Source organism: Bacteroides sp. 519 (assembly GCF_010500955.1).
Taxonomy (GTDB): domain Bacteria; phylum Bacteroidota; class Bacteroidia; order Bacteroidales; family Bacteroidaceae; genus Bacteroides.
Genome location: NZ_QVMJ01000001.1, coordinates 115,343 through 230,685 on the forward strand (window position 1 = coordinate 115,343; position 115,343 = coordinate 230,685).

The 115,343-nt window shown below is 40.0% G+C and carries 97 protein-coding genes, 1 tRNA gene and 2 pseudogenes (2 of these 100 running past the window's edge); 41 read left to right on the forward strand and 59 right to left on the reverse strand.

What is annotated here, in order from left to right; translation table 11 throughout:
• From nfo to D0T85_RS00480, 5 genes are all read right to left on the reverse strand, one after another.
• A protein-coding gene (gene nfo, locus D0T85_RS00460) for a deoxyribonuclease IV (RefSeq protein ID WP_163209133.1) crosses the window boundary here: on the reverse strand, positions 1–615 show its 5' portion. Its footprint begins 222 nt before the window's first position; 615 of the gene's 837 nt are visible here — the first part of the coding sequence; its start codon is at positions 613–615; its stop codon lies beyond the left edge, outside the window.
• Between the two features lie 196 nt (positions 616–811).
• Positions 812–2,224 carry a sulfatase gene (locus tag D0T85_RS00465; RefSeq protein WP_163209135.1) on the reverse strand — a complete coding sequence of 471 codons (1,413 nt, stop codon included), beginning with the start codon at positions 2,222–2,224 and terminating at the stop codon, positions 812–814.
• 21 nt (positions 2,225–2,245) lie between these two features.
• On the reverse strand, positions 2,246–2,881 hold the full coding sequence (locus D0T85_RS00470; RefSeq protein WP_163209137.1) for an HNH endonuclease: 636 nt from the start codon (positions 2,879–2,881) through the stop codon (positions 2,246–2,248).
• Positions 2,882–2,889: 8 nt separating this feature from the next.
• Entirely contained in the window at positions 2,890–4,032 is a 1,143-nt protein-coding gene (locus tag D0T85_RS00475; RefSeq protein ID WP_163209139.1) for an AAA family ATPase, read from the reverse strand.
• Positions 4,033–4,205: 173 nt separating this feature from the next.
• Positions 4,206–5,573, reverse strand: a complete 1,368-nt coding sequence (locus D0T85_RS00480; protein WP_163209141.1) for a TrpB-like pyridoxal phosphate-dependent enzyme — start codon at positions 5,571–5,573, stop codon at positions 4,206–4,208.
• A gap of 282 nt (positions 5,574–5,855) precedes the next feature.
• Here D0T85_RS00480 and D0T85_RS00485 point away from each other — a divergent pair, with 282 nt between their 5' ends.
• Genes D0T85_RS00485 through D0T85_RS00495 form a run of 3 tightly spaced genes read left to right on the forward strand, consistent with a single transcriptional unit; the run spans position 5,856 to position 11,381 of the window.
• Complete coding sequence (locus D0T85_RS00485) at positions 5,856–8,783, forward strand: VIT domain-containing protein (protein WP_163209143.1); 2,928 nt, start codon at positions 5,856–5,858, stop codon at positions 8,781–8,783.
• A gap of 57 nt (positions 8,784–8,840) precedes the next feature.
• Positions 8,841–10,670, forward strand: a complete 1,830-nt coding sequence (locus D0T85_RS00490; protein ID WP_163209145.1) for a TrkH family potassium uptake protein — start codon at positions 8,841–8,843, stop codon at positions 10,668–10,670.
• 9 nt (positions 10,671–10,679) lie between these two features.
• Positions 10,680–11,381, forward strand: coding sequence for a TrkA family potassium uptake protein (locus D0T85_RS00495; protein ID WP_163209147.1), 702 nt, complete (start codon positions 10,680–10,682; stop codon positions 11,379–11,381).
• A 103-nt stretch (positions 11,382–11,484) separates the two neighbouring features.
• Here D0T85_RS00495 and D0T85_RS00500 read toward each other — a convergent pair whose 3' ends face one another.
• From D0T85_RS00500 to D0T85_RS00520, 5 genes are all read right to left on the reverse strand, one after another.
• A complete protein-coding gene (locus D0T85_RS00500) occupies positions 11,485–11,943 on the reverse strand; it encodes a MaoC family dehydratase (protein ID WP_163209149.1) in 459 nt (152 codons plus the stop codon).
• 161 nt (positions 11,944–12,104) lie between these two features.
• A complete protein-coding gene (locus D0T85_RS00505) occupies positions 12,105–13,439 on the reverse strand; it encodes an NADP-specific glutamate dehydrogenase (RefSeq protein WP_163209151.1) in 1,335 nt (444 codons plus the stop codon).
• A 622-nt stretch (positions 13,440–14,061) separates the two neighbouring features.
• The gene (locus tag D0T85_RS00510; protein WP_163209153.1) at positions 14,062–14,739 is read right to left on the reverse strand and encodes an ABC transporter ATP-binding protein; all 678 of its coding nucleotides are present in this window, start codon (positions 14,737–14,739) and stop codon (positions 14,062–14,064) included.
• An 11-nt stretch (positions 14,740–14,750) separates the two neighbouring features.
• On the reverse strand, positions 14,751–17,132 hold the full coding sequence (locus D0T85_RS00515; protein ID WP_163209155.1) for an ABC transporter permease: 2,382 nt from the start codon (positions 17,130–17,132) through the stop codon (positions 14,751–14,753).
• A 15-nt stretch (positions 17,133–17,147) separates the two neighbouring features.
• Positions 17,148–18,383, reverse strand: coding sequence for a DUF4933 domain-containing protein (locus tag D0T85_RS00520; protein WP_163209157.1), 1,236 nt, complete (start codon positions 18,381–18,383; stop codon positions 17,148–17,150).
• Positions 18,384–18,653: 270 nt separating this feature from the next.
• Here D0T85_RS00520 and D0T85_RS00525 point away from each other — a divergent pair, with 270 nt between their 5' ends.
• Entirely contained in the window at positions 18,654–20,015 is a 1,362-nt protein-coding gene (locus tag D0T85_RS00525) for a sigma-54-dependent transcriptional regulator (RefSeq protein WP_370459913.1), read from the forward strand.
• The gene (locus D0T85_RS00530; protein ID WP_163209161.1) at positions 20,012–21,331 is read left to right on the forward strand and encodes a PAS domain-containing sensor histidine kinase; all 1,320 of its coding nucleotides are present in this window, start codon (positions 20,012–20,014) and stop codon (positions 21,329–21,331) included. Before D0T85_RS00525 ends, D0T85_RS00530 begins: the two co-directional genes overlap by 4 nt.
• 65 nt (positions 21,332–21,396) lie before the next feature.
• On the opposite strand, the gene D0T85_RS00535 is transcribed toward D0T85_RS00530, so the two are convergent.
• Positions 21,397–21,471 (reverse strand) — tRNA-Pro (locus tag D0T85_RS00535).
• A 318-nt stretch (positions 21,472–21,789) separates the two neighbouring features.
• On the opposite strand from D0T85_RS00535, the gene proS reads away from it, so the two are divergent.
• Entirely contained in the window at positions 21,790–23,271 is a 1,482-nt protein-coding gene (proS, locus tag D0T85_RS00540; RefSeq protein WP_163209163.1) for a proline--tRNA ligase, read from the forward strand.
• Positions 23,272–23,369: 98 nt separating this feature from the next.
• On the opposite strand, the gene D0T85_RS00545 is transcribed toward proS, so the two are convergent.
• From D0T85_RS00545 to D0T85_RS00590, 10 genes are all read right to left on the reverse strand, one after another.
• A complete protein-coding gene (locus D0T85_RS00545) occupies positions 23,370–23,552 on the reverse strand; it encodes a hypothetical protein (RefSeq protein WP_163209165.1) in 183 nt (60 codons plus the stop codon).
• Positions 23,553–25,838, reverse strand: coding sequence for an NADP-dependent malic enzyme (locus D0T85_RS00550; RefSeq protein WP_163209167.1), 2,286 nt, complete (start codon positions 25,836–25,838; stop codon positions 23,553–23,555).
• Between the two features lie 118 nt (positions 25,839–25,956).
• The gene (locus D0T85_RS00555) at positions 25,957–26,580 is read right to left on the reverse strand and encodes an HAD family phosphatase (protein WP_163209169.1); all 624 of its coding nucleotides are present in this window, start codon (positions 26,578–26,580) and stop codon (positions 25,957–25,959) included.
• 147 nt (positions 26,581–26,727) lie between these two features.
• Positions 26,728–27,048: an MGMT family protein gene (locus D0T85_RS00560; protein WP_163209171.1), complete on the reverse strand. Its 321-nt coding sequence runs from the start codon at positions 27,046–27,048 to the stop codon at positions 26,728–26,730.
• Between the two features lies 1 nt (position 27,049).
• Positions 27,050–29,764 (reverse strand): substrate-binding domain-containing protein, encoded by a 2,715-nt coding sequence (locus D0T85_RS00565; protein WP_163209173.1) that lies wholly within the window; start codon positions 29,762–29,764, stop codon positions 27,050–27,052.
• 294 nt (positions 29,765–30,058) lie between these two features.
• Entirely contained in the window at positions 30,059–32,500 is a 2,442-nt protein-coding gene (locus D0T85_RS00570) for a glycoside hydrolase domain-containing protein (RefSeq protein ID WP_163209175.1), read from the reverse strand.
• 135 nt (positions 32,501–32,635) lie between these two features.
• The gene (locus tag D0T85_RS00575) at positions 32,636–34,150 is read right to left on the reverse strand and encodes a glycoside hydrolase family 32 protein (protein WP_163209177.1); all 1,515 of its coding nucleotides are present in this window, start codon (positions 34,148–34,150) and stop codon (positions 32,636–32,638) included.
• 2 nt (positions 34,151–34,152) lie between these two features.
• The gene (locus tag D0T85_RS00580) at positions 34,153–35,565 is read right to left on the reverse strand and encodes a DUF4960 domain-containing protein (protein ID WP_163209179.1); all 1,413 of its coding nucleotides are present in this window, start codon (positions 35,563–35,565) and stop codon (positions 34,153–34,155) included.
• A gap of 115 nt (positions 35,566–35,680) precedes the next feature.
• Positions 35,681–37,366 (reverse strand): RagB/SusD family nutrient uptake outer membrane protein, encoded by a 1,686-nt coding sequence (locus D0T85_RS00585; RefSeq protein WP_163209181.1) that lies wholly within the window; start codon positions 37,364–37,366, stop codon positions 35,681–35,683.
• Between the two features lie 123 nt (positions 37,367–37,489).
• Complete coding sequence (locus D0T85_RS00590; RefSeq protein ID WP_163209183.1) at positions 37,490–40,585, reverse strand: TonB-dependent receptor; 3,096 nt, start codon at positions 40,583–40,585, stop codon at positions 37,490–37,492.
• A gap of 383 nt (positions 40,586–40,968) precedes the next feature.
• Between D0T85_RS00590 and D0T85_RS00595 the strand changes: the two genes are divergently transcribed.
• The 3 genes from D0T85_RS00595 to D0T85_RS00605 all read left to right on the forward strand — a co-directional run bounded on the left by D0T85_RS00595 (position 40,969) and on the right by D0T85_RS00605 (position 45,030).
• Positions 40,969–42,789: a GH32 C-terminal domain-containing protein gene (locus D0T85_RS00595; protein ID WP_163209185.1), complete on the forward strand. Its 1,821-nt coding sequence runs from the start codon at positions 40,969–40,971 to the stop codon at positions 42,787–42,789.
• 105 nt (positions 42,790–42,894) lie between these two features.
• A complete protein-coding gene (locus D0T85_RS00600) occupies positions 42,895–44,046 on the forward strand; it encodes an MFS transporter (protein ID WP_163209869.1) in 1,152 nt (383 codons plus the stop codon).
• A gap of 105 nt (positions 44,047–44,151) precedes the next feature.
• Positions 44,152–45,030, forward strand: coding sequence for a carbohydrate kinase (locus D0T85_RS00605; RefSeq protein WP_163209187.1), 879 nt, complete (start codon positions 44,152–44,154; stop codon positions 45,028–45,030).
• 82 nt (positions 45,031–45,112) lie between these two features.
• Here the strand turns inward: D0T85_RS00605 and D0T85_RS00610 are convergent, their stop codons facing one another.
• On the reverse strand, positions 45,113–46,234 hold the full coding sequence (locus tag D0T85_RS00610) for a VWA domain-containing protein (RefSeq protein WP_163209189.1): 1,122 nt from the start codon (positions 46,232–46,234) through the stop codon (positions 45,113–45,115).
• 227 nt (positions 46,235–46,461) lie between these two features.
• On the opposite strand from D0T85_RS00610, the gene D0T85_RS00615 reads away from it, so the two are divergent.
• From D0T85_RS00615 to ltrA, 6 genes are all read left to right on the forward strand, one after another.
• Complete coding sequence (locus tag D0T85_RS00615; RefSeq protein ID WP_163209191.1) at positions 46,462–48,306, forward strand: histidine kinase; 1,845 nt, start codon at positions 46,462–46,464, stop codon at positions 48,304–48,306.
• Positions 48,269–49,027 (forward strand): LytTR family DNA-binding domain-containing protein, encoded by a 759-nt coding sequence (locus tag D0T85_RS00620; protein WP_163209194.1) that lies wholly within the window; start codon positions 48,269–48,271, stop codon positions 49,025–49,027. The genes D0T85_RS00615 and D0T85_RS00620 overlap by 38 nt, the downstream gene beginning before the upstream one ends.
• Before the next feature lie 115 nt (positions 49,028–49,142).
• Positions 49,143–49,673: a DUF4943 family protein gene (locus D0T85_RS00625; RefSeq protein WP_163209196.1), complete on the forward strand. Its 531-nt coding sequence runs from the start codon at positions 49,143–49,145 to the stop codon at positions 49,671–49,673.
• Positions 49,674–49,833: 160 nt separating this feature from the next.
• A complete protein-coding gene (locus D0T85_RS00630) occupies positions 49,834–50,772 on the forward strand; it encodes a YafY family protein (protein ID WP_163209198.1) in 939 nt (312 codons plus the stop codon).
• 47 nt (positions 50,773–50,819) lie between these two features.
• Positions 50,820–51,284: an HU family DNA-binding protein gene (locus tag D0T85_RS00635; protein WP_163209200.1), complete on the forward strand. Its 465-nt coding sequence runs from the start codon at positions 50,820–50,822 to the stop codon at positions 51,282–51,284.
• A gap of 576 nt (positions 51,285–51,860) precedes the next feature.
• Positions 51,861–53,138, forward strand: a complete 1,278-nt coding sequence (gene ltrA / locus D0T85_RS00640; RefSeq protein WP_163209202.1) for a group II intron reverse transcriptase/maturase — start codon at positions 51,861–51,863, stop codon at positions 53,136–53,138.
• 345 nt (positions 53,139–53,483) lie between these two features.
• On the opposite strand, the pseudogene D0T85_RS00645 reads toward ltrA, so the two are convergent.
• A pseudogene (locus tag D0T85_RS00645) lies at positions 53,484–53,828 on the reverse strand (hypothetical protein); the annotation flags it as partial.
• 344 nt (positions 53,829–54,172) lie between these two features.
• Between D0T85_RS00645 and D0T85_RS00650 the strand changes: the two are divergent.
• The 3 genes from D0T85_RS00650 to D0T85_RS00660 are packed head-to-tail and all read left to right on the forward strand — an operon-like array spanning position 54,173 to position 60,098.
• Positions 54,173–57,142: a type I restriction endonuclease subunit R gene (locus D0T85_RS00650; protein WP_163209204.1), complete on the forward strand. Its 2,970-nt coding sequence runs from the start codon at positions 54,173–54,175 to the stop codon at positions 57,140–57,142.
• Positions 57,143–57,190: 48 nt separating this feature from the next.
• Complete coding sequence (locus D0T85_RS00655; RefSeq protein ID WP_163209206.1) at positions 57,191–58,819, forward strand: type I restriction-modification system subunit M; 1,629 nt, start codon at positions 57,191–57,193, stop codon at positions 58,817–58,819.
• Positions 58,820–58,877: 58 nt separating this feature from the next.
• Positions 58,878–60,098, forward strand: a complete 1,221-nt coding sequence (locus D0T85_RS00660) for a restriction endonuclease subunit S (protein WP_163209208.1) — start codon at positions 58,878–58,880, stop codon at positions 60,096–60,098.
• Here the strand turns inward: D0T85_RS00660 and D0T85_RS22660 are convergent.
• Positions 60,091–61,233, reverse strand: coding sequence for a restriction endonuclease subunit S (locus tag D0T85_RS22660; RefSeq protein ID WP_370459899.1), 1,143 nt, complete (start codon positions 61,231–61,233; stop codon positions 60,091–60,093). The genes D0T85_RS00660 and D0T85_RS22660 overlap by 8 nt on opposite strands.
• Before the next feature lie 55 nt (positions 61,234–61,288).
• Between D0T85_RS22660 and D0T85_RS00670 the strand changes: the two genes are divergently transcribed.
• The gene (locus D0T85_RS00670; RefSeq protein WP_163209210.1) at positions 61,289–62,212 is read left to right on the forward strand and encodes a site-specific integrase; all 924 of its coding nucleotides are present in this window, start codon (positions 61,289–61,291) and stop codon (positions 62,210–62,212) included.
• Between the two features lie 53 nt (positions 62,213–62,265).
• Here the strand turns inward: D0T85_RS00670 and D0T85_RS00675 are convergent, their stop codons facing one another.
• The 3 genes from D0T85_RS00675 to D0T85_RS00685 all read right to left on the reverse strand — a co-directional run bounded on the left by D0T85_RS00675 (position 62,266) and on the right by D0T85_RS00685 (position 64,931).
• Positions 62,266–63,573 (reverse strand): ATP-binding protein, encoded by a 1,308-nt coding sequence (locus D0T85_RS00675; protein WP_163209212.1) that lies wholly within the window; start codon positions 63,571–63,573, stop codon positions 62,266–62,268.
• Positions 63,574–63,705: 132 nt separating this feature from the next.
• A complete protein-coding gene (locus D0T85_RS00680) occupies positions 63,706–64,557 on the reverse strand; it encodes a neutral zinc metallopeptidase (RefSeq protein ID WP_163209214.1) in 852 nt (283 codons plus the stop codon).
• A 170-nt stretch (positions 64,558–64,727) separates the two neighbouring features.
• On the reverse strand, positions 64,728–64,931 hold the full coding sequence (locus D0T85_RS00685; RefSeq protein WP_163209216.1) for a winged helix-turn-helix domain-containing protein: 204 nt from the start codon (positions 64,929–64,931) through the stop codon (positions 64,728–64,730).
• Positions 64,932–65,161: 230 nt separating this feature from the next.
• On the opposite strand from D0T85_RS00685, the gene D0T85_RS00690 reads away from it, so the two are divergent.
• The 3 genes from D0T85_RS00690 (at position 65,162) to D0T85_RS00700 (ending at position 69,160) form a co-directional block, all read left to right on the forward strand.
• Entirely contained in the window at positions 65,162–65,665 is a 504-nt protein-coding gene (locus D0T85_RS00690; protein WP_203558400.1) for an RNA polymerase sigma factor, read from the forward strand.
• On the forward strand, positions 65,662–66,552 hold the full coding sequence (locus D0T85_RS00695) for a carboxypeptidase-like regulatory domain-containing protein (RefSeq protein ID WP_163209218.1): 891 nt from the start codon (positions 65,662–65,664) through the stop codon (positions 66,550–66,552). The genes D0T85_RS00690 and D0T85_RS00695 overlap by 4 nt, the downstream gene beginning before the upstream one ends.
• Before the next feature lie 499 nt (positions 66,553–67,051).
• Positions 67,052–69,160, forward strand: coding sequence for a M3 family metallopeptidase (locus D0T85_RS00700; RefSeq protein ID WP_163209220.1), 2,109 nt, complete (start codon positions 67,052–67,054; stop codon positions 69,158–69,160).
• A gap of 62 nt (positions 69,161–69,222) precedes the next feature.
• Here D0T85_RS00700 and D0T85_RS00705 read toward each other — a convergent pair whose 3' ends face one another.
• Both D0T85_RS00705 and D0T85_RS00710 read right to left on the reverse strand, forming a co-directional pair.
• Positions 69,223–70,179: a fimbrillin family protein gene (locus D0T85_RS00705; RefSeq protein WP_163209222.1), complete on the reverse strand. Its 957-nt coding sequence runs from the start codon at positions 70,177–70,179 to the stop codon at positions 69,223–69,225.
• Between the two features lie 315 nt (positions 70,180–70,494).
• On the reverse strand, positions 70,495–71,340 hold the full coding sequence (locus D0T85_RS00710; RefSeq protein ID WP_163209224.1) for a patatin family protein: 846 nt from the start codon (positions 71,338–71,340) through the stop codon (positions 70,495–70,497).
• A gap of 249 nt (positions 71,341–71,589) precedes the next feature.
• Between D0T85_RS00710 and D0T85_RS00715 the strand changes: the two genes are divergently transcribed.
• The 4 genes from D0T85_RS00715 to D0T85_RS00730 all read left to right on the forward strand — a co-directional run bounded on the left by D0T85_RS00715 (position 71,590) and on the right by D0T85_RS00730 (position 77,199).
• Positions 71,590–72,753 (forward strand): aminopeptidase C, encoded by a 1,164-nt coding sequence (locus tag D0T85_RS00715; RefSeq protein ID WP_163209226.1) that lies wholly within the window; start codon positions 71,590–71,592, stop codon positions 72,751–72,753.
• Positions 72,754–72,893: 140 nt separating this feature from the next.
• Positions 72,894–73,784 (forward strand): radical SAM protein, encoded by an 891-nt coding sequence (locus tag D0T85_RS00720; RefSeq protein ID WP_203558386.1) that lies wholly within the window; start codon positions 72,894–72,896, stop codon positions 73,782–73,784.
• Positions 73,785–74,471: 687 nt separating this feature from the next.
• Positions 74,472–75,680, forward strand: a complete 1,209-nt coding sequence (locus D0T85_RS00725; RefSeq protein ID WP_163209230.1) for an acyloxyacyl hydrolase — start codon at positions 74,472–74,474, stop codon at positions 75,678–75,680.
• 241 nt (positions 75,681–75,921) lie between these two features.
• A complete protein-coding gene (locus tag D0T85_RS00730; protein ID WP_163209875.1) occupies positions 75,922–77,199 on the forward strand; it encodes an O-acetylhomoserine aminocarboxypropyltransferase/cysteine synthase family protein in 1,278 nt (425 codons plus the stop codon).
• Between the two features lie 76 nt (positions 77,200–77,275).
• On the opposite strand, the gene D0T85_RS00735 is transcribed toward D0T85_RS00730, so the two are convergent.
• The 4 genes from D0T85_RS00735 to D0T85_RS00750 all read right to left on the reverse strand — a co-directional run bounded on the left by D0T85_RS00735 (position 77,276) and on the right by D0T85_RS00750 (position 81,739).
• Entirely contained in the window at positions 77,276–78,868 is a 1,593-nt protein-coding gene (locus tag D0T85_RS00735; RefSeq protein ID WP_163209232.1) for a DUF3352 domain-containing protein, read from the reverse strand.
• A gap of 65 nt (positions 78,869–78,933) precedes the next feature.
• Positions 78,934–79,695, reverse strand: a complete 762-nt coding sequence (locus tag D0T85_RS00740; RefSeq protein WP_163209234.1) for an MBL fold metallo-hydrolase — start codon at positions 79,693–79,695, stop codon at positions 78,934–78,936.
• Between the two features lie 122 nt (positions 79,696–79,817).
• A complete protein-coding gene (gene murB / locus D0T85_RS00745) occupies positions 79,818–80,840 on the reverse strand; it encodes a UDP-N-acetylmuramate dehydrogenase (protein WP_163209236.1) in 1,023 nt (340 codons plus the stop codon).
• Positions 80,841–80,857: 17 nt separating this feature from the next.
• Positions 80,858–81,739, reverse strand: a complete 882-nt coding sequence (locus tag D0T85_RS00750; RefSeq protein ID WP_163209238.1) for a DUF4348 domain-containing protein — start codon at positions 81,737–81,739, stop codon at positions 80,858–80,860.
• A gap of 144 nt (positions 81,740–81,883) precedes the next feature.
• Here D0T85_RS00750 and kbl point away from each other — a divergent pair, with 144 nt between their 5' ends.
• Genes kbl through D0T85_RS00765 form a run of 3 tightly spaced genes read left to right on the forward strand, consistent with a single transcriptional unit; the run spans position 81,884 to position 83,991 of the window.
• Positions 81,884–83,071, forward strand: a complete 1,188-nt coding sequence (gene kbl, locus D0T85_RS00755; RefSeq protein WP_163209240.1) for a glycine C-acetyltransferase — start codon at positions 81,884–81,886, stop codon at positions 83,069–83,071.
• Between the two features lie 21 nt (positions 83,072–83,092).
• Complete coding sequence (locus D0T85_RS00760; RefSeq protein WP_163209242.1) at positions 83,093–83,503, forward strand: DUF2721 domain-containing protein; 411 nt, start codon at positions 83,093–83,095, stop codon at positions 83,501–83,503.
• 2 nt (positions 83,504–83,505) lie between these two features.
• The gene (locus tag D0T85_RS00765; RefSeq protein ID WP_163209244.1) at positions 83,506–83,991 is read left to right on the forward strand and encodes a YkgJ family cysteine cluster protein; all 486 of its coding nucleotides are present in this window, start codon (positions 83,506–83,508) and stop codon (positions 83,989–83,991) included.
• Positions 83,992–84,486: 495 nt separating this feature from the next.
• Here the strand turns inward: D0T85_RS00765 and D0T85_RS00770 are convergent, their stop codons facing one another.
• Positions 84,487–84,663 carry a histone H1 gene (locus D0T85_RS00770; protein WP_163209246.1) on the reverse strand — a complete coding sequence of 59 codons (177 nt, stop codon included), beginning with the start codon at positions 84,661–84,663 and terminating at the stop codon, positions 84,487–84,489.
• Between the two features lie 146 nt (positions 84,664–84,809).
• Between D0T85_RS00770 and D0T85_RS00775 the strand changes: the two genes are divergently transcribed.
• The 3 genes from D0T85_RS00775 to D0T85_RS00785 all read left to right on the forward strand — a co-directional run bounded on the left by D0T85_RS00775 (position 84,810) and on the right by D0T85_RS00785 (position 87,792).
• On the forward strand, positions 84,810–85,451 hold the full coding sequence (locus D0T85_RS00775) for a helix-turn-helix domain-containing protein (RefSeq protein WP_239060607.1): 642 nt from the start codon (positions 84,810–84,812) through the stop codon (positions 85,449–85,451).
• Between the two features lie 73 nt (positions 85,452–85,524).
• On the forward strand, positions 85,525–86,145 hold the full coding sequence (locus D0T85_RS00780; protein ID WP_163209250.1) for a hypothetical protein: 621 nt from the start codon (positions 85,525–85,527) through the stop codon (positions 86,143–86,145).
• Positions 86,146–86,664: 519 nt separating this feature from the next.
• Positions 86,665–87,792, forward strand: coding sequence for a hypothetical protein (locus D0T85_RS00785; RefSeq protein ID WP_163209252.1), 1,128 nt, complete (start codon positions 86,665–86,667; stop codon positions 87,790–87,792).
• A 542-nt stretch (positions 87,793–88,334) separates the two neighbouring features.
• On the opposite strand, the gene D0T85_RS00790 is transcribed toward D0T85_RS00785, so the two are convergent.
• Together D0T85_RS00790 and D0T85_RS00795 are read right to left on the reverse strand one after the other, a co-directional pair.
• Entirely contained in the window at positions 88,335–89,645 is a 1,311-nt protein-coding gene (locus D0T85_RS00790) for an ATP-binding protein (protein WP_163209254.1), read from the reverse strand.
• A 204-nt stretch (positions 89,646–89,849) separates the two neighbouring features.
• Positions 89,850–90,041, reverse strand: a complete 192-nt coding sequence (locus D0T85_RS00795) for a tyrosine-type recombinase/integrase (RefSeq protein ID WP_370459914.1) — start codon at positions 90,039–90,041, stop codon at positions 89,850–89,852.
• A 283-nt stretch (positions 90,042–90,324) separates the two neighbouring features.
• On the opposite strand from D0T85_RS00795, the pseudogene D0T85_RS00800 reads away from it, so the two are divergent.
• Positions 90,325–91,553 (forward strand): annotated as a pseudogene (locus D0T85_RS00800) (tyrosine-type recombinase/integrase).
• A 27-nt stretch (positions 91,554–91,580) separates the two neighbouring features.
• The gene (locus tag D0T85_RS00805; protein WP_163209258.1) at positions 91,581–92,795 is read left to right on the forward strand and encodes a site-specific integrase; all 1,215 of its coding nucleotides are present in this window, start codon (positions 91,581–91,583) and stop codon (positions 92,793–92,795) included.
• Between the two features lie 80 nt (positions 92,796–92,875).
• On the opposite strand, the gene D0T85_RS00810 is transcribed toward D0T85_RS00805, so the two are convergent.
• Both D0T85_RS00810 and D0T85_RS00815 read right to left on the reverse strand, forming a co-directional pair.
• Positions 92,876–93,184, reverse strand: coding sequence for a helix-turn-helix domain-containing protein (locus D0T85_RS00810; protein ID WP_370459901.1), 309 nt, complete (start codon positions 93,182–93,184; stop codon positions 92,876–92,878).
• Positions 93,171–93,446: a helix-turn-helix domain-containing protein gene (locus D0T85_RS00815; RefSeq protein ID WP_163209260.1), complete on the reverse strand. Its 276-nt coding sequence runs from the start codon at positions 93,444–93,446 to the stop codon at positions 93,171–93,173. The genes D0T85_RS00810 and D0T85_RS00815 overlap by 14 nt, the downstream gene beginning before the upstream one ends.
• A gap of 500 nt (positions 93,447–93,946) precedes the next feature.
• On the opposite strand from D0T85_RS00815, the gene D0T85_RS00820 reads away from it, so the two are divergent.
• From D0T85_RS00820 to D0T85_RS00850, 7 genes are read left to right on the forward strand one after another with little or no spacing between them, the layout of a single operon-like run.
• On the forward strand, positions 93,947–94,183 hold the full coding sequence (locus D0T85_RS00820; RefSeq protein ID WP_203558388.1) for a hypothetical protein: 237 nt from the start codon (positions 93,947–93,949) through the stop codon (positions 94,181–94,183).
• A gap of 11 nt (positions 94,184–94,194) precedes the next feature.
• Complete coding sequence (locus tag D0T85_RS00825; RefSeq protein ID WP_163209262.1) at positions 94,195–94,407, forward strand: hypothetical protein; 213 nt, start codon at positions 94,195–94,197, stop codon at positions 94,405–94,407.
• 1 nt (position 94,408) lies between these two features.
• Positions 94,409–94,627, forward strand: coding sequence for a DUF3873 family protein (locus D0T85_RS00830; RefSeq protein WP_163209264.1), 219 nt, complete (start codon positions 94,409–94,411; stop codon positions 94,625–94,627).
• Between the two features lie 4 nt (positions 94,628–94,631).
• Positions 94,632–95,111 (forward strand): hypothetical protein, encoded by a 480-nt coding sequence (locus D0T85_RS00835; RefSeq protein ID WP_163209266.1) that lies wholly within the window; start codon positions 94,632–94,634, stop codon positions 95,109–95,111.
• Between the two features lie 41 nt (positions 95,112–95,152).
• The gene (locus D0T85_RS00840) at positions 95,153–97,144 is read left to right on the forward strand and encodes a ParB/RepB/Spo0J family partition protein (protein ID WP_163209268.1); all 1,992 of its coding nucleotides are present in this window, start codon (positions 95,153–95,155) and stop codon (positions 97,142–97,144) included.
• A gap of 53 nt (positions 97,145–97,197) precedes the next feature.
• On the forward strand, positions 97,198–97,380 hold the full coding sequence (locus D0T85_RS00845) for a hypothetical protein (RefSeq protein WP_163209270.1): 183 nt from the start codon (positions 97,198–97,200) through the stop codon (positions 97,378–97,380).
• Complete coding sequence (locus D0T85_RS00850; RefSeq protein WP_163209272.1) at positions 97,377–97,604, forward strand: hypothetical protein; 228 nt, start codon at positions 97,377–97,379, stop codon at positions 97,602–97,604. Before D0T85_RS00845 ends, D0T85_RS00850 begins: the two co-directional genes overlap by 4 nt.
• A 151-nt stretch (positions 97,605–97,755) precedes the next feature.
• Here D0T85_RS00850 and D0T85_RS00855 read toward each other — a convergent pair whose 3' ends face one another.
• The 21 genes from D0T85_RS00855 to D0T85_RS00960 form a co-directional block, all read right to left on the reverse strand.
• Complete coding sequence (locus tag D0T85_RS00855) at positions 97,756–98,703, reverse strand: hypothetical protein (protein WP_163209274.1); 948 nt, start codon at positions 98,701–98,703, stop codon at positions 97,756–97,758.
• A gap of 51 nt (positions 98,704–98,754) precedes the next feature.
• Positions 98,755–101,310 (reverse strand): S1 RNA-binding domain-containing protein, encoded by a 2,556-nt coding sequence (locus tag D0T85_RS00860; protein ID WP_163209277.1) that lies wholly within the window; start codon positions 101,308–101,310, stop codon positions 98,755–98,757.
• 4 nt (positions 101,311–101,314) lie between these two features.
• Entirely contained in the window at positions 101,315–101,539 is a 225-nt protein-coding gene (locus D0T85_RS00865; RefSeq protein ID WP_163209279.1) for a hypothetical protein, read from the reverse strand.
• Between the two features lie 126 nt (positions 101,540–101,665).
• A complete protein-coding gene (locus D0T85_RS00870; protein WP_163209281.1) occupies positions 101,666–102,118 on the reverse strand; it encodes a PH domain-containing protein in 453 nt (150 codons plus the stop codon).
• 31 nt (positions 102,119–102,149) lie between these two features.
• Positions 102,150–102,749: a M23 family metallopeptidase gene (locus tag D0T85_RS00875; RefSeq protein ID WP_163209283.1), complete on the reverse strand. Its 600-nt coding sequence runs from the start codon at positions 102,747–102,749 to the stop codon at positions 102,150–102,152.
• Positions 102,750–102,805: 56 nt separating this feature from the next.
• Positions 102,806–103,255 (reverse strand): DUF3872 domain-containing protein, encoded by a 450-nt coding sequence (locus tag D0T85_RS00880; protein WP_163209285.1) that lies wholly within the window; start codon positions 103,253–103,255, stop codon positions 102,806–102,808.
• Between the two features lie 7 nt (positions 103,256–103,262).
• Positions 103,263–103,850, reverse strand: coding sequence for a conjugal transfer protein TraO (locus tag D0T85_RS00885; protein ID WP_163209287.1), 588 nt, complete (start codon positions 103,848–103,850; stop codon positions 103,263–103,265).
• A gap of 2 nt (positions 103,851–103,852) precedes the next feature.
• On the reverse strand, positions 103,853–104,812 hold the full coding sequence (gene traN / locus D0T85_RS00890) for a conjugative transposon protein TraN (RefSeq protein ID WP_163209289.1): 960 nt from the start codon (positions 104,810–104,812) through the stop codon (positions 103,853–103,855).
• Positions 104,813–104,893: 81 nt separating this feature from the next.
• Complete coding sequence (gene traM / locus D0T85_RS00895) at positions 104,894–106,294, reverse strand: conjugative transposon protein TraM (protein ID WP_163209291.1); 1,401 nt, start codon at positions 106,292–106,294, stop codon at positions 104,894–104,896.
• Positions 106,272–106,574, reverse strand: a complete 303-nt coding sequence (locus D0T85_RS00900; protein ID WP_163209293.1) for a TraL conjugative transposon family protein — start codon at positions 106,572–106,574, stop codon at positions 106,272–106,274. Before D0T85_RS00900 ends, traM begins: the two co-directional genes overlap by 23 nt.
• A gap of 7 nt (positions 106,575–106,581) precedes the next feature.
• Positions 106,582–107,205, reverse strand: a complete 624-nt coding sequence (gene traK / locus D0T85_RS00905; RefSeq protein ID WP_163209295.1) for a conjugative transposon protein TraK — start codon at positions 107,203–107,205, stop codon at positions 106,582–106,584.
• Between the two features lie 15 nt (positions 107,206–107,220).
• Entirely contained in the window at positions 107,221–108,264 is a 1,044-nt protein-coding gene (gene traJ, locus D0T85_RS00910) for a conjugative transposon protein TraJ (protein WP_163209297.1), read from the reverse strand.
• A 3-nt stretch (positions 108,265–108,267) separates the two neighbouring features.
• Entirely contained in the window at positions 108,268–108,888 is a 621-nt protein-coding gene (locus D0T85_RS00915; protein ID WP_163209299.1) for a DUF4141 domain-containing protein, read from the reverse strand.
• A gap of 393 nt (positions 108,889–109,281) precedes the next feature.
• Positions 109,282–109,770 carry a DUF3876 domain-containing protein gene (locus D0T85_RS00925; RefSeq protein WP_163209303.1) on the reverse strand — a complete coding sequence of 163 codons (489 nt, stop codon included), beginning with the start codon at positions 109,768–109,770 and terminating at the stop codon, positions 109,282–109,284.
• A 48-nt stretch (positions 109,771–109,818) separates the two neighbouring features.
• Positions 109,819–112,320, reverse strand: a complete 2,502-nt coding sequence (locus D0T85_RS00930) for a TraG family conjugative transposon ATPase (protein WP_163209306.1) — start codon at positions 112,318–112,320, stop codon at positions 109,819–109,821.
• On the reverse strand, positions 112,313–112,642 hold the full coding sequence (locus D0T85_RS00935; protein WP_163209308.1) for a DUF4133 domain-containing protein: 330 nt from the start codon (positions 112,640–112,642) through the stop codon (positions 112,313–112,315). The genes D0T85_RS00930 and D0T85_RS00935 overlap by 8 nt, the downstream gene beginning before the upstream one ends.
• 24 nt (positions 112,643–112,666) lie before the next feature.
• A complete protein-coding gene (locus tag D0T85_RS00940) occupies positions 112,667–112,966 on the reverse strand; it encodes a DUF4134 domain-containing protein (RefSeq protein WP_163209310.1) in 300 nt (99 codons plus the stop codon).
• A gap of 156 nt (positions 112,967–113,122) precedes the next feature.
• Positions 113,123–113,857 (reverse strand): hypothetical protein, encoded by a 735-nt coding sequence (locus D0T85_RS00945; protein WP_163209312.1) that lies wholly within the window; start codon positions 113,855–113,857, stop codon positions 113,123–113,125.
• Positions 113,858–113,860: 3 nt separating this feature from the next.
• Entirely contained in the window at positions 113,861–114,124 is a 264-nt protein-coding gene (locus D0T85_RS00950; RefSeq protein WP_163209314.1) for a DUF3408 domain-containing protein, read from the reverse strand.
• A 19-nt stretch (positions 114,125–114,143) separates the two neighbouring features.
• Entirely contained in the window at positions 114,144–114,584 is a 441-nt protein-coding gene (locus tag D0T85_RS00955; RefSeq protein WP_163209316.1) for a DUF3408 domain-containing protein, read from the reverse strand.
• Between the two features lie 7 nt (positions 114,585–114,591).
• Positions 114,592–115,343, reverse strand: the 3' portion of a protein-coding gene (locus D0T85_RS00960) for a ParA family protein (RefSeq protein ID WP_163209318.1). The gene runs 19 nt beyond the window's last position; only the last 752 of its 771 coding nucleotides appear in the window; its start codon lies off the right edge, out of view — the gene reads right to left on this strand; it ends in the stop codon at positions 114,592–114,594.

The following is a 115,343-nucleotide window of genomic DNA, read 5'->3' on the forward strand; positions in this document are numbered from 1 at the left end:
TACTTCCTCTTCGAACTTATTAAAAACCTCTTCGTAGTTGTTTACCATATCGTATCCGGCAACATAGGTATGGCAGGTGTCCAAGCATACACCTACACGGCTTTTATCGTGTACATGATCAATAATGTATTTCAGATGCCAGAACTCATTGCCCACATTGCTTCCTTGTCCGGCGGTATTTTCAATAACCGCGGTTACTCCCTGAGTTTTGTCTAGTGTAATATTGATGCTTTCGGCAACTCTCATTAAACAGTCTTCAATACTTATTCCGTTCAGGTGACTGCCTGGGTGAAAGTTTAATAATTTTAGTCCCAATTGCTCGCATCGTTGCATTTCGTCCAGAAAGGCTGCACGGCTTTTTTCAATAGCATCTGCTTCAGGATGTCCCAGATTAATAAGGTAACTATCGTGCGGAAGAATATATTCGGGCTTAAAATTATACTTCAAACAATTCTCCTTAAATAGTTTGATGTTTGAATCGGTTAATGGCTTGCCAACCCATTGCCGTTGGTTTTTGGTAAATAAAGCAAAAGCATTTGCTTCTATATTATGCGCATTAATAGGGCAGTTCTCAACTCCGCCGGCGGCGCTAACATGTGCTCCGATGTATTTCATATTGATAATTTTTAATGTATAAGATGGAGTTAAATATAATGAGTATTTCATCAGAAATAGGATGAATGTTGATTAATAAACAATATTTAACTGATGGGGTCTTTAGAACACAGAGACACAAAGACACAGAGTTTTCTATTTAACTCTGTGTCTCTGTGTCTCTGTGTTCTAAATCTAAATCATTTTTAACTATATTCTATTTCTTTGTCTTCCCAGCTTCCCGTCTTTCAGTACCTTTCTTTCTGGTAAGATTATCCCCCAGTGTTTCCCGGTACCCATCTGCAATCTTCATTAATTTAATTGCTACTTCCGGATATTGCGCAAATACATCATAGCGTTCGCCCGGATCACGACGTAGATCATACAATTCAGCTTTTTGCAAATCAATATTAGTCAGTTTGCCTGGTTGACCATCATTGCCTGGTGCATAAGCCCCGTAAGTAGTATATACGTGTGGGAAAACCAGTTTGAACATACCATCGGTAACAGCTTCCAGATCATTTCTTTTGAAATAATATACAAATGCTTCACGCGGATTAGCATCCTTCTCATTCTTTATTAATGGCAACATGCTGATACCATCAATCTTTCTGGTTGGCAGAGGGGCTTTTGTAATTTCGGCAAATGTTGGAAACAAGTCGATATTAGATGCCAGTTTATTGCAGGTACTGCCCGGCTCTACCTTTCCTTTCCAATACATGATACATGGAATGCGGTTTCCACCATCAAAAGTAGTAGCTTTGGCCTCACGTAATCCTCCGGCTGATCCGGCGTGATTACCGTAATTGGCCCACGGACCGTTATCAGAAGTCAAAATAACTAATGTGTTATCTTCCAGTCCTAGTTCGCGCAACGTTTTCAGAATTTCGCCCACGCTCCAGTCAATCTCCATCATAACATCTCCAAACAAGCCCTGTTCACTTTTACCTTTGAATTTATCGGATACAGCCAACGGAACGTGCGGCATAGAATGTGCCAGATACACAAAGAACGGCTGTTTACGATTCTTCTTGATAAAGTTTATTGTACGGTTGGTATAATCTGTTGTAAATTTGGTCTGGTCTGTATTGTATCCTACAATCTTGTTTCCTTCGTACGTTGGTAAATCGGGAAAGTTGAAAACTTCTCCCTGTTGTGGATGGAAAGGCCACATATCGTTGGAGTAGGGGAGGCCATAATATTCGTCGAACCCATTTTGAAGAGGCATAAACTCCGGTGCATCCCCCAGATGCCATTTACCATAAATAGCAGTGTTGTATCCTTTTTGTTTTAAAAGCTCGCCCATAGTCATCTCATCCGGATGAATACCATAATCAGAGCCCGGACCTGGTGCGCCGGCAAATCCTATTCGGTTGGGATAACATCCGGTTAGTAATCCAGCACGCGATGCCCCACTAATAGGTTGACAAGCCAGAAAATGGGTAAATCGTATACCCTCGGCAGCCATCCGGTCAATGTTAGGAGTTTTGTATCCATAAGCGCCATTGAAAGAGAAATCGCCATATCCAACATCATCAAGGTTAATGAGGACAATGTTTGTGTAATCTGTGGCAAAGCCGGATATGGCCAGAGAACTAAGTACTGGGAGTAATAATTTTCTTTTTTGCATAGTATTTAGTTTTAGTTAGAATTATTTTTTATTCCAGATAATATAGGAGCTGAATTCATTAACTAATCGTTCATGACCAATAATTATGGAATATTTAAATCCTAGATATTCACTTTTTATATCTAGTTCTGTGATAATAAGATCCCGATGCTTTTCTACTTCTATGCCTGTAAGAAACTTATCAATGTAAGATTGGAAGATATTCATTTTTCTACGATATTCATCATAAAATTTGGTTTCTCTTAAATTTCGGAGATTTCCTTTTCCATTAAATAGTCTTTGCAGCAAAGAAATAGTATGTTTAATACTTTCATCTTGATTAGTTGTTGTAAAATGGACTCTATTGCTTATTGGTTCATCTATGTGTACAATAATATTTTCCAGGTTATTTTCCACCGGATTAATAATGTTGTCATATATGTTGGTTTTTCTTCCATTGCAATAGCTACAACTAAGAAATAAATTGCTCCATTCTCTAACTAAATCGGAGAAATTTTTCTGAGATTTTAAATGTTCTATTTCGTAATCAGTACCTAACTTTCGTTCGCACAAATAACATTTTTCGTCTTGATCAATATGTATTAAATTACATATTTCATCTGTATTGTAATTCGCTTTTATATGAGGAACGCTTTCGCTTTTTCGGATTCTTATCATAGTTTCCTCTATTTAAGCAATTCTCTTTTAAGTTGAAAATAAGCACTTTTTATATTGGGAGCCACTGCCTCTGGTATTTTTTCGAAATCACTCAGCAGCAAGTTCATCTCTTCATCTTCTGTGGTATTACGTTCTTTGTGTACCAACTCTTTTAAACGCTCTATCCTGTTTTCCAAATCTCCCGATATGGTTTCTACTCCAAAATATCCTTCGGCTAAAGATTCGTATGAATAATCTGTCAAGTCATCACTAATTATCTGTTTACGTTCCAAATCAAATGCAATAGCATTGGATAAAGACCCTAACACAAAAGGAGAATGTGTGGTTACAATAAATTGTATATTAGGAAATATCCGGGTTAGTAATGGTAGGATAAGTCGTTGTAATTCAAGGTGCAAATGAGTTTCTATTTCATCAATAAGTACAATCCCTTCCTTATCGAATACCCTGTTGTATCTGTTCTCTTCCTGCATTTTCAAAATTAAATCTGCAGCTATGTCTATAATAGCATAATAACCATCAGAGAAGTGATTAAAACCGAAAATTTTACCTTGCGAGGCAATCTTGAAAGAATAATCTTTGTAATTGAATTGTAGTTTTAAATTTCTATCTTCAAAAATATCCTTTAGAATTTCTTCAAAGTTAACAAACCATTGTTGGATGTTATTTACATCTTCTGTTTGATTTGCTACTTGTGCCAGGGCTTCTTGTATTTTTAAATCAGCTAGGAATTTAAGAAATTCATTTGTTTTTTTTGCTTTTATATATTGAACAGGTTGCAGATTGGGCTTATCTGGAGATTCTGGCTCTACCATGGACTTGCTTGTTCCACGTTCAGCTTCGTAAAAGGCAAGGATGAACTGGCTTTTATCAATAGATTTGGCTAAATTATTAGGATTATTGAAAGTTAGTTCAACTCCACCAGTAAGATGTGACCAATTTATATTATCTAATTGAGGTAAAAGACTTTCTGCTTCATGTTTTATAAAAACATTCAAATATTCGCCAATAGCGTTTAACAGTAATGTTTTTCCTGTTCCATTTTTTCCTGTGATGATCAGATGTTTTTTCTCTTCATTATCAATATGAATATTGAAATCTTGAAGATGCAAAAGTTTAACAACTTTAATATCTGTAAGGAAGGTGCCCATGTTATTACGTTTATTTAGTTGTCACAAAATTACTATTTATTTTGAAGATTGATATAAAAAACTTCTCATAATGCAAAAATGTGACTGTTTCAAAAACACAAATTGCGCGGATTTAAAACCCAGATAAATTAAATCCGTGTTTTTAATCCGCGCAATCCGTGTCTAAAAATAAATTACACCAAATCCCCTATCTTATCCAAATTACCCTGAACATCCTCATCCGTCAAAGAATAATTCACAAGGTCACCAGCCAGATACTTATCATACGATGTCATGTCAAGCAATCCATGGCCCGAAAGATTGAATAAGATAACCTTTTCCTCGCCTGTTTCTTTGCATTTATTGGCCTCATTTATAGCAGCCGCAATAGCATGAGTCGATTCAGGAGCCGGGATAATACCTTCGGCACGGGCAAACAACATACCAGCATCAAACGATTCAAGTTGTTTAATATCAACGGCTTCCATATAACCATCTTTCAGTAACTGCGATACAATTACACCTGCACCATGGTAACGTAAACCACCAGCATGAATATTTGCCGGAGCAAAATTGTGTCCTAGAGTGTACATGGGTAAAAGTGGAGTATAACCGGCCTCATCGCCAAAGTCGTATTGGAATTTACCACGCGTTAGCTTAGGACACGATGCAGGTTCGGCGGCTATATAGCGGGTTTTCTTTCCTTCCAGAATGGTATGGCGCATAAATGGAAATGTAATACCGGCAAAGTTAGAGCCACCACCAAAACAGGCTACTACAATATCGGGATATTCACCGGCCATTTCCATCTGCTTTTCGGCTTCCAAACCAATAATTGTTTGGTGTAAGGCTACATGGCTAAGCACAGACCCCAATGTGTATTTACAGTTAGGTGTGGTTTGAGCCAGTTCAATAGCTTCCGAAATGGCGGTACCCAACGAACCCTGATACAGGGGATTTGCAGTAAGTATATCCTTACCTGCGCGGGTCGACATAGATGGCGAAGGAGTAACCTGTGCACCAAATGTTTGCATAATGCTTCGGCGGTATGGTTTCTGCTCATAGCTTATTTTTACCTGATACACAGCAGCTTCAAGTCCAAATATTTTAGCTGCATACGATAAAGCCGCTCCCCATTGTCCTGCACCGGTTTCGGTAGTGATGTTGGTAATCCCTTCCTGCTTGCAATAATAAGCTTGTGCCAAGGCAGAGTTAAGTTTGTGCGAACCTATCGGACTAACACTTTCATTCTTAAAATAAATATGTGCAGGAGTACCAAGTGCTTTTTCAAGTCCGTAAGCACGAACAAGCGGAGTACTACGATAGTATTTGTACATTTCGCGAACTTCTTCAGGAATCTCAATCCAGGCATTTTCCTGGTCCAGTTCCTGGCGGCTTAGCTCTTCAGCGAAAATAGGAAATAAATCTTCTGCTTTTAATGGCTGTTTGGTTCCCGGATGCAACGGAGGCATCGGTTTGTTTTTCATTTCAGCCTGTATATTGTACCAGTAACGTGGAATTTCATCTTCGGGAAGAATGAAACGTTTTGTCTTATTACTCATAATGTTCGTATTTTATGTAAATTGATGCCAAAGTTAATTATAAATCTTCATATTGAAATTAAAATGAAGATGTTTTTACTTAGATTATAACTATCTTCCGCCAAATAGAGGGTGCCTGTCTATAGTAAAATCTATTATCTTTGATAGAATAAAAAGGAAGATAAACTTTATAGGGCTAAGCATTAAATAAGCCATTAATACAAATTAACAATTAAATAACATCCACTTTTATGGAATTCACAAAAAAACGAATCTATACAGTAAATAATAAAAGCAATGACTATGAAACCTTATTTGGTAAAATTGATTATCTGTATGGCAATTATAGCCAACAGTACGTATGCGCAAATACCTGTGCTTAACGTTAATAATAAAAATAGTGCGGAAGTGTATTTGCAATCGCTTGATATTCAGGTGGAAGTAACAGGGAATGTGGCGTTGACCAAATTCACCATGACATTTAAAAACCGTACAAGTAAAGTTCTTGAAGGAGAATTGTTGTTTCCGTTGCCCAATGGTGTTACCGCCAGCCATTATGCATTAGATATTAATGGTAAAATGCGCGAAGCAGTGCCTGTAGAGAAAGCCAAGGCAACTCAGGTATTCGAAGAAATAGTACACCGCAGGGTAGACCCCGGATTGCTGGAACGTGTAGAAGGAAATAATTTCCGTACACGTATCTATCCTATCCCCGCTCATGGTACACGAACCATTTCTATTGGCTACGAAGAAGAACTCCCTATCGAAGGTAATTCATTGTGCTACAATTTGCCGATGGACTACAAAGAAGCTATCGAAAACTTCTCGTTAAAAGCCACTGTTTTGCAAGGATCGGTAAAACCACAAACAGATAAGGCAAACGAATTGGTTTTTGATAAAGCAGGAACTAACTATACAGCAGCTTTCTCACGTAAAAACTATAAGCCCGAACGGTCGGTTACTTTTTCTTTACCTATACAAAAGGAGATTCCTATGGTTTCAATGCAATCGGCGTCGGGTAGTTATTATTTTGTAGCCAGTTGTTTCCCCGAAAAAAAAGTACGTACCAAACAGTGGAGCAACCATATTGGAATTATCTGGGATGCATCATTAAGTGGTTTAAAACGCGATACAAAAAAGGACCTGGAAGTTATACAGCAAATTGTAACCGAAACAAAAGATCTTACAGTTTCTCTTTACCTCCTGAATAACAAATTTACAAAATCCGGAACATATAAAATAACAAATGGTAACTGGGATGATTTGAAGAAAGCACTGGAATCTGTAATATACGATGGTGGAACAAATTATAGTGCAGTAAGAACAGCAACACTTCCGGATAAAGAATTCCTGCTATTCTCGGATGGCCTTTCTACGTTGAGTAATGCAGATTTCTTTCCGAAAGATCAAAAAGTTATGTGGCCTCGAGTACGCCAAAATGATTCAAATAAATCTATTCACTGCATAGTATCGGCCGCAGTGGCCGATTATAGTGCATTGAAACTGATAGCTGCTCAAACCAATGGTAAATTTATAAATCTCAATTCGTTGTCGGCAACCCAACTTAAAGAAGAACTGACTACCGAAACGTTACACTTTTTGGGAGTAGAAAAAACAGATAATATAAAAGAGGTATACCCTTCTGTTGCTACTCCTGTCCGGAATAACTTTTCGATTGCAGGTATAACAGATGTTCCACAAACTCAACTGGTTTTACTGTTTGGATACGGTAATAAAGTAGAAAAACGTGTTCTTGTTTCGTTGAATGCCAACCAGGCCAATCGCGAAGGAAACATTCATCGTATCTGGGCACAAAAGAAAATCAATGAGCTTGATATGGCTTATGAGCAAAATAAGGAGGAGTTAACAGAGTTGGGTAAACAATTTGGTATTGTTACACGTAACACTTCGCTAATAGTGTTAGAAACAATAGAAGATTACATACAATATGATATAGTACCTCCTTTTGAATTACAAGATGAGTATTACCGTAGAATGAAAGAACGGTCGGCACAACAGGTACAAACACGAACTAGTTTGTTAAACAATGCTATTGCAGAAGCAAATGTATTGCAGGAATGGTGGAATAGAGACATTAAAAAGCAAAAGTCGAAATATCCTGTACCCGATAGCGAAAACGAACATAGGCAGCAAGAGGTACCGGAAATATTAGACGTTGTGGAATATCAAGAAGAGATGAGAGAAATCTCGTCGGATGAGCTAGCTGATATGGCATTTGCTGATGTAGCATTTGAAGAGGAAATAATACCAATGGCTATGACTAAGATGGTAAGTGAACCATCTCAACCCCAAATACGCATAACTCCCCTTAAACAGGATAGTGAATACATGAAATCATTAAAAGGTAAAGCCGATGAAGATTATGCTGTTTATTTGCGTCTTCGTGAGGAATACATCAATACCCCAACTTTTTATTTTGATATGGCCGATTGGTTTTATAAATTAAATGACAAAGAAAAAGCACTCCGTATTCTTACCTCCATTGCCGAGTTAGAGGTAGAGAATGCTTCCTTATTCCGTTTGTTAGGCTATAGATTAAAAGAGTATAACGAATATGAGTTGGAAATTTATATTTGTAATAAAGTAATTCAGTGGCGCCCCATGGAACCGCAAAGCTATCGCGATTATGCCCTTGCACTTTACGATAGTGGACGACAACAAGAAGCACTTGATACACTATATAGTGTATTAACACAATCGTATGCAACTAATATTGAGTCGAAAAGCTGTGGAATTGAAGAAGTTGTTGTTACGGAATTGAACCGGATATTAAATAAAAACACCAAATTAAAATCGTCAGGGATAGAAAAGCAACTCATAGCTCCCATGCCGGTAGATATAAGAGTTGTAATTAACTGGAACATGGATAATACGGATATCGATTTGCACGTAACCGATCCGAATAATGAAACCTGTTTCTATGGATATCGTGAAACCAAGATTGGCGGACGCATAAGCAGAGACATAACAAGAGGTTATGGCCCGGAACAGTTTATGCTGAAAAAAGCAATAAAAGGTAAATATGAAGTTTTTGTTAACTACTTTGGCGATTCGCAGGTAAAAGCCAGTGGCCCATCGACCATAATGCTGGAGATTTTTACCAAGTACTCGGATAAGGAAGAGAAACGTGAAGTAGTTTGTGTACAATTATCAAAAGAACAGAAAGCTACACAAAATGGATTATTGAAAGTTGCGGAATTTGAATTTTAGTGAACTGATTTTACTTTCTTTTGTTTCATTATTATATTCTTTAGAACACAGTTGGTAATGAAACACTTTCGCAGATATCAAATAGACCGTAATAAAAAACTAGAGCCTTTTATACGAAGAATACTCGACATAACGTCGACTGTAATTAATCTGGCATCACTGCTTTTTATTATAGTTGTTATATACGAATATGGTTTTCGTACAACCGAAACACAAAATCAGGCTATTCAGACCTTCTATTATGTGGTCTGGATAGTCTTTTTTATAGATATAACCTTTCATGTTTTTCTGCAATATGCCCGTTTCCCCAACCAGAATTACCGTAAACTGGCATGGGTGTTGAGCGTATTGGTTTATCTGGCATCGCTGCCTGCTATTTTTCCCGAAGTAGGCAATAACGAGTATTATGCACCGATATGGAAAATACTTTCCAGCAATATATATAACCATACGGTATTATTAATATTCTCTTTCCTGAATCTTTCGCATGCAGTTATTAAATTGCTGGGTAAAAAAACAAACCCTTCATTGATACTTGCCGGCAGTTTTCTCATATTTATTATTATTGGAGCAGGATTGTTAATGATGCCACGATGTACCATAAATGGCATAGCCTGGGTCGATTCATTGTTTGTAGCCACAAGTGCAGTTTGTATAACAGGCTTGTCGTCGGTTGATTTTGTGTCAACCTTCACCCCACAGGGGATGTTCATTGTAATTATACTTGTGCAAATTGGTGGGTTGGGAGTAATGACCCTAACAAGTTTTTTTGCCCTGTTTTTTATGGGTAATACGTCATTGTATAATCAGTTGGTGGTGCGCGATATGGTGAACTCAAATAGCATAGATTCGCTATTCTCAACTTTACTCTATATATTGGCCTTTACATTAGCCATAGAGATAGGAGGCATGCTGATAATCTGGGCAACCATACATGGCACTATGGATATGTCTTTGAAAGGAGAATTGCTTTTTTCGGCTTTTCATGCTATATCAGGATTCTGCAATGCCGGATTTACAACACTTCCCGGCAATTTAGGCGATCCTTTAGTTGTGCAAAACAATTCATTGTTGATAACTATGGCATTCCTGGTTATTTTGGGTGGCGTGGGTTTTCCTATTTTGGTAAATCTAAAGAATGTAATTGTATATTATGCCAAACGTTTTTGGAGTTTGTTTGTTTCAAGAGAGGAAGACCCCGTTCTTTTACTACATCCTTATAACCTGAATACCCGGATAGCCCTAACCACCACCACAATATTATTTGTAGCAACTACCATCTTCTTTGTTGTTTTTGAATGGAACAATGCTTTTGCCGGCTTATCGGTTGGCGATAAATGGACACAAGCTTTCTTCAATGCTGTTTGTCCGCGTTCAGGTGGATTTACTACTGTAAATCTTTCAACCTTTGGAGTGCAAACCATCCTTCTTTATATATTGATGATGTGGATTGGAGGAAGCTCGCAATCAACAGCAGGAGGTATTAAAGTGAATGCTTTTGCAGTAATAACCCTTAATCTATTTGCAATTCTCCGCAATTCGGATAGAGTTGAGGCTTTTGGGCGCGAGATACCCATAAACTCAGTGCGACGTGCAAATGCTACTATGGTTATGTCGTTGGGTATTATATTTATATCTGTTCTTTTATTAAGTATCATGGAACCCGAGTTATCCTTGCTGTCGCTCACCTTTGAGTGTATATCGGCACTGAGCACTACTGGAGCCAGTTTAAACACCAGTCCGTTATTAAGTGATTATAGTAAGATTCTCATAACAATATTAATGTTTATTGGCCGTATTGGTATTATAACTTTAATATTAGGACTTATAAAACAGAAACCGGATATTAAATACAGGTATCCGCAGGAACAAATAATTATTAATTAAAAATTGAAAATGAAGTATATTGTAATAGGACTCGGAAACTACGGGCATGTATTGGCTGAAGAACTGGCCAATCTGGGACACGAAGTAATTGGTGCAGATATCAATACCGAAAGAGTGGAAGCAATAAAAGATAAAATAGCAACGGCATTTACCATGGATGCCAGAGACGAGTCGGCATTATCTGTTCTACCCCTAAAAACAGTAGATGTAGTAATGGTTACCGTTGGCGATGATCTGGGAGCATCGATACGTGTAATAGCTTTGCTTAAGCAAATGAAAGTAGAGCATATTTATGCACGTGCCATCGACGATGTTCACAAAGCGATACTAGAGGTTTTTAATATAGATAAAATTCTAACTCCAGAGGAAGACGCCGCCCGCGGATTGGTACAGTTAATGAACTACGGAACAGAAATAGAGTCATTTCCCATTGACCGTGAATATTATGTAATGAAATTTGTTGCACCTGCTACAATGGTAAACAAATATATAAATGATCTTCGTTTAGAGGATGCCTACAACCTGAAATTAATAGCCTTAACCCGAAAAGAAACAAGAATAACAGTTATGGGTAAAAATATAGAGAACAGAGTTGTACCCAATCTGCAAGAAAATGAACGCATACAAGAACCTCTGAATCAATGGAAATTTGTTCCGGAAGATTGGGCCAAGAAAGCAGGGGAGAGAGATTATAAATTACTCTTTGAGTAGTTAGTAGCTAGTAGTTAGTAGCTAGTAGTTAGTAGTAAGTAGTAAGAATCCATGCGGCATCGTTTCTACTATCTACTAACTACTATCTACTAACTACTATCTGCTAACTAAAGTTATACAAGAATATAATATTTCCTTCAAAAGCGTTTTTCTTGCTATCTTTTATTTCCATGGTGGCTTTCATTTCGGCTTTAGCAACGCCACGCAGATTGACAATTGATAAAAGTTTAACCCTCAACCGGATTTCACTACCTACTACTACTGCCTGATTGAATTTAAATTTATCAATCCCATAATTGATAAGCGATTTCACATTGCGAACTTCTGCAATTTGAGCCCATAAATGTGGGAGCACAGAAAGGGTAAGGTAACCATGTGCTATTGTGTTTTTATACGGACTTTCTGTTTTAGCTTTTTCCACATCAACATGTATCCATTGATGATCCAGTGTAGCATCGGCAAACTGATTGATTTGCTCTTGTGTGATTGTAAGATACTCTGATACTCCTAACTCTTTTCCAACGTACTGCTCAAATTCATTGAAGCTGTTAATAATTACCATCTGAAATGTAGATTTTTAGTTAAATATAATGGTGCGAAATTACACATTTTAAATTATTATGTGCAAAAAAAGAGTAGGAAATCTTCTAAATAAATGAAAAGAAAAAGGGCAAGTAGTAAAACCTGCCCTCATTATTTATTAGCTATGGATTATTTTGCTGATTATACAATCCCCTGAGCCATCATTGCTTTTGCAACCTTCATGAATCCGGCAACGTTAGCACCTTTTACGTAGTTAACATAACCATCTTCTTCAGTACCATACTGAACACAAGCAGCATGAATATTTTGCATGATTGATTTCAATTTTGCATCAACCTCTTCACGACTCCAGCCTAAACGGTATGAGTTCTGAGTCATTTCTAAACCTGATACAGCAACACCACCGGCATTAGCAGCTTTACCCGGAGCATAAAGAATTTTAGCATCCTGGAATACCTTGATAGCTTCGGGAGTTGAAGGCATGTTAGCACCTTCGGCAACAGCCATACATCCGTTAGCAACAAGTGCTTTAGCGTGATCGCCGTTCAGCTCATTCTGAGTAGCACAAGGAAGAGCAACATCGCATTTTTCTCCCCATGGCTTTTCGCCCTGAACATACTTGCAACCGTATTGTTCTGCATATTCGCGAATACGACCACGATATAGGTTTTTAAGTTCCATTACATAATTAAGCTTTTCGCGGTCGATACCTTCCGGATCGTAAATATATCCATCAGAGTCTGATAATGTAACCACTTTACCACCCAGTTCAATAACTTTTTCGGCAGCATATTGAGCAACGTTACCCGAACCCGAGATAGCAACAGATTTACCTTTAAGGTCCATGCCTTTGTTTTTCAGCATTTCCATAAGGAAATAAAGTGTACCGTAGCCGGTTGCTTCCGGACGAATCAATGAACCACCAAATTCAAGACCCTTACCAGTAAAGGTTCCGGTAAATTCGTGAGTCAGCTTTTTGTACATACCATACATAAAACCTACTTCACGGCCACCAACACCAATATCTCCGGCAGGTACATCGGTATTTGGGCCAATATGACGCCAAAGTTCAAGCATAAATGCCTGAGTAAAACGCATTACTTCGGCGTTGCTCTTACCACGTGGGTGGAAATCCGAACCTCCTTTACCACCACCCATAGGCAGTGTAGTCAGTGAATTTTTAAATGTTTGTTCAAAAGCAAGGAATTTTAAAATACCCAGATTAACAGAACTGTGGAAACGGATACCACCTTTATAAGGACCAATAGCATTGTTATGTTGTACACGGTAACCCATATTAGTTTGAACATTCCCTTTGTCGTCAACCCAGGTTATACGGAATTGATAAACTCTTTCGGGTATGCAAAGACGTTCGATGAGGTTTACTTTGTCGAATTCAGGATGTTTATTGTATTCTTCTTCAATGGTAGATAATACTTCTTCTACTGCTTGATGATACTCTGGCTCGTTTGGGAACCTTCTTTTCAAATCGTCTAAAACTTTAGCTGCATTCATAACACTGATAAGCTTTTATTGGTTTATTTAATAAGTTTGAATCTTTACGATTGCGGTTGCAAAAGTAATGATAAGTTTTAGATTAACAAACAAAAAGAAAGAAAAAAGCAATAAATATATCTTTTTGTGATTTATTTCATTGAAAAATAATAAAAAAGACATGGTTTGTGCTTTGTTCCTTTATTTATTAACAGATAATTTATAATAGAAAGCTGGGGTTTTCTACGTACAGGGTTAAAGATTTCATGGTAGAACACCAATGGTTTCACGGTAGGAAGCCAACTGTTTCACGGTAGGAAACCAGCGGTTTCACGGTAGGAAACCAACTGTTTTCTACATAGGAAACTACTTGTTTTCTACATAGGAAACAGTTGGTTTTCTATATAGGAAACGAGTAGTTTCAACGAATGAAACGAAAATGAAACTACTGGTTTTTTTAGCTCAAGTTATAATGAAACTGTTTTTGCCCTATGATACTTCAAATGGTACTTATGTTTTACTTTTTGGGCATCTGTCATAATGTATCAAGCTGAAACACAGGTAAATAAGTGCGTTATGATACTTATGATGGTTTTTTGGGCATAAACTTCCTGTAGCTGAATTCAGTTTATACATTAAAAGTTCAATAGTTGTTCACTTCAGTAAGAATACTTCCGTCAATCATTCGTATAAGTCGGTTTGCCATGCGGGCATTTTCTTCCGAGTGTGTTACCATAATAATGGTACTGCCCTCTTTGTTTAGTTCGATCAATAGATTCATAACTTCGCTACCATTCACCGAGTCAAGATTACCAGTAGGTTCATCGGCTAAAATTATTTTAGGATTGGTTACAATGGCTCTTGCAATGGCAACACGTTGTTGTTGTCCACCCGATAATTGTTGAGGGAAATGTTCTGTACGATGAGCAATCTGCATCCGTTCTAAAACCGCATTTACCCGTGTAGCTCTTTCTTTCGATGGTACTCCTGCATAAAGTAATGGTAGTTCTACATTTTCGAATACTGTAAGTTCATCAATTAAATTAAAACTTTGGAACACAAATCCAATGTTAGTGCTGCGTAAATCTGTTCGGCTGTTTTCTGAATAATGAGATACTTCTTTATCTTCGAACCATAATTCGCCGGAAGTAGGATTATCTAATAAACCAATAATATTAAGCAAAGTAGATTTCCCGCATCCCGAAGGTCCCATTATGGCAACAAATTCGCCTTGATTAATTTGCAGATTCACTTTATTTAAGGCAGTAGTCTGCACTGTGCTGGTGCGGAATACTTTAGTTAAATTGTTTGTTCGTATCATAAGTTTGTTTTTTATTCGTAACGTAATGATGTAACTGGGTTTTGAGATGCTGTGTGGTATGTTTGACCTATAACTGTGATCATTGTTATAATGAAGATAATTATTCCTGCCAAAGGGAATATCCACCAGCTCAGGCTGGTGCGATAGGCAAAGCTGTTTAACCAGTTGTACATAATGATATATGCAACCGGACAAGCAATGGCAAATGAAATAATAATCCAGCGTAAATATTCTTTGCAGAACATTTTTACAATGCGGTTGGTACGTGCACCAATAACTTTTCTTACACCTATTTCTTTGGTACGTTGTTGGGTAGAAAGTGCAACAAGGCCAAATACTCCCATCATGGCAATAATAATAGATAATACAGTGAAAATAAGAAGAACACGACTTTGTTGTTGTTCTTGGGCATAACTTTGGATTAAACTGTCGGTAAGGTATTTATAATTGAAAACCTTGCAAAATGGAGGAGCCATCTCTCTATACCTTTCTTCTAGAAATTTAATGGTTTCTTGTTGGTTGTTTGGAGCTATACGAATATGTAACCAAAGTAATGACTCCGGACTGAATCTTATAAGAACAGGCTTAATATTTTCGCGTAATGGTTGAAAATTGAAATCTTTCACAATTCCTACAATAACACCTTTGGACCACGAATGATGTGGATTTCTTATTGGCATTCCAATAGGGTCTTCCAGCTTCATTCTTTTCCAGGCAGTTTCATTAATAAGAGTAGGATAGTTGTATGAACCACTCCAATAGCTTTTTGTGTCGCTGGTAAAAAGTTCTCCCTTTAAGAGTTCAATGCCAAAGGTTTTAATAAAATCACCATCTCCCCACATCTGAACCATGGCTAAAGAGTCTACCCCGCCCGAAGGTGTATCCCATTCCATTAAATTATTTTCCCAGGAATACCCTTTCATGTAATCAACAATGTGCGCTCCCATTGCAACACTTATTACATTTGGGTTCTTTAAAATTTCCTGTTTGTATTCATCTACATTATACCAAAGATTGGTGTTGACAGAGATAATGTTTTCTTTTTCAAATCCCAGATCCTGATTTTGCATGTATTTTAGCTGTTTAAACATAACTACAGTACATACTATCAAAACAATGGCAATGAAGAACTGTACACAAACCAATGCTTTGATAAACGATCCTTTCTTTCCGGTTTTCTGTCCTCCTTTAAAAGCAAGTAATGGATTGATTGTGGACAGGTAAAAGGCCGGGTAGCTACCCGCAAGGCATCCGATAAGCAGGATTCCTCCAAAAACAAATAGTAAAACCTGCCAACTTATACTAAGTGAAATGTCTTTATCTACTACCCAATTAAAAAGAGGTAACATTAATTCGGTTAATGCCAGTGCTAATGCTAGCGAAATAAATGCCTGAATAGTACTTTCGGACAGAAACTGCGTGATTAGTGTTTTTTGTTTAGCTCCGGTTACTTTCCGTACTCCAATCTCTTTATAACGCAAAGATGCTTGTGCAGTTGATAGAGTTGTGAAGTTAAAAGCTCCCATAAAGATAATCAATATGGCTAAAGCTGCAAACAGATATATTTGCGAACTATTTCCATGATTACCAATTAAAGTATCGGTGAAATTGGTATGTAAATGAATATTGGTTAATGGTTGAAAATATAACAAACTTTTTGTGTCAGTATGTTTTGTAAGTATACTACTCATTCCTTTTCTATCGACTCCAGATATAGATTGAGTTCCCATTTGGATATACACATGGGTACTTTCCTGGAAGTTCCAACTATATATTCGGGGAAATAAATCCGGGTTTTGTACTATTTCAAATTGTATATGGCTTTTTCTAGGTATATCAACAACTCCCACAACTGTACGGAGGTGTTTATCTCCAAAGATTTCATATGACACCTGTTTACCTGTTGCTGGAGTATCTCCAAAAAGTTTTTGAGCAAATTTTCGTGAAATCACTATATTATTTGGATCTGTTCCTATCAGTTGTGGATTACCTTCAACAATAGGAAAGCTAAATACATCAAAGAAACAGGAATCAACCCAAACGAATTTGCCCTCTACTATATTGTTGTTATATTTTAAAGATAATTTCGTTTCATATTTTATGAAGGTTGCGTTTTTTATGGAAGCAAATTCTTCGCGAAAAGCTTTAGCCAAAGCTGCTGTAGTTACAGGCGTTTCGGTGATTCTTCCTCCCCTGTCTTTTGAAACTTCAACAACTCTATAGATGGAATCTCTATTTTTGTGGAAATCTTCAAATGTCAACTCATCAACTATCCACAAGTAAATAAGGAATGCAGCTGTTATTCCCAGAATAAATCCCACTATATTAATGCTTGAAAAAAGAATGCTTCTTTTTATCAATCTTATTGCTGCGGTTAAGTAATGTTTAAACATAATAGTTTTAATTGATTATTCAATAGTCATTAATATTATTTCATTATCAGCCACATTGGTAAAAGCAGCAGTGTGGTTGGGTAAATTCTTGATTAATACATTGTACTCTTTACCATTAATTACCCGGTAGGGCTTATCTCCGATTATCCTTTCCGGCCAAAAATCTGGCCCTCCATCTATATCATTGGTAATATAATATTCTCTTGAATTGTTATTGTAGAGTGAATATAATTCCCGAGTGTTTTTATTGTAGATAATATGGTAGTATTTAACTGTTCCTGCTTTGCGGTTATTAGGCGAATCGTAGTTTTGTGTAAACCGGCAATAAACATAACCATCTGTTTCAGCCCAGTCTCTTAAAATCATTTTATCCTCCAAGCTATAACTGGGGTTTATTCCATCTGTTGGTGATACTTGTTTGTTGCCAAAATCAATCTGCCAGGTTTGTTCAAAAGTATATTCGTTTTCTATACGGTATATTATGTTAGTAAAGGATGGGCGGAAATAGGAGTTGTTCCTGTACGTATAATTAGTTGTAGATTCGCCCGATCGTATTACTCCTTTTCTTTGTAAGTCGGGTTCTTTTCCCAGACTAAGTTTGCATAAAGTATCTCCTTGGTTATTAAAGGTATACAATGTTGGATCGTTCCATTTATTTGTAGCAAACCCATTGGGTACTAAAGCTAATTCGTTTTTACCTATACTTTCTATTCTTCCTTTTGAGGCTGTTTCGGGATTATCAATTAAATCGTTAAGCCGGGCATATACAATAAATCCTTCACTAAATCTTTTAGTAAACATAAAATGAATAATATCAGTTTTTTCATTGTAACACATATTAAGTATTGCTTCCTTCATGTCGACCATATGAGAATCTCCTTTTTCTGTGTATTCTATGTCTTCTTTCATGATGATCTTTACCTTATTGAATTCTTTATCCAGCAAATATAACTGACCCAGCCGGGGTAATACCAGGTAACCCGATGGTACTTCAATTATTTTTCTAAGAGCAGTAAACGGCTCTTTAATCCGAAAATATTTAACCTTACTGGTTATATTGCTTAATTTTAACTTGCGGGGAGTATTTAATGCTCCCAACATATCAAGATGAACAAAGTTAGTGGCTCGTTTAATTATGGGTTCGTATTTAATACCCGGCACAGGTATGTGTGTTTCGGAAATAGTAATGGGTTCTACTTTTACAGGCTCTTCTTTTTTACTTAATCCATCAATTAGTTCTTTTTTATCCATATTAGGATTTTTATTCTTACAGCAAGCAAAACTAAGAATTGCTGCGAATGAGAAAAAGAGAAGGTGTTTTTTTTTAAGCATAACATTAATGTATTATTCTTTATTTTTCAGTTCAATTAATGTGCCATATCAACAAATAGCTGATTTTTAGTTTGTTATGTAGTATTTGAGAAGAATGAAGTGTACGATATCGTACGTTTTTTCGTTCGGTTTTTACTGTTTTATATTATTTGTATTGGTTATATTTGCTAAACATATCAAGCATTAATGATGAGAAAAGGAAAAATACTTGTAGTAGATGATAATGAAGATATTCTCTTTACATTGAGGATGCTGTTGCGCCCGTTGGCCGAAAGTATTAAAGTTACTTCTGATCCGCGTGAAATAAATTCTCTTGTGTCTCGCAACAAATTCGATTTGGTATTGTTGGATATGAACTTTACTGATGACGCAGTGAGTGGTAAGGAAGGTTTTTGGTGGTTAGAACGTATCCGGGAAATCTCTCCGGAAACAGTTGTTATATTAATTACCGCTTACTCGGATATTGAGAAAGCAGTTTGTGCTATAAAGGCAGGTGCATCCGATTTTATAGCCAAGCCCTGGCAAAACGAAAAAATGTTGGCTACAGTTTCATCGGCTTTGGAACTTAGTTTTCATCGGCAGGAAGTACAAACCCTTAAAGAGCAAAAGGAAACGCTTACCACTCCCGATAAAGTTGAAATTGATATAATAGGCGAATCTCCTGCTATGCAAAAGGTGTTTCAAACAATCAATAAACTGGCTGAGACCGATGCTAATATTTTATTATTAGGTGAAAATGGTACAGGGAAAGATCTTGTGGCCCGAGTATTATATCAGCAATCATTACGTAGCAATAAACCATACGTTTCTATTGATTTGGGAAGCATTCCCGAGAACCTTTTTGAGAGCGAGCTCTTTGGATATGAAAAAGGTGCCTTTACCGATGCCCGAAAAGAGAAAGCGGGCAGAATGGAAATAGCTTCAGGTGGTACACTTTTCTTAAACGAGATAGGAAACCTCCCCTTTCAGGTGCAAGCAAAGCTTTTGTCGGTAATAGAGCAAAGAAAACTTACCCGGCTTGGATCAATAAAAGAGCGCAATATAGATGTGCGATTGATTAGTGCAACTAACAGTGATTTGTATAAAGAGGTAGAAGAAGGGCATTTCCGGCAGGATCTGCTTTACCGTATTAATACTATCGAAATTCATTTGCCTCCATTGCGCGAACGCGGAACAGATATTACTCTTCTTGCTGATTATTTCTTGCATAAATACACCATGAAGTACAATAAAGATATAAATGGTTTTTCAAAGGAGGCTCGTTTGTTGTTGAAACAATATTCATGGCCGGGAAATGTACGCGAGCTACAACATGCTATTGAACGGGCAGTAATAATGAACGATTCGGGTAAACTACAATACGATGATTTTATGTTGCGTGCTTCTGCTAAACAAAAAACATTAAGTGATAATTACAACCTGGAAGAACTAGAAAGAAATACCATAAAAGAGGCTATTCATAAATGTTCGGGAAATCTGACTCGCGCAGCTGATTTACTAGGAGTAACCCGTACTTCTTTATATAGGCGAATAGAAAAATATGGATTATGAAAAAATACCTCCGAAAATCAATCCGGTTTATTATACTTATTGTATTAACTTCATTGTTCTTTGCTTTTCTGATAGCTTATAAGTTCTATGTGGCAGGTTTTGTTTTCTTCTGGTTTCTTCCATTAACAGCTTATTTCTTGTTACGACATATGGAGAAGGGATCCAAAACCATGAAGCAGTTTGTTTGGTCGCTAAGTTACGGGGACTTTTTAACCTCACATCTTACTGAGAAAGAGCAAAAAGATATCTCTCCCGAACTTGCAACTGCTATAGACGATGCTTTAGAAAACTATAAAAAGCGATTGCAAGATAAAGAAAGTAAGTTGCAGTATTTCAGGGCTCTTGCCGATCATATTGATTTGGCAATATTAGTTTACTCTCCCGATGGTATTGTTGAATGGATAAATCAGGCTGGCCAATACCAAACAGGTGTACGTACTCCTAAAACATTAGATGATTTTTATTCCTATCATTCCGAATTGCCCGCTCGCTTGCGTGGTTTACGTCCGGGAGACACTTCTATATTGCAGGTAAGTCGCGGACAGGAAACTTTTCAGATGGTATTATCGGGAATTTCTTTTGTAATAGCAGGGAAAAGTCTTACTGTTGTAAGCATGAAAAATATTCGTTCAGTATTGGAAGACAAAGAAACCGAAGCCTGGCAAAAACTTATCAGGGTATTGACACATGAAATAATGAATTCAATGACTCCTATTGTTTCGTTGGCTGAATTACTGAAAGGTAAATTTTCACCGGATTTAAATCTTTCTGTTGATGAACAACAGGAGTTAAACTATGCTGTAGAAACAATTGGCAGACGAGGCAAAAGTTTGATAACGTTTGTTGATAACTACAGAAAGGTTACTGGTATTCCGGCTCCTGTTATGGAAGTTGTTTCGGTTAAAGAATTATTGCAAGGTGTATGGAGACTTATGGATAGAGATGGTTTGGAAATAGGATTGAATATACCAACTGTATATTTGCAGATTATTGCTGATCGTAATCAAATAGAGCAGGTTTTAATCAATTTAATAAAGAATGCTTGCGAGGCAATGAAGGATGGTACTATTCCTCAAATACAACTATCGGCTGGTATTAATGCACAGGGATATACATTTATTTCAGTTAAAGATAATGGACCGGGCATATCTTCACAAGTATTGGAACAGATTTTTATTCCTTTTTATACAACCAAACCTTTTGGATCGGGGATTGGCTTAAGTGTTTCACGGCAAATTATGTATATGCACCAAGGAAGTTTAAGTGTAACGTCGACAGTGGGAGAGGGGAGTGAGTTTGTTCTGTTGTTTAGGTAAGACATAAATCTCTTAAACTAAAAAAGGTTTCAAAATCCATCGATTTTGAAACCTTTCCTTTTGTGTCGGGGTACCAGGATTCGAACCTGGGACCCCCTGCTCCCAAAGCAGGTGCGCTAACCGGACTGCGCTACACCCCGTTCTTATGAGTGTTTGTTCTCAAAAGCGATGCAAAGATACGTACTATTTTCATATTTGCAAGAGATTCCAAAACTTTTTTTCAATCTTTTTTCTGGTAGAACTGCTAATTGTTTGTTTTATAGTGGTTTAAATGAAAATAAAAATATTTCAGCCAATAGCCATTAATGAGCTATAACTCCCTTTAACTCCTAGCGAAGCTATAACTTCTTTAACTCCTGATAAGGTATCCTATTTGTTTTTTTACTAATTTTGCACTTTCATTTCAAAGCGGCTATCAATACATTTAAATAATATAGAATAATAAATAACTTCGTGATATGGCAAAAGAATTAAAAGACCTAACCAAACGTAGCGAAAACTATTCGCAATGGTATAACGATTTGGTTATTAAAGCTGATTTGGCAGAACAGTCGGCTGTGCGTGGATGTATGGTTATCAAGCCTTATGGATACGCAATATGGGAAAAGATGCAACGTCAGTTAGATGACATGTTTAAAGAAACAGGACATGTAAATGCTTATTTCCCGTTATTAATTCCGAAGTCATTCTTGAGCCGTGAAGCCGAACATGTTGAAGGATTTGCAAAAGAATGCGCAGTTGTAACCCATCACCGTTTGAAAAACGATCCCGACGGAAAAGGAGTAGTTGTTGATCCTGAAGCAAAACTGGAAGAAGAACTCATCATTCGTCCAACATCCGAAACCATTATATGGAACACATATAAAAACTGGATCAACTCATACCGTGACCTGCCTTTGCTGATTAATCAGTGGGCTAACGTAATGAGATGGGAAATGCGTACACGCTTGTTCCTTCGTACTGCCGAGTTCCTGTGGCAAGAAGGTCATACGGCTCATGCTACTAAAGAAGAAGCCGAAGAAGAAGCAATCCGTATGCTTCATGTTTATGGCGAGTTTGCCGAAAAGTACATGGCTGTTCCTGTAATAAAAGGAGTGAAAACAGCTAACGAACGTTTTGCCGGAGCATTAGAAACATACACCATCGAAGCAATGATGCAGGATGGTAAAGCGTTGCAGAGCGGAACATCGCACTTCTTGGGACAAAACTTTGCAAAGGCTTTCGATGTACAGTTTGTTAATAAAGAAAATAAGCTGGAATATGTTTGGGCTACCTCATGGGGAGTATCTACCCGCTTGATGGGAGCTTTGATAATGACACACTCGGACGATAATGGTTTGGTGTTACCCCCATCACTTGCACCGATTCAGGTAGTAATTGTTCCTATTTATAAAAATGCCGAACAGTTACAACAGATTGATGAAAAAGTTCAAGGTATTGTTAATGCGCTGAAAGACTTGGGCATCTCGGTTAAATATGATAATGCCGATAACAAACGTCCCGGATTTAAGTTTGCCGATTATGAGTTGAAAGGTGTTCCTGTTCGCTTGGTAATGGGTGGAAGAGATTTGGAAAACAATACTATGGAAGTGATGCGTCGTGATACACTTGAAAAAGAAACAATATCATGCGATGGTATCGAAATCTATGTGAAGAACCTGTTGAAGGAAATACAGGCGAATATCTTCCAAAAGGCTTTGGATTATCGCGCTTCACGCACATTTACTGCTGATACTTACGAAGAATTCAAGCAAAGAATTGAGGAAGGTGGTTTTGTATTGGCTCACTGGGACGGAACTCCGGAAACAGAAGAAAGAATCAAGGAAGAAACCAAAGCAACCATTCGTTGTATTCCATTAGAGGGAGATAAAACTCCAGGCGTGGATATGCTTACAGGTAAACCATCGGCACAGCGGGTGGTGTTTGCAAGATCGTACTAAAAGGAGGTAAAGAAGGGAAGGAGGTAAAGTGAGGTAGAGTAGAACTATGCAGTATGCTACTTTATCTCACTTTACCTCCTTCTCTACTTTACCTCCTTTTATCTCTTTCTCCTCTGCTTTATCGACTTATACACCGGAATAAATACAAATGCTCCAGACATTAATATTGTTACAATAACCGGACCATCAATTCGTTCTACACCAGTTAACACAATGTAGCATAGTGCCATCCAAAGCAGCACTACGCATACAATCTGTGAGTTTGAAAGCGGTCGTTTCATTTATTTTTTCTTTTTCTTCTTATCAACAATAGCATCAATAGCAGCCACTGCGGTGATATTTACAATATCGCGTACAGAGCTTTCTATATCAGTAAAGTGAATTGGCTTGTTCAATCCCATCTGGATGGGGCCGATCAATTCACCATCAGTCATTGATTGTATCAACTTATACCCTGAGTTTGCCGAGCTAAGATTGGGGAATACCAGTGTATTCACATCTTTTCCTTTTAAACGGGTAAATGGATATTTAGCATCGCGAAGCTCTTTGTTCAATGCAAAGTTAACCTGCATTTCGCCGTCGATAGGAAGATCGGGATATTCCTTCTGCATAAATTCAACTGCACGGTGAACTTTTGCCGGACTACCTTTAGGATCAGACCCGAAGTTGGAGTACGATAACATGGCAATAACTGGCTTTTGGTTGAAGAAACGAACAGTTTGTTCGGCCAAACGTGCAACATCAGTTAATGTGTTTTCGTCCGGATGTCTGTTTATTAATGTGTCGGCAAGGAAAAAAGTACCTTTCTTTGAATTCAGGATGTGCATGGTAGCGAAATGTTTGTATTCATCGCGTATACCAATAACTTCCTTGGCTACTTTAATGGTATTACTGTATTTGGTATAAAGACCGGTGATAAATGCGTCGGCATCTCCGGTTTCTACCATCATCATACCAAAGTAGTTACGTTCGAACATCTTATCCATTGCTTCATCATACGTAGCACCTTCGCGTGCCCTCTTTTCGGCAAGGATGTGGGCATAGCGTTCGCGGCGTTCTGCTTCGCGGTCGTGACGAAGATTAACAATTTCGATACCTTCCAGACTTAAATCCAGTTCTTTTGCAATCTTTTCAATACGTTCGTCGTTTCCTAACAAAATGGGGTGACAAATACCTTCGGCTTTAGCTTCAACAGCAGCTTTAAGCATGTTGGGGTGACCGCCTTCGGCAAATACTACACGTTGCGGATCGGTACGGGCTGTATCATATAACTGACGGGTCAACCTTGATTCGTATCCCATCAGTTCGCGTAGCTGTACCTGATATTCATCCCAGTTCTGAATAGTTTTGCGTGCAACACCCGATTTGATTGCTGCTTTGGCAACCGCCATAGATACCTCGGTGATTAAGCGTGGATCTACAGGTTTGGGAATAAAGTATTCTGGCCCGAAAGTTAGGTTATTAACTTTATAAGCTGCATTTACTACATCCGGAACAGGTTGTTTGGCTAAACCTGCAATGGCATAAACAGCAGCAATCTTCATTTCTTCGTTAATAGCACTTGCCTGTGTATCTAACGCTCCACGGAAGATGTATGGGAAACCGATTACATTATTAATCTGGTTAGGATAGTCGGAGCGTCCTGTAGCCATCAATACATCCGGACGGGATGACATGGCATCTTCGTAACTGATTTCGGGAGTTGGATTAGCCAATGCAAAAACAATAGGAGAGGGGGCCATGCTTTTAATCATTTCCTTGCTCACCACATTTCCTTTAGAGAGTCCAAGGAATACATCGGCTCCTTTTATAGCTTCTTCCAGTGTATGAATGTCTGTACGGCTGGTAGCGAAATAACTTTTTTGTTCATTCAGGTCGGTGCGGTTCTTGTTGATTACTCCCTTACTGTCGATCATAACCACGTTTTCAAGACGGGCACCTAGTGAGATGTATAGTTTAGTACACGATACGGCAGATGCTCCTGCACCGTTCACTACAATTTTTACATCTTCAATTTTCTTTCCGGCTACTTCGAGGGTATTCAACAATCCGGCACTTGAAATAATAGCAGTACCGTGTTGGTCGTCGTGCATTACAGGAATGTCGAGTTCTTCTTTCAAACGGCGTTCTATTTCAAAACACTCGGGTGCTTTGATGTCTTCCAGATTAATACCTCCGAAAGTTGGGGCAATAGCCTTTACGGCTGCAATAAACTTTTCAGGATCTTTTTCGTTTACTTCAATATCAAATACATCAATGCCTGCATAAATTTTGAAAAGTAAACCTTTACCTTCCATAACCGGTTTACCAGCAAGTGCGCCAATATCGCCAAGTCCTAAAACAGCTGTACCATTAGATATTACAGCAACAAGGTTTCCTTTTGCTGTATATTTATAAGCATCTTGTGGCTCTTTTTCTATTTCAAGACAGGGTTCGGCTACGCCGGGAGAATACGCCAACGACAAATCGCGTTGTGTGCTGTATGGTTTGGTAGGAATAACTTCAATCTTACCGGGCTTACCTTGTGAATGGTATAACAAAGCAGCCTCTTTCGTAATTTTAGCCATTTTTTTAGTAGTTAGTAGTAAGTATTAAGTAGTAAGAATGCGATGCCGCTTTCTTAGCAAAACGGCACAAATTTACGAATAAAAGTTGGATTTAGAATTAAGTAGCAAGAATTTAGAGTTAAATAGTAAGTAGTATCTCATCTAACCTACCACGCCAATCCTCTCCATTTATTGGTTGCATCACTTCAAAACCTAACTCTTTTCCCATCTTTATATTAGCGCTTCCATCATCAACAAATACCGATTCGGCTGGGTTTATTGAAGCATCTTTTATCAGGTAGTCGAAAATACCTTTATCGGGTTTTACTACACCTACCTGATAAGAAAGATATAATTTATCAAAATAGTAATCCAAAGGTTTGCCTTCGCTATTAAAGTCCTTGCTGCGGGCCCAACTCATTATAAAAGGATTGGTGTTACTGAGAAGATACAGGTTGTATTTCTTTCTCAACTCTTCCATATAATGCAGGCGATACAAAGGAACACCTGTTATAAAACCAAGCCAACCGTATTTAGCATCTTCAAAAGAGAGCTCGCGGTTTGCCAATTCACTTAGCTTGCGGCAAAACCCATCGGCATCAATTCTACCATCTTCTACCTCCAGGAATATTCCTTTTTGGTGGTATTTATCCAATAGTTCTTCTGCATTGGTAATTCCTAGTTCCTCAAAACGTTTAACTGCACTTTCGCGGTTAATATCCATTATCACTCCGCCTAAATCGAAAACTATATTCTTAATCATAATAGTAGTAGCTAGAATTAAGAATTAAGAAGTAAGAATTAAGTAGTAAGAATCCATGCGGCATCGTATTCTTACTACTTACTTCTTACTTCTTAATTCTTAATTCTTAATTCTTAATTAATAACCGCAAAGGTAAGGAATAAACGTTTAAACTTCCTGCCAATTCCATCGATATTTCTTCATATTCACTTCGCCGTTTTGTTTAAACTCTACTCCTTCTTCGGTTAATAATGCTTTTTGTTCGGGCCAACCTGGTGCAAGCCGTCCCTGAGAGTTGACAACTCTGTGGCAAGGAAGGGTTAATTGAGATGGTACATTGCTGAGTGCCCGACCAACCATGCGAGAATACTGCGGCTTACCCATCAGAAGGGCTATTTCGCCATAAGATATAACTTTCCCTGAAGGTATCTCGGCAACCACAGCGTATACTTCATTGAAGAATTCGTCTTTGTCAATCGTCTTTTTCATTTTATCCTCCTTTTTTCTTCTTCAAAAACTCCGAAGGACTCTCGCCATACTGCTCTTTGTAGCACTTAGAGAAATACGAAGGCGATGTAAAACCTACTTCATAACAAATCTCGGCAATGGTTAACTCTGTAGAAGCCAGTAAAGAGGCAGCCTTCTTTAAACGTGTTATCCGAAGTAGCTCATTCGGTGCATAATTGGTTAGTGATTTTATTTTCCGGTATAACTGTACCCGGCTCAGTCCCATCTGTTTGCCGATATCTTCTACATTCAGAGCAGTATCGCTCATTTGTTCTTCGATCAGGGATTTGAATTTGTCGACAAACTCCTTGTCCATATCACATACGTTTTCGCGGGTTATGACCTCGTTGTCGCTGAATGCGCGCTTAATGCGGTGGGCAGAGTCTATCAGGTTGCGGATGCGCGATTGGAGCACCTGCGAGTTAAACGGCTTGGAGATATACGAATCGGCCCCGCCATCGTAACCTTTGATGCGTTGCTCGTCGAGAGAGCAGGCGGTAAGCAGGATTACAGGGATATGGCAGGTTTGCAATTCGCTTTTCAAGCGACGGCAACATTCTATACCATCCATTCCGGGCATCATTACATCGGAGATGATAACATCGGGCACATATTTCATGGCTTTACGAATACCCTCAGCCCCGTTGGCGGCTTCAATAACCGAATATTCTGTTTGTAACAGGCCGCGGATGTAAATGCGAATGTCTGCATTATCGTCGATAATCAGTATAGTGGGTTTTGAAGGATCGTATGTTTCTTCTTCGCTATTGTCTTCTATGGAAAGCTCGGGTAAAGAAGAAAAAGACCGTGTTTCTGTTTCAGCAAAAGGTTCTGTATGAACAGGAAATTCAACGGTAAATACAGTTCCTATACGTTCGTCGCTCTGTACGGATATGGTTCCTCCATGCAGCTCAACAAAGGCCTTTACAAGCGCCAGTCCTATACCAGAGCCGGAATGGTGCATATCTATCTTATAAAACCGGTCGAAGATGCTTTTTATATGTTCGGAAGAGATAAGGCTTCCGGTGTTGGCCACCTGTAATTGATAAACACGGCGGCCGTCGGCTTGCGTTATATTATTGAGCCAGACGGATATTTTCCCATTTTCGGGGGTAAATTTAAAAGCATTGGATAAGAGGTTGTAATAAATCCGTTCCATCTTCTCCATATCGGCTTCCATGTAGAACTGTGTATCCGGAGTGAAGTTGAAAGAGAAGTGAATGTGCTTTTTACGGGCAGCTGCCAGAAAAGAGCTATTCCATTCTTGCAGAGAACCGGACAGTTCCATTTTAACGGGATTGAACTCCAGTTTACCGTTTTCGTATTTACGGAAATCGAGTATCTGATTAACCAACCGCAAAAGGATATCGACATTCCGTTTTACCATTTGGAGTAGTTGCGACTGTTCTTTAGAGAGGGATTTATCTGTCAGCAGATGTTCTACCGGGTCGGCTACCAGGGTAAGCGGGGTTCGGAAGTCGTGTGAGATATTGGTAAAGAACACCAGTTTGGCATGTGTAGCCTCTTCCAGCTGACGAGAGAGTTCGATAAGTTGGTCGCGCTGTTGTTCCAATTGTTCTTTTTGCCGCGACAGTTCTTTGTTCAGCCGGTTTTTAGAACGGAGAGAACTGTAAACAACCAACAGCAAACCAACCACCAGTAATAAGATTATCAAACTACCATAAAGCACCACTTGCTGGGTAGCAAACTGAGAAAGGTAAGCATCTATCTTGCCGTTGAGGGTTTTTATTTTGTTGTCCAACTCGGATATCTGGTTGGTTTGCAGAGTCATTACGTGAGCGTTGGTGGCGTCTACCACGGCAGTAGTCAGAAGTGTTTCGCGTGGGTACTGGCGGCCTTCCAGTATATCCATGGCAATCTGAACAATTTTGTCGCCACCTGTGGGATAAATAAAGGTGGCATCGAGAATGCCTTTTTCTACCATATCAACTCCGTATCCTTCGCCGGAGGTGGCATCTATGCCAATAAATCGTATCTGGTTACGCCTGTTTCGTTTCAAGGCAGTTTGATAGGCTCCGGCAGCCATACGGTCGTTTTGTGCGTATAGTACATCTATCTGATTAAAACGAGACAGGATGGTGTCCATCTTTATTTCGGCTTCTTCGCGAAGCCATCCGGCATCTTCCTTGCATAAGAGTTCAATGTCCGGGTAACGACTGATGGCACTCATAAAGCCTTGATGACGGTCGAGGGCAGGAGTTGAGCCTGTTAACCCAGCTAGTTCGGCAACGGTTCCTTTGCCTTTGAGCATGGAAGCAATGTAGTTTCCTACGCTTTTGCCTATTTCGTAATTGTCGGCTCCTACCCATGCGGTGTACTTGTCGGACAGGATCATACGGTCGAACACAATGATGGCAATGCCTTTGTCGAATGCTTCTTCTACAATGGCGGTCATAGGGGCAGCTTCGTTGGGGGCCAGTACTATCAGGTCTACTCCCTGATCTATGAAATAACGAATGTCTTGTTTCTGCTTTTCGGTATCGTCTTTTACAGTGCGTATTTCTACTTCTACCCCATCGTAGAACATGGCTTCACGCATGATTTCCTGGTTTACCTGACTTCGCCATTCATCGTCACTGCATTGCGAAACGCCTATTTTATAACGGGGATTGTCTCTACCGCAAGAGCACAAGAGTAGAATGATGGTAATTATTGGTATTAGATTTCTGGACTTCATTTGCATGCTATTATATATGCAAATATAATTAATTTATAAGATAGTTTGGTGTTCTACCATCATTACCAAAAGAAACTACAGAGCTTTGTTTATAAAACACTGTAGCCTCTTTTTGGGAGATGTGCATCTCCCATTATCCGAGATGCACGTCTCCCCCTATCCGAGATGTGCATCTCAGGTGGAGGGAGATGCACATCTCCCAAAGGTAAAACTCCGAAGGATTAAAAATGAAAGTACAGTATTTAATTTGCAAAAGTCTGTACTTTCATTTTCCTTACTCTAATGTTTGTGTTCTTATCTGTAAAGGCCGACTGTGAAATCAGCAGCTCCTTCTTCTGCAAATATACCCCAGGGGTTCTCTGCCATCTGATAGATACGGTTGGTTAATGCCACTTCGTTATTTACATACACCACGCATACGGAATTTTCGACCATAACTGTAACTTCGTACTTTCCATTGATTGCTGCAGGAAGAGGTACGGAAGTGATTGTTTTTTGGATAGACTGGTTTATCTTTTGATCCAATCTCAAAACACCATCTTCGGGAGCCAAGGTAAGGTCGTAAACGTATTCTTGTTTGTCGAAGGCGGCAAACTCAATACCGAACCTCTTGGCCGTGGCCGGGGTAATGGTGGCCGATATTTTATTCACTCCTTTCAAGCGGGGGAATACTGCCAGTGCTTTATCGCTGGTTGCGGTTAGTGTGTAATCGCTATCTGTGTGTGTTGCACTCTTCAACACCAACGGAGTTAATGCCTGTTTGTTGTTGATGGTTTGGTTTACAGTGGTTGGTATTCCTACTTTTAACTCACCATTAGTCTGTTGCAACAGTTGATGTACCACCAACGAGCCGGCCCAACTGTAATCACTGTAATCGTTAGCGTCGGTACGGGTAGGGCACCAACCAAATATATATCTTTCGGTATCGCTACCGGTTGTTTTGCCGGCATAGAAGGCTACTCCGTCTAAAGACGAATTGGCCGGCACTGTCCAGTTGGCAGTGTTTACGGGGCGGTATTTGTAATGTACCTTACGATCGTCGATATCCGAATAGATAAGGTATTGGTAACTGCCCATAATAAACACGTCGGGGCACTCTACCATAAACGTGTTTTCACCGTTGTAGAATGGGGTTTCCAGCGTCCAGTTTCTTAAATCGGTAGATGAATATTGTGCCAGTACCGATGTCCAACTGCTTGAAAAATGGTCGGAACGGGTGCTGATAAGCATTTTATAGGTATTACTCTGGGTGTCGAAGAAGATAATCGGATCGCGGAAATCTTCGGCTGCATAGCCTGTAAGGGCTTTGATACAGAAATCGCTTTCGGGAACTTTGTTCCAATCTTTGAGGTTGGTTGAGGTTGCCATCAAAATTCTTTCGCGTGGATAGTTGCCATCGTCTCCATTATGGGCGGTATAAAAAGCATAATATACACCGTCTTTTTTATATACCGATCCTGTTCCGAGTGCTTTCTCCGGACTGCTGCTAGTGCCACAGGCAATCATCAATCCGTTGTCCTGATAGGTTACAAAGTCGGTAGTAGTAGCTTCGTACCACGGATGGAATGTAGGTGCACCGTCGCGGGCATCTTGCAAATAGAATACATAATATTTTCCATCTTCATAAAAAGGCATGGGGTCGCCCACCCAACCAGCGTGCGGTTTGTGGAAGAAAGAGTAAGTTTGATTGAGGTCGTTAACCTCTTTGTATGCTAATGCTTGTGCCAGTTGGTCGGGTTGTGTAATGCCTATTTCACCCAGGCTACCGCCGGATTGCCATTCGGTTACGGAGGCTGTTGGGCTAATCTGGTCGTCGGTAAAAGCCAATGTCAGTTCGTAAGAGGTGCTGGCATCGAGGGCTTGTGTTAGCTTGCCGATTTGTGTACCACCTTTTTCGGTAATGATTTCTATAACCAGCTCGTTGCCGGCTGCGTTGGGAGCAAACATGGAATAACCGCAAAGAACTGCATTATCTAGGTCGCCCAACGGCAGGGCATTTCCTTTTTTATAGACACTTGTTGCATCTTTCCCGTTGATAATGATGTTGTTAGCAGGACTGGCAGGTGTTAATTCCAAGTCAGCAACAGGTGTGCCAAAACTTACAGTCATACCGGTTTCGGCGGTTGCATCGGTGGCAGGCAGGTTCAGTTCGCAGGTTTGTTTCTTGTTTTTTATAACGATGGATTCAATTCCTCCCCAAACATCTTTGGCCGAAGGAGTAACTGCGTAAGCTTTGATGCTTATTTGTGTCAGTACATGACTAAAAGCAACGGTGGGTATTTTGGCAGTACTGCTACCTTCTTTCAGGGTAGTTATCATAATATCGGTTGAGCCGTCGATGGACGGGAATATCACTTTGCCATCGGTAGTATTCAGTGTGCCCGATGTGGGATACCAGCCAAGTAGCTTGGTTGTTTCTCCACTCTCCTGATAGTATTGTGATGGAGAGAAGGTTAAAGCATTGTCGAATGAAGCTATTTTGGCATCGAGCGTGGTACATCCCAAGTAATTTGCAGGGTATGCCGGAGAGGCATCCAAGCGTATAAAGTTTACATTCAGATCGGATTTCAGGGTGTTTCCCTGCATTCCGTCGCCCCGGGTTCCTACAGTTATGTTTTTAATTGTGCCGGTTGGGCGTATCTCTTCCCTGCCTGTTTGAGGGTTGATCTCATCTTTTGAGCATGCGGTTAGTGCAACCAGCATGCATAATGCCAGTGTGGGTTTAATGTTTTTCATGGATGTTATGGTAATGGATTAGATCTTCCTCCTCCGCCTTCGGGCACCTCCTCCAAAGGAGGACACGATGCCGCATGGCAATCTGGCTCACCGCCTCGGTGTCCGAAGGTGGAGGAGGAAAAAGATTATAAGAAATTAGTTAAAGAATTCCACCGTAAAATTCGCCTCTCCATCCTCGGCAAACACGGCCCAGGGGTTCTGCGTCATCTGATAAATACGGTTCGACAATGCCACTTCGTTATTCACATAAGCAACACATACCGAATTCTCTACTACAACAGTTAGCTGATATTCGCCGTTTACAGCTTCCGGCAAACGGGCTTCGGTAAATGTACGTTCGGTTTTGCCATTCACCACATAGTCCAGCTTTATCTTTCCGGATTCGGTATCAAGAACCAGGTCGTACACATATTTGCGGTTGCCACCAGCACCAAACTCAATACCAAAGCGTTTGGCCGAGTTGGCTTTTATGGTAGCCGATATCTTATTGATCGCCTCTTTTTCGAAACGAGGGAATACAACAACAGCCTTTTCGTTGCTACCTTTCAATGAGTAGCTGTTTCCGCTGGCTACGGCATTCTTTATCACTTCGGTTTTTAAACTAACCTTATTGCTGAGTGCCTGGTTTACAGGCGATGGAATACTTAGCGTAAGTTCACCGTTGGTTTTCTGTCCAAGCTGATGAACAACTAAAGCACCTGCCCAACTATAATTATTGTAATCCGAAGCATCATCGCGAGTAGGACACCAGCCAAACAGATAACGGTTTGTTCCGTCGGAAGCAGTTTTGGCAGCATAGTAAGCATAACCATCCAGAAAGTTATTGGCAGGTATGGTCCAATTGGTAGTGCCTACCGGGCGATATACATAATGTACTCCGCGGCGATCATTCTGTTCGGAGAAGATGAGGTACTGGTATCCACCCATTACAAAAACATCGGGACACTCAAGGTTCATGGTGCTTTCACTGTCGTAGAAAGGTTCCCGGCGAGTCCAACCTTCTGTTAGCTTGTCCGAGGTAAACTGCGACAATACCGCACGCCACGAACCTTTATAGTCGGCACGGGTGGTAACAAGCATGGTGTATGTTCCATCTTCGTTTTTGATGATAAAGGGATCGCGGAAGTCGTTACGGTCGTAGCCATCGCCCCAACCATTTTGAACGTATCCTTTCTTTTCCCAGTTCTTCAAGTCTTTGGATGTAGCAAGGAATATCTCTTCCTTAGGGTCCAGATTGGCATTGTGGGCTGTGTAGAAGAAATAGTATGTATCGCCTTCTTTAAATACAGAACCGGTTCCGAGTGCATCTTCGCGGCCATTGTCTTCGCCACAGGCAATCATTTCGCCATTGTCTTCGTAAGACAAGAAATTGGTAGTTGTGGCGCCATATATGGGGTGGAACGTAGGGGCGCCATCACGTGCATCCTGCAAGTAGAATACATGGAACTTACCATTCTCAAAATAGGGCATCAAATCGCCCGTCCATCCGTTAGATGGTTTAAAGAACATGGAGTAGTTGAGTTTCAAATCGTTCACATTGTACACAGCAGGGGCATCGGGGGCTGCTGTGGGGTCGTTGCTGGTGTAGTTGTTGTCGCTGCAAGCCATCAGGGCTGCGCAGGCAAACAGGGTTGTTAGTATATGTTTCATGGTTATTCGCTTAAGTAGTTCAATATATTATAAGTCAGTTTCTCCAGATTATCACGGTAAGTATTGGCTGCTCCACCTTCCTGGTGCCAGTCGTACATTTCGGCACCTGTAGTAATAACTGGCCCTCTATTGTCAGTTGCAGGATACTCTGTTATCAGACTATGTTTCTTCATGTGGTCGTCCCAATGGAAAGCCGCCAGTTGTACACCGCCTGTTTCGTCTTGCCAACGGGCTACATCTTCGCCCCAGCCAGTCCAGTCGTCGGTAAGATTCCATATAACATTGTGTGCTAATACCTGACATCCGTTGCTTAGTAAGAAGAAACGATCTGTTTCTCCCGGAGCCATGCGCAATCCTTTATATATAGGATGATCTTCGTGCCCGGTGATACGTACACCCCAGCCTATGCCGTTGCCGTCGTTCACTTCGAATGGTTCGGTACGTTCAAATCCCCAAGCGTTGTTCCACATACCGCCACTTTTGGTTATATTAAGCACGTTTCCTAATGTAAGACCTGCTGAACTTAAGAACAATCCACCACCTTGCGAGAGATAATTATTCATGGCTTCAATAACTTCGGGTTTGTTGGCATCGGCATGAATAACCGGGTCGCCACCTTTATCATAAGAGTCCCAATGATACCATATTACCGCACATTCATTCAAATCTTTTCCTGCTTTAATATCGGCAAACGAAATATATTCTGTTATTGGGAAGTTTTCAGAGAACCAGGCCCATGCTGCTTTATCATCTAAATTAGTAATGTCGTTAGCAGTAGCCGGAGCCCCGAGGAACGCCATTTTACGGAAGTCAACCAACTCAACAGTTACATCATACGTAAAGCTTTCGCCCAGATAAGAGATGATATATTTCACCGGATTGGTAAAGTTGTGAGTGGTTCCGTTGGGAGAAGTCAGTTCGGCACCTTCCGACAGATTGAAGGTAGGGCGCAGTGCTGTTACATCTGATCCTAATGGTAGCTTCACTACAATGGTACGTGCATCGTTATCAATCACCCCTTTGTATGTACCGATGGCAAAGTCGGTAAAGGAAGTTATTTTATCTACGGTTTTAGCCAGTACCTTGTAGTCGTGGTAAAGATTCTTGTTTACCACACGATAGGTAGTGAGGACCGACAAGTTAGTTGGACTGTTGGGGGCCTCCGGAAGTGCAATGCTTGCCCCTGCCGAAAGGGTGTAGGTGGGAACCAAAGTGGTTAAGTCGGTTCCACCTGGCATTATTATTTCAATATAGTCGGTTTTCTCGTCAAGGATATCGAGCTTGGAGCCATTCACTGTGAACGAGAGGATTTTTACTTCGCCGGATATGTCGAGGGCGTTGTAGTTGTCATCGCTACAGGCGGTGAGGCCGGTTATCAGGGCGATGAGGATTGCTATTATTGTATGTTTTTTCATTTTAATATTGTTTTGAGTTATTATTTGGCTTGTCATTCTGAGCGAAGCGAAGAATCTGTCGGGCTACGGTAGCCCATGAGATCCCTCACATTCGTTCGGGATGACAAGGTATTGCCTACCAACCCGGATTCTGTTCATACAACCCATTGGTAAACCCAATCTGCTGTTGTGGAATAGGAATATATTCATCCTTATTCTTATCGAACTTACCATTACCCAAATAAGTGCGGCGTTTAGACTCGGTAGTAAAGAAGTCGTTCATTACATCGGTAACGATTCCCCAGCGTACAAGATCGAAGAAGCGGCTTCCTTCCATTGCTAACTCCAAACGACGTTCCCAACGGAGGGCTTCGCGGGCAAAGTCTTGTGTCCAAGTGCAGTTAACACCATCCTGATAGAGGCTAACTTGCAGGTTCTTTGCATACGGAATAAACAATGTACTGTTCTTGGCACGCTCGCGTATCTGGTTGATGAGGGGCAAAGCTTCGTTCTGACGGTTTAGCTCGATAAGTGCTTCGGCCTGCATCAGTACAACATCGGCATAGCGGATAACGATCCGGTTTTTTGAATTACCATAGAATGGAGACAGGTTCTTGAAGCAATCGCACGAAGGGTCAACATTCTCTTTCAGCGAGGCGTAAATGCCATAAGTATTGATGTTACGGTTCCAGTTTTCTTCGTAAATCAGTTCCTCGTTGTACTTGTAAGGAACGCCGGGAAGAGCAACTGTGTGATACAAACGTGGGTCGGCAGCGTCTTCGCCAATACGGTAGTTATCGGTGTCGAAAGAATCGAAATCGGGTAAACCGTTCTTGGTTTTGAAGGCATTCACCAGGTTCTGAGTGGGCTTGTGGAAGTCGCAGCAACCCAATCCCATCGGCAGCGAAAGCACATCAGAGAAGTTGAGGCGGCCAAACATTGTTCCATCGTCAACAGAGAACTGGATGGCGAAGATTGATTCTTTTCCGTTTTCATAAGCTCCCGGTAAGAAGTTACATGCCATATCCTGTTCCAAATCGTAAGAGGAATTCAATACTACTTGGGTGTATCTAACTACTTCTTCCAAATCGGCAGCATTGATAGAAGTCAATACATTAGAGTTTGCATTGTCCTGGCGATAGGCTTTGTAAAGGTAGGCCTTAGCCAAATGCGCAGCAGCAGCTATCTTGTTAGCACGGCCCACTTGCGACTGGGTAACAGGGAGTAAGTCGTACGCTTTCTTGAAGTCGTCGCAAATCAATGCCCATTGTTCGTCGTTGGGCAGATTGTTCGGAGTCTTTTCGTAATCGGCAATGGGAGTATCTTCGTTTACAAAAGGAATGTGGCCAAATACCTGCTTCAGCATAAAGTAGAAGTGACCGCGCAGGAAATACATCTCGCCCATACGGGTGTTCTTCAATTCAAAAACGCTTTCTTCTGTTTGTTTCAAAACAGACAGAGCCGAGTTAGCACGCGATATAGCCTGAAATACCTGGAACCAGAGTCCGTCGGCCTCGCCGAAGTCGGTTTTGATGTTCTCGGATATTTCGTAGAAGTGGAAGTTTACAATATCGTTCTCGTCGCCACCGCCTTTGTAGGCATCATCGGAACGGATGGTTCCATAGGGCCAAAGACTGAATGGCTTGTCGTAATGATCGTTACCAAGTGATGAGTAAGCGGCGGTAACAAGTCCTTCGATAGAGGAAGGTGCTTTGGCTTCTTCTTCACTTAAGATGCCTTGTGGAACTTCGTCGAGGAAATCACAACTGTTTATTGCTAGGGTTGTGGCAAGAGCCAATGTTATGTATTTTATTGCTTTCATAATACTTATATTTATTACTTTGGAACACAGAGACACAGAGGCACAGAGTTTTTATTTATACAGGGAACAGGATAATCAAAATCTCTGTGCCTCTGTGTCTCTGTGTTCATTAAAACCATATTCTTAGAATGCTGCATTAATACCAAAAGTTACTGTTAAAGGAATTGGATAGCCCCATGCAGGGTTCTCAGGATCGACACCTGTAAAATCTTTATGCTTGATTGTAAACAGGTTCTGGGCGGCAGCATAAACACGGAAGTTACTAACCCTTATTTTGCTGAGGAATGCCTTTGGCAGATTGTAACCCAACTGTAGATTACGCAGTTTCAGGTACGAACCGTTTTCAATAAAGTAGGTAGAGAAGCGCGATTCGTTGGCAGCATCGGTGTACGATAGAGCCGGAATGTTAGAACCGGGATTCGTTACCGGATCGTAAGCGTTGAGCAACCGGCGGCCTTTATTGGAATAAGTATCCGACACGCTCCAGAAGTCGGTAGTGTACTTCACAGTGTTAATTACATCTACATTCTGAATGCCTTGCAGGTAAACTGTGAGGTCGAAGTTTTTATAAGATAGATTAATGTTCAATCCGTAAGAGAAATCAGGGAACGGATCGCCTATCCAGGTACGGTCGTCGGAGTCGACAACACCGTCGTTATTGATATCGCGGTAGCGAATGCGACCGATTGCTTTACCATCCTGACGGGCGTGTTGGTCTAAATCATCTTGCGACTTGAAAATACCATCAGCCACATAGCCATACATGGAACCTAACGAACGACCCAGGATATTATCATACGTACCGTTTCCGCCATAAGAGTTCTTCACAGACTCGGGCAGGTAAGTTATTTTGTTTTCGTTGGTCGAGATGTTTCCGGTTACATCGTACTGTAAGCCAAAGTTTGTGCGGCCGCGATAACCTAGTGAAAACTCGAAACCTTTGTTCTCCATGCTGGCACCGTTGTACCATTTGTTTCCGCCTTCACCAATAATAGCCACATATCCGGGTTGGTACAGCATATCTTTGGTTTTCTTTATATAGTATTCGACCGATCCGTAGAGGCTGTTGTTTAGTAACGAGAAGTCGAGGCCGATATTAGTTTGGGTAGTAGTTTCCCACTTCAAATCAGGGTTCTGAATTTGTGCGCGTTTAAAGCCGGATGCTAATTGGCCGGAGCCTTTACCATCGAAGTCGTAAGCTGTACCCCATACAGCGTTCCAAGTAGGGTCTTCTTTGCCGTATCCGGATACATAAATGTCGTAGATAGCGGTATTGTTCATGTTCTGATTACCAGTTTGTCCCCATCCGAAACGAAGTTTCAGGTCGTTAAGCCACTCTTGCGTATTCTCCATAAAAGCCTCCTGGTTAATTTTCCATCCCAGCGTGAAAGCAGGGAATACTCCCCAACGGTTATTTTTACCGAAGCGCGATGAACCGTCGCGGCGAATAGTTCCTGAAAGAAGATACCTGTCGTCATAAGCATAACTTACTTTACCGAAGAACGACATCAATGAGTAAGCAGTAGCGTTACCTGTACCGTTGCTGGTACCTGTTCCCAAGTCGGGCCACATATAATCCGGTGTTTCAAGAGCAAAGCCTTCGCGCGAGGAAGTGAAGTTTATATCTTCCTGACGGTACATTTCCATACCGGCCATGGTTTCGAAACGGTTCTTGCCGATTTCAAAGTCGTACGTTGCTACGTTGCTCCACGACCACTTCAACCAGTGTGCCTGTTCTATATTCGACATGGTTTTATCGCTTTGCATATATCCGCTGGTGTAGCTGTAAGTAAGCGAACGTTTGTAGAAATTACCATAGTCTACCCCAAAGCTTGAACGGATATTCAGCTTGCTGATGGGTTGGATATTGATAAACGCATTACCAAACATACGCCAGTAGGTATAGCGATTGTCTTTGTTGTCGTTGATAAGGCGAACAGGATTCTGACGGTCGGGCAATCCCATGATAGGGCCTCCCCAGCCTTTATCATCATCGGTACGAACGGGAATAAAAGGAACGGCAATAAGGGCAGATTCTACAATCTGGTGGGGTTGGGTTACTTCGGTAGTACGGTTCATGGTAAAGTTTTCGCCAATAGTTACTACATCGCCCCAAAGTTTGAAATCGGTATTCATACGGGCAGAGATGCGACCGAAGTCTGTGTTCTTAACCAAACCTTCGTTATCGTAATATCCTAGTGAGAAATAGTAGTTTCCCCGGTCGGTACCATTGCTAACAGATAAGTTGTACGATTGCGCCAGTCCGGTGCGGGTTACTTCGTCAAACCAATCGGTGTTAGATGGGCGCATGGTTTTCTTTGCATCGAGGTATTCGGGGAACAGTACATTCTTTAATGTGTTTCCATCATACTCGTAACGAATACCAAAGTTATTGCTGTTGGGGTCTACACCCGAGTTAACAGATGCTTTCCACAAGGCTTGGGCATACTCTTTCGAGCTTAATACATCTATCTTATTATGATAGTAGCTAGCGGTAAGGTAAGCGTCGAGGTTTACTTTCACTTCGCCTTTCTTTCCTTTCTTGGTGGTAACAACAATCACACCGTTTGCCGCACGCGACCCGTAGATGGTTGCAGCCGAGGCATCGCGCATAATCTGAATGCTTTCGATATCGTGCGAGTTCAGTTCGTGCATGCCCGATGTGGTTTGCACACCGTCAATAATAATCAGCGGGCTCGAATCTCCCGACAAGGAAGATACCCCACGGATTTGTATGCTGGCCGAACCGCTTGGATTACCGTCGGAGCTAATGGTCATACCAGGTATACGTCCTTGCAACGCTTTGATGGGATTGTTCTCGGCAGCAGACATCATATCATCTACCTTCACTACAGATACTGCTCCGGTAAGGTCGGCTTTGCGTTCGGTACGGTAACCTACGGCAACAACTTCGTCTAGTATCAAGGATGATTCTTTCAGGGTAACATTAATCAGGGTACGTCCGCTTACAGGGATTTCCTGTGTTTCGTATCCTATATAAGAGAATATCAGTGTGGCACCGGAAGGAACAGATAGTTCATAATTTCCGTCGAGGTCGGTAATGGTTCCAAGGGTTTGTCCTTTTACGCTGACATTGGCCCCTATTACTCCATCTGCTTCTGTAGTAGATTTTACGTTTCCTTTTACTGTTATATTCTGCGCACCGGCAGTAATACTTATTAATAATAAAAGGATAAGACTGGTAAATAACTTCCTCATATTACATGTTAGAATTTAAAATTAACAAATTAAGTTAGTCTCACAAGATGCTTTCCGGGCTTCTTCGATTCTATGCTTGCAAAGTAAGGGGAAAATTGGGGAATGGAGTATAAGATTTGTTTCAAAGACGAACAAATTTGATACACGCTTTTGGCTTTATTTTGAAACGCAGATTAACGCGGATTAACGCAGATTAGAAATTAATTATCTCTCAAAATATATAATCTGCGTTAATCTGCGTTAATCTGCGTTTCAAACCAATGTATCAAATTTGCCAGCCTTTGAAACATTTGTTATATCTTGCAACCCGTTAAATATCTTACTTTGCCGATAGCTTTCCGGCCAAACTTATTTCTAAGACTAATTTAATACCAGTTACAAACATGATTATTAATACATTCAGAAAACAACTTGCCCGCGCAACCCTTTCTATATTCTGTATGGGAACTGTTTTTATATCGTGCATGGCAACAAACCCTCCTTATACAGTAAAACATCTGGGAGACAACCAAAGTATTATCCGGATTGAAGATGCTGCAAAATATCTGTTAATACCAATAGAAGAAAAAGCAGAAGAGTCATGGATAAAGATGGTAGTGAACAACCAAGAAGTGCAGAGCATGCACATCCGTTTGGCGGTTAACCAAATTGATTATTATGTACCAGTTGATCTTTCCGCATTTACAGGAAAATCTGTTTTGTTTCATTTCCACAACATTGCAGATTCGGCTATGGGATGGAAAGAATTAAAACTATCCGATACGTTCGATACTGCCAACCGCGAACATTATCGCCCTGTTTATCATTTCTCTCCTCAATGGGGATGGATGAACGATCCTAACGGAATGGTTTACAAAGACGGCGAATATCACCTTTTTTACCAACATAATCCTTATGGCTCTATGTGGGCCAATATGCATTGGGGCCATGCAGTTTCTAAAGACCTCGTTCGTTGGGAACATCTTCCTGTAGCAATTGCTCCGGATGCACTAGGTGCTATTTTCAGTGGAAGCGCCGTGGTAGATAAAGACAATACTGCCGGATTTGGTAAGGATGCCATTGTAGCTTTTTATACTTCGGCAGGCTCGCGCCAAACACAGAGCATTGCTTACAGCCTCGACAACGGACGTACATTTACTAAATACGAAGGCAATCCGGTAGTAACATCGGATATCCCCGATTTTCGCGATCCAAAGGTTATCCGCCACGAACCATCCGGCAAATGGATTATGATTCTGGCAGCCGGACAGGAGATGCAATTCTATTCCTCTTCTGATTTAAAAGATTGGAAGATGGAAAGCAGCTTTGGCGAAGGACAAGGCGCACACGGTGGCGTTTGGGAATGCCCCGATCTGATTGAACTCCCTGTAGAAGGTACAAACGAAAAGAAATGGGTATTGATTTGCAACCTCAACCCTGGCGGACCGTTTGGTGGTTCGGCTACCCAGTACTTTGTTGGTAGTTTCGATGGAAAGAGATTTGTAAACGAATCGCCAACTACCCGCAGGGAACCCTTGCCGCAATGGATGGACTGGGGCAAGGATCATTATGCCACCGTAACCTGGAGCAATGCTCCCGATAATCGTAATATTGCTATTGCGTGGATGAGCAACTGGCAATATGCCAATCAGGTTCCTACACAGCAGTTCCGCAGTTCAAATTCTGTTCCGCGCGACTTGAGTCTATATACTTTTGAGGGTGAAACATATATTAAAAACACTCCTTCCAAAGAACTCGAATCCATCAGGGGTAAAGCAATCAATCAAGCTTCTTTCAAAGTAGATCGTACCCACAACCTCGACGATTTATTGAAAGATAACAAAGGAACTTACGAGCTAGAAATGTCTTTCAGCAACCAAGATGCCGAGGTTATAGGTTTCCAACTCTTCAACAACAAAGGCGAAGAAGTTAACTGCTACTACAATCTAACAGAAAACAAATTCTCAATGGACCGCAACAAAAGTGGTTTGGTTGATTTCAGTCCGGAGTTCCCAGCTGTTACCTCTGCACCTGTAACCAGTGGCAAAGAACTGAAACTCCATATATTTGTGGATAAGGCAAGTATTGAGATTTTCGGTAATGACGGCCGCTTTGCTATGACAAATCTGGTTTTCCCTTCGGAGCCTTATAATCGTATTAGTTTTTACTCTAAGGGGGGTAGCTATACGGTTTCGGAGTTCAGGGTTTTCCCATTGGGGATTTAATTCTTTTTTAACACAGAGACACAGAGGCACAGAGTTTTATCTTTGCTTATCTATAATTAAAAATCTCTGTGCCTCTGTGTCTCTGTGTTCTATATCTATAATAATATGTCAAAAAGCAACAATACAATAGTAAAACTAATCCCTATTATGCTGGCGTTCTTCGCTATGGGATTTGTTGATTTGGTTGGCACAGCCACCAATTATGTGAAAGACGATTTGCAGCTTTCGGATACGATGGCTAACATCTTCCCGTCTATGGTTTTCTTCTGGTTCCTGATATGTTCGGTTCCTACAGGCATGCTAATGAACCGCATCGGACGCCGTAAAACCGTGCTTCTCAGCTTGGTCGTAACTACGGTTTCGCTTCTGCTGCCGGTGGTTAATTACTCGTTTATCAGCATGCTACTTTCGTTCTCGCTGCTGGGCATTGGCAATGCACTGATGCAAGTTTCTTTAAATCCTCTGTTATCCAATGTGGTAAGTGGCGACCGGTTGGCCAGTTCGCTCACGTTCGGTCAGTTTATAAAGGCCATTGCCTCGTTCATTGCTCCGCTTATTGCCAGTTGGGGGGCGTTGCAGTTCGATAACTGGCGGATACTTTTTCCCATTTTCATGGTGGTGGCTGTTCTGGCAGTCATCTTCTTAGGAGTAACAAACATCAACGAAGACGACGAAAAAGGGGAAAGTTCCACCTTTGCTGAGTGCTTTGCCTTGTTGGGCGATAAACTGATCTTGCTTTCTTTCCTGGGCATTATGTGCCATGTAGGCATTGATGTGGGTACCAATGTAACTGCTCCCAAAATTTTAATTGAGCGGTTGGGGATGCCTCTTAACGAGGCGATCTATGCTACCAGTGTTTACTTTCTGTTCCGTACGATTGGTTGTTTTTCGGGCACGTTTATTCTGGCGAAGTTTTCATCCAGAATATTCTTCGGCATCAGCTCAGTGTTAATGCTGTTGGGTATGGCAGGACTCTTCTTCTTCGACACCCAAATGGCTATTTATGTTTGCGTGGCACTGATTGGTTTTGGTAACTCGAATATCTTCCCGGTTATCTTCTCGGGTGCATTGTTGCATCTGCCAAACAAAAAGAATGAGGTCTCCGGCTTGATGATCATGGGCTTGTTTGGCGGTACCATCTTCCCACTCATCATGGGAGTGGCTTCGGATGCTGTGAATGCTCAGGTTGGGGCAGTAGCGGTAATGATGATCGGCGTACTGTATTTATTGTATTTTACTACAAAGATTAAGAAATGATAAACCGCAGAGTTACGCAGATTAACGCGGAGTTATAAATTTGAGTTCTTAAGTAAAAACTCTGCGCAAATCTGCGTAACTCTGCGGTTCAAAAATAATAAAACAATGAACAATATAATAGTAGGAATGGGCGAGGCATTATGGGATATGCTGCCCGAAGGAAAAAAGATTGGTGGTGCTCCTGCAAACTTTGCCTACCATGTTTCTCAGTTTGGTTTAAATAGCTGTGTAGTCAGCGCATTGGGAAATGATAAATTAGGAGACGAAATACTTGATGTTATAAACGAGAAAAATCTCAAGCATCAGATTGCGCGGGTTGATTATCCAACCGGAACCGTTCAGGTTACTTTAGACGATGAGGGTGTTCCTTGTTACGAAATAAAAGAAAATGTAGCCTGGGATAATATACCTTTCACAGACGATCTTAAGCGTTTGGCGCTTAGTACCCGTGCGGTTTGTTTCGGCTCGCTGGCACAACGTAACTCAGTGAGTCGCAATACCATCAACCGCTTTCTGGACACTATGCCCGATATTGACGGCCACCTGAAGATATTCGATATCAACCTCCGTCAGCAGTTTTATACGAAAGAGGTATTAAGCGAGTCGTTCGAGAAGTGCAACGTACTAAAGATTAACGACGAAGAGTTGGTTGTCGTCAGCCGGATGTTTGGCTATCCGGGGATTGATCTGGAAGATAAATGCTGGATACTTTTGGCCAAGTACAATTTAAAGATGCTGATTCTTACCTGCGGCACCAACGGTAGTTATGTATTTACTCCGGGGTCGGTTTCATTCCTTGAAACTCCATCGGTTCCGGTAGCTGATACTGTAGGTGCAGGCGATTCGTTTACAGCAGCGTTCTGTGCTTCTATTCTGGGAGGTAAGAGTATTCGCGAAGCGCATAAACTGGCAGTGGATGCCTCAGCGTATGTTTGTACGCAGAGTGGAGCAATGCCGGTGTTTCCGGATACTTTTAAGTTATGAGTTATGAGTTTTGAGTAATGAGTAATGGTTTCATGCGGCATTGTTAACTCATTACTCATTACTCAAAACTCATTACTCATAACTACTCCACCTCGTACCCCATAGTTAAGGCCAAATCAATTACCGATTGATTGATCGCTTTTCCCAGATCATCACCACCGTCTCCCTCTTTTTTCATTTGTTCATCAATATATGCCTGCCTTTTCTTTGCCAGTTCGTCTATTTGCTTTTGCAACGAAATTCGTTCTGTCTCTTTCTGTTTTATAAAATCTTCTATCCCTTTTTTATCTTTATTTTGTAGTTCGGCAGGTAGTTCTTTCTTGTCTAGTTTCTCGATGATGTTCTTATCCTCTTTGTACATATCTACCAAATCCCATGAACTATTATTATACACTCTCTTGGTTTTACTTACAACACGTTCAGCATAATTTGATGAAGATATTAATTGTGCATAATTATCCTGTTTCATTTGCGATTCTTTCCTTGCATTCCCAATTCTTCCATACCCAATGTATGTATTATTCAGTTGGATATTAAATGTGCTTATCCTATCATCAAACGGGGTACTGATAAACCTTATTGTGGCATTATGATCAATATTAAAGAATTTTCCTTTGCCAATTGCTGCACCTTCTTTCCATCCGTCTATTCCCCAACGGGCATCGCCACAATGAATGGTATTTACATAGATATTCTTTTTCAATGCATCATTAATAGCCAACTTATAATCAATCTCACCCTGATTAAAAGGCTCGTTACCTGCAATATAAATAAGTTTCATATCGGCATCTCCTTTGCCCCAATCCAACTTATCTACTGCCTTTTTAATAACTGCACCACAATACTCATAGCCGCCATTGGTAGTCAGTCCGAAAAGCTTATCAGACAGTAAATCAAGATCATTGCTCAATGGCATCACCTGCCTTATATAATCATCTTCCACACGAAGTTCGCTGTTACCATACTCGTACAATGCAATTTCTATATCAGGCGATTTGCCTTTAAACTTTAAGGTTGTAAGTGTGTTCACTATGTTCCATAAACGAGATTTAGCCTGATTAATCAATCCGTTCATACTGCTCGATGTATCTAACAAAATAGCTACCTGTATTTTGGTACTGTTATCGTTAGATGCTTTTGCTCCATTACATACTGTTGTTAATACAACTGCCATCATTACTGCTGATAAAAAAAACTTCTTCATAATTATATCATTTGAATTATATGTTTTAGACCTCTACTTATATCCGTGTATTTTAATCCGTGCAATCCGCGTCATCCGTGTCTAAGAAATACCCAAAAGTAGATAGTTAAAAATTAACGTTTCCGTCCAAATGGGTGAAAGCATCTTTTTAATTGGTGAAACATAGATGCAAAAGTTTTAAAACCTTTTATCTTTGTCAGTAGAAAGTTTACAATTACAAAGAATCTATGGTAAAAAAATGGCTGTTTTGTATCTGTTTTATCTCCCTGCCTCTTATCAGTTGGGGCCAAGACAGTATACCTGTACAAAAAATCAGTAAAAGATCGGCAGCATCCAAACTCAGCAGAAGTCTGGAACAAGACAGCTCTGCACAACGCATTGCAGAAGACTATATGAAGCTAGCCCAACAGCTAGCCTTCCAGAACGACTATGCCAAAGCCGAAACTTATTATTTTCAGGCTGCCAGTTCATTTGCAAAACTAAAAAACAGAGAACAAGAAGCCTTAGCCTTTCGCGAAATGGCCAAAACGCAAGAGTATCAATTAAAGTTTGAAGAAGCCATAAAAAGCTATATCAAGGCTTCTAAAAAAACCCGCTTAAAAGATTTTTCTCAAGTAAACACAAACGATGCTTCTCGCTTACAGAACCGGGATAACCTGGTAACACAATCAAGATATATTCAAAGTAACATAGCTTTGAATAGTAAAACGCAAAACAGAAACGATGCTGTTTTTGCTTTTCAACAGATGGCACAAGTAAATTTGGAACAAGCAGACAAAACAGCTGCCATTGGCAACCTGCAAAATGCACTGGAACTGGTAAAAGACGAACCGGAAGAAAGCAGTAAGATAAAAGAAGAGATTGCAAAGGTGTACGTTGCCGATGAGCAATTTGAACAGGCAATCAGCATCAATCAATCATTAGTAGAAGAAGCTAAAAAAACTGCCGACCCGGTAAAAGAGGTAAGCCAACTGCAAAACCTGTCGCAAACATATTTCCAGGCACAGGAGGCCGAAAAAGCAATTGCTTCGTTAAAAGATGCCTATAATGTTGCTATAGAAAACAACCAGACTTTAGTTGCCAAAAATGTTCTGCAACAGCTTACCCAATTCTATCAGGATAAAAAGAAATCAAAGGAAGCCATGGAAGTGTATGCCGATTTCGTTTCACGCTTAGATACGCTGATTAAAGCCGACAGCACGCTTGTTGATGAGAAAATATTTCAGTTACATGAAGATAAGATAGCCCAACTGGAGAAAGAACGGGTTTTAAAAGATGAACTTATAAACAAAAAGAATGTATATAACAATATGCTACTCGGCTTTCTGATTATTTCTCTGTTGCTGATTATTATTATTGCAAAGTCGCTCTATTCCATCAATAAAAAGAATAAAAAGATAGCATTGCAGTCTCTTCGTCGGGAAATGAATCCGCATTTCATATTCAACAGCCTTAACAGTGTGAATCAGTTTATTGCACAGAATAACGAGTTGGAAGCCAATAAATACCTAACCTCCTACTCGCGCCTGATGCGTAACATTATGGAAAATTCCAACAAGGACTTTATTACGCTAACCACCGAAATAGATCAGTTAAAGAAATACCTTGAGCTGGAACATCTGCGTTTTAATGATAAGTTTGCCTACGACATCCGGATAGACGACACATTAGATACCGATAGTTTGTATGTACCCAATATGCTTATTCAGCCCCAACTGGAAAATGCCATCTGGCATGGACTTCGTTACAAAGAATCTAAAGGCATGCTTACCTTATCTTTTGTACCGGCTTCAAACAGAATCAAAGTAGAGGTCGAGGATAACGGCATCGGGTTGGCAAACAGCAAAAGCCTGAAAACCACACACCAAAAACAACATAACTCTCGCGGACTATCTAATACACGCGAGCGTATCCAACTGCTTAACAAATTGTATCACCTGGATATTTCCATGAACATAACCGATAAAACCGGAGATGCTCCGGGCGTTATTGTTACGCTCTCGTTCCCTGTTATCGACAAGAAACTAATAAACGATGAACACATTACAGAAAATAACCAGCGTAATAGTTGAGGACGAAACTGCTGCGCGAGAGGCGTTGAAAAACTATCTCTCTAAATACTGCCCTCAGATAGAAATAATAGGCGAAGCTGTAAATTGCAAAGAAGCGATTCCATTGCTACACAAACTACAGCCCCAACTGGTATTTCTGGATGTTGAAATGCCTTTTGGAAATGCTTTCGATGCGCTTGAAGGATGCAAAGACCTGTATTTTGAAACAATATTTGTTACAGCCTTTTCGGAGTATTCGCTCCGTGCACTAAACCAGAGTGCAGCATATTATCTATTAAAACCTGTTAGTATTGAAGAACTTATTTTAGCTGTTAACAAGGTACAACAGCACATTATGAACCGCGAAATCTTCAACCGGAATCAAATTATTATCGAGAATTTCCGTGAGCCTAAACCCGAGAAACAACAGGTAATACTTCCTACCTTGGAAGGTTTTGAAGTGGTGAAGATGGAAGAAATCATCCGCCTACAGGGCAATGGCAACTTTACGGATATTTATTTGCGCGATAAGAAAAAGAAAATGGTATGCCGGTTTCTGAAACATTTTTCAGAGATCCTTCCTTTTCCTTTTATACGTGTACACAAATCGCATATTATAAATTTCAATTGTGTGAAATCGTATTTCAAAAACTCTGGTGGGTATGTAGTGCTGGAAGATGATACGGAAATAGAGGTTTCGCCTACATATAAAGAAGAGGTGTTAAAGCTTTTTCGGTGCTAAAACAAAGTATTAACTTTGTTTAACTATATGTATTGCAGCTTTTCGTGTGTTTATCCGTCTAATATATAAAATCTGTAATATTTAGAAGAAATAACTTAAACTAAAAGCATTTACTATGAACTTTCTTAAATACTTATTCTTATTATGTACTGTTTCTTTCTTTTTTGCTGCATGCAATAAAGAAGAAAGGGATTTTGTAGAAAATCCAACTGTCGATACATACATCTCTATGTTGAAAAAAGGTACTTACAACCTTGTAGATGAGAATGGTTTCAGAACTATTCCCAATTTCACCCAAGAACATATTCCTGCATTGTTAGAGTATGCTGATGATTTTACCATAATGCCGCAACGTTATCCTATACATCCCGTATCTTCGGCAGTAGGCCCTATCAGATTGGGAGAAGCTATTTTATGGACTATCGAAGGTATTATTCAAAACACCAAATATGCATCTTACAGCGGCAATTTATGTAAAAAAGTAATTGTTAATGAAGAAATAACCAGCGAACCAACTACCAATGAAGAAGTGCTGGAAGTAGCCAAATTATATAAACTTTGGTGGAATGGCCAATATCCTTTCAACAAAGTACACGATAAATTTAGTGTTCACCCTTTAGAGGACACTTCTTTTTATTGGAATTAAATTTTCCTTGATACTCTCTTAAAGTAACAACTTAGAGCCCTGGACTTAGTGATAAGTTTGGGGCTTGCTTTTTTTAACCCGAAAAAAAATATTTCCAACGCCATGTTGTGACAATGTCCTGTTTTACCTTTGTAGCATAAATAAAAAACAAAGAAATAACATGGCAAATAAATCTAAGAAAATCGGCTTTCTGCAAAGATGGATGTTCATTATAGATAAAATCAATTCACATCCATATATAACAAAAGAGGAACTGGAATATGCAGTAAAGAACGAAATGCTTAGCTATGATGGAGTAGAAAATGTTGGTATCAGTTCACGTACAATAGACCGTGATATATTCGAAATCCGAAATTCACCCTATATGGATATCAGTATTGAATACTGTCGAAAAAGAAACGGGTATTATATTCCGCAAAACGAAAATTCATTATCCAAACTCGATCGCTTATTTGAGTTGAGTTCCTTACTATCATTCAGTAGCTTGAAAGATATTGTTATCATGGAAAATCGTCAATCCAAAGGACTTGAACATCGTTTCACATTAATCTCTGCTATCCAAAAGGCAAGAGAAATAAGCCTTGAATACTGCAAATATAAAAAAGATTCGCCGGATAATACATTGAGAAGATTACAACCTTATGCACTTCGGGAGTTTAAAAACAAGTGGTACCTGCTTGCTGTAGAGATAAAAGCCGACGGAAGTAAAAGTAAAACAATCAAAACATGGGGATTAGACCGCATAAAGAGGCTAACCATTACCAATCGGATTTTTCAAAAAGATGATAATATTGATCTGGATAGTCATTTTGAACATTGCTTTGGTATTTATGCCGATCAAAAAACAAATCCTGAAAAAGTAATCTTGTCATTTTCACCATTAAGTGGTAAGTATGCAGATTCATATCCCTTGCACGAATCCCAGAAAATACTCATTCATAATGATAAAGAATTCAGGATTGAATTAACGATTAAAGTAACACCGGATTTTATCACAGAACTACTTACCCATAGCGAAGGTATGAGAGTTATAGAACCACAACACCTAAAAGAGAGATTGATTGAGATTCACCGGAAAGCAATAGAATTAAATAATTGAAAAAAAGGGAAATAGTTCCCATACTAACAATCTAAACAATTTAAATTATGTCGATTTTTACAAAGAAACAAGAGTTTACTCTTCATTTTGACGAGAACAAACCCACCATGTACCGTATGAGTACAACTCAACAGCAGGAGGTTACCTTCGATGAGTTGATAGGTGATGTATCTAACGCCTGCGGGGTAAGCCGCGCACAAACAAAGGCAAGCATAGAGGGTTTATTAGACCGTATGACATTTTTAATGAATTACGGAATGATAATCAGGTTGGGCGATTTTGGTAGTTTCCGGCCAACTATTAACGTGAAAGCCCAGAAAACCGTAACAGATGTGGGTGTGGATAATATTGTAAGAAAGAAAATCCAGTTTACTCCAGGTAAAAGGTTTAAGAATATGCTTAGTGCTCTTTCTTTCAAAAGTATTCATGGAAACACTTCAGAAGGATCTGGTAACAATGATAACGGAGGAAACGATGGTGACGACGGCGGATGGATTGATCCGACAGCTTAAACCTCAATCTTAATTTTATGGACTCTATTTGGACTGGAGCCGGCATGGTGTAAAAACTGTGCCGGCTTCTTTATTGTATGACGGGCATGTTATACATCTGTGGTGAAATTCCATCCGGGGCGTAGTTACCGACGAACCCTATAGCGATTTGCAAGTTTGTAGTGGTGACACTATGGAGAGAAGAAGCAATAGCGAAATCGTGGCTTGACGGACAGAAATCCAATACAAAGGCGTATCAAGCGGACAAGTTGGCAATAGACAACAAAGTTCCCAAAGGTAACCGTAACCTTGATGCGTAGATTGGGCGAGTAAACGATGAAAGATGTATGATTTATCCCGTGAGGTCTCGACAGCATTGCATTGTGATGTAGTAACAACGAATGTCGAGAAGTCAGCAGAGGTCGAAGTAGCCGATTGCGTGTCAGTCATGGCGAAGGACCGAATAATTTGTAACATCAATTAAAATGTATGTTCTTAAGGTAAGCCGACGATTGAATAGGTCAAAACGTACATGCGACTAAATCAAGTAGGAGTTAGGCTGTTCTTTAGGACGCGGAAATTAAGAAAGATGGAAGTATGGAATTAATGAAACAAATCCTGAGCGACTCCAATATTGCTCTTGCTCAAAGTCGTGTAATAGGCAATAAAGGGGCATCAGGGATTGACAAAGTGAGTGTGGAAGAGTTACGAGAGTATATGTCGTCCAATTGGTCTGACATTAAATCCTCAATACTTTCCCGTACTTATCGTCCCTTACCAGTTCGCCGGGTTGAAATCCCTAAAGAACAAGGCGTTCGTAAGCTTGGTATTCCCACAGTCGTTGACCGAACCATCCAACAATCTATCGCTCAAGTCCTCTCCCCAATCTTTGAGAAAGAGTTTCTTTCGCACAGTTACGGCTTCCGCCCCGGCAGGAGCTGTGAGCAAGCGATAGTCCAACTTCTTTCTTATTTGAATGAGGGTTATGAATGGGTTGTAGATATAGACTTGGAGAAGTTCTTCGATAATGTACCTCAAGACCGCTTGATGAGTTTAGTTGGTCGTGTTATCCAAGACCCCGACACAGAATCCTTAATACGGAAATATCTGAAAGCTGGTGTAATGGATAGAGGACAGTACGCACCTACTGAAATGGGAACCCCTCAAGGAGGTAACTTGTCCCCCTTGCTAAGCAATGTAATGCTTCACGAACTTGACCTGGAACTTCATCGTCGTGGCTTACACTATGTTCGCTATGCTGATGATAGTGTCATATTAGTCGGTAGTGAAGCAAGTGCAAAGCGTGTGATGCATTCTGTTACAAGTTGGATAGAGCGCAAGCTTGGTTTGAAAGTGAATGCTGAGAAAAGCCATATTGGTCGTCCGAGTGGACTGAAATACCTTGGTTTTGGCTTCTATAAGAACTCCATCACCAAGCAATGGGCTTCTCGTCCTCACGAGCTTTCAGTGGTTAAGTTCAAACGTAAACTCAAACGACTGTGTAAACGCAATTGGAGTATCTCTATGACTGAACGTGTTGATAACTTGAACTATGTGATACGAGGATGGATAAATTACTTCTCCTTATCTGATATGAAATATAAGATGGAGAAGATAGATGAGCATCTGCGCACAATGTTACGGGTAGTAATATGGAAGCAATGGAAGAAACCCAAGAAGCGTGCATGGGGTTTGCGTAAACTTGGGATTACGGATGACTTGGCTAAACGCACATCCGTTTGTGGTAATCGTTATCAGTGGATGGTTACAAAGACCTGTATAGTGAGAGCTATATCAAAGAAAGCACTGTCTCAAAAGGGATTGGTAAGCTGCCTTGATTACTATATTTATAGACATACTTTGAAAACAAATTAAACCGCCGTATGCCGAACGGCACGTACGGTGGTGTGAGAGGTGGAAAATGAAAGTAGGAAGAAAACTACTTCATTTTCTTCCTACTCGATTAATTCGTTTGATATAAACAATATTTCGTCCGCTACCATATTTCATAAGCCACCCCTCGCGGATAAACGAGTTAATATCCGCAATAGCTTTACTGCGCAATGTCGATGTTATCCTGCAATAGTCGGCACGGGTAGCAAAGGGGCGGGTATTCAAAAAATCTTTCAGCAACTGTGCCCGTTCTTCATGCGATAGGTTTACCGGTTTCTTTTCCTGCCGCTTGTTCACTTTTACTTTTTCAACATGAGTAAGGTATGTGCGTACCTTTTTACTGGCCCGGAAATTTAGTTTATTGAATTTTATCGATTCTGCCCGTATTTCCCTACGGTGATTTACCTGACGGCTGGTGAGTGAAACCGACAGAAACCCAAGTTCATCTAATTGCACATTATATCCTTTTCCCAGAAAATGCAAAACCGAATCGGTTACGGCGCTCATTATACCTTTTACTTCGGCTTGCTTAAATCCGCTGGTATCGGCAATCCGCTGTAAAAGTATGTCCATGGTTATAGTACCGCGTGATACGGCACGAGCCCGTAACTTACCTTCGCTATTTTCTTCCTGAATTTCATTAAGGTCGTAAAAGTCGTACAGAATGGCCATGTTTTAAGTTTTTAAGTTTATTGAAACTATTTGTTTTTCTTGCAAAAACTAATTCATTTCCTGCAGAAATTTATTGTTTTTCTAGCTGATATTTTTTCGTCCACCTGCGGGAGAATTTTCGTCTACTCGTGGGAGAACTTGCGTATGCTCGCAGGATATTTTTCGTCTACCTGTGGGTGGACGAAAAGGTTTTAGGTGCAAAAATAATAAATTTGTGGGGGAGTTGGGATAGATTTTGGGGAGATTTCTGCTAAAATAATTAAAAGCTGAGATAACAGATTGATTAGGATATATAATTTGTTATCTTTGAACTTTTAAATATTTAACAGTAAAGGGAGTGTTTTATGATCAGGGAAGCCCAACTAGAAGAACAATTTATAAGAAAACTCAGAGATCTCAAATATATATATCGTGAAGATATTCGTGATAGAAAAATGCTTGATAAAAATTTCCGTGAGAAATTTGAAACTCTTAATCGAGTGAAATTGACAGAGAGTGAGTTCGAACGGCTTAAAACAGATATTATAAACCCAGATGTTTTTGCTGCTTCAAAGCTATTACGCACTCGAAATTATTTTCAACGTGAAGATGGTACCCCTTTACATTACACTTTAGTAAATATAAAAGACTGGTGTAAAAATGAATATGAGGTCATTAACCAATTGCGAATAAATACGGAAAATAGTAACCAACGATATGATGTTATAATCCTTATCAATGGTATTCCTGTTGTTCAGGTGGAACTAAAAACATTGGATGTTCAACCACGTAAAGCCATGCAGCAAATTGTTGATTATAAGAACGAACCCGGAAATGGCTATACAAATTCATTGATGTGCTTCATGCAGTTATTTATAGTAAGCAATAGAAGCAATACTCTTTACTTTGCCAATAATAAGAAACAACATTTTAGTTTCGATGCAGATGAACAATTTTTACCTGTTTACCAATACGCAGATGAGCAAAATAAAAAAATCACTCATATAGATTCTTTCGCTGAAAGATTTCTCCCTAAATGTACATTGGGTGAGCTAATCAGCAAATACATGGTTCTGATTGAAAGTGAGCAAAAAATGCTGGTAATGCGTCCATATCAAATTTATGCCGTAAAAGCTATTGTAAATTGTATTCATCAAAATCGTGGAAATGGTTATATTTGGCATACTACAGGAAGTGGTAAAACATTAACCTCTTTCAAAGCCTCTACACTATTAAAAGACAATCCGGATATTGAAAAATGTCTTTTTGTGGTTGATCGTAAAGATTTGGACAGACAAACCCGTGAAGAATTCAACAAATTTCAAGAAGGGAGCGTAGAGGAAAACACAAATACTGAAACGCTTGTAAAAAGATTGCTCTCTACTGATTATGCTGATAAGGTAATCGTTACCACTATTCAGAAGTTAGGATTGGCATTAGACGAAAATAATAAAAGGAATTATAAAGAACGATTAGAACCGCTGAGTAAGAAGAGAATCGCTTTCATTTTTGACGAATGTCACCGCTCACAGTTTGGGGATAATCATAGAGCGATTAAAGATTTTTTTCCAAATGCACAACTCTTTGGGTTTACCGGCACTCCTATTTTTGACGACAATGCCACTTATAATATGCGTGAAGGAGAGCAGGCTTCTTATAAAACTACCGATGATATTTTTGAAAAGCAGCTACACGCCTATACCATAACTCATGCAATAGACGATAAAAACGTGTTGCGTTTTCATGTGGATTATTTCAAAGGGCAAGGCAATGTTCAGCCCAAGCCTGGCGAAGCGATTGCTCAGCAAGCTGTGGTAGAGGCTATTCTTGAAAAGCATAATGCAGCCACCAGTTCAAAACGTTTTAATGCGATTCTGGCAACTGCGTCTATCAACAATGCAATAGAATACTATCGTCTTTTCAAGGAAATGCAGGCACAGAAGCAAACTGAAGACCCTGATTATATTCCATTCAATATAGCCTGTGTTTTCTCACCTCCTGCTGAGGGGAATAAGGATATTCAACAAATACAAGAAGACTTAGAACAAGAAAAAGAAGACAATAAACAGAATCCTGATGAAAAGAAAGCGGCACTAAAGATGATTATTGATGATTATAATCAACAATACAAAACAAACCACAGTATTAATGAATTTGATTTGTACTACCAAGATGTACAAAAGCGTATCAAAGACCATAAATATAGTAATGCCGACTACTCACACAAAAACAAAATTGACATAACAATTGTGGTTGATATGTTACTCACTGGTTTCGATTCCAAATATTTGAATACGCTTTATGTAGATAAGAATTTGAAATACCACGGACTGATACAGGCTTTTTCTCGTACAAACCGCGTACTCAATGACACAAAACCATATGGGAATATTTTAGATTTTCGTCATCAACAGGAAGCTGTGAATATGGCTATTTCTTTATTCTCAGGCGAAAAAGATGCTAAAGAAGCTAGAAAAATATGGTTGGTTGATTCTGCACCAGTGGTGATTGAAAAATATAGAAAAGCAGTTGCCAAGTTAGGTGATTTTATGGAGACAAATAATTTAGCCTGTGAACCAGCTGCTGTTTATAATCTGAGAGGAGATGCTGCCCGGATTGCATTTGTCAACAATTTCAAAGAAGTACAGCGGTTAAAGAGAGAACTCGACCAATATACAGATATAGACAAAGAGCAATTAGCTCAAATTGAGGAAATATTACCAGAAGAGAACTTGCGATCGTTTAGAAGTTCATATATAGAGACTGCAAAACAATTCAGGGAAATACAACAGAAAGAAGGAGATCAAGCTCCTGTTGCAGTTCAACAACTCGATTTTGAATTTGTACTTTTTGCTTCTACACTGATTGACTACGATTATATCATGGAGTTGATTGCCGATAGCACCCAAAAGAAACCAACAAAACAAAAAATGACAAAGTTTCAGATAATTAATCTGCTTACGTCAAATTCAAATTTGTTGGATGAGCAAGAAGATCTAACAGATTATATCAATAGTTTGGATTGGAATAGCGGTCAAGAAGTGAATATGCTACGTGAAGGCTATGAAACTTTTAAAATAGAGAAAAGTAACAAAGAGTTAGTAGAAATAGCGAATAAGCATGGCTTACAGGTGGCAATATTAAAGACCTTTACCGATCAAATTATAAACCGAATGATCTTTGATGGTGAAAAACTAACAGATCTATTAGAACCACTGGAGTTAAGTTGGAAAGAGCGACGGATAAAAGAACTTTCCTTAATGGAAGACTTGGTTCCTCATTTGAAAAAGCAGGTTCAAGGACGTGAAATATCAGGGTTGGCCGCTTATGAGTAATAACTTCGGAATATGGTGAAACTCCGTATAGAACACTAAATTATTAATATGACAATACAAGATCAAAAACAACTGGGTAAAACCCTTTGGGATATAGCAGACCAACTACGAGGAGCAATGAATGCGGATGACTTCCGTGATTATATGCTTTCCTTTTTATTTCTTCGCTATTTATCTGATAACTATGAAGAAGCGGCTAAGAAAGAATTGGGGAAAGATTATCCTCAATTAGAAAACAAGAACGAACAACATACCGCTTTAGGGTTATGGTATAAAGAAAACGAAGTCGATGTGCTTGATTTTGAAAAACAAATGCGTCGGAAAGTTCATTATGTTATAAAACCACAGCATTTATGGAGTAATATTGCAGAATTGGCTCGCACACAGAATGACGAACTATTAGTAACACTTGAGGAAGGCTTTCGATACATAGAAAATGAATCTTTTGAAAGTACATTTCAGGGACTGTTTTCCGAGATCAATCTAAATTCCGAAAAATTGGGTAGGACAGCTACAGAAAGGAATAAAAAACTTTGTACCATTATTCAAAAAATAGCAGAGGGAATAGCTTCGTTTTCCACTGATACGGATATCTTGGGCGATGCCTATGAATATCTCATCAGTCAATTCGCAGCAGGCTCTGGAAAAAAAGCAGGCGAGTTCTACACTCCGCAGCAAATATCCACTATTCTATCAAAAATTGTTATTTTAGACAGTCAGAATCCGGAACTTGGCGAAAAAGGGAAATTAAATAAAGTCCTGGATTTTGCCTGTGGTTCAGGTTCTTTGCTGTTGAATGTTCGTAGACAACTGGAAGATAGTGGGGGAAGTATTGGAAAGATATATGGGCAAGAGAAAAATATTACCACTTACAACCTTGCTCGCATGAATATGTTGTTACATGGACTAAAGGACACTGAGTTTGAAATTCACCATGGTGATACCTTGTCAAACGATTGGGATATACTGAATGAAATGAATCCGGCAAAGAAAATGGAATTTGATGGGATCGTAGCCAATCCCCCTTTCAGCTTACGTTGGGAGCCAAACGATACACTTGCTGAAGACTTCCGCTTCAAGAGCTATGGCTTGGCTCCTAAGTCTGCGGCTGATTTCGCATTTCTATTGCATGGTTTTCACTTTTTATCTAACGAGGGAACTATGGCAATCATCCTTCCTCATGGCGTCTTATTCCGTAGTGGCGCAGAAGAGCGAATTCGTACCAAATTTTTAAAAGATAACAATATTGATACCGTAATCGGGCTACCTTCTAATTTATTCTTTTCGACAGGCATTCCGGTTTGCATCTTGGTGTTAAAAAAGTGCAAACGATTCGATGATGTTCTTTTCATAAATGCAAGTGAATATTATAAAAGAGACAAACGTCAGAATCGTTTACGGGAAGGAGAAGATGGATTACCAAATGATATAGAAAAAATTATTGAAACATATCAGTTTCGAAAAGAAGAAGAGCGTTACTCCCGGCGAGTTCCATTAAGTGAAATTGAGCAAAACAACTATAATCTTAATATTTCCCGATATGTTAGCACATTTGTTGAAGAAGAACCTGTTGATATTCACGCTGTGATGAAGGAAATTAAAGAACTTGAGGCAAAACGAGCTGATTTAGATAAGGAAATCGAAGTGTACTTAAAAGAGCTAGGATTAGTCCTTTAATTTTTTTTGCTTTTTACGAATCCTTAATGTGATAGATTAAGAATAAAAAATGACTGAGATGACAGAAGAAAAGAAAAAAAAGGGCAATTTCCCAAATTTGAGATTTCCGGGGTTTGAGGGGGAATGGGAGGTGAAAAAGTTAGGAGATATTGCTGATAAAGTAAATAGTGGAAAGACTCCTTTAGGTGGTGAAGCTGTTTATACAAAAGAAGGTGTACTTTTTATACGGAGTCAAAATGTAAATAATGACAAATTAGAATTAGATAACTCTGTATTCATCTCAGAAGAAATAAATCGTCAAATGAAAAATAGTATTGTCCAATCTAACGATATACTACTTAATATAACTGGTGCTTCGTTGGGTCGAAGTTGTGTTGTCCCTGATAATTTTGAACGTGGAAATGTAAATCAACACGTTTGTATAGTAAGATTAAAAAAACAATACAATCCAAGATTTGTACAACCATTATTTTCATCTAACAAGGGCCAAATAATTTTCACCAACTTACGAACAGGTAGTGGACGAGAAGGTCTAACCTTTGAAAGTATCAAGAGTATAAAAATATCTATACCTTTTTGTGATGAGCAACAAAAAATCGCATCATTTTTGTCACTAATAGATAAAAGAATAACAACTCAAAGCAAAATAATTGAGAAATATGAGTCCTTAATCAAAGGGATTGTAGATTTCCATTTTAAAAGTTGTAAGCACAAAACGTATTCTATAAAAGAATTAGGGGAGTACTTTAATGTAATGAATCTTTCAAAGGAAAACTTATCTGCGACAGGAAATGAATGCATTCTGTATGGAGAATTGTTTACCACTTACGGGTGTGTTGTTGATGAAATAAAAAGTAGAACAACAAAAAAAGATTGCAAATTAACCCTTAGCTCCAATGTCGATTTATTATTTCCATCCTCTACAACTGTTAATGCACATTCTCTTATATCACCGTCAGCAATTCTTAAAGAAGGTGTTATTTTAGGTGGGGATATGTTTGGTATCCATATAAACGAAAATTTCAACAATGAGTATCTCAGCTATTTGTTTAATTACATATATAAAAGTGAGTTGTCAAAATATGCAAAAGGAAGTACAATCATTCATTTGCATTATAATGAGATTAGGAATGCTAAAATTGAAGTTCCTTCATTAGAAGAACAGAAGAAAGTCGTGAAGATATTAAGATTATTGCAAAAAAAACTCACCATAGAAAGCACCTTATTACATACATATCTAAAGCAGAAAAACATCCTACTTCAACAACTGTTTATATGAAAAAATTTTGGAGAAGATAGTTCTTTTGTTTAAAGAAATTCTCAAGGATATTTTTCTCTACAAAAATTTTCTGTTCAATTGAAGATAAAGCATTGGCAATTTTTTCTTGCTCTGTAAACTCAGGACAATATACTGGCTCATTTCCGTAATCCTTAAAATAGATATGGGGAATCCCTGACCCAACCTTATATTTATCAAAATTAAAACTTTGCATGTAGTAATAAATATACTTTAGACATACACTGTCTTTCGCAGTGAGATAGTTTAGGGTTCCAATAACCGAATACTTATTAGAAGCATATTGCAATTTTCCGACATTCGATCCATCCTTTATTATTAAAATAGAATCTCCATTTATATGATATTGAGAGAAATAAGCAAAAATGCCAGCAGCACCATAGACCGGATACATGCCTTTATCTACAACTTCACTTTCAGTTAATGCAGAAGAATGACAAATAAGACAATCATTAAGTTTCACGTTTTTCTCCTTCTTTTTAAAAATTGAATCTACAATCCCTTTGATTAAGGACTCATATTTCTCAATTATTTTGCTTTGGGTCGTAATGCGTTGATCAATGAGTGATAAAAAAATAGATATCTTTTTTTGTTCAAGAAGATTGATTGGGAAAGCAATTTTATAATTTATTATTTGCTGCAAGCTAATATGGGGAATTCCAGAACTTGTATTAACTATATCGACATATTGTTGAAATTTTTTTGAGAATATTACTTGGAATAAAAAATCTATATCTGCATTGCTTAATGCCCTTATTCTGGCAACCCTTTGAATAAGAATAGAACCTACATCCGAATTTGGAATTAATGCAACGTTTTTTCCAACCTTAGACCCATCCATCCCGAGAACTAAATCCTTTTCTTCAAGTAGAAACTTTTGAAATTTATCAGATATAGGATTCGGATAATATCTATCAATCTCTTTATTGTGACGAATAAAACCTTCTGTTATATTTATCCCTCTTAAAATAGGTATTCCAGATTCATCTTCCGAAATATCTTTTGACTTTAATGGAATACCTGAAATAATGTCAATAAATTCTCCTAACTTTTTCACCTCCCATTCCCCCTCAAACCCCGGAAATCTCAAATTTGGGAAATTAAGGATATTTGCCACTTAAATCCTTTCTATGTATATTCCTTTGAGTAATAATATTAAAAATCAGAAGAGCATGACAAAAGTAGAAATTAGTAAGGTCATCGACCTTTGGAAAAATGACAAAAAACAGTATGTAAAGAAGTCCAGTTATTCAGCGTATATGCTTTTAATTGAGAATCACCTCTTGCCAAGTTTTGGAAATCAACTAAGTGTAAATGAATCCGATGTTCAAGAATTTGTATTCAGAAAACTGGACGAGGGGTTGAGTCAAAAGACGATCAAAGATATCCTGATTGTCTTAAAGATGGTTTTAAAGTTTGGTGCTAAAAACAAACTTCTTGAGTATCAGCAATTCGACATCCAATTCCCCACAGAAAGAGAAAGACATGAGATTGAGGTTCTAAGTAAGAACAATCAGAAGAAAATCATGAATTATGTTCAAGAACATTTTACGTTCAAAAATTTAGGGATTTATATCTGCTTGAGTGCTGGCATCCGGATCGGAGAGATTTGTGCTTTGACATGGGATAACATAGATACCGAAACTGGCATTATCAATATCAGAAAAACAATCCAACGGATTTATGTAATAGAAGATAATGATAGGCGAACTGAACTTATTCTTGATTCCCCTAAAACCAAGAATTCTATTCGAGATATTCCGATGAGTCGAGATTTATTAAAAATGCTAAAGCCGATCAAGAAAGTAGTAAATAATTCTTTCTATCTATTAACTAACGATGCCAAACCCACAGAACCTCGTACCTATCGAAACTATTATAAGAAGTTAATGAAAGAGTTGGATATGCCAGAACTGAAATTTCATGGACTAAGGCATAGTTTCGCCACAAGATGTATTGAGAGTAATTGTGATTATAAGACTGTAAGCGTAATTCTAGGACATTCAAATATCAGTACTACTCTAAATTTGTATGTTCATCCTAATATGGAACAGAAAAAGAAGTGCATTGACCAAATGTTTAAGGATTTAGGATGATCTTTTACAAGAGCTTGACATGAAGTTATGTTCTGTTAGGCTCTTGTTAACCCTCACATATCCTCCATCCCCAACGCCCTATACTCCACGTTATACCCTTTAAACTTAGCACATAACGCTGTCGATTTCTCTTTCAATACCTCTAAAGATACATTCTCGCGCTTGCGTTTTACCTCCACAAAAGTGATTGTTTTCTCCAAATCGTTTACACCTACAATATCTATTTCATTCTTATTACCCGACTCCCAATACGAGCCGATTTCTGAAAAACATCCACTTTGTTTGAGTTGTTGCATAAAGTATTTCTCAAGCACCCGACCGCTATACACAGCATAGTCACGCTCTACAATGGTTCGCACGTACTGCAAATTACCCATTTCAACAGCGCTTCGATATTTATAGATAAAACGGAACCAGAAATTAAGAAAATTGTCGTATATCTGATATTTTACAGAACGACTACCAGGCTTGGCAAACATGGGACGTACTTTCCCTATGATATTAAAATCGGCTTCAAGTCTATCCAAATAGCCACCTATCTGCATTTCGAGTATTGATTCTATCTCTGGGCGAGATGTTTTAGAAGCTGCAATAAGCGAAAGTATAGAAAAATAATTCCCATAATCTTTGCCAAATTCATCAATTAAAACATTTTTACCTTCATCAAGAAAAAATGAGTTCTCAGAAAAAAATTCATCTAAAATGGTGGGAAGGGTAAACGCTTGGGCTTCGACTAACAGTTCAACATACCGGGCAACACCACCGGTGAGCATATAAAAAGCCAATAAATCGTCTGAAGAATAATTGGGAGCATTGTCTTCTAATATTTCTTTAAGAGTATTAATGCCAAATTCTTTGAGATGAATTCGCTGTGTAGCACGTCCAAAAAGTGGTTCTTTGGAATTTTCAAAAATACGATGCATCATTGAATAAATAGAACCACAAAGGATGAGGTTAATACGGCTTTCGGCTTTTTTCTTATCCCAAATGTGTTGCATTTCGCTATAAACAGCACTATTTATAGTCGAAAATTCTTGAAATTCATCAATAATAAGCGTGAAGGAGCGTTCAACAGAAAGATCCATCAAGTAAATAAAAAGATTTTTGAATGTCTTTATTTCACCATGAGGAGCTACATGAAGTTTATTCTTTATTTCTTCGAGAAATTCTTCACACAGTAAAGCTTCATTTTTCTTTTCTACGAAAAAATAAAGGGAATTTTCGGGGTATGCTTTTACCAACAAACTGGTTTTTCCAATACGGCGGCGGCCAACAAGAAAAGTCATTTGGGCAGCTTTTCGAGATCTATCTTCTATCTTTGCCAGAAGGGCAAGCTCTTTTTCGCGGTTGTAGAACTTCATAATAACATAATTTGCAAATTATCGCAATGGCCATTACAGTAATCTCCATTGCGATAACGCAAATTTAGATAAAAATCTTCGATTTCACCACAGTACACAGGAAAAATAAACTGTGATGAATATATTTCACCTCTAGCGAAAAGTATTTCCTTGATTTATATCACCTGTACGATATCCTTTATAAAACCAATCATGGCGTTGTTTGGAAGTACCATGTGTAAAAGAATCGGGCACTGTATATCCCTGTGCTTCTTGTTGCAGTCTGTCGTCGCCAATGGCCGAAGCTGCATTCAGGGCTTCGTCAATATCATCGGCATCCAAACTATTAAACATGCTTTGTGTACGGTTTGCCCACAAACCGGCATAAAAATCGGCTTGCAATTCTAATTTTACGGATAACTGATTAGCACCTTTCTGATTGGTATTATTCATTTGTGTATGTACCTGATCTAGCGTGCCCAACAATTTTTGCACATGATGCCCCACTTCATGAGCAATTACGTATGCGTATGCAAAATCGCCACCAGCATGAAGCTGTGTTGCCATCTGATTAAAGAATGAGAGGTCTACATAAATTGTTTCGTCGGCCGAACAGTAGAAGGGGCCGGTTGAACTTTGAGCCGAACCACATGCCGATGTGGTATATCCGGTAAATAATACTAGGGTTGGTTTGCGGTAAGACCGTCCCATCTCTTTAAATACGGAGTCCCAAACATCCTCTGTATCAGCAAGAACAACAGATACAAAACGTGCCAACGAATCTTCTTCGGCAGTAGGCGTATAGCTTTGAGCATAATCACCACTGCCCGATGAATTCTCTAATAAACCCAGTAACTGAAGAGGATTGCCACCCATCAGCCAAAATATAACTATCACTACCAGGGTTCCTATACTGCCAAGACCACAGCCTTTCCCTGCCGGAACCCTCCCTTGACCGCGTCGGTCGTCTACATTAGCGCTACCACGCCTTCCTTTCCATTGCATATTATTAGTTCTTTATGTACTTATCCGAACGCAAATAAACATATAAAAGTTTAAATTTGTAGCATATAAAGTTCAGAAAAACATAGGGATAGAAAAAACAATTACCCTAAATCCGGTATTAATATCCTGATTTAGGGTAATTGAATGAGAAAATTCTTCGGTAAAAGACGCTATGCACCAATAAGCATTAAATCTCCATTTCTATTGGCTAAACCAATATTATGGTCCTTGGCGAGCCACCTGATTGCTAACATAACTTCTTCAAAAGTTAAGGCCAACTGGTTACATAACTCCCGAATACTAATGCCCGAAACAGCGTGGTTTAGAACATTCCATACATCTTTGGCATTCTTGCCATTCACATTATTGCTCATACATTCAGATTAAAATCTTCTTGAATATACTAACAATATTTATTAAAATCAAGTAAATAGGTTTTTTTTATGATTTTATGAGCAATCGGGAATAATAAAGCAATTTATTTTAAGTTTACCAACATTTTTTTCTATTTTTGCTCAACAACGTCTAATACATTACAATTGTGTCCAAGTTAAGAGATATATCTCTCCTTACAGAGGAAGAACTACTATTGAAATATAAGGAAATGAACGAAGCTGAATACTTTGGTGAGTTATATAACCGATATATTCCGCTCATTTATGGTACATGCCTGAAATATTTGCAGCAACAAGAAGAGGCCAAAGATGCTGTTATGCAAATCTTCGAAGATTTGCTACCCAAAGTCCGTAATTACGAAATCAACTCCTTCCGCACTTGGCTATACACTGTAGTTAAAAACCACTGCCTGCAATTACTCCGCAAAGAAAATAAAGAAATAAGCATAGATTTGAGTACCGAAAATATGGAATCGCAAGAGTTTCTGCATCTTTTATATGAAGAGGAAGAAAAATCGATGCTGGATAGTGTACAACCTTGCATTGAGAGATTACCCGATAAGCAACGTATTTGCATAATACATTTCTTTATGAAAAAAATGTCGTATGCCGATATTGTAGACCGAACCGGATACTCGCTGAAAGCAGTAAAAAGTAATATTCAGAATGGAAAACGTAATTTAAAAACATGCCTCACAAAAAACGCATTATGAATATTATCAATTATATACAAGGAAATAAAAAAGGAAAAAACGCCAACCGGTTTGAGTTCGATGCCATGAATGATCCGTTTTTGGCCGATGCGCTTGAAGGTTACGAACAGGAAAAGGGCAAATATAAAAACCAGATCGAAAATCTGCAAAAGCAGGTAATGAAAAAATGCCATAAAGGTGTTAACTATAAACTAATTGGCAGCATTGCCGCTGTTATTATTGTTGTATTGACTGCCAGCACATATTTCCTGATTATTAAACCGGATGCTTTTTCTAATTTGATGGCATCTTTTAAAACAGAGAAAACAAAAGAAGATACCATTGCACAAAGTGCTTCCAACTCTTTTACTGCTTCGGAAGCATTTGCTGAAACAGCAAATGAAGATATAGAGGAAGAAAAGCCAACCGCTCTGCAAAAAGAAACAAGGATACCCGTTTCGTCCGAAACGGAGAGCATGCAAAGACAGCCCGAAAATCCGGTTATTAATGAAACAGTAGCTGAACCGAAAATTGTTGTTGAGCAAAAAAAAGTTGTTGCAGATAGCAATATTGCTCAGATACAATCTGAACCCGAACCCATAATCGAAACACCTGTTATTCAAACCAAAGTCCAAGAAGTGCAGGAAACCGAAGATGCAGAAAGGAAAGAAGAAAGCAACCTGCCAAAAATCAGAGGAAGGGTAGTTGATAAAGATGGAAATCCTATATCGGGGGCTACCATTTCTATTCCTGGTGCCAACAAACGCACACATTCAAATGCTAATGGGTATTTTGAATTAGAAGCAGGTGATAATACAAATCTGATGATTCGCTCGCTAGGTTATGATCCTGTAACTGTAACAGGAAATACAACTCAAAGCATACAGATAGTGATGGAGAGCCTTTAGCCTGAATTGTTCAGGTTCCAGAAATTAAAACACAGAGTCACAGAAACACGGAGCTTTTCCTTGTGCTGAACACGGAGGCTTCGCTTTTGTTGTACAATAACTCTGTGTTCAGCACAAGGAAAAGCTCCGTGTTTCTGTGTCTCCGTGTTTTAATTCAACTCCTACCATTCTTTTAAAAAAAGCACCTCCCTTATCTTCCGACAAAGGAGGTGCTCATCATTGGCACAAACAAGAATTATAAATCCCTACCTCATATATAAACTAGATTTTATGGAGTACACCTCCATTGCCAATGATTTTTATTGTATAAAAAGAATTAGAGTAAAATCTAACTACTAATACTTTATTAGAATCATTTCAATCTTGATACAAAGATAAGAATAAAATTGAAATAATAACAGCCCCAAATATCCTTTTGGATGTCCTTTATCACTGTTTATTCGGTAATTATGCTTATATTTGCCTCAAACACACTAACTTATAAATATTATTAGAGAACATGAAAAAAATGATGATGGCTACTGCATTTGCTGCATTTTTATGCTCGTGCAACTCACCGGCGCCCCAAAACAACAGTGAGAATCCATTCTTTGCTGAGTACGAAACTCAATTTGGTGTTCCTCCATTCAACTTGATTAAGGCAGAACATTTTGAACCTGCATTGTTAAAAGGAATGGAAGAAGAAATGGAAAACATTGAGGCAATATGCAATAACCCTGACAATCCATCCTTCAAAAATACTATTTTGGCAATGGATCAGGGTGGAAAACTCTTGCGAAAGGTACAAACTGTATTTTATGGTTTATCGAGTGCCAATACTACCGACGAACTGGATGAGTTAAATAAAAAAATGTCGCCCTTGTTTTCTAAACATAGCGACGATATACGCCTGAATCCCGTATTATTTGCACGGGTAAAGTCTATTTATGATAAGAGAGATGAGCTAGGATTGGATAAAGAGCAAACAAAATTGCTCGAAGAAACCTACAAGCGTTTTGTACGTGGTGGGGCTAATTTATCGGAAGAACAGCAGGCAACACTTAGAAAATTGAATAGTGAAATATCTACACTACAGGTAACATTCTCGCAAAACATGCGGAAAGAAACCAATGATTACCAGTTGGTTATTGAAAATGAAAAAGATTTATCGGGCTTAACCGAAACACAGATTGCCAATGCTGCCATCGAAGCAAAAAATGCTGGTATGGAGGGTAAATGGATTATAAAGCTACAAAATCCGAGCGCATTGCCATTTTTGCAAAATGCTGATAACCGCGAGCTTCGCGAAAAGGTATTCAATGCCTACATTAACAGAGGGAATAATGGCAACGAATATGATAACAACGAAATTGTTAAGAAACTGATTACTTTGCGACTGCAAAAAGCAAAGTTGATGGGATACAACGATTTTGCATCTTTTGTGCTTGAGGAACGTATGTCGAAAAACGAGGCAAATGTATACAACTTATTAAACGAGCTTTGGGAACCTTCGTTAAAGAAAGCCAAAGAAGAACTGGCCGATATACAAGCTGAAATTGCAAAAGACGGTAAAAACTTCACTGCCGAAGGTTGGGATTGGCGTTATTACTTTGAAAGAGCTAAAAAAACGAAGTTTGATTTGGACGAAAGCCAGATACGCCCTTACCTGAAACTGGAAAACGTAAGAGATGGTGCTTATTATGTGGCCAATAAATTATATGGTATTACCTTTACACAAGTAAAGAATGTTCCGCTTCCACATCCGGATGCCGAACTTTTTGAATGTAAAGATAAAGATGGTACTCACCTTGGAGTGCTGTATATGGATTATTTTCCACGTAGTAGCAAACGTAGTGGAGCGTGGTGCGGAACTTATCGTTCGCAAACTTACCAGGATGGTAAACGTGTGGCTCCGGTTGTAACAATTGTTTGCAATTTCAGTCAGCCTACTCCCGGCCAACCGGCTCTTTTAAGTGCCGACGAAGCCGAAACATTGTTCCATGAATTTGGTCATGCCCTACATAATCTATTCAAAGATGTACATTATTATGGTATATCGGGCGTTCCACGTGATTTTGTTGAACTGCCTTCACAAATTATGGAACATTGGGTGTTTGAACCGGAAGTATTGAAAGTGTATGCCAAACATTATGAAACCGGTGAAGTTATTCCGGCCGAACTAATAGAGAAACTGGATAAGAGCGGAAAATATGGTCAGGGATTTGTTACTACCGAATATCTGGCAGCTTCTCTTCTGGATATGGATTATCATGTATTAAAAGAGATACCTGCTGATCTTGATCCTATCAAATTTGAAAATAAAGTACTGGGCGAACGAGGTATATTGAAACAAATTCCCTCGCGCTACCGCAGCACTTATTTTAATCATACAATGGGAGGCGGTTATACTGCCGGCTATTATAGCTATATATGGTCGGAAGTTCTGGATTGCGATGCTTATCAGGCATTTGTTGAAACCGGCGATATATTCAATAACAACATTGCTACCAATTTCCGTAAATATGTATTAACTCCCGGCGGAATTGATGATGCAATGGATATGTATGTGAATTTCAGAGGCAAACAACCCGCAACGGAACCTTTGCTGAAGAATAGAGGGTTAAATTAATTAGGAATTAGGAATTAAGAATTAAGAATTAAGTTGCCGCTGTAATTCTTAATTCCTAATTCTTAATTCTTAATTTCTAATGTAATTACAAAACTCTTCCCGGTTGTTTTCTTCTTGAACTGATTGCCATTGGCGTCTTTTAAGTTAACGCCTACTGTTACAAAAGAGTCTTTTGCTTTTGTAGTATATATTCTGAAAGTATAATCATAACCGGAGGTTCCCGGAACAATGGGAGCCGTTAATGTATAAGCCTTGTAAACAGGTGTTTCTATAGTCAACGAAACCGGAAACGACTGGTTTTCGAATTTGGTATTTGTATAAATCATCTTACCATTGGTTTCCGACATGATGTAAACCGGATAATCGTCGACCGGCAACCCAAACGATGCAGTTCCCAGTTCCAGATCAACAGAAGCCATAGAGTAAAGCCCTCCTTTAGCTCCTACTAATTCTATTTTTGTTATCTCGCCCCAGGTTTCGGCTGCTTTTTCATTCTCTGCCTTTATTCTTATTTCCAGCTTGGTAAGCAAGCGTTTAAATACCAACTGCGGACAATTGAAAGCATCTTTTTGTACTTCTGTTCTTCGTTTGTATACCTGAGCCGCTGCCATCAAATCCGTTTTTCCATCCAGTGTATACAAAGCAACGTTTCTTTCGGTTTGCCAATTATTAGCCGGATAAAGCCCTACAAAATAAACCGGATCATTATTATCGTTGGCAAAATACCTGTTACCGGTAAAACCTAATTCCTGGTAACTTCCCTGCGATGTACCATTACATGCAAAAGCAATAATACCATTTGCATAAGTTGGGTCGTAATCTCCGGCACAGGTAGATGCTAATACACGGGCGGTTAGGTTTTCGGAAGGATTGTAAGGAGTGCGGGTTTCATCAGCTTCGATCTTAGCACTTAGTTTAAATTCTACAGGCCCCATATTATTACAACGTGAAGTATCTTCACCAATACATCCTGCCGCAGCTATCGCTACAAACAGCACACAACATACTTCTTTTTTCATAGATAGTGATTATTAGTTCGATAATATTAGCCTGCCTTATTCATATTCCAGAATGGAAGTAGTTAAAGGGAGTTATCAGGAGCTTTGCTCCTTAGGAGTTATAGCTCTAAGATACTTCAAAGCTTTAACTCCTTTAACTCCTAGCGAAGCGATAACTCCTTCCATTCTGGAATGAATGCAGGTTAGAATCTTCAATATATCAAACCAAACGCTATCTTCCAAACCTTAATGTATTGATTTATGACTTAAAAGAGGAAGCATACATTAAAACAGAAAAAGGTACAAATTTTTGTTACACAACACAATACAAACAGGTTACAACAATTGCGAAGCGCATCTGTAGCCTTCTTCGTAAAAGGCTGTTAGCTTTTGTATGTCTCTTTCAACGCGGTCTACTGCTACCGGTTGTAACGGACGAATAACAGTTATTAAGCCCCTGTCTTCCATATCCTCTACCATATCCAATTGGGCGTTGTATATTTGGCTACGCTTGCTCAAAGCATCACGCATTTTGGGATATTTGCGATAAACAAAAGAAGGAATCCTGATATCCTTTGTTTCTTTGCGATATCCCCGGTTACGGGTAAGCACCACTACATTTCGATTGTTATATCCATCATCTATAGCCCGTTGCAGAGGGATAGAATCAACTATGCCACCATCGAGCATCGGAACACCATCTACATACGCAATTGGGCAAACAAAAGGCAAACTGCTTGAGGCTTTTACAATATCAATAACCCGCTTACTGTCGCTTTTTTCTTCAAAATAATTGGCTTCGCCAGTGATACAGTTCGAGGTTACCATAACGTAGCGTTCGGGAGTAGCAAAGTAAGCATCGTAGTCATAAGGCAATATACGTTCGGGGAAATCATGGAACAATAAATCAAAATCCATAATATTCCGCTTCTTAAGCAGGTACTTTATCCCTATGTATCTATATTTTTCCAACAGATCAATGTTACTATATTTGGCCCTTCCACGTTGGCGCGACATATACGAGAGTCCGTTACAAGCACCTGCCGAAACGCCGATTGTATAAGGGAAACGAATATCCTTATCCATGAAACAATCTAATACGCCACAAGTAAAGACGCCACGCATGCCTCCTCCTTCGAGTATCAATGCTGTAGACGGGGTTATTGCTATTTTACCATTCATTGTTTTAGTTGAAAGTTGAAAGAAGATTTTCTCCTTAAGTTTCTGCAAAATTAAAATTTTAATTAAGAATAAACAGATAATTCTTATATTTACCAACTATTGACTGGAAAGTAAACATGAAAACATATTCAAGAGTATTCAATAACAATTGAAGGAAACCTTGACGACTCTGTTTCTCAGCATTAAATGTGATTGATTTCTAAAATTAATGTATCTTTGACGCATAAATATAACTACATTATAATAATCATGAAAAAAATGCTACTAACCGCCGCACTGTTTGCTTTTGCTATCGGTACCCAGGCGCAGAATTTTGTTTTCACAACAGTTAAGGAAAACCCAATCACATCAGTTAAAAATCAAAATCGTTCAAGCACTTGCTGGAGCTTTTCCGGACTTGGATTTATGGAGTCGGAGCTTCTACGTACAGGAAAAGGCGAATACGATTTGTCGGAGATGTTTGTTGTTCATCATACAATGACCGACCGTGCCGAAAGATATGTAAGAATGCATGGCGATGGTGGTTTCTCGCCCGGTGGCAGTTTCTATGATGTTTTGTACACTTGGAAAAATTACGGAATAGTACCTCAGGATGCTATGCCGGGTATTAAATATGGTGAACCGTTGCCCATTCATAACGAACTCGATGCTGTAGCCGGCGGATATGTTAATGCTATTGCAAAAGGAAAATTCAGCAAGTTAACATCGGTTTGGAAACAGGGACTTAGTGCCGTTTACGACACTTACCTGGGAGAATTGCCCGAAACATTTACATACAATGGCAAGGAGTACACTCCAAAAACATTTGCTCAATCACTGGGCTTAAATCCCGACGATTATATTTCGCTCACCTCTTATACACATTACCCATTCTACACAGAATTCTCTCTTGAGATTCCCGACAACTGGCGCAATGCACTTTCGTGGAACGTTCCGCTAAACGAAATGATGAGTATTATTGACAACGCTGTAAACAACGGATATACTGTTGCATGGGCAAGTGATGTAAGCGAAATGGGATTCAGCAGAAACGGTATTGCTGTTGTGCCTGATATGGAACGTACTGACCTGAGCGGATCGGATATGGCTCGCTGGACTGGTCTTACTACCGAAGATAAGCGCAAAGAAGTTACTTCAAAACCCGCTCCTGAAAAAACAATCACTCAGGAAATGCGTCAAATGGCATACGATAACTGGGAAACTACAGACGATCATGGTATGCAAATTTATGGTATTGCGAAAGACCAAACAGGAAAGTCATACTACATGGTTAAAAACTCGTGGGGAACCAACAACACATTTAATGGAACCTGGTATGCCTCAAAAGCTTTTGTTGAGTACAAAACAATGAACATTGTAGTACACAAAGATGCTATTCCACGTGACATTGCCCGGAAAATGGGATTGAAATAATCCGGATATTAGAACACAGAGACACAGAGGCACAGAGTTTTTAAGTTACCATACGATGTATCTCATAACTCACTACTCATAACTCAAAACTTAAAACTCTGTGCCTCTGTGTCTCTGTGTTCTAATTAATGAATAACTATATGGAAATCCGGATAGAAGAAATTACCTGCGAGAACGCCCTTAATAAACTCAAGCGCAAAATACCCTATGGATGGGATTTAAATGTGTATCGTGGTTGCCAACATGGATGTCCGTATTGCTTTGCACAATATTCGCATAAATACCTCGACAAAGATAATTTTACCGGAGATATACTTGTAAAAACAAATATTGTAGAGAAGCTGGAACAGGAATTGCGAAGCCCACGCTGGAAACGCGAAGTTATAAATCTGGGTGGCGTAACCGATAGTTACCAACCAGCAGAGGCCGAATACAAAATCATGCCCGAAATCCTGAAACTGCTGATTAAATACAAAACACCTGCAATTATATCAACTAAATCCGATCTGGTATTACGCGATTATGATTTAATCGACCAGTTATCGCGCATAACTTATATAAATATTGCCGCTACCATAACCTGTATGGACGAGAACATCCGCAGTAAAATAGAACCGGGCGGCGTAACTTCGCTACGGCGTTTTGCTATGCTGAAAGAGTTCAGAAAAACAAATGCCTCTACCGGATTACATCTGATGCCTATTATTCCCTTTCTTACAGATAACAGAGAGAATCTGGAAACATTGTTCTATTACGCCAACGATAGCAAGGTGCATTATGCTTTACCAGGCACACTGTATTTGCGAGGGAAAACACGTAGCGTATTCCTCGATTTTATGCAAAAAGATTTTCCCCACCTCTTCGAATCATTCTCCCGCTTATACAAAACAGGAAGTGCCGGCCCTGAGTACAAAACAACGTTATACGAAATGGTAAACGAACTGCGAAGAAAATACAATGTTCAGTCGGGATACGCTAAGGTTATGAAAGAAAAAATGAATCCGCCCAATCCGCAGTTATCCTTGTTTTAGTGTTTTAGTCCAATGTTTCGCCTGCGTCTCTACTTTCATAGAACAAAAATAGTTTCATTATAACTTGGGTTTAAAAAACTAGTAGTTTCATTTTGTTTTCTACCAATGAAACTATTAGTTTTCTATATAGAAAACAAGTAGTTTCATGCATAGAAAACAAGTAGTTTCCTATATAGAAAACTGTTGGTTTCATACCGTGAAACTGTTGGTTTCATACTGAGAAACAGTTAGTTTTGTATAGAGAAACAAAAGGCATCCTACAGAGATGCAAAAACCGAATAACTAAATAACTAAAACAACCCCAAAGATATGAAAGTAACCAGTAAACGACATTACGTAATGACCTGATTTATGAAATCCTCAGCAAAATGTAATATATGGAACTGTGTATGAGGTAATTATGAGTAATAAGTGGTAAGTTTTGAGTGATGGGTTATGATACTTGTAATGGTACTTATGTTTTACTTTTTTGGGGAATGCAATAATGTATCATGTTGAAAATCAATTTGATAGGTGTGTTATGATACTTATGATGGTTTTTTGGGCAAAAATCTTCTGTAGCTGAATGTCTGCCCTATAACAGTTGGGATACGCTAAGGTTATGAAAGAAAAAATGAATCCGCTCGATCCGCAGTTATCTTTGTTTCAGTAAAAAGTCATATCTTTGCACGCAAATAAAACCGAAATATGAAAAAACTACTATGTATCTGCTTATTGAGCGGACTAATGGGATTTTCTCTGCATGCCAAAGATTTAACAAATGATTCCATAAAACCTAAATTGCCACATTTTCTTATTTTTAATGCATCTAACGGTGCTGTAATTCCAACCAACGACTTTGTTGCTGGTGAATATAAAATTCCACATTATTCTTCCTTTTCCATAAAATATGGACTAACCTCTACCGGCGACGACTGGAAAGACCATGCATATGGCATGCCTTATGGGGGAATTGGTTTCTATATGGCTAATTTTTATCGTAATCACGATTTAGGTACACCTTTCTCACTTTATTTCTTTCAAGGGGCACAACTATTCAGATTAAAACATAATCTGAGCCTTAATTATGAATGGAACCTGGGAGGCTCTTTTAACTGGAAGTGTTACGATCCGTTCGACAATCCCAATAATATAGCATTGGGTTCCAGTGTAAACATTCATGTGGCAGGTAATTTGTTTCTCAAATGGCGGTTATCCAAACATTTTGATATTCATTTGGGAGCAGGCTTCACACATTTTTCTAATGGTGCATATTCATTACCAAACAAAGGACTCAACATGGTTGCCGGCTTTGTTGAACTTGCATACTATTTTAACAGGAAAGACGATGAAGGCTTTGTTGATCGAAGCATAACACCTCCTCCATTCAGAAAAAAGATAGATCATGATTTAATGATTCTCATTTCGTCCAGAAATGCACGCGTAGATACCCTCAATACTGGCTTATCGAGTGAGTTTACAGATCGTAAGTTTAAAGTACTGGGTATAAGTTATGCTCGTTTGTTTCAAAATTCCTATAAATACAAATGGGGTCCTAGTATAGAATTTACTTACGATGAAAGTGCTGGTATTAAATCATGGAGACAGATACACCCTGAATCCGGAAAGATTTACGACAGGGTTAAGTTAGGTAAATTGGGCGATCGGTTTTCTTTGGGGGTTTCTTTAAAAGGAGAAATTGCTATGCCGGTATATTCTCTTTTCGCTAACCTGGGATACGATATTATTCATGCAAATGTTGTAGGTGCCCGGTTTTATCAGATACTGGGGGTAAAGGTTTACCTTAAAGATAACTTATTTGGCACATTTGGTATTAAGGCAACCAACTTCGGGAAAGCACAGTTCCTTTACTGGAATTTAGGTTATACGTTTAGTCAGGAAAGAAAAAAGAAATAATCCATATAACAAAATTCATATTAATTTGTTACTTTTACAATCATTATTCTCTGATTTCAAACAAATGCTATATAATATGATAACATTAAAAAAACGAAGCATAACACTTGTTGTCTTGTCTGTATTCTTCATGGGGACAAGCATTTATCCACAAAATTTGCTGCAAGAAGATATGCAATCTTATTGTTATTGATTATAAAAATAAACGTTTTGGTATATCACGTTAAAATTATTAATAAACATTATGTCTAAGTTTAAGCCCGAAACACTTTGTGTTCAAGCCGGATGGACTCCTAAGAAAGGAGAACCCCGTGTACTTCCTATTTATCAGAGTACAACATTCAAATATGATACAAGTGAACAAATGGCGCGTTTGTTTGATCTGGAAGACAGTGGCTATTTTTATACCCGTTTGCAGAATCCAACAAACGATGCTGTAGCAGCAAAGATAGCTGCATTAGAAGGTGGAGTAGCTGCAATGCTTACATCAAGTGGTCAGGCTGCCAACTTCTATGCCATATTTAATATATGCCAGGCAGGTGATCATTTTGTTTGCTCTTCGGCTATCTATGGTGGTACTTTCAACCTCTTCGAGGTAACAATGAAAAAGTTGGGTATTGAAGTAACTTTCGTTAATCCGGATGCTTCGGAAGAAGAAATATCCGCAGCTTTCAAACCTAACACAAAACTTTTGTTTGGAGAAACTGTTTCTAATCCATCACTCGAAGTATTGGATATTGAAAAGTTTGCTCGCATAGCCCATAACCACGGAGTACCTTTGGTGGTTGATAACACTTTTCCAACCCCAATTAACTGCCGCCCATTTGAATGGGGAGCAGATATTGTTGTGCATTCAACCACTAAATATATGGATGGACATGCAACAGCAGTAGGCGGATGTATTGTTGATAGCGGTAACTTTGACTGGGATGCGCATGCCGATAAATTCCCCGGACTATGTACACCAGACGAATCTTACCATGGCTTAACTTATACCAAAGCTTTTGGCAAAGGTGCATATATAACTAAAGCAACTGCCCAATTAATGCGCGATCTAGGAAGCATCCCCAGTCCTCAAAATTCATTCTTGTTGAATATTGGCCTCGAAACGCTTCACCTACGCATGAAACAGCATTGCTATAATGCGCAGAAAGTTGCCGAATACTTAGAAGCAAACGAAAAAGTTGCATGGGTAAATTATTGTGGACTTCCAGGAAACAAATACTACAAACTGGCGCAGAAATACATGCCAAACGGTTCGTGTGGTGTAATCTCTTTCGGTTTGAAGGGTGGTCGCGAAATTTCCATCAAATTTATGGATAAGCTTGAACTGGTAGCAATCGTTACTCACGTGGCCGATGCCCGTACCTGTGTGCTTCATCCGGCAAGTCATACCCATCGCCAACTTAGCAACGAACAGTTAATTGAAGCAGGTGTACGTCCTGACCTAATTCGTTTATCGGTTGGTATTGAAAATGTAGATGATATTATTGCTGATATTGAACAAGCGTTAAATTAGTAGTAAGAATTAAGTAAGTAGTAAGAATGCAATACTGTATAAATTCTTACTACTTACCCCTATAAGCTTATAATACTCATTGAATAACAGCCGCCTGCGCAGAAGAAGGAAATGCCTTCTCTTTATAAAGCAAAACAACATTTGGATACACAATACTATCCACACAAGTAAACTGAGACGAAAGAATAAAGTTCTCGAAGAAGTTACTGTTACGGAAAAAGAAATTCGGAACTAAACTAGAATACTCCGTAGGTTGTTTTTTTATCTCTCCCAAATCGGCTATTAACAAAAAAGAATATAAATCGGAGAGGTTTGCTTTTGTTTCCTCGTACATAACATCTGCTTCCAGTGTATTTCCCTTTTCAATATTATCAATATATGCAAGAATGCTATTGTTGTCGAGGCCAACAAGCATACTCCCTTTATAAAAACAAGCATACGAAAGTGTGGAAGAATTCGATGTTCCTGTTAGTTGCGATAGCAACGTGTTTTCGGGCAAAGAGTATATAGTATGCGTTCCAGTTACAGTGTTGGTAGAGAGATTGCGCAAGAAACGTTCGGCCCGGATTTGATTTGTAACAGGGATATTAATAACCATGCATGTATTAAATACCGAGTCGGATGGATAAAATATACAGGTTGTTGCCGAGTTTTTAGCATGTTCATTAAGGTAGCTCATTAACTCCCTGTTCTTATCTTTAATATATAACATCTGGCTTTGATCCTCTTTACCCATGCTGGTGAATTCGAAGATGCTTTCCAGATCGGCAACAGAATGCCTTTTAATATAGAATGTTGAAGCAGGAAGTATATCACCTGAGAGGTTTTCTACAGGCTTTTGATTTTTCAAAACATTCATAAATGTAACAGTAGAATCTTGTGTGTGGTTTACTCCGGCAAAATACATTATATCCGAATTAATCTTCAAACTGAATTCGGTCCATCCGCCCACACAGGTCTTTAAGCTGTCTTTGCCTATGTTTATTGAACTCATTCGTAGATGTACAATAGCCGGATGTTGATTTCGGGCAGTTGTGCGTTTGGGAGAAAATCCGGGATCGTTCAGAATAGATTTCTTAGACAGTTTGCTGTCAATTACCTGTTCAATTAATTTCTTCTGATAGCTTACAACCATAAAATCCGAGGTTATGTAGCAAGCCAGAAAACTATCATCGGGCATGGAGTAAATGCTAATCTCTTCTCCTTTGTAATCAAAGTATTTCGAAGGGAAGGAACTCTCACAATACTTCTTAATAAACCTGTCGACCACATCTTTATCGCCTACCCCCAGCCTACAGTAAAATACCTGATTCCTGTTATTGTCTGGTTCGTGAAAGCTAATCAGCATCTTGCTCATTTGCCTGCTGAAACCATGCGGTGTTTCGCTCAATAATGTATTTATATATTCTTTCAGTTGCGAGAAAAGTATGGAGATATCACTTAAACCCTCTGTGTTGCTGTAACTGAGTTCATTAATACCTTTCAGTAAATCAACAACGTTATCAGAGTCTACAATAGCTATTGCATTGGATGGAACAATTGAATAAAGATCAAAGTCTTCTGCTTTCTCTACCTTAGTCATTCTAAAGTAGAAAAGCACAACAAACCCTATACACAGAAGTACAACCGAGGTTATTGTAGCAATTTTGAGAACAGAGCGAAGCTTCATAGTATAGTCTTTATTTTTGAGATGAAACAAAAATAATAAATTCCGTAAACAAACGAAAATATTATCTAAAAAACTTCTAATTCAAGACCATCGTAAGTTAAATGCATTCCATTGGGTAAAGTAGCTTCTGCTTCTTTATGTAGTCCCATATGGTGGCTCATGTGAATAAACCAGGTTTGGCCGGCGCCTATCCTTTGGGCCACAGCTATGGCGTCATCTAATGTTTGATGAGACATGTGCGGTTCAATTCTCAGTGCATTCAATATCAATAAATCTAATCCTTCAAGATATTGGTACGACTCTTCGGGCATGGTTAACATATCTGTAATATACGCCATATTGTTTATACGATATCCAAGGATGGGTAGTTTACCATGAATAACACGAATAGGAACTATTTTTGTGTTATTTATATAAAACACTTCACCTTCGGCAATATCTTTTAAAACCACATCGGGAACACCTGGGTATTTAATATCCGTAAAGCAATAAGGCATTCTGTTCCTTAAGCGATTCCCAGTGTATTCTTCGGCATAAACAGTTACTTCGCCAAACCTACAAAAAGGTCTTAAATCATCTAAACCACCAACATGGTCATAATGTTCATGCGAAATAAGCACTCCGTCTATCTTGTTGAAATCTACGTGTAACATCTGTTCCCTGAAGTCGGGTCCGCAGTCCATTAAAAGAGTAGCATCATCTGTATAAATTAAGGCAGATGTGCGCAGTCGTTTATCTTTAGTGTCGGTAGAAGTACATACAGTACAATTGCATCCAATCTCAGGAACGCCAGTAGATGTTCCGCTACCCAATATTTTTATTTTCATGATAGCAATGTGCCAATATGCCAATGTGGCAATATGCTAATTGGCTGGCGCAATAAATTTTATAATTAAACAATTTACGATTCTCACATTGGTACATTAGTAATTGGCACATTGGCATATTCTCACATTGGCACATTAGTAATTATATAAACTTCGGGTTTGATTTCTATTCCAAACTGTTCTTTAACAGAAGTTCTTATAGCATCCGACAGTGCAATTATATCCTTTCCCGAGGCTTTTCCGGTATTTACCAGTACTAGCGCTTGTTTATCGTGTACCTTAGCCGGGCCGATTGATTTCCCTTTCCATCCGCTTTTCTCAATAAGCCATCCGGCAGGAATCTTTATCTCATCGGCACCTAACTCATAGAATGGAATTTCGGGATAATCTTTTTGTAACGTAATTAGCTTTTGTTTGTTTACAATGGGGTTCATAAAAAAACTTCCGGCATTGCCCTGAATGGCAGGATCCGGCAATTTAGAACCTCTTATGTTAAATATTGCCTGACGAACGTTTTTTAATGACGTTTCCGGAAACCCGGATAGCTCTGCCCGTATTGTGCCATAATCAAGTTTATACGATTCTTTCTTGTTCAACCGGAAACATACCGAAGTAACAATAACATCTTTCATTTCCGGTTCTTTGAAAATGCTGTATCGGTAAGCATACTGGCAGTTGTTGCGTAAATACGTTTTTTGCTCTCCTTTTATATTTACTGTTTCAACAGAATGAATAATATCTTTAACCTCTACTCCGTAAGCGCCAATGTTTTGTACGGCACTTGCACCTACTTCGCCGGGTATATTAGAGAGGTTTTCGGCTCCATACCATTTGTTTGCAACACAATGAGCTACAAAATCGTCCCAAACCACTCCCGAACCTACTTTAACCAACACATCGTTATCGTTTTCTTCAACAATGCGGATGGTGTTAATGCGCGAGTGAAGAATGGTTCCTTCAAAGTTATTGACGAATAACAGATTGCTGCCTCCACCAATATGTAAATAGGGTAGGGTAATCTGGTTGGTGCGGATCAGCTCGTATAAATCCTCTTCGGTATCGTATTCAATAAAACGGGTGGCTTTTACATCAATGCCAAAGGTGTTGTGTGATAATAGAGAATAATTATCAAAGTATTGTATCATGTCTGGAATATCTAATGTTAATTGCTGGTGTCTTCAAATCGGAACAACTCCCATCTTCCTTGTTTCTTTCTGAACGAAAGTGTATTTAGAAATCCATTTCCTACACCTTTCAGGTAAACAATTTTGGTAGGCGACTTATCATCGTTTTTTTGTCCGTAGTTGATGTTCGAAAACATTTCGGTGGGTAGTTCGGGGCGTAGGGTAAACCACTGATTCAAATCCATGGTTGTTTCAAGTATAGCAAAGTCATCATCCGGATCGGTTGTAATAAACTTCAGCGGATTACAGATGTGTTTTGTTTGAAAGGTGCTATCGGTAGAGAATTTGAGGAAGAAGTCAGCAAAGTCTTTCTTCTCTTCTTCTAAAGAATGCAGGTTAACAGCTTCGAGTATCCATCTTCCGTTAATGCACTCAAAGTAGTACTTCTTTAAGAGATGCGATTTCAAATATATCCATTCTATCTGAATGGAGCTTGGGTCCACCTCATCAAGCAGGTCGAAATCTTCTTCTTTATCAAACAATAATGTGTAATGGTTGTATTTATAGAATAAACTATCGTGCTGCCATTCGCTCTTCTCTAGCTTCAGAGAAGCGTTTTCTTTGTAATAGGGTAGGGGGAATACAATTCGCTTAAGCTGAAATTTCTTGTCCAATGCAAACTGATAAATAAAATCGTCAAAGTATTCGTCTCTCACTACTTCCGGTTCAGGATCTTCTACTTCTTCTAAAGTGTCTTTGAGAATAGTAGGTATGGTGTCGTTAACAACTATCATTGTATCTGTTTGTACAGCGTTGACAGATGTCTTCTTTTTATTTTCGCACGAAAATAAAAAGATTCCAAGCAAGAGTAGACTAATATGTACCTTAAACAATTTCAATCTTGAGTTAACTCCTTCCATTCTTTTAGGTTGGCAAAGTTAGACATTTTTTTTTCTGTATTCAACCAAAAAGTTATTGTTTATTCCAACAAAAATGGTGTCCTTTGCACTAAAATTGAGTTCTTGTTAAGAACTTAGTACTTTTAAACTTAAAACTTAAATCCTATGTATGGTAAAATGAAGGAATACCTCAGCAATACTCTTGCTGAAATTAAAGAAGCTGGTTTATACAAAGAAGAAAGACTGATTGAAAGTCCTCAGCAAGCAGTCATTAAAGTAAATGGAAAAGATGTATTGAATTTCTGTGCTAATAATTACCTTGGATTATCAAATAATCCGCGTTTGATTAAAGCCGCCCAGGAAATGATGGATCGCCGGGGCTATGGAATGTCGTCGGTACGCTTTATATGTGGTACACAAGATATTCATAAAGAACTGGAAGCTGCTATAGCCGAATATTTCCAAACAGAAGATACCATATTATATGCCGCATGTTTTGATGCAAACGGTGGAGTATTTGAACCTCTCTTTACAGATGAAGATGCAATTATTTCCGACTCTCTGAATCATGCCTCGATTATTGATGGTGTACGTTTGTGTAAAGCAAAACGTTACAGATACGCCAATGCAGATATGGGCGAACTGGAGAAATGTTTGCAGGAAGTACAGGCACAACGTTTCCGTATTATTGTTACCGACGGTGTGTTCTCTATGGACGGAAATGTAGCACCGATGGATAAAATATGCGATCTGGCCGAAAAATATGATGCCCTTGTAATGGTAGACGAATCGCACTCGGCTGGTGTAGTAGGTGCCACTGGTCATGGAGTAAGTGAATTATTCAATACATACGATCGTGTTGATCTCTATACCGGTACACTTGGTAAAGCTTTTGGTGGTGCATTAGGTGGCTTTACTACTGGTAAAAAAGAAATTATTGACTTACTGCGTCAACGCAGCCGTCCTTATTTGTTCTCTAACTCGTTGGCACCTGGCATTATCGGAGCAAGTATTGAAGTATTCAATATGTTGAAGGAGAGCAATGAACTACATGATAAACTTGTTGAAAATGTAACTTATTTCAGAGATAAGATGCTGGCAGCCGGATTCGATATTAAACCTACACAAAGTGCTATTTGTGCAGTTATGCTATACGATGCAAAACTATCGCAGGTTTTTGCTGCCCGGATGCAGGAAGAAGGAATATACGTAACCGGATTCTATTATCCTGTAGTACCACAAGGTCAGGCACGTATCCGTGTGCAACTCTCTGCCGGACACGAAAAGGCTCACTTGGATAAGTGTATTGAAGCCTTTATTAAAGTAGGTAAAGAACTCGAAGTACTAAAATAGAATTGCTCAAACTAATCCGATATGGAAGAATTAACCTTGACAACTCCTACACTTTTGTTTTCGGCTGTTTCGCTGATACTGTTAGCTTACACCAATCGTTTTTTATCGTACGCTCAATTGGTGCGTACCTTGAAAGACCGGTATGTCGAAGATCCGTCTGAGGTAACTGTAGGACAGATTCTTAATCTACGGAAAAGAGTCTATCTAACCCGGACAATGCAGATATTAGGAATTGGAAGCCTGTTTCTATGTGTTGTTACAATGTTTTTTATTTATATCGGATTACAGTTGCTATCTGTATACGTATTTGGAGTAGCGTTACTTTTATTAATAGCATCTCTGGGAGTATCAATTTGGGAAATACAAATATCTACTCATTCTTTGGATTTGTATCTGGGAGATTTAGAGGGAAAAGTAGGTAAAGTAAAGTGATTATGGATTTACCTCTTTTACCCGATAAAGCTAAAAAAGTAGAGAAAGAAATAAAAGCTTTCTTTAAAAACTTAAAGAAGAGCAAGATACGCGAACTGGACGATGTTATTCATGAAATTCATGAAGATGTTTTTTCCGAAATAGATTGTTTGGATTGTGGTAACTGTTGCCGTACTCTAGGACCAATGATTACCAATAAAGATATTGACCGTATAGCTAAAACCCTTCGTAAAAAGCCGGTTGATGTAATTAGTGAATATCTGAGGATTGATGAAGACAATGACTATGTGTTCAAATCAATGCCTTGTCCTTTTCTGGGTACCGATAATTATTGCTCCATTTACGAAGATAGGCCAAAGGCATGCAGGGAGTATCCACATACCGACCGGAAGAAGTTTTATCAAATCCATGCACTAGCCATTCGTAATGCACAAACCTGTCCTGCGGTTTATAATATTCTTGAGCAGCTTAAAAAGACAATGGGTTAGTAGTTAGTAGCTAGTAGTTAGTAGCTAGTAGTTAGTAGCTAGTAGGTGGTTAGCTAGTAGTTAGTAGCTAGGGAAGGTGCTCAATAATTTAAACATTAATATCAAGTATACAAGCATATTTCCGGACCGAAGGTCCAGTTTAGTTCAGCCCCAGGCATTCGCCTGGGGTAAGTAATGACCTCATACACAGCGCCCTGATAAGGGCAACTTAATAAGGTAATGCGAAAAATATTATATAAATAGGCTGAAATTTTATTGAATTGGACTTTCAGCCCGCTGTTGTGTGGTAACTTGCCAACCCTAGGTGCCGCTTTGCTCTACCTAGGGCTGAATTAAGTTGGACCTTCGGCCCGGAAATATGTTTATTACACTAGCTACTAGCCACTAGCTACTAGCCACTAACTACTAGCTACTAACTACTAGCTAAATTATACTAAAAAAGGAGATATCCTTTAAAAGATTATCCCCTATCTTTAATTCCTAATTAATCAGAAATTAGTTTTTAGAAGCTTCTAAAGATGCTTTTCTGAACTCTTTCATTAGTTTTTCAATTTCCAATGAAGCTTTACGAGCGCGAGTACCAGCAGCTTTATTGCCATTTTCGATTTGAGCGCTAGCGTCTTTGTTAAATCCAGCTACTAGCTCAGCCATTTTTTCAACCAGTTCTTTCATAATTACTATATATCTATGTTAATAATGTGGGGCAAAAATACATCCTTTCCGGAAATAAACGAATATTATTAGCTTTTTTTTTAAAATAATCTTCGATTTTGTTAGAATAAACAACTGATTGAACTTTTTTATATACTTTTGTGGGCATGAAATCACCGAAGGAGATGAGAACCGTGCATGTCATGATATCAGAAGGAGAACATCAGATGCAGGATTTTAAGTTTGAGATTTCCGATGCCCGGAAGATAGCCCGCACCCTGTCGGCCTTTGCAAATACACAAGGAGGGCGACTGCTGATAGGAGTAAAAGACAATGGTAAAATAGCCGGAGTTCGTTCTGAAGAAGAGGCATATATGATTGAAGCCGCTGCACAATTGTATTGTTCGCCGGCAATTCAGTATTCAATGGAAGCTCAGCTAGTAGAAGGAAAACAAGTTTTAATAGTATATATAGAAGAGAGTAAACAAAAGCCCATATATGCCAAAGACGAAAATGGAAAACTATTGGCTTACATTCGAATAAAAGACGAAAATATACTGGCCACCCCTGTGCATCTCAGAGTTTGGCAGCAAGAAAGCAAAACAGATGGCCAGCTAATTGCATTTACAGATCGTGAACAACTTTTAATCAGTTTGATGGATAGCGATATACCTCTGTCTATTAATCGCTATTGCCGTAAAGCAGGAATATCGCGTAGAGCGGCTGAGCATCTTTTGGCTAAGTTTATTCGCTATGACATTGTAGAAACCGTGTTCGAGGATCATCGGTTTTATTTTAAGTTGAAGTGAATGGGGTATTCTGAAAGATATTTTTGTATTTTTGCATGCCAACATGAAATTAATAATATAAATAATAATTGCAATGAGTATATTCTCTAAATTATTTGGTAAAAAAACAAACGAAACAGTAGGCGATGTTGAAGACTTCTCCCTACTTACCCGTGTGTATTTCCAATCGGTTATTGCAGTGAATCTGGGTATTACCAACATTAACTTTGTTCCTGATGTAGCTACGTTTAAGCGACTATTTAAAGTGCCTACACAGGGTGGTAAACTGGGACTAGGCGAAAAATCGCGTTCACGCAAAATGTTGATGCAAGATTATGGCTTGAGCGAAAGCTTTTTCAAAGAAATCGATTCATCAATTAGGAAGAACTGTAAGAACCAGAATCAGGTACAATCTTATTTAGCATTGTTTCAGGGCTTCTCAAACGATTTAATGATGCTGATGGGAAACCTTATGCAATGGAAATTCCGTATGCCGGGATTCTTTAAGAAAGCTCTCTATGCAATGACTGAAAAAACAGTTCACGACATTGTTACAAAGAAAGTATGGAAAAAAGACGATGTGCATAAAACGGCCACTGCTGTTCGTACCTACAAAGAAAGACTGGGATTTTCGGAACAGTGGATGACTGAATATGTGTACCACATTATAGTTCTTGCCAAGAAAGAATCAAGAAAGAAAAAAAACGAAGACTAACAGTTAAAAACAACTGTTGTTTGCAACTTGAATAACGGTGGTTTGCAACCCAATAACGGTGATTAGTACTGCTAATAACTGTTATCGAGGTTGTAAATCACCGTTGTTTTTATGATAACTACATTTGGCTCCAATCCGAGACTTTTATTGTAATGGATGTAACGGAATGAAGGGAAGTTGTTGCTGGATTATTTATGTTTTTAAATATCCCTGTAGAAGAATTTCTCTGTCTCCTTCTTTTACAAAAGAAGGTGCCTCCAATGCCATTGCGGCATGGCGCTCTTTCGGCTTTCGCCCATCTCTATCAGGTATATCAAAAAAACATTATTGACAGGAGAACCTCCTTTAATGCATTTCTATAAATATTAAATGTTTGAGAAGTAAAATTATAGGGTATATCCGAGGTTTTGTGCGGTTTTGAGGTATGTGGCAGCAGTATGTGGCGTTGGTTTGGCAGTGTAGCTCTTATCTATATGGAAATTAGGTTGAAATGCACGAAAAACCTTATCTTTGCAAACGATGAAAGGAAAATTACAGTTAAGAAAGCCCGAAAATTGGCAAGATTTTGAAACTCTGTGCAAAAAGTTATGGGGAGAGATTTGGGAATGTTCCAACATAAAGAAAAATGGGAGAAGTGGACAGAAACAATACGGAGTAGATATTTATGGTATTCCTAATGGTGAATCGGCATATTATGGAATCCAATGCAAAGGTAAAGATGATTATTCTTATTGCCAATTAACGGAAAAGGAAATAGATGACGAATTAAATAAAGCTTCAATATTTCAACCACCTCTGAAAGGGTTCTATTTTGCTACTACCGCTAATAAGGATGCTAAAATTGAAGAATATATTAGAAGAAAGAATATAGAGAGCATTACGCAAGGAGGGTTTTCAATTGATGTTTTTTCTTGGGAAGATATTGTTGATTTAATAGAAGAAAACCAGAAAACATTTAATTGGTATGTCCATGACTTTCAATACAAAGATTCATATAATATTGAAATAAACATTGTAAATAACGACAAAAATAATCCATTTATACTTTATCCAAAATTCTACAAAACGACAAAGAAGTATGAATTAAGCAGGCCTAATGATATGAATTTTTTATTGTCGCAAATGCCTAAGTTCAACACAAGTCTATTCCCTTTTCATAATACAAGCACTAACTACCAGTGGTGTACTCTAATTTTGTATATTAAAAATATCGGAGGTATATCTATTGAAGACTATAAAATTGACATTCGTTTTAACGAAGAAGAAATAGACGAATTAGATACTTCTTACGGAGTTTCTAATAATCCTTTATTGAGCGATACTATGAGGGCGGAACTTCATAGGAATGCAAGCCAAAAACGTGAAGTCTTTTCATATTCCAATTGTAGCAATGGACTGCTAATTCAACCAAAAAATAATTTGGTTCAAAAGGAAACCGATAATTTTAAATTTTATGTAAAACCGAAATATGGAATAACTGAATTATCTATTAATTGGAGATTGTTGGCGAAAAATTTCTCTTTAGATGGTGAATGTAAACTAAAAGTAGAAGCACAAATAGAAGATAAATCAATTGTTGAATATGTTGATTCGGAAGTAGAATTAAAACCTGTTGAAATAATTATTGAACCAAAGATCGTAGATTGATAAAAACTTTATGAAGTAATAAGGTTACTTAGCAAATGTATCCTACCGGAACCTATCGCGGTCATCAAACTCGTAACTACCGCGACAATCTCCAGTTCATTGCTAGCGACACAAGGCGTACTCAGAAGCCAAACTTTCCGAAGCCTTCACCAAATGCCTTGAAGCAGGTATTTTCCTCTTCATCAGGCCCAAAGAAAAAGGACTAAAGTAGGTTGTTTAGTCCCTATTTCAGTCCTTTGTTTTGCTAAATTGCTGATTGTCAGCATTTGTTTGCGGAGAGAGAGGGAACGGAACGATAAATTCCGATTGTCCTGTATGATACGAGGTTAAGGCTACTTCGCCTTTTCTTTAGTAACTATTTAGTAACTGATTTCTGTCCAGTCTTGACTTTCGACTGTCTTTTCCTGTCCACAAGCTTCATATCAGCTTTCAGGTTCAAATATACGAACTTTTTGAATCTTACAAAAATTAATTGAATATCAAGTCGTTCTCCAGTGCAAGGTGCAGCCTATTTATATATAGGCTGCACCTTGCACTGGGCTTTACATATCATTCATAGATAAGCCTCTTAATTCAACCTTATATTTTGCAAGTTCTTTTTTGATTGAATCGGCTTTCGCCTGAAGTAAAGTCATGTCAATTTTCTTGGGGTTACGCTTTACCTCGGCAACAATAGCCGTTTTATCCAAATCATTCAAGGCAATCAGGTCTATCTCATTTTCGCCTTTATTGTCCCAATAGCTACCGATAGCGGTTATCCTCTCCTCTTCCGCCATTTTAGCCCGAAAGTATTTTTCCAAAGTGAAACCGCTATATTGCTCATAGTTCTTATTAATAAACTCACGAAGCAAGTCATATTTCCCCATTTCAATCAATGACTGATTCGGATAAATAAATCGAAACCAAAAACGAAGGTAGTTGTCATTCAAACTCCAACGAGCTTTTCGGCTTTCCGGCTTCGAGAACATGGGCTTGTTCTTTGTGATAAGGGAGTATTCTTTTTCTAAATTGACCAAATATGCCCCGGTATTTTTCCCAATAATAGAATCTATTTCACTTTGGGTTGTTTTCCCGGAAGCGATTAACTGTAAGATAGAAAAATAAGTTCCATACTCTTTTCCAAACTCAGAGATAAGCAATTCTTTGCCTTCCCCGATAAAGGGAGAATCAGGACGTGTAACCATATCCAGTATCTTATCCTTTGTTACAGCTCCGGCTTCCATAAGAAGGTCAATATACTTGGGAATGCCACCCGTCAGCATATAGAGACACAGAAGATCTTCCGAATTATATTTCGGATTATAATCGTTCAGGATTTCTTTTATTACACTAACGGCGAAAGGTTGCTGTGTTATTTTTGAGGTAAGTCGCCCGAATAACGGTTCTTTCCTGTTCTCAAAAATTTTCATCATCATCGAATAGATAGAACCGGAAGCAATAAAGTTGATCTTAGTCTTATCCTTGTACTGATCCCAAAGATTCTGAACATCGCTGAATATGGACGAATTTACATTATCAAACTCTTGAAACTCATCTATGATAAGCGTATAATGTTCCTTCGTGGCAAAAATCAATAACTGCTCAAAAAGGTCTTTGAATCGGGTAATCGAGCCGAATATTTGCAATCCTAAAACATCTGCTGCATCTTTCTGAAACTGTTCGCAAAGAAGTGGTTCGCTTTTACGGGAAACAAACAGATAAAGATACTTCTGTCCCTTTACAGATTCAAGTAAAAGGGAGGTCTTGCCGATACGACGACGACCAACCATAACCGTAAAACAGGAACTCCTCTTCGATTGCTCCAATGTACGGGCTAATATCTCTAACTCCGCTGTTCTGTTATAAAACTTCATATCTCATGTTATTTAATACTCATTATCTTAATGGCGGTTACAAAAATAAGAAGAATATTTCAATCCGCCACTATGTATATTAGGTTATTTTAATGATGATTAAAATAATCACCATTAAAATATAGATAAGAGGATTTGTAGCTTGAAGCATTCATGCTATTTTATTTAACTTTTGTGAGTATAGACGAATAGTTTATTTCGTGCTTACAACTGAAAATCTGCCAACTTTTCCTCCAACGATTCCATATCAGCATTAAGCTTTGTATCCGTAATTCGAGCATAGAGCTGTGTTGTTCGCACATTCTTATGTCCTAATAATTTAGCAAGGCTTTCCATCGGCATACCATTAGATAAAGCAATAGTCGTAGCCATTGTGTGCCGCGCTGTATGAAAAATTAGTAGTCAGAATAGGTATGAGAAGGTAAGAAGCGAATCGGATAACACCATTGTAATTCAGTGATTTGAGTAAAATTGAAGTTTGGAGCATAAGCAGTTCTACGAAGAGTTTCAGTTACCAAATCGTTACCTTGCCAGTTACCGAAGGAAAATGGGTAACAATAGCAGAGTGAAGAATTATGAGGGACGGTGCTAATGTTCTGATGTGCTGCGATTTGCATAACAATGGGCGCTTATAAAACAGGTAACTTTGCCGTCGGCAAAGCCCACAAATTATAAGCGTATGAAAATTGAAAAATTCAAGGTTCTGCTATACCTTAAAAAAAATAGCTTGGACAAATCGGGTAAGCTCCGATCATGGGAAGAATCACTGTGAACAATTCCATGTCTCAATTCAGTTTGAAACTTTCATGTACTCCTTCGTTGTGGAATCCACGAGAGAGCAGGCTCAACGGCAAAAGTAGGGAAGCAGTGGAAGTGAACGGCAAAATCGAAATGGTTTTATTATCAGTGCATTCTGCATTCGACAGTCTTGCCGAAAGAAAAATTCCTTTTGATGCTACGAAAGTAAAAGACTTGTTTCAAGGTAGCATGACAAAACAAACAACCCTACTTGCCATGTTTGATTACCACATCGAACAAATGCAGGCTCGTGTCGGCATCGACCGTTGTGCTACGACTATTCCGACTTATACTTATACCCGACGATTCGTTGTTGAGTTTGTCGAGAAGAAGTTCAAAACTCGTGATATTGCTTTCGGACAACTTACTGAACAGTTCATTCGGGATTTTCAAGAGTTTTGTTTAGGGGAAAAAGGCATGGCAATGGACACCGTTCGTCATTTCCTTGCTATTCTGAAAAAGGTTTGTAAAATAGCCTATAAAGAGGGACATAGTGAAAGGCACTTCTTTTCCCATTACAAATTACCCAAACAGAAAGAGACCACTCCCAAGGCACTTACTCGTGAAGATTTTGAGAAACTTCGGGACTTGGAAATTCCCGAAAGTCGTTGTTCTCATGTCATAACAAGAGATTTATTCCTGTTTGCCTGCTATGTCGGTACTGCCTATGCAGACGTTATCAGTATTACAAAGGAGAATTTGTTTACAGATGACGAGGGCAATCTTTGGCTTAAATACCGCAGGAAAAAAAATGAACATTTGGGACGTGTCAAACTTCTCCCCGAAGCCATTGCATTGATAGAGAAATACAAAGACGAAAGCCGGGAAACTTTATTTCCGCCACAGCATTATGCTACTCTTCGTTCGAATATGAAAGCCCTTCGAGTTATGGCTAATTTATCTCAAGATTTAGTCTATCATGTTGGGAGACATTCATTTGCAAGTTTGATTACGCTCGAAGAAGGAGTGCCGATAGAAACAATCAGTCGTATGCTCGGACACAACAATATTCAAACCACTCAAATCTATGCTCGTGTTACTCCAAAGAAACTTTTCGAGGATATGGACAAGTTTATCGAAGCAACCCAAGATTTTAAATTAATTCTATAAACCACTAATCTGTAAATCAACAAAAATATGAGAAGTACATTCAAAATATTATTCTATATTAATAGAGGAAAAGTAAAGACAGACGGAACAACTGCCGTTATGTGCCGGATCAGCATTGACGGAAAAATTTCGGTTCTTGCAACAGGTATCTATTGCCAGCCCAAAGATTGGAATTCCAAGAAAGGCGAATTGAAAATCGGCGGTAGCCAAATAAAAACCGGAAGGGAAAATAATCGTCTTGCAGAATTTCACCGACAGGTAGAGCAGACCTATGAGCGTATTCTTAAAGAGCAAGGAGTTATTAGTGCAGAATTACTTAAAAATACGATTGTGGGAGTAAATTCTGTTGCCAATTATTTGTTGAAAGGTGGAGAGGTTGAAATTGAACGCTTACGTCTTCGTTCATTGGAAACCAACTCCACGTCGACACTTCGACAATCCAAGCTCACACAACGTAATTTGAAATCCTTTGTCGAATCACGCGGAATCCAAGATATTGCCTTTGAGGATATTACGGAAGAATTTGGAGAATCATTCAAGCTGTACTGCAAAATAAATTTAGGTTTTACGGCTACCCATACCAATCGACACTTATGTTGGTTGAACCGACTGATTTATATCGCTGTTGACCAAGAAATTATAAGAGCCAACCCGATAGAAGATGTTCTCTATGAAAAGAAAGCCCCTCCAAAATTGAAATACATTACTAAAAATGAATTGAAACAAATTTTGGAAACACCATTTGAAGACCCAATGATGGAGCTTGTCCGCCGGGCGTTCATTTTTTCCTCACTGACCGGATTAGCGTATGTAGATGCTCAACGATTATACCCGCGACATATTGGAAAAACGGCAGAGGGAAGATTGTATATTCGTAAACAGCGTGTAAAAACAAATGTAGAAGCATTTATTCCGCTTCATCCGATAGCCGAACAAATTCTTATGTTGTATAATACAACCGATGACAGTCAGCCGGTGTTTCCACTACCAAAAAATCGAGACCTTGCATGGCGAGAAATCAATCAGATAGGAATTTGCCATGCTTTCAAAGAGAATCTCTCCTACCATAAAAGCCGACATTCATTCGGAACCCTTTTACTTTCGGCAGGTGTTTGTATCGAATCCGTAGCCAAAATGATGGGACACGCTAATATATCCACAACGCAAGGATATGCGCATATTACCGACCAAAAGATTTCCGAAGACATGGACAGACTGATTGCCCGTAGAAAGGTATCGTGAAGTCCTCAACAATAATACCCCCGAATTCAAGCGAATTTCGGGGGTATTACATATTATTATAATTGAAAAGTAAGCCACTCCTATGCTTTGCGGTAGCCCTTATCCAAAATCTTTTGAATATCCGATTCCCGGTACAAGGTTTTACCGCCGAAGTGAGTGTAGGGGATTCGTCCTTCCGTCCTGTATTCCTGCAACGTCCGGCGGCTCACTTTAAGCCGCTCTGAAACCTGTGTGTCGGTCAGAAACCGTTCCCCTTTCAGGGTAGGTCTATAATCTGCCAATGCTGTTTCTATTTTATCCAGCATCTTGTCGAGCGAACAGAAAAATGCCTTAATCTGCTCATTCTCTTTTGTTATAACTTTGTTTTCCATGCCATTATAACCCAACATTGTTAATGACTTTTTCCACGTCTTCCGGCTTGTAATACATTTTCCGGTTGATTTGGCTGTATGGCAACTTTCCCGTTTCACGCAAGTTCTGCAAGGTGCGTGGACTGATATTCAGAATAAGGCAGACGTCCTGATTATCCAACCATTCGTCAAGCCTTTTGCCAACGTGCGGTTCACACAACGCTCCCACTTTCCGGGCAAACGCTTCAAAATGAAACATCATCGCCCTGTATGTTCCGGCTTCTATACTCACTATTTCCATATCTTTTTTTCTTTATTCGTTTGTACTATTGCACGGGGATAGCAAAGATATGGTAATAATACCAACAGTATATCAATTGTTTACGCCTTGCGTACCTATGTCCGGCTTTGTCTTGGCTAAAAGCCGGATTTCTTCTTTGCGGTTATTCCGGTTAAACCGATTTTGATTCTCCGCCCATAGAATGTTACGGCGATGAATGTGGATTCTTCCAGTCTGTTTCTCTTTATAATTTCTTCCCCCTTTTAGCTACACCTGCCGCTGATGAAACGCACGCGGAAGTGATACGATTTCAGGCGCGAAAGTATTCCCATGTTCCGGTAGCCCCCGCAAGGTCAAGCCTTCGGTTTCGTGAAAAATCTTCCTCTTTCCCTCATGCTTCGGGCGAGCGTATTTGTTCCCGAAAACCTTGCGTGGTCTGAACATGGACTTGTCTTGCCCCCGAAACTCGATAACTCCGACGGCTCCGAGCAGCATGAAGATTAAAAAAAAGGTCAGAAATTATGAAACAGACAGAAAAAATATCGAAACAGCGATTCACCTTCCTTCCAATCAGCATTTGGTGGATTTTGAAAGTAGCCTTTGCGGTAGCAGGGTTTGCCCTTTGGGGTTGGTCATTCGTGGCGGTGGTAGTGGGTGCTTGTATCCTTTGGGAGATTGCAAAAACGGTGCTTTCGTGCCTTGTGTCGCTTCTGGTGTTGGCTGTCATTATCTGCCTTGTAATAGTATTAATTTTCTAAATATCAACAGTATGAAAGCAAAGTATTTTAATTCGGTAGGCTCTATTGAAAGCCATGTGCAAATTTTCCCGCATCACACTTTTATTATAATTCCTCAGCCGAGAGCGTGTGAATGTGGAACGGTAAGAATAGCATACGAAGTAACGGACAGGCAGGACAATGATATACTTGATATTCTTGTAGTATGCCCCATTTGTGCCAATAACCCTAAAAATAGACAGTAATATGACACAGCCTAAAATGAACCTGCACGGAGTATCAATATGCCCCGCAGGAGAAGAAAATTACGAGCGTTACAAGGATTTTCGCGGGAAGTGGCTCTTCCAATACGATTATCGGGATACGGACGGCGAACTTTTTAGCGTAGTGATGCCAACCCTTACCGAGTGCCGAATGAGGCGGGATAAGTGGTTAGCAAAGAAAATTCATCATTCAAATAGTTAAGAGTATGAAAACGAACGAAGTAAACGACAGTATCATAGGCAAACGGTGTAAGTGCATTTTTACAGGCTTAATGGTTACAGGAACTATCGAAAGCATAAACGTAACCGAGTACACCGCAGAGGTAATGGTACGTTTCGATGAACCGCACTCGTGGGGAAACGAGATATACGAATATGATTGGGCACACGCCCGACTACATGATGAATTTGGCTCACTTCAATATCTGGAAATCATAGACGACCAATATAAAACCGTCAAAGTAGCATTTGAAAAGCCCATAAGGGAGATTAACCGAATGTTTACCAATGATTACACGAATTGGGGCGTAGTCAATCTGAAAGAATGGTGCGATAGCTATGAAAGTAGCAGGTTTACGCAAATCGGCGAACATTGCGCCATTATCACATCCGAATATAACATGGAGTATGTAAGGGAGTGGCTTATGAAAAATACCCCTGTAAAGGAAATTGAAACAATCATCTGAAAATCAACAATATTTTAAAAATCATTCAAATAATTACAGTTATGACAGCAATTAAGAACAACGGCACAGCCGTAGCAGTACAGACAAGCGAGAAAGCAAACGAAGTAGTAACCGCAGTAGTGGTACGCACCCCCGACAACGGACAGCACAAAGCCGTAAACATTCCGTCCGACCTCATAGAGCCAAGCAACTACAACGCCCGAAAAACGTTCGATGCCGATGCACTGGGTGAGTTGGCGCAAAGTATCTCCGTTCACGGACTGATACAGCCCATTACGGTACGGCGCAAGGGTGAGAAAGGCGAACATTACGAAATCATTTGCGGGGAACGCCGTTTCCGTGCCTGCCGTATGCTGAAACTCGCCGAAATTCCCGCCATTGTGCGGGAGGCGACCGATGAACAGGCGTATGACCTTTCAATCTCCGAGAACCTGCAACGAGAAGATGTGCCACCAATGGAGGCGGCAGAGGCTTATAAACGCCTTATAGACACCAAGCGTTACGATGTGGCAAGCCTCGCCCTGCAATTCGGCAAGAGCGAAAAGCACGTTTACCAAACGCTGAAACTTTGCGAACTCATTAAAGGCATTGCCAAACTCGTAAAGGCGGGTAAGCTGACTGCATCGGCGGGGATAGTGATAAGCAAGTACGACAAGAAAATACAGGCTGAAATACTGAAAGACCGTTTAGGCGAGGACGGACAGGGCGAATGGTGCAGTATCTCCGCAGGAGTTTTGGACGGCAAAATACAATCCTGCTATACAAACAACATCGAAAACTACCTTTTCGACAAGACCCCATGTCTGAAATGTCCGCACAACTCTACAAACTTCGACCTGTTCGCCACAGGGAGCGGGTGCGGAAGATGTGCGGATAAAAAGTGCCTCGATGCCAAAAATACGGCTTACCTCGTAGCGCAAGCCGAAGAAGTTGCCTTGCACGACCCGAAACTCGTTTTTATCGGGGAGCAGTACGGATATGAAAACGAGGCGACCCAAAAGGTACGCAAAGGCGGGTACGAATTTAAGAACGTACACACCTACAATCTAAGCCGATACCCGACAGCACCCACCGCACCGCAAGCCTCCGAGTACAAAAAGCCCGAAGATTTCGACAAGGCGCAGGAGAAATACGACAAGGAACAGGAACAATACACTAAGCAAACCGCCCACCTTGACCAGTTGAAAGAACAGGGCAAAATCCGTGTGTACGCTGAAATCGGCGATAAGGGTGTAAAACTCCACTACAAAGAGGTGGCAAGCAAAGACACCAAAAGCAACGAGCAGTTAATCTCCGACCTTACCGCCAAGAAGAAACGTAACACCGAGTTACAAGCGGAAAAGACCGCCGAGGGGGTAAAGGAACTTTTGCGTACCGATGAACTGCCACAGTCGGCATTTACCGCAGACGAGGAAACAGCCATGTATTTTTTCATGCTATCGAAATTGCGCCGTAGCCACTACAAAGCCATAGGACTGAAAGAAAATGACTACTACGGACTGACGGACGAGAAAAAGCTACAAATAGCCTCTACTCTTACCGAAGAACAAAAGACCGTGATACGGCGTGATTATCTGTATAGCCACCTGACCGAGCGAACAAATACGGTAGCCGACACGAAAGGCGGGTTATTGTTGGCGTTCGCCAAACAGCACCTACCCAAGAAAACGGCAGAAATCGAGGCGACCCATGCCGAGGACTACGGCAAGAAAAACGCCCGATTGGACGAACGTATCGCAGGGCTGAAAAAGGCAGAAAAACAGGCAAAAGCCGATGCCAAAGCGAAAAAGACGGCTAAAACGGTCGGAAAAACGGCAGACAAGGCAAAGAAAGCCACCGCCCCGACTGTAACCGCCAAGCCCAAAGACGAGCCGAAAGTACAGACGAAAGATACAGACAAAGCGGAAAGCACCAAGCAGACCGCCAAAGTAGCGGAGCAACCCAAAGCAATATCAACCCCGACAGCGGGAACGGTACAACTTGTAACCGTACCCCCGAAAGGCAAAACGGCAGAGGTAGCCACAGCAGTATAAACCGAATGACTAACAGGGGCGGGAGAAATCCCGCTCCATAAATTTACCCGATTATGACAACAATATTTGTATTATTTCAGACAGACGTACACCGCACAAAGGCAAGCCGTGTATTTTTCGGTGTATTCAGCACCGAAGTAAAAGCAATCGACCACGCCAAAGAAAACGGCTTGTATCGCCATGATGCGGAAGTCGTAATAATAGAATGTGAAATAGATAAATTTGGCGAGGTATGAGAATAGACGCATATATCGGCAATCCGATAATTGCCACGCAGGAACAGTATTACCAACTGGAGGAACTTTTGCACGAGATAGACCCCGACTGTAAAACGGTACAACTCCGACAGGATGTTGTTATAATCGAAAATATTGCGCGTAAAACGTTCCATTATCCACGCACTCCCTCTGTCCATTGGGTAGCTGGTCGGCTGCAATACATGGTCGAGAACGGGCTGTAAATGCCTATGGAAGCGATTTTGAGAACTTATATCCGGGCGGGGAAACTTTGCCCGGACTTCTTTTTCCATGAGCAATTAGCAGGGCTTTATGCGGAGAAAAGAAGCAAAAAGCCAATATATTTTAAGCCTTCAAAAGTAGCTTAAAATCAATTCAATATTTCATTTCAAATTCTCTGTGAGGCATTAGCGATATTAGCCTATCAAATAGAAGTGTTTTTTGTATGTAGGTTTCTTCCTGCAATATTCGCTTTCCTTTTTTTATTTCAACCAATCCGAAGTGATAAAGAAATCGCTCAAATGTACGCAAACAATAGCAATTGAAGCAATAATCCAGCACTGTACCATAAGTAGGCTGAACCGTTTCCAATAACATAGGAAAAGCCTTAAAATATTTCTCTGCATAATATCTCTCAGAACGCTCTGTATTCCCGTATATACTAAGCAGAATCAATGAAAAACCAAATCCAAGTTGCCCAATCGTTCCAGATTGCACGTCATCAGAATAATTATCAAAATAATGCCAGTTAAATTTCTGGCAAAAACCTTTGAAAATAGAATCGAACAGTTTCGAATCATCAGCGATAATTTTTGTTCCGGTCGCTGTCAAGGATAAAATCCCTTTGCGTTTTTTAATTATACCGGACGCTTCGGCTAATAATCGAGCCAAATGAACAGGCGTACAATCCATCTCCTTGCCTAATTTTGATATAGCATTTTCAATCATTTCATCAGGAGCACCCAAAGGATAAAGTTCCTGAACAATTTTAATCGGCAAATATCCGGCAGTAGTCAACTTTATTTGCCCATTTTGAGAGATAATTTCCGCAAATCGCTTCACCTGACGTAAAATGGGTATTTGAGAATATTCATGCGAACTAAGCGGATTGAAACATATTGGAGAATCTGCATCAAATGTAAAATGCAGAATTTTGTGCATCTCAAGGGACGAGTAACCCTCAAAATCTGTTCTTGGAGTATTATTTTGAGTGCGAAAGAATTCTCCCATTTTTTGGTTTAAATCTTCCATTGTTGGAGTTATGCCCTTAGCCTGCATTCGGTCTATATACTCCTGCAAATATTTAGTTGCTTCCTGTTTCATGCGCTTATAATTGTTGCTTCTGTGAAAATATAACTAAATAAAATTCTCTCTTTATTCACATATAGTAAATTCCCCTAAAGAAGCTGAGATTAAAGTAACCTCAATCATCGCTCCTACTTCAATGTTTTTATCCGGTAAGTTTGTCCAGCCTTCTATTTCATCAGAATAAAAATATCCCTTCGAATGAGTTTCCTTGACATATTTTACATCAATTTTTTCTCCATAATTGGGATAGATTGATTGTTCAAGATACTCTTTTCTTGTTAATGCTACAGTCTTTTTATTTTTATTAATTTCAGAAATAAAAAAATTGAAAGTATCACCGACTGGCAGATAGAATTTCAAATCCTCACTATCAATAAAAGCAAAATTTGAAATTTCTCTTTTTAGTATAAATGCTTGAACTATATATTCTCCATCAGTCAATTCAACATGTACGCTATTTTCAAAATATCTGATAATCTGACCTTTTACAGCCTGATTTTCGTCTACGTTCTTATACCAATCGTCAAATTGATGTTCAAATTGACGTTTAATACTAAATCTTACATTGTTTCTTTCAGCATCAAAGGTTATTGGAATAACTCTGATAGTATCTTTTTTATTGAATAGATTTTCAAAATTTCCAATAATCCCCCAACTAATCTCCGACCACCAAATGAACCCTGTATTATCATTATCAATATATTTTACCGCAATCCCTTTATCAGGAACAATATAAGCAACCTCAACTTCTACAATTTGGTTTGCATTTTTCTCGAAATATTCCAATTCTGGTGTTTTTGAAAGACGTTTAATTGAAACATCAATCCTCTTTCTTTCATGATTTATTGATGTAACACAAACTTCAATTTCTTCTTCAATACTAAACTGTGATGTAATACATTCTTTTATATCCCAAGATATTTCTTGTTTAACAAGCCAGCATTCAACTCCTTCACTTAATTCTCCAATAATAGTAAATTCGTTTATTTGTTTTATTAAGATAGAGATGGTATCTCCAATTTGCATTTGTTGAATGGCAACATCATCCCATGGATTTGGTAGATTTTCTATAGAACCAATAAAACTTGAAGAGAGAGAGCTGTATTTTTCAACTACAACATTTAAAATATCCCCGATTGAATACTTTTGAGTTAAGTCTAAAAAACGACTATACGTAGCATTATATTTCGGGATATAAATCCATGATTTTAAATTTGAGTTTGACACTTTGAGCCCAGTTTGAAGCCCTTGTTTATCTGTTTGAATTTTCTCAACCGTACAAGGATATACTTTATCTTCATTTAAAACAGCTTCAATATAATGCTTTGGGTCTGATTCGGTATCTTTACTAGACAGGATTATATGCTGCTTATCAGTATCTAATTCAATTATAGAAAGAAATAGTTCATCTTCTGAATTTAATACTTTCCGAGCGTCCTTTATTTCAATGTCAGAGAGTTGTTTGTTAGGAATGTCAAATTTTAGACCAAAAGCATTAACAACAACATGGTCTTTGTAAACACTATCAATAATTGCAGGTACATTAGTACTCTCCTCATAGTGTTTCTTTAGATTTTCCCAAGCAAGATAGGCAATCGTTGCTTTATTGGGTCTTAATGAATAGCAAGTTACAATATATTCATTCCCTTCGGGAGATGCACATTTGATTTTGGGATTCCGGTTAATTTGATCAAATCCTTTGGTAGCTGTTAAAATTCCAACAACATTGGACGCTCTTTCATAGCCATTGCCTCCTCTTGCTAAGATATATACTGAATTAAAGTTTTCAGTAGCATAATAATCTGCCCATTTTATATAAGCTGATGCTCCATATTTCTCCCACGTCTCATCTTTTCCAACTAAAATTACTCCTATTTTGAAATTTTTTGAGAGATATTTTAGATTAGTTCGCTCGTCAAACTCTCTAGTTGCTAATTCTTTAAACCATAAAAGAAGATTATTTGCTTCAATCCTATATTCAGAACTTGGTGGAAGAGTGTCTATTAGTTCGCCATAGAAATGAAATTCGGGTAACAATATATTTAAAAATAAACCCCTGTCATTGGTCGGTACAAGTGTTTCAAATTCTTGTATTGTTGAATTCTCAAATTCATTAAGTTTTTTTCTAAATGTAGTTAAAACCTCTTTTCTATTATTCCTCAGAATTATATGAGTTGTAAGTAAATCTATTGCTTCTGATGATGATTTTTCCAAATAGTCTTTAGCCTTTGCTATTAGTGCTGTCTGAACAAAACTTAACGTAGCATTATAAAAATTCAGATTGTGATCTTTTTTATCAAAACTCAGACAAACAATGGCCTCATTTTCTCTAAGTATATTTTTTTTGTTACTATCTGTTACCCACTCAATTTTACAACGAGGAAGTATCGGGTCTTCAAAATTCTTGTTATAGTCTTGAATTATTGAGTTCATAGTTCCTTCATACTCGCTTTCTACACTTAGTTTCCGAACTTTTTTCCCACTCCAGCCAATAAATTTCAGAATATCGCCCAACACGATTTTTCCCTTTGCCCATACTTCTCCAGCAAGATATATCCATGCAAAAGCAATCAATAATGGTGTCACTCCATAGATCAAAATTGATTTTATTAACTCATTCATTTGCTTACTGATTATGATTATACTCTTCTACACAAGTTGGGCTATCACAAACATAATCGTAGGAATCCCCTTTTCTTGGAATTATTAACTGAATATTTTTTAAGCTAATCAACTTTGAACATAATAAGCAAAACCTCTCACTTTGTTCGATTTTATCAAGTTCATTAACTGATTGAAGAAAGTTTTGCAAGTCTTCTTTAAATATTGCTGGTATTTTTTTCTTTTCCATGATGATAAAAGCACTTATAATCTCCGCAAAGATACCCATAAAAAAACACCTGACAAAATCGCTTGCCAAGTGTTTTTCAGAGAGTTACTCCAAGTTGTTTATCCATCAACCATTTCATTCTTCTGCCTACCCAATTTGCAAATTTATCTCTCGCCGGAACGCCAGCGGATTTGCGATATACGGATAGGAACTTGTCGCCCCGCCAGTAGTAACCGTGATTGTGCCGAAGCCGAATATCCTGCCTAAAATGCTTTGGTTTATATGCAGCCCCTCACACTTTGCCAGCACCAGTTCGACCGCCCGGCGACTGATTACACCTGTCTTAAGTATCACGCGCTTATTGGTAACGGCATAAGTCGAACCTATTTTTACGAGTATCCTTTGCACAAGCGATACCAGTCCGAAAAACAACATCAAAAGTCCGGCGTAATATATTACAGGTAATACTTCTTTTGGGGCTGTCATAAGAAAAACACCGATAAGCAACAGGATAACCGGTTGCATAAACAGGAAGAAATGTAGTTTGGCAACGTATTTTATTTCTTCTCCGGGTTGTAGATTTGTTTCTATGTAGTTCATAAATTATTGATTTACTGCAAAAATAAGAAGTTTAGTTGATTCCGTCGTGTTTTGCTGTCTGTATTTTCAATTCATATAGCAGATAGCACCATCCCGCCGGATTCAGAAAACAGCCCTCTTTCCTGATTTCATAATGTAAATGGCTGCCCGTTGATACTCCGGTATTGCCGACACAAGCTATTTGTTGGGTTATATTTACCGAGTCCCCAACATTCACCAGCGTTCGACTTAAATGCGCATAGAACGAACGGAAGCCTCCTGCGTGTTTAATTTCGATAAAATTCCCGTACCCCGAACAATATCCTTTACGGATTACTGTTCCGTTTCCGGTAGCATACACCGCAGTACCTTTTGGTTTCGGAATATCTATTCCCGTATGGAATTTTTGTACTTTATAAATTGGATGTAAGCGCATTCCGAAGTTCGACGAAACAACAGGGCATTTTACCGGAGAAATTACGGGATAGTCGCATAGCTCGTCAATCGTCATTTGCAGGGAATCGGCTACCCGCCTCAACTCCGCTACGGAGTAAGTTTTTTCCGTGAGGTATTCTATCTCCGACTTTCGGTTCGACTGTCCCGATACGGGCAAATGTAGTAGGGCGATGAAAAATATTAGAGTGTATTTCATAATCACGTTTTAAAAGCAGTAAGCACCCGAAATAATCCGGGTGCTTACCTATTACTCTAATCCTCTTCATTATTTTCGCTCTCCACCGCTTCGTTCTGAAATGAAAAACTCACTTCGTAGTATTGCCCGTAATTATCCTGCACCACCACGTCAATTTGTTGCTGGTCGGTCGAACGGGAAGTATAGTACATTCGGAACACCATCTTTTCGAGCGGGTAAAGATCGTTGGACGATAACAATGTGCCATCGTCAAGCCGCAGTTCCCCTTTCCCGTCCGGCTGAAAATACCGGATATAGTACCGTGCTTCGGAATAATCCCCCTCACGCACCAATGTACAGCGTATTTCAGCCGTTTCACCTTGTGTTATGCGTTTCTGCACAGGCATCGTTTCGAGATAAAAGCCGTAGGTTTTATATACGTCCAAATTGTCGGTGCAGGCAAACGCCAAGAGCGCGATTACGCCCACGCCGACCAGTATTGCGATTGTTTTTCTTATCTTTTTCATATCGAATTTAATTTATAATGAACTTTACTCCCAGGCCAAACATCGTATGAAAGTGTCCGGTAGAATTGCCCCATAACACCCGCTGGCGACCATTCAGGAGCAACACAATACGGTCGGCAAGATAGAGTTCCATTTCGAGCGTGATAGCCCCGCCATAAATAAAAGCGTCCTTATCCCGGAGTGTCGAACCATCATACAGGGTCTTTTCACCCCAGTTGCTTGTTTCGTAACCTGCCAACGCCGAACCGCCCAAATAGAAATGTACCGTTTTCGACCCGTCGGAAAGGAATTTCAAATAGTACCCTCCTTCAGCGGTAAACTGCGAAACAGGTATGTGGATCGCTCGGTACGGATAATATCTTTCCAAAAACTCCGCACCGAACACCCACTTATTCCCTTTTTTCGCATAGGTCGCCATCGCCACGCCGAAATAATATCCGGCTTCATTGTCTAAGGCGGACGAGTATATACCGTCCACCATTCCGCCTGTTACCTGTATGCCTTGCATACCCGGCAACTGACGCTGTGCGTGTGCTTGGTCTGTAAAGACCAGGCACAACACAAGCGTTGTTATAATAATAGGTAGTCCCTTCATGATTATTTCACTTTCAGTTCGTTAATAACCTTTGCACGTACTAAATCAGCATTCTCTACCGTAAAGGATTGGTGTCTGCCGCCGCTCTGTTCGTTCAGTTCGACAATCAGCATCTTATCGTCCGGTATCGTGAATTTAGGCAGCGTGAAGACCATACGCTCTGTACGGCTTCCGCCAATCAGTGTCAGGTTATTGTAGGCGCGAAGCGGCCAGATAACCTGTTCCTGAATCGCTGTGCGTTTGGCTACTTTCTTATCCACGATTTTGAATGTGACATAATTAATATTGAACGGTACGTTGGACGAGTTCTTTAACTGTAAATGGAAATACAACAAGCCATTGTGCGTATAAACGCCTTTTAGCGTGTATTGAATCCCGAAACGCTTGCTGCCGATATGCTTGATTTCCTTGCGGTCATTTTTATAGATTGACTGCATAATCAGCTTTACCAATAGCGGCGATTCCTGCCCCAACTCCTGCATATAAATATCGAGCGCGTTGTTAGGGCGGTTGGTTGCTTCCCCGTCGTGCAGAAAGTCCGTCATTTCTACTGATAGTTTTACAGGCTCATCGGCATATTTTACATTGAACGTGTAGTAACTACCGTCTTCCGTGATTACGGACAGATTACTCTCCCGGCTGAAATCCCGCAAAGCGGCTTTCACTCTCAACACGTTTTCCGTTCCGTCCGCTTTTGCCGCGAGAAGATCTGCCGAACCTAAATCGACATAGCGAATCGGTGCGGGGAAAATCACATGAACGGTTTTATTAAATGTAACTTCGAGCGCATAAGGTGGTATCATGCGGTTGAACGTTAGCGGGCGGGTAAAGCCCTGAAAGTAGTCACCCGTTGTCGGGCTGGTCGTTACTGTTTCTTTGACAGCTTCCGTGTTTTCGACTTCCTGCGCACCCGCAGTCATTACGCCCGCTACCAATGCGAGCATCAAAAAGATTTTTTTCATTGCGAATAATTTTAATTGTTGTTTTTAATTCTGTTATCTGGGATTTTTTTAGTGGCAGGCACAGCCTGTTTTATTACTTCTTTATTGCGTTTTAGGAAGCAGCAGTAGACCGTAATTCGCTTTCAGGGTTACTTTAACCACGCTCATTTTCTTACTCACATACTGCGAAGCTCCCTGAATCAAGCCTTTGCCAACGTCGGCGGCAAGCTGCGAACCCGCATTATCCGTTATCGAGATAGACGTTCCGGCGGATTGCGCCAGTTGCGCGGCTACCTCTTTGGCAGCGTTGATTTCATCGCTTCCCGGCACGAAGATTCCGGGTTGTCCGTCCATATCATAGACTTGCAGTTCCACAGGAATAATATTACCGCCATACTGGATTGAATTTACCGTTACGTTCATCCGCTCGCCACTGACCCGGCACGCGCCCGTGATAATGCTGTTCGCCGGGATCAGGATATTTCCCGCCCGCATCGGTTCCAAGAGCCGTATTTGCAACTCCCGTCCGCTGGTCAGCGTTATGGTCTGATACACACAGGCGCGAATGCTGTTTTTACTTGCCAGCGTTTCGTTTCCGGCAGCGGTAACGAAACCCATATTGCGGGGCTGGCTGAAAGCGGAGATAAACTCATCATCAGTCATGGGTGCGGATAGTAGCGACACCACATTGTGGCTCACATGACTTACAGGCTGAACAACTGCTTTATCTTTGGTCGATACCGTTTCCACCGGTTGCGAAACTTCGGTTACAGGTTGTGCCGTCCCCGGCATATACTTCGCCGCCATCGCATACGATTTTTCGAGTAGAGCCGTTTGTTCGTCCTCTGCCGCTTTTTGCGCTTCGACTTCCTCTAAGCGGCGTTCCAATTCCTGTATGCGCCCCTCAACGACAAGCTGATCATCTGTTTTTCCGGCAGGCTCTTCGTACCATGTCCCTAACTGACGGTTAATGTCGTTATAGGCGTTTGCCGACGAGTTAATCGAAGAAGCTGCCGAACGGGTATTGGCATTCCTCTCGAATAGTTCCGGGGTTTCGTTATATACCTGCCGTTCGTGTTCCGTCTCACTTTGTGCCGTTTGACGGTCGAACATATCCGATAAATCTTGTAGTGAACGCATTTTGGATTCTTCCCGCTGGCGCATGGCATCCTGTTCGTATGCCGCCCGTTTGTCGCCGACAATCCCTTCGTCTTTGGGTACGGGCAGTTCGGCGTTAAAGCCGCTCAGTCCCTCTGCCTCTTCTTTATCTTTGCCCGACGGGGCGAAGATAAACCACAGACACGCCCCGAAAACGAGGAAGAAAAGCGGGAAGATTATCATCTTCCTGCGCTTCTGTAATTGGGCGGTTGTCAGTTCTTTTTTGGCTACCGCCGACCGTTGGTTCGGTTGAACCGACTTCGGAGGTTCTTTTTTCACCTCCGGCTTCACTTCGGGCGCGGAAGTTTCCGGCAACCCTTCGTTATTCAAATTCTGTTCGTCCATATTCAAATTCGTTTAATTGTAATTGATAATTGATACTGTCCCTTCCTTCCTGTTCCGATTCCAGTTTCAGGGTTTCGATACGCTCGATTTCCATTTTGCGCCCTTTGTCCTTTCCGAAATTATAGATTGAAGAAACGGTCATGTAGATAGATAGTCCGCTGAATAAAACCAGCATCGTAACAATAAGAATAACCCGTCCGTCGGGACTTAACGGTCTGATAAGGTGGCGTATCCTATCTTCCAGCCACTCGTTTATGTTCTGAATGATTTTCTGTAACATAACGCACTTACCTTTCCGTTATCCGTATATCACGGTTTTCGACAATCTCGAATTTCTCCATCGTGAAGCCGTGCGGGTTGTTATCACTCCGTACCGAATTAATCAGGTCAGCCCGTGTAACAAGGCTTCGCTCGGTAATATTCGACGAGCGGATAATATACTGGCGGGCGTATGTTACCGTTTTATACGGGTACACATTGAAGTCGCAGGCGATAGAATCCACCTGCACGACCTGATTAATGTTACTTGAAATTATGCGGTTGTAATATCCCTTTTCCTGCATATCCTGATAGTATTTGAAAGCCGACCTGTCCACAAGGAACAGGGCGCGGCTCACATTACTTTCGATAGCCGATTTGTCGGGCGCGAGGGTAAAGAACAATTCATGAAATCGTTTTACGTGTTCCCGTGCTTCCACGGGACGGTTTTGCGAAAGGTCTTGTGAGAGGGCAAGCATGAGTGACTTGCCCTCGTCCAACACATAGATACGCTGGCGTTGCGCTTCGGCGAAGCTATACGACGACCAGACGGAATAACCCGTTATAGCGGCGCACAGTACCAAAAACACCATACCGAACAGGCGTATCTGTTTGAAACTTGTTTCGATATTTTTTAGACTTTTGAACTCCATTGTTTTAATTGTTTATTATTTCTTCAACATTCCTTTGATTGCTCCATAGCCTTTCTTAGCGAGTGAACCCGCCCGTCCGGCCGCGTTGCCCGCAGCGGCTCCGGCAAGTCCTCCGGCGATTGCACCGCCTTTGGTTGCCGCCGTGTTCATGGTACGGTTTGCGCTGCCCATACCGCCACTTTGGATAATCCAGCCCGCAACGGTCGGAATCGTGAAATACCCGATAATGCCGATAATCAGGAACAGGATATACATACCGTTCGTTTCATCCGGCACGTATGACGGATCTTTGAGCAGCACTATATCCTGTTGGAGCATCAATGCCTGTATTTTGGATAATACGGCGGAAAAGAGGTCGGCCACAGGAAGCCACAGGTACACGCTTATGTAGCGTGCGAGCCAACTTGTGAGCGTAGCCCCGAATCCGTCATAGACGGAGAGAGCGAACGACAGCGGCCCCAATATTGACAATACGATAAGGAAAAACGTTCTTATCGTGTCAATACTCAGGGCAGCAGCGTTAAAGAGCAGTTCAAAGAAATCGCTTATCAGCTTGCGAAACCACACTTTCATTGTGTACCAAGCGTGTTCCCACCACATGGATAGCTTTTCGCCGACTTGCCGGATACCCATTTCGCTCATTTTTTCCTCGTACACCTCATCATTGACAAGCCATTCCTTACCTTCGCGCACCCGCGCCTGATATTCCAGCGCATCGCGTTCGGCTTGCAGGGCTTCCACATTCTCGATCTGTGATTCTAAAATGGTATGTGTACCTTTTACCACAGGCGACATCACTCCGTTTATTGTTCCCAGCACGATTGTCGGAAAGAACATGATACAAAGTCCGATCACAAACGGACGGAGTAAGGGGAACACGTCGATAGGTTCTGCCCTTGACAGGGCTTGCCAAACACGGTACGCTACATAAAAGAGCGCACCCAGACCCGCTATCCCCTTTGCTACGCCGATCATATCCGCACAGAGCGGCATCATCTCTGTATAGAGATTCCGCAGCAGTTGGTGCAGGTTGTTAAAATCTATTGCAAGTAGTGTCATGGCTTACCAGTATCTTTCGGAAGGACTGCCATACAATGCTTTCACCCGCGCTACATCGCCTTGTTCCTTGCTCCTGATAAAAGATATAGCGATATTCTTATTGGAATAGTAGGTTACAAGGTTGCGGTAGCTTGCCATCTTCGAATGGATTTTGTCGATTATATCCATGCGCTCCGCATCCGACAGGGATAGCCCGTTGGAGGGCGTAACGATATTCTTAATATCGGTCAACAGGTTGCCGCTTTCCTTTAATAGTATGGCGTACCCATCGGATATTGCAGCCAGTTCATTCACCGAAAAATTCTTATCCGACAGCATTTTGTTAAAATTGGTCGAATAGATTTGGGAGATTTGACTTACCATTTCCACCGTTTCTTTTACCTTTCGGGCATCTTTTATCAGGTTATGCACCGATTTGAGCGCATCGTAATATTCTTTACCCTGACTGTAAATCTTTTGCATCTCCTTAAATGAGTTGATTACATTGGTCGCCGTTGTCGCCGTTTTGGAAACCGTCAGAATATTTTGCGCCAAGTTGGACGGGTCGATCACCGCCCATTGTGCTTTTGCCTCGTAGCCGCAAAAAGCGAGGGCTATCGTAAGGCTCAATATTATTTTCTTCATTGTTTTTACTTATTTAATTGTTAATATTCTTCATTGTCCGCTGACGGAAGCAACCCGAAAACAGGTTACTCCGCCCGGACATATTCGCCGTAATCGGAGAACACCAACACGTCGCGCTCCCCATCGTATGATATTCCCACACGCCCGTACAGATAGAAAAAGGTTATGCCCCACCGCCTACATAGCGGGCAGTTGTAAACCGTATCGGGATCGTATGCAAACCTGATCCGGTGGTGGCGCACCCCCGTGCGATAAATATGCACCTCCGGCATCCGGCATCTGTCCCCGCCGCCGCTTACCCACCGTCCCCGTATCTCTTCCAACAGAAAATATTGCTGGTTTTTCAGCGGATCGGACGCAACTCTGTTTCTCTTCTGCATGGTTTCGTCCTCCTTACTTTTGTTCCTCCGCCCAGCGGGTGTAGTTAACTCCGGGAGAAACCATAAGTGTATCCGTCTCGGTATTGAGAGCCAACACTGTAATCCGGTCGCCGTATCCGTAGTAGAGAATATCGCCATCCAACCAGATCAGCACGTAGCGTTCATCGGTAGCCCGCCCGTTGCGTTTGAGGTGGGTCAGTACAAAATGTTCTCCCTCGCGGGTAATCTCAATGCCGCAGCGGTAATTACCCATAGTCCACCGTCCGCAAAGACGGCTCATCGCCTGTTCCCTGCGCTGACGTTCTTCCGCCTGCCAGTCTATCGGTATGGGTGGTGCATTCTCTATCGCATCCCAGTCAATGACGAATGCTTCCGGTTCTATCACGTTCTCTGTGTCGGCGGGCTTTTTCGCCTGCGCTTTCAGCAACGCTTCGGCGAAAATGCTGTTTATCCCTGCCGTGTATAGCGTCAGCCTTGTTAATTGTTCATTACTTAACTTCATGATTTTTTTAGTGGATTGTGGGACGGACTGCTCCGTCCCGGTTGATAATTATTTATGCCGTTTGCTTTCGGCAAGTTGCTTAATCGCCAATTCGTAGTTACCGCCGAGTTCGTCCGTTTTTCGGAAGACTTCCAGTTTTTCGGATTCTTCGGTCGTGTACGTGAGATATTCTTCGCCGCTCACTTCTGTTGCATACACTGCCGACTGCACACCACCCAGCCCGAACCACACCTCTTTGTATAAGCGGTTCGGATTGTTTGCCATATTGATAGATAGGATTTGCCCCTTCTCCTTTTCGGTCAGACCTAAAAGGGACTGGATTACATCGAATCTATTCATGAATTTTCGCTGGTCGAGTAGAATTTTACAATCGGAGTTATTGATGATTGCCTCCTTGACAATGGGCGATGAAATAATATCGTCCACTTCCTGCGTTACGACAATCGCTTCCCCGAAATACTTCCTGACGGTTTTATAGAGGTACTTCATGTATTCCGCCATATTGGGGGACGACAGGGCTTTCCATGCTTCCTCACAAATGAATTGTTTTCGGACACCTTTCAGCCTGCGTAATTTGGAAATAAACGCTTCCATGATAATGATTGTCACGACGGGAAAAAGTTCGCGGTTTTCCTTTATAGAATCAATTTCGAAGACTATAAAGCTCTTATTCAGGAGGTCTATGTTCTCTGCCGAGTTCAATAGGAAGTCATAACGTCCGCCCCGGTAATACTGGCGCATGGTGGTCAGCATATTGTCGAGGTTGAAATCTTCCCGGCTTACCTTGATTTCCCTTTCGTCGAGTTCCCGGCGGTAGTCACCGCGCATAAACTCATAAAAGGTATTGAACGAGGGCGTAATCGTTCGGTCGTCCTGTATCTTTTGGATATAGGACGATACCGCTGACCCAAGTTCGCCGGATTCGGTTTTGCTGATTTTATCGTCTTCGGACTTCCACAGGGTAAGGAGCAGCGTTTTAATAGAATCTTTCTTTTCCACATCGAAAACATAGTCTTCGGTGAAAAATGGATTGAAACTGATCGGGTTCTCTTCCGTGTATGTGAAATAAATCCCGTCCGCGCCTTTGGTTTTGCGGCGTACCATTTCACATAAGCCCTGATAGCTGTTACCCGTATCGACAAGCACCACATGAGTACCTTGCTCCCAATACTGGCGGACGAGGTGGTTCATGAAAAACGATTTTCCCGACCCGGAAGGCCCCAACACGAACTTGTTCCGGTTGGTGGTGATTCCTCGTTTCATCGGCAAATCTGAAATATCCACATGAAGCGGCTTTCCTGAAACCCTGTCACACATCTTGATACCGAATGGGCTTGGCGAAGATTTGTAATTCGTTTCCTCAGTGAAGAAACACAGGGCGGGTTCTATGAACGTATAAAACGATTCTTCGGCAGGAAAATCCGCTGCGTTTCCGGGCATCGCCGCCCAATAGAGGGTAGCCGCATCCACTGTGTTGTGGCGGGGCTTGCACTCCATAAGAGCCAACTGGCTACCGACATCGTTACGGATATGTTTCAGTTCTTCCGTATCGTTCGACCACGCCATCACATTGAAGTGGGCGCGAACGGAAGTCAGCCCGAAGCTGTGCGCTTCGTTCAGGTATTCGTCGATCCACTCTTTATTGATTTGGTTTCCACGAGAGTAGCGGGAAAGCGACTGCATATTTCTTGCGCTCTTCTCGAATTGTCGTAGGTTCTCCGCCGAATCATCCAAGAAAATGTACTGGTTAAATACATGGTCGCAGGATAATAGCAGTCCCACAGGTGCGGCAAATGACAATCGGCAGTCGCTCCGGTCAGTCGATAGGCGTTCATAACGCATATCTGTTCCGACCGTTCCCGGCAGGTCTTCGACATCCGACACCGTATGTACGCAGATATGTTTGTCGCCTACACGCAAACCGTCGGCTCCCAGCTCCAAATCCTCTAAGCAAGTTGTATCTTCGAGCGACAGGGCAAAATACTTCTCAATCAGTCCTGCGCTTTCCGGCGTTCCTGTTATCTCGTCCGACGTTAGGCGAGTGAGTTTCACAAACCCCGAATCGTTTACGATGCGCTCGAATTGCCCGACAGCTTCCAGAAACTTTACTGTCGTTTCCTTATCTACTTCCTTCGGAATGATATTGCCCCGGCAAAGGCTTGAAAAGTTCGACTGCATACGCTGGCGTTCTTTCGTTGTCTTTGTCAGGTAGAGGAAACAGGTATGATTCAGGAACGGACGTTCGTTGAAGTGCCGTTCAAAACTGCGGGATAGGAAACTCATATCTTCCTTGTCTGTCTCCGGCTTGTAGTTCTCTTTCGTGAACCAATCCTGTTTTTGGATGACCGAATAATCGGGAAGCACTTTGATTGCTTTCGCCCATGACGAATGTATCGCTTCGTATTCCGACGAGGTTACGGTAAACAGTTCGGGTAAGTCCACCCGGAACGCTACCGTTATATCGGCATCTTTGGATATGATACAGTCATGTTCGACCGCCAGTAATGGGAACTTACTTTCGATGGTGGCGGCTTTCATCGTATTACGCATACGCCACCCCCTTTCTTCGTTGGAAAAAACGGCGTGAGTTCCGGCGGTTAATCAGGTAACGGGGATGCTGCCGTTTGGCGAGCAGCTTCATCAGCCCATGTTCCCCATACCGCGCGTTCAGGTTGAAAGTGAACCACACCAGTACCGAAGCGGCAACCACTCCGAAGGCTATGCAGACCCATTGATCCACGCCTGCCATATACATGATGGCAAACAGGATAAACACAGAGAGCAGACCACCCGCGAAGATGAACAGGTATTGTGCTTTCAAGCCTTTGAACTCTACGCTTTTTCCAATGCCTTTATTTACATTGTACTCCATTTCGTTTTGTCGTTTTGAAATGGATTACAAAAAGAATGAGCGAAGGATAGTCGCGGCGACGATCAGGAAGATACACGCACCGAACCACGAGGCGGCGGTTTTGCTTGTATCGGGGTCGCCGGAAGAGAACTTGTTGTACACCTTTATACCGCCAATCAAGCCCACAACAGCGCCCACAGCGTACACGAGTTTCGTGCCGGGGTCGAAATAGCTGGTTACGAGACTTGTAGCGTCATTAATACCACCGATACCGTTGCCTTGTGCGAAGGCATCTGCGGCAGCCAAGATAATAGCCGCCGACAAAAGAATTTTCTTTTTAGTCATTGTTTGAATTTTAAAGGCGGACGAAGGGTTGGATAGTCCCTTCATCCGCCGGGATTTTTACTTTTTTACTTCTCGATTTTTTTAGTGGTTGATAGCATCGCAGCTATCCATAATCGCGTTCTTTCATGCTTTTACACATTTTTAGTTTATAAACTCTCAAGCAAAACTTCGTACATTAAAATCGGTTGGGGCTTTTACCGTAGGTTGGGGTTGGGCTTCCCTGTCGCGGTAGTAGGCATTGAAATAATCGTCCATAAGGGAGGACACGATTTTCTTTTTCGGTTCGTCGTTGGCGACTTGCCCGAATAGTTCGGTTTTTCGCACCTCGACCAGTACCCGCCCGGCTTCTTCCCGTTCTTCTTTTGTCGCACCCTCGGCGTTTCCCACCGTCCGGATCGCTCCCGAAAGATCGTCGAAGCCAAGTCCCAATGCTTTTCCACTCCCGGAGGTTTCTCCCGCTTCTTCGGTTTCGTCGTAATCTATACCGTCGTCTTCGTCAGATTCTATTTCCCCCTCTGGCTCGTCATAGATAACTATATCTATATCGCCGGAATTATCCTCTGCCGACTGGGGTAAAACTACGTTTTCCACTTCGGTTGCCGGAGTTTCCCCCGGAGTGTCCTGTACATGGGTTTGCTCGTTCCCGTCTGCAAATGTAAGTTGTTTTTCTTCTGATTTATCACTGATTTCCAGCATGGTAGCCTTTGTCCAACCTTGTCCGAGGACAAATTTGCTTTTGCCGATTATATCTTCTTTTGCGGAGAACTTGAAAGGATTATAACCTTTCTTCCGTGCTGCGTTCCGTTTGCGTTTTACTCCGCGTTCCCAAAGAAGATAAATCCCGACTACCAGCGCATACAGCATAATTGCTATAATAAAATACCGTCCCATAACTTAAAATATGTTGGGTTTCTTTTCTTCGTACAAGGCACTTATTTCATTCTTATATACAGCAAAGTGTTCGGTCAGTACATTGTTCAGGTAATCGGACAGACTTATTTCGTTCGCTCCGATTGTTTGGATTATCCGCATAATGCGTTCGTGATACTCTTTGCTGATATATACTGCTTTTCCGCTCCGGGTTTTCATTCCGCCCTGTTTTATAAACAGCTTTTCATAGTAAGCCTTATCTTCTTGGCTCATTGTTTTTTCTTCCATTGTCTTAATTATTAAAAGTTTACAATAAATCGTTCTGCCGTTGGCGGTATATCTCGTTGATTTCCTCCTTGTTGGCTTGCAGGTGTTCAGTCAATACCGTGTCGATATACCCGCCCAGTGTTATATCGTTTCCGGTGTCCACCAAAGCCCTGACGAGTTTTGCAATAACCGCATGAACGTCGTAACTGATATAGACGCATTGACGGGTTTTAATATCGTTGCGCTTTAAGAAAGTTTCCTTATACCCTTGCGATTGGCTTCGCTTGCGCTTGGTTGTTTCTTTCACTTCCGGTACTGGCTCCGGTTCAATAATAGGTTCTACCGATACGGGAGCCGATACCTGTTCCGGTTCGTTGGCGGGCGATACTGTGGGTTCCGCCTGTTGCTCCCGGTTGCTCTTTTTTCCCTGCCCGATGATAAATGCGGGGTCTAAACCGCTTGTATCTGCTTTCTTCCCCATAATAGCATTACTTTAACAGGTGCAACAGTTCATCGGCGAGGGCATTCAGGTTAGAGCCTTTGACGAGCGATTTATCCGCCGGGAACAGTGTAGAGCGGAACAGGGCTTTATGGCTCACGGACAGTTCACGGCGAAATCGCTTGCTGTCGGGTATGAAGGTTTTGAGGACGGGAAAATCCAACTCCTTGATAACCGCTTCGTACACTTCGTACAGGTCTGATTTTTCCCGCCCATCGACCAGATTCCAAAGGAGATATACCCCTTTGATATTTGATTTTCCGGTGCTTATGATATTATCCCTTACTGAAATCAAATAGTTCAGGGTGCTTTCCAATACGAGGCGGTCGGCAGCTATCGGCGAAATGATATAGTCCATACTGGCAACGGTCAATACCAGGTGGGGATTATCGAAAGTGCCGGGGAGGTCGAAGAAGATAAAATCATAGTCCCCGTCCCGGATTAATTTCTCTGCATCGTTCAGAGCGTCTTTAGTGTTACTCTCAATAATCGGGTAGGCTTTTTTCTCACCCAAGCGGGTAAACTGCTCGAAAAGCATACCCTTATAATACTCGTCTTTTTCGACCATAGCAAAATCGCGCTCCCTCATTTCAAAGATTGAGTGCTGCGGATAGTCGCAGTCGATCACGGCCACGTTGTAGCCTTTCACATAGTGAAGGTATGAAGCTACCAAAACAGTAAGGGTAGTTTTTCCCGCCCCGCCTTTTTGCGTACTGAATGCTACATACTTCGGTTCTTTTT

What these genes read in the sequence shown, in the direction of transcription:
- D0T85_RS00465 (WP_163209135.1), bottom strand. Translation starts at nt 2,224, where the DNA reads ATGCAAAAAAGAAAATTATTACTCCCAGTACTTAGTTCTCTGGCCATA.
- D0T85_RS00470 (WP_163209137.1), bottom strand. Translation starts at nt 2,881, where the DNA reads ATGATAAGAATCCGAAAAAGCGAAAGCGTTCCTCATATAAAAGCGAAT.
- D0T85_RS00475 (WP_163209139.1), bottom strand. Translation starts at nt 4,032, where the DNA reads ATGGGCACCTTCCTTACAGATATTAAAGTTGTTAAACTTTTGCATCTT.
- D0T85_RS00480 (WP_163209141.1), bottom strand. Translation starts at nt 5,573, where the DNA reads ATGAGTAATAAGACAAAACGTTTCATTCTTCCCGAAGATGAAATTCCA.
- D0T85_RS00485 (WP_163209143.1), top strand. Translation starts at nt 5,856, where the DNA reads ATGAAACCTTATTTGGTAAAATTGATTATCTGTATGGCAATTATAGCC.
- D0T85_RS00490 (WP_163209145.1), top strand. Translation starts at nt 8,841, where the DNA reads ATGAAACACTTTCGCAGATATCAAATAGACCGTAATAAAAAACTAGAG.
- D0T85_RS00495 (WP_163209147.1), top strand. Translation starts at nt 10,680, where the DNA reads ATGAAGTATATTGTAATAGGACTCGGAAACTACGGGCATGTATTGGCT.
- D0T85_RS00500 (WP_163209149.1), bottom strand. Translation starts at nt 11,943, where the DNA reads ATGGTAATTATTAACAGCTTCAATGAATTTGAGCAGTACGTTGGAAAA.
- D0T85_RS00505 (WP_163209151.1), bottom strand. Translation starts at nt 13,439, where the DNA reads ATGAATGCAGCTAAAGTTTTAGACGATTTGAAAAGAAGGTTCCCAAAC.
- D0T85_RS00510 (WP_163209153.1), bottom strand. Translation starts at nt 14,739, where the DNA reads ATGATACGAACAAACAATTTAACTAAAGTATTCCGCACCAGCACAGTG.
- D0T85_RS00515 (WP_163209155.1), bottom strand. Translation starts at nt 17,132, where the DNA reads ATGTTTAAACATTACTTAACCGCAGCAATAAGATTGATAAAAAGAAGC.
- D0T85_RS00520 (WP_163209157.1), bottom strand. Translation starts at nt 18,383, where the DNA reads ATGGATAAAAAAGAACTAATTGATGGATTAAGTAAAAAAGAAGAGCCT.
- D0T85_RS00525 (WP_370459913.1), top strand. Translation starts at nt 18,654, where the DNA reads ATGAGAAAAGGAAAAATACTTGTAGTAGATGATAATGAAGATATTCTC.
- D0T85_RS00530 (WP_163209161.1), top strand. Translation starts at nt 20,012, where the DNA reads ATGAAAAAATACCTCCGAAAATCAATCCGGTTTATTATACTTATTGTA.
- proS (WP_163209163.1), top strand. Translation starts at nt 21,790, where the DNA reads ATGGCAAAAGAATTAAAAGACCTAACCAAACGTAGCGAAAACTATTCG.
- D0T85_RS00545 (WP_163209165.1), bottom strand. Translation starts at nt 23,552, where the DNA reads ATGAAACGACCGCTTTCAAACTCACAGATTGTATGCGTAGTGCTGCTT.
- D0T85_RS00550 (WP_163209167.1), bottom strand. Translation starts at nt 25,838, where the DNA reads ATGGCTAAAATTACGAAAGAGGCTGCTTTGTTATACCATTCACAAGGT.
- D0T85_RS00555 (WP_163209169.1), bottom strand. Translation starts at nt 26,580, where the DNA reads ATGATTAAGAATATAGTTTTCGATTTAGGCGGAGTGATAATGGATATT.
- D0T85_RS00560 (WP_163209171.1), bottom strand. Translation starts at nt 27,048, where the DNA reads ATGAAAAAGACGATTGACAAAGACGAATTCTTCAATGAAGTATACGCT.
- D0T85_RS00565 (WP_163209173.1), bottom strand. Translation starts at nt 29,764, where the DNA reads ATGAAGTCCAGAAATCTAATACCAATAATTACCATCATTCTACTCTTG.
- D0T85_RS00570 (WP_163209175.1), bottom strand. Translation starts at nt 32,500, where the DNA reads ATGAAAAACATTAAACCCACACTGGCATTATGCATGCTGGTTGCACTA.
- D0T85_RS00575 (WP_163209177.1), bottom strand. Translation starts at nt 34,150, where the DNA reads ATGAAACATATACTAACAACCCTGTTTGCCTGCGCAGCCCTGATGGCT.
- D0T85_RS00580 (WP_163209179.1), bottom strand. Translation starts at nt 35,565, where the DNA reads ATGAAAAAACATACAATAATAGCAATCCTCATCGCCCTGATAACCGGC.
- D0T85_RS00585 (WP_163209181.1), bottom strand. Translation starts at nt 37,366, where the DNA reads ATGAAAGCAATAAAATACATAACATTGGCTCTTGCCACAACCCTAGCA.
- D0T85_RS00590 (WP_163209183.1), bottom strand. Translation starts at nt 40,585, where the DNA reads ATGAGGAAGTTATTTACCAGTCTTATCCTTTTATTATTAATAAGTATT.
- D0T85_RS00595 (WP_163209185.1), top strand. Translation starts at nt 40,969, where the DNA reads ATGATTATTAATACATTCAGAAAACAACTTGCCCGCGCAACCCTTTCT.
- D0T85_RS00600 (WP_163209869.1), top strand. Translation starts at nt 42,895, where the DNA reads ATGTCAAAAAGCAACAATACAATAGTAAAACTAATCCCTATTATGCTG.
- D0T85_RS00605 (WP_163209187.1), top strand. Translation starts at nt 44,152, where the DNA reads ATGAACAATATAATAGTAGGAATGGGCGAGGCATTATGGGATATGCTG.
- D0T85_RS00610 (WP_163209189.1), bottom strand. Translation starts at nt 46,234, where the DNA reads ATGAAGAAGTTTTTTTTATCAGCAGTAATGATGGCAGTTGTATTAACA.
- D0T85_RS00615 (WP_163209191.1), top strand. Translation starts at nt 46,462, where the DNA reads ATGGTAAAAAAATGGCTGTTTTGTATCTGTTTTATCTCCCTGCCTCTT.
- D0T85_RS00620 (WP_163209194.1), top strand. Translation starts at nt 48,269, where the DNA reads ATGAACACATTACAGAAAATAACCAGCGTAATAGTTGAGGACGAAACT.
- D0T85_RS00625 (WP_163209196.1), top strand. Translation starts at nt 49,143, where the DNA reads ATGAACTTTCTTAAATACTTATTCTTATTATGTACTGTTTCTTTCTTT.
- D0T85_RS00630 (WP_163209198.1), top strand. Translation starts at nt 49,834, where the DNA reads ATGGCAAATAAATCTAAGAAAATCGGCTTTCTGCAAAGATGGATGTTC.
- D0T85_RS00635 (WP_163209200.1), top strand. Translation starts at nt 50,820, where the DNA reads ATGTCGATTTTTACAAAGAAACAAGAGTTTACTCTTCATTTTGACGAG.
- ltrA (WP_163209202.1), top strand. Translation starts at nt 51,861, where the DNA reads ATGGAATTAATGAAACAAATCCTGAGCGACTCCAATATTGCTCTTGCT.
- D0T85_RS00650 (WP_163209204.1), top strand. Translation starts at nt 54,173, where the DNA reads ATGATCAGGGAAGCCCAACTAGAAGAACAATTTATAAGAAAACTCAGA.
- D0T85_RS00655 (WP_163209206.1), top strand. Translation starts at nt 57,191, where the DNA reads ATGACAATACAAGATCAAAAACAACTGGGTAAAACCCTTTGGGATATA.
- D0T85_RS00660 (WP_163209208.1), top strand. Translation starts at nt 58,878, where the DNA reads ATGACAGAAGAAAAGAAAAAAAAGGGCAATTTCCCAAATTTGAGATTT.
- D0T85_RS00670 (WP_163209210.1), top strand. Translation starts at nt 61,289, where the DNA reads ATGACAAAAGTAGAAATTAGTAAGGTCATCGACCTTTGGAAAAATGAC.
- D0T85_RS00675 (WP_163209212.1), bottom strand. Translation starts at nt 63,573, where the DNA reads ATGAAGTTCTACAACCGCGAAAAAGAGCTTGCCCTTCTGGCAAAGATA.
- D0T85_RS00680 (WP_163209214.1), bottom strand. Translation starts at nt 64,557, where the DNA reads ATGCAATGGAAAGGAAGGCGTGGTAGCGCTAATGTAGACGACCGACGC.
- D0T85_RS00685 (WP_163209216.1), bottom strand. Translation starts at nt 64,931, where the DNA reads ATGAGCAATAATGTGAATGGCAAGAATGCCAAAGATGTATGGAATGTT.
- D0T85_RS00690 (WP_203558400.1), top strand. Translation starts at nt 65,162, where the DNA reads ATGAACGAAGCTGAATACTTTGGTGAGTTATATAACCGATATATTCCG.
- D0T85_RS00695 (WP_163209218.1), top strand. Translation starts at nt 65,662, where the DNA reads ATGAATATTATCAATTATATACAAGGAAATAAAAAAGGAAAAAACGCC.
- D0T85_RS00700 (WP_163209220.1), top strand. Translation starts at nt 67,052, where the DNA reads ATGAAAAAAATGATGATGGCTACTGCATTTGCTGCATTTTTATGCTCG.
- D0T85_RS00705 (WP_163209222.1), bottom strand. Translation starts at nt 70,179, where the DNA reads ATGAAAAAAGAAGTATGTTGTGTGCTGTTTGTAGCGATAGCTGCGGCA.
- D0T85_RS00710 (WP_163209224.1), bottom strand. Translation starts at nt 71,340, where the DNA reads ATGAATGGTAAAATAGCAATAACCCCGTCTACAGCATTGATACTCGAA.
- D0T85_RS00715 (WP_163209226.1), top strand. Translation starts at nt 71,590, where the DNA reads ATGAAAAAAATGCTACTAACCGCCGCACTGTTTGCTTTTGCTATCGGT.
- D0T85_RS00720 (WP_203558386.1), top strand. Translation starts at nt 72,894, where the DNA reads ATGGAAATCCGGATAGAAGAAATTACCTGCGAGAACGCCCTTAATAAA.
- D0T85_RS00725 (WP_163209230.1), top strand. Translation starts at nt 74,472, where the DNA reads ATGAAAAAACTACTATGTATCTGCTTATTGAGCGGACTAATGGGATTT.
- D0T85_RS00735 (WP_163209232.1), bottom strand. Translation starts at nt 78,868, where the DNA reads ATGAAGCTTCGCTCTGTTCTCAAAATTGCTACAATAACCTCGGTTGTA.
- D0T85_RS00740 (WP_163209234.1), bottom strand. Translation starts at nt 79,695, where the DNA reads ATGAAAATAAAAATATTGGGTAGCGGAACATCTACTGGCGTTCCTGAG.
- murB (WP_163209236.1), bottom strand. Translation starts at nt 80,840, where the DNA reads ATGATACAATACTTTGATAATTATTCTCTATTATCACACAACACCTTT.
- D0T85_RS00750 (WP_163209238.1), bottom strand. Translation starts at nt 81,739, where the DNA reads ATGGAAGGAGTTAACTCAAGATTGAAATTGTTTAAGGTACATATTAGT.
- kbl (WP_163209240.1), top strand. Translation starts at nt 81,884, where the DNA reads ATGTATGGTAAAATGAAGGAATACCTCAGCAATACTCTTGCTGAAATT.
- D0T85_RS00760 (WP_163209242.1), top strand. Translation starts at nt 83,093, where the DNA reads ATGGAAGAATTAACCTTGACAACTCCTACACTTTTGTTTTCGGCTGTT.
- D0T85_RS00765 (WP_163209244.1), top strand. Translation starts at nt 83,506, where the DNA reads ATGGATTTACCTCTTTTACCCGATAAAGCTAAAAAAGTAGAGAAAGAA.
- D0T85_RS00770 (WP_163209246.1), bottom strand. Translation starts at nt 84,663, where the DNA reads ATGAAAGAACTGGTTGAAAAAATGGCTGAGCTAGTAGCTGGATTTAAC.
- D0T85_RS00775 (WP_239060607.1), top strand. Translation starts at nt 84,810, where the DNA reads ATGAAATCACCGAAGGAGATGAGAACCGTGCATGTCATGATATCAGAA.
- D0T85_RS00780 (WP_163209250.1), top strand. Translation starts at nt 85,525, where the DNA reads ATGAGTATATTCTCTAAATTATTTGGTAAAAAAACAAACGAAACAGTA.
- D0T85_RS00785 (WP_163209252.1), top strand. Translation starts at nt 86,665, where the DNA reads ATGAAAGGAAAATTACAGTTAAGAAAGCCCGAAAATTGGCAAGATTTT.
- D0T85_RS00790 (WP_163209254.1), bottom strand. Translation starts at nt 89,645, where the DNA reads ATGAAGTTTTATAACAGAACAGCGGAGTTAGAGATATTAGCCCGTACA.
- D0T85_RS00805 (WP_163209258.1), top strand. Translation starts at nt 91,581, where the DNA reads ATGAGAAGTACATTCAAAATATTATTCTATATTAATAGAGGAAAAGTA.
- D0T85_RS00810 (WP_370459901.1), bottom strand. Translation starts at nt 93,184, where the DNA reads ATGTTGGGTTATAATGGCATGGAAAACAAAGTTATAACAAAAGAGAAT.
- D0T85_RS00815 (WP_163209260.1), bottom strand. Translation starts at nt 93,446, where the DNA reads ATGGAAATAGTGAGTATAGAAGCCGGAACATACAGGGCGATGATGTTT.
- D0T85_RS00820 (WP_203558388.1), top strand. Translation starts at nt 93,947, where the DNA reads ATGAAACAGACAGAAAAAATATCGAAACAGCGATTCACCTTCCTTCCA.
- D0T85_RS00825 (WP_163209262.1), top strand. Translation starts at nt 94,195, where the DNA reads ATGAAAGCAAAGTATTTTAATTCGGTAGGCTCTATTGAAAGCCATGTG.
- D0T85_RS00830 (WP_163209264.1), top strand. Translation starts at nt 94,409, where the DNA reads ATGACACAGCCTAAAATGAACCTGCACGGAGTATCAATATGCCCCGCA.
- D0T85_RS00835 (WP_163209266.1), top strand. Translation starts at nt 94,632, where the DNA reads ATGAAAACGAACGAAGTAAACGACAGTATCATAGGCAAACGGTGTAAG.
- D0T85_RS00840 (WP_163209268.1), top strand. Translation starts at nt 95,153, where the DNA reads ATGACAGCAATTAAGAACAACGGCACAGCCGTAGCAGTACAGACAAGC.
- D0T85_RS00845 (WP_163209270.1), top strand. Translation starts at nt 97,198, where the DNA reads ATGACAACAATATTTGTATTATTTCAGACAGACGTACACCGCACAAAG.
- D0T85_RS00850 (WP_163209272.1), top strand. Translation starts at nt 97,377, where the DNA reads ATGAGAATAGACGCATATATCGGCAATCCGATAATTGCCACGCAGGAA.
- D0T85_RS00855 (WP_163209274.1), bottom strand. Translation starts at nt 98,703, where the DNA reads ATGAAACAGGAAGCAACTAAATATTTGCAGGAGTATATAGACCGAATG.
- D0T85_RS00860 (WP_163209277.1), bottom strand. Translation starts at nt 101,310, where the DNA reads ATGAATGAGTTAATAAAATCAATTTTGATCTATGGAGTGACACCATTA.
- D0T85_RS00865 (WP_163209279.1), bottom strand. Translation starts at nt 101,539, where the DNA reads ATGGAAAAGAAAAAAATACCAGCAATATTTAAAGAAGACTTGCAAAAC.
- D0T85_RS00870 (WP_163209281.1), bottom strand. Translation starts at nt 102,118, where the DNA reads ATGAACTACATAGAAACAAATCTACAACCCGGAGAAGAAATAAAATAC.
- D0T85_RS00875 (WP_163209283.1), bottom strand. Translation starts at nt 102,749, where the DNA reads ATGAAATACACTCTAATATTTTTCATCGCCCTACTACATTTGCCCGTA.
- D0T85_RS00880 (WP_163209285.1), bottom strand. Translation starts at nt 103,255, where the DNA reads ATGAAAAAGATAAGAAAAACAATCGCAATACTGGTCGGCGTGGGCGTA.
- D0T85_RS00885 (WP_163209287.1), bottom strand. Translation starts at nt 103,850, where the DNA reads ATGAAGGGACTACCTATTATTATAACAACGCTTGTGTTGTGCCTGGTC.
- traN (WP_163209289.1), bottom strand. Translation starts at nt 104,812, where the DNA reads ATGAAAAAAATCTTTTTGATGCTCGCATTGGTAGCGGGCGTAATGACT.
- traM (WP_163209291.1), bottom strand. Translation starts at nt 106,294, where the DNA reads ATGGACGAACAGAATTTGAATAACGAAGGGTTGCCGGAAACTTCCGCG.
- D0T85_RS00900 (WP_163209293.1), bottom strand. Translation starts at nt 106,574, where the DNA reads ATGTTACAGAAAATCATTCAGAACATAAACGAGTGGCTGGAAGATAGG.
- traK (WP_163209295.1), bottom strand. Translation starts at nt 107,205, where the DNA reads ATGGAGTTCAAAAGTCTAAAAAATATCGAAACAAGTTTCAAACAGATA.
- traJ (WP_163209297.1), bottom strand. Translation starts at nt 108,264, where the DNA reads ATGACACTACTTGCAATAGATTTTAACAACCTGCACCAACTGCTGCGG.
- D0T85_RS00915 (WP_163209299.1), bottom strand. Translation starts at nt 108,888, where the DNA reads ATGAAGAAAATAATATTGAGCCTTACGATAGCCCTCGCTTTTTGCGGC.
- D0T85_RS00925 (WP_163209303.1), bottom strand. Translation starts at nt 109,770, where the DNA reads ATGAAGTTAAGTAATGAACAATTAACAAGGCTGACGCTATACACGGCA.
- D0T85_RS00930 (WP_163209306.1), bottom strand. Translation starts at nt 112,320, where the DNA reads ATGCGTAATACGATGAAAGCCGCCACCATCGAAAGTAAGTTCCCATTA.
- D0T85_RS00935 (WP_163209308.1), bottom strand. Translation starts at nt 112,642, where the DNA reads ATGGAGTACAATGTAAATAAAGGCATTGGAAAAAGCGTAGAGTTCAAA.
- D0T85_RS00940 (WP_163209310.1), bottom strand. Translation starts at nt 112,966, where the DNA reads ATGACTAAAAAGAAAATTCTTTTGTCGGCGGCTATTATCTTGGCTGCC.
- D0T85_RS00945 (WP_163209312.1), bottom strand. Translation starts at nt 113,857, where the DNA reads ATGGGACGGTATTTTATTATAGCAATTATGCTGTATGCGCTGGTAGTC.
- D0T85_RS00950 (WP_163209314.1), bottom strand. Translation starts at nt 114,124, where the DNA reads ATGGAAGAAAAAACAATGAGCCAAGAAGATAAGGCTTACTATGAAAAG.
- D0T85_RS00955 (WP_163209316.1), bottom strand. Translation starts at nt 114,584, where the DNA reads ATGGGGAAGAAAGCAGATACAAGCGGTTTAGACCCCGCATTTATCATC.